Below are 114,485 nucleotides of genomic sequence, written 5' to 3'. Positions count from 1 at the left end.
GTGGGGGTTCTTCCGGGCCGAGCGGAACGAGTACCTCGACATCCTGCCCGCCAGCCAGCGCGTGGCCGAGAACAAGTGGTACCTCGGCACCGCCGACGCGGTCACGCAGAACATCGACATCGTCGACGACTACGACGTGAAGTACGTGATCGTCCTCGCGGGCGACCACGTCTACAAGATGGACTACGAGATCATGCTGCGGCAGCACGTCGAGACGGATGCCGACGTCACGGTCGGCTGCCTCACCGTGCCGCGCGAGGAGGCCACCGGCTTCGGCGTCATGCACGTCGATGAGCAGGGTCGGATCGTCGACTTCCTCGAGAAGCCCGCCGATCCGCCCGGCATGCCCGACGACCCCGACATGGCGCTCGCCTCGATGGGCATCTACGTCTTCGACTGGGCGTTCCTGCGCGAGCTGCTCCTGGCCGACGCCGAGGACACGAGCTCGAGCCACGACTTCGGTCACGACCTCATCCCGGCGATCGTGAAGGGCGGAAGCGCCTACGCGCACCGCTTCAGCGAGTCGTGCGTCATGAGCGGCCTCGAGACCGAGCCCTACTGGCGCGACGTGGGCACGATCGACTCGTTCTGGCGGGCCAACATCGACCTGACGGAGTTCATCCCGGCGCTCGACATGTACGACAACGCCTGGCCGATCTGGACCTACGCCGAGCTGGTGCCGCCCGCGAAGTTCATCCACGACGACGAGAAGCGCCGGGGGCAGGCGATCCAGTCGCTCGTGTCGGGCAACTGCATCATCAGCGGCGCCGAGGTGCACAACTCGCTCCTGTTCACGGGAGGCCGCGTCCACTCCTACGCGTCGCTCGACCACGTCGTCTCGCTGCCCTACGTCGACGTGGCGCGGGGCGCACGACTGAGCAAGTGCGTGCTCGACAACCGGGTGCGGATCCCCGAGGGGCTCGTCGCCGGGGAGGATCCCGAGGAGGACGCGAAGTGGTTCAGGCGCACGGCGGACGGGGTCGTGCTCATCACTCAGCCCATGCTCGACCGTCGCGCCGCGGCGCTGGAGTGACCGGCACCGATAGTCTCGAGACGCAGAACAGGAAGAAAGAGGAAGGAAGCGCCATGGCACGCCGTCCGCGTCGCGTGTTGTCGGTCGCATCGGAGTGCGCACCCCTGCTGAAGACCGGCGGCCTGGCCGACGTGGTGGGTGCGCTGCCCGCGGCGCTGGCACCGCTCGGGTGGCGGTCGCGGATCCTCATGCCCGCCTACCGCGGTCTGCTCGAGCAGGTCGGCCGTTCGCGGCGGGTCTGGCGCGACGACGACCTCTTCGGCGGCCCCGCCGCCGTGCGCTCGGCCTCGTACCGCGGCCTCGACCTCCTGCTGCTCGACGCGCCGCACCTGTTCGACCGGCCGGGCGGCCCCTACACCGTCGACGGGCACGACCACCCCGACAACCACGTGCGGTTCGCCGCGCTCTCCTGGGTCGGCGCCCGGATCGCGATGCACGGCACGGTCGACCGGTGGAGGCCCGACCTCGTCCACGCGCACGACTGGCAGGCCGGGCTCGTGCCGTCGTACCTCGCGTACGCCGGTTCCGAAGTGCCGACGCTCCTCACGATCCACAACATCGCGTTCCAGGGCGTCTTCGGCCCGGACCAGCTCGACCGGCTGCGCCTGCCGACCTGGGACTTCCACCCGGAGGCGCTCGAGTACCACGGCCTCGTCAGCACCCTGAAGGCCGGCATGGTCCACGCCTCCAGGGTGACGACCGTCAGCCCGACCTACGCGGAGGAGCTCGCCACTCCCGAGTTCGGCTTCGGCCTCGAGGGCGTCGTCGCCTCCCGCCGGGATCGGGGCGAGATGGTCGGGATCCTGAACGGCATCGACACGTCGGTGTGGGATCCCGCGACGGATCCGCACGTCGTCCCGTTCTCGGCGTCCGCCCCCGGGGCGAAGGCGGAGAACCGGCGCGCGCTGCTGGCCGAGTTCGGGCTCGACGAACCGAACGGGCCGCTGGCGGTGGTCGTCACGCGCCTCACGCACCAGAAGGGGGTCGATCTGCTGCTCGAGGCGCTGCCCGCCTTCGTGGAGGCCGGGGGCGCCGTGGTCGTGCTCGGATCGGGCGATGCGGGGTACGAGTACGGGCTGGGCGAGCTGGCGGCGCGGTACCCGCGCTCGGTGGGGCTGCGGCTCGGGTACGACGAGCCCCTCAGCCACCGCATGTACGCGGGGGGCGACCTCGTCCTCGTGCCCTCGCGCTTCGAGCCGTGCGGGCTCACGCAGCTCTACGGCCTGCGCTACGGGGCACTGCCCGTCGTCGCCTCGACCGGGGGGCTCCGCGACACCGTCGCCGACGCGACGCCCGAGCGCCTCGCCGACGGCTCGGCCACGGGCTTCGCCTTCGGCGATCCGACCCAGGGAGGGGCGATCGACGCCGGCGGGCTCGGCTTCGCCCTCGGCCGCGCCGTCGACCTCTACGCGGATCGCGACGCGTGGCTGCGCCTGCGGGCGCGGGCGATGCGCGCCCCGGTCGACTGGAGCACGTCGGCTACGCGGTACGCCGAGCTGTTCGCAGAGCTGGTGCGATGACGGGTGCCACGGTGCGCGACACCGCGGCGGGCCGCCCCTGGCCCCTCGGCGTCACAGCGGATGAGCGCGGGATCAACGTCGCCGTGTGGGCCCCCGAGGCCTCGCGGGTGATGCTGTGCCTCTTCGACGCGGACGGCGCCGAGGAGCGCATCGTGCTGCCCCATCGCGACGGGGACGTCCGGCACGCCCACATCTCGGGTGTCGCGCCCGGCACGCGCTACGGACTGCGCGCCGAGGGCCCGAATCGCCCGGCCGACGGGCTGCGCTTCAACCCGGCCAAGCTGCTCGTCGACCCGTACGCCCGCGCGCTCGACGGTCCCCTGCGCTGGGACCCGCTCATGTCGGGCTACGCATCCGGCCCCGACGACCTCGTCGTGGACCACCGCGACAGCGCCCCCGTCGTGCCGAAGGGCATCGTCGCGGGCGCGGCCTCGGGACCGGATCCCGCCGCCAATCGCCCCGGCCACGCGCTCGCCGACCTCGTCGTCTACGAGGCCCACGTCAAGGGGATCTCGGCGGCGCACCCGGACGTTCCCGAGGAGATCCGCGGCACCTACGCGGGCATGGCCGACCCCGCCATCGTCGGTCACCTCTCCGCGCTCGGCGTGAACGCGGTGGAGCTGCTGCCGGTGCAGGCGTTCCTCGACGACGAGTACGTCGTCGGCAAGGGCCTCACGAACTACTGGGGCTACCAGCCGATCTCCTGGTTCGCCGCCGAGCCCCGCTACGCCGGGCCGGGCCGGGACGCCGACGCCGAGCTGCGGCGCCTCGTGCACACCCTCCACGAGGCGGGCATCGAGGTGATCGTCGACGTGGTCTACAACCACACCGGCGAGGGCGACGAACGCGGACCGACGCTCAGCCTGCGCGGTCTGCACAACACCGGCTACTACCGGCTGCTCGACGAGGGCCGGCACTACGTCGACGACACGGGCACCGGCAACACGCTCGCCGTGGAGCGGCCGATGGTGCTGCGGCTCGTGCTCGACAGCCTTCGGCACTGGGTGCAGCACTTCGGGGTCGACGGGTTCCGCTTCGATCTCGCGACGGCGGTCGGGCGCACGGAGCGGGGCTTCGAGGCGGCGGGCGCATTCTTCCAGGCGGTGCGGCAGGATCCGGTGCTCGCGGGGGTCAAGCTCATCGCCGAGCCCTGGGACCTGGGGCCCGGCGGCTACCAGCTCGGGCACTTCCCGCACCCGTGGTCGGAGTGGAACGACTGGTTCCGGGACGGCGTGCGCCGGGTGTGGCGCGGCGATCCGCTCGGGCAGGTGGGGCTCGCCTCCGCACTGCTCGGATCCGCCGGCCGCTTCGACCACTCGGGTCGCGGCACGACTGCCTCGGTCAACTTCGTCACGGCCCACGACGGTTTCACCCTGGCCGACGTCGTGTCGTACGCCGAGAAGCACAACGAGGCGAACCTCGAGGGCAATCGCGACGGCCACGACGACAACCACTCCGACAACTTCGGGGTGGAGGGGCCGAGCGACGACGAGCAGATCGTGTCGGCCCGCGCCCGGCGGGTGCGCGGCATGCTGGCGACGCTGCTCGTCTCGCAGGGCGTGCCGATGCTGCTGGCCGGCGACGAGATCGGCAACAGTCAGGGCGGCAACAACAACGTCTACGCCCAGGACAACGAGACCGGGTGGATCGACTGGTCGTCGCCCGACGCGGAGCTGCTGGGCTTCGTGCGCCGGCTCATCGACGTGCGCCGCAGGTTCCCCGTGCTGCGCCAGCGGGCGTTCCTGCACGGCGGCGTCCGGGAGGACGGGCACCGCGACGTCGTGTGGCGCCGCGCGGACGGGGAGGAGCCGACCCCCGACGACTGGCACGATCCCGAGTTCCGCACGATAGCCGCCGAACTGCGCGGCGCGGCCGGCGACCCGATCGGCGAGATGCAGGACGACGTCGTGCTCGTGGTGCTGAACGTCGGGGGCGACGTCGAGATCCGCCTGCCCGAGCCGGGCGACGGCCGGAGCTGGCGCGTCGAGGCCGACAGCGCCCGCCCCGACGCGGAGGGCCCGGCCTCGGACGCCTACCCCGCGCTCGCCCAGTCGGTCGTCGTGATGTCGGCCGCCCGCGAGGCCTCGGACGCGCCCGCTCCGGGTGCCGGCCTCCGGGAGAACGACTCCCCGGTGAACGTCTCTTCGGAGAGCGACTCCCCGGAGAACGGTTCCCCGCGCACCCACTCCCCCTGAAAGGCGGTCACGTCATGTCGGATCACACCACCTCCCCCGCCCCCTTCCACCCGGCCTCCGTAACCGACGAGTGGTGGCGCAGCGCGGTGATCTACCAGGTGTACCCGCGCTCGTTCGCCGACTCCGACGGCGACGGGATCGGCGATCTGCCCGGCATCACCTCGCGACTGCCCTACCTGCGCGACCTCGGCGTCGACGCCGTGTGGGTCTCGCCCTTCTACCCCTCGCCGCAGGCCGACGCCGGCTACGACGTCGCCGACTACTGCGGCGTCGACCCGCTGTTCGGATCCCTCGACGACGCGGACGAGCTCGTGAGCCGGGCCCACGGACTCGGGATCCGCGTCTTCGTCGACCTCGTGCCGAATCACACGAGCGATGAGCACCCGTGGTACCGGCGCGCCCTCGCGGCGCCGCCCGGCTCGCCCGAGCGCGACTGGTACGTCTTCCGGGATCCGGATCCCGAGGACCCGGAGCGTCCCCCGAACAACTGGGAGTCGGTGTTCGGCGGGCGGGCCTGGTCGAAGACGCCCGACGGCCAGTGGTACCTGCACCTGTTCGACTCGAAGCAGCCCGACCTCAACTGGGAGAACCCCCGCGTGCGGGAGGCGTTCCTCGATATCCTGCGCTTCTGGCTCGACCGGGGCGTCGACGGGTTCCGCGTCGACGTCGCCCACGGGCTCGTCAAGGCGCCGGGGCTCCCCGACGCGGAGACGGTGGGGCGGCGGGCCGAGGAGCCGGGCGACGCCGCTCGCGGCGAGCACCACGGTGAGGGGATGTCGGCGGGGGCGACGCCCTACTGGGATCAGGACGGCGTGCACGACGTCTACCGCGCGTGGCGCGAGGTGCTCGACGGCTATCCGGGCGAGCGCGCCATGGTCGCCGAGGCCTGGGTGGAGCCCTACGCGCGCATCGCGCGCTACGTGCGGCCGGGGGAACACCATCAGGCGTTCAACTTCGCGTTCCTCGACGCGCCGTGGCGGGCGGCCGCGCTGCGGGACACCATCGCGGAGTCGTACGAGGCGAGCGATCCGATGGGGGCTCCCACCACCTGGGTGCTCTCGAATCACGACGTGATCCGGCACGCCACGCGGCTGGGCCTCGCGCCCGAGCACTTCGCCTCCCAGCTCGGGCCGGCGGTTCCGGCGCCCGACCGCGCCGTCGCGCTGCGGCGAGCGCGGGCGGCGTCGACCATGATGCTCGCGCTCCCCGGCAGCGCGTACCTGTACCAGGGCGAGGAGCTCGGGCTGCCCGAGGTGCTCGAGCTCGACGGCTCGGTGCGGCAGGATCCGACCTTCCACCGCACCGGCGGGGAGCGCCTCGGCCGCGACGGCTGCCGCGTGCCGATCCCGTGGGAGGGCGGAGCGCCCGCGTACGGCTTCAGCGAGACCGGCGAGTCCTGGCTGCCGCAGCCCGAGATCTTCGGCGAGTTGGCCGTCGACCGCCAGACGGGCGTCCCCTGGTCGACGCTGGAGCTCTACCGGCAGCTGCTCGCCGTTCGCCGCGAACGCGGTCTGGGCTCGGGATCGCTCGACTTCGTCGATCTCGGCGACGACATCGTGGCGTTCGACATCGCCTCGCCTGCGGGGAGCACGCGCGTGGTGCTCAACCTCGGCGAGGGGGCGTGGCCGATCCCCGAGGGCGCCCGGGTGCTCGTGGCGAGCGATCCGTCGATCGCGGGATCCGGAGCGGTCGCGGGATCCGGCGCGGGTGCGGGACCCGGCGCGGGCGATCCCCGCCTGCTCCCCGTCGACTGCGCGGTCTGGCTCGTCCGGTAGGGATCCTCAGCACTCTCGCGGGTCACGCCTCATGCCTCGCGCCGGGCGGTACGAGGCGGGATCCGGGCCCCCGCCCAGACGAGCAGCGCGGCGGCGAGGAGCGCGAGGAGGAGGCCCGCGATGTGCAGGACGAGCGACGCGATCCCGCGCTCGGGGAGCAGGAACCCGTAGGGAACCCACCCGTCGGTGACCCCGCGGATCAGCACGACCGTGAGCCACGCCAGCGGGTACGGCAGCACGATCCAGAGGTCGCGCCAGCGCGGCGGCCGGGATCCGTCGGGGACCAGCCAGTCGAGGAGCACGAGCAGCGGGAACACGAGGTGCAGTGCAGCGCTCACCCACGGAGGCGCGGATCCGGTGCCCGGGACGAGCACGCTGTAGACGACGCCGACGACGAGCATGCACGTCGCCGCCGCGGCTCGCGCCGGCGCGAGCCAGGACGGGACCGGGCGATCCGCGGCATCACGCCGCTCCGTGCGACCGATCCAGAGCAGCGCCCCCGATGTGATCAGCAGCCCGCAGGTGAGCAGGCTGGTCAGGTTCGTGAAGTAGCCGAAGTAGTCGAAGGGGCTCGGGTTCCCGGCCGCGGCCTCGAGCAGGTAGGCGTGCACGAGGATCCCGAGCACGACCACGCCGAGGAGCACCCGCGCCGGTCCCAGCCATCGCTTCGGGCGCGCGACTCTCAGATCCGTCTCGCCCTGCACACGCCGATCCTAGCGAAACTGCGGCAGAGGGCGGGCGAGGGGTGCGCGCTTTCCCCCTCCCGTCTGATTCCCGCCCCGGCCGCGCCGACCCGCTGATCTGTCTCACGACGCTGCACCTGGCCACGGCCTGAGGGCGATCTGTCCGGCCTGATCGCGATCGCAGCGCTTATCCGAGCGCGCCCGAGTGCGGTCCGACCGCGATCACAGCGCGGTCGGCGACCGGCCCCGGTCGCCGGTGCTATCCGAGCTGCTCGGAGAGTTCCAGCCAGCGATCCTCCAGCGCCGCGACCTCGTCCTCGATCGCGGTGATCTTCACCATCTCGGCGTTCAGCAGCGCGTAGTCGCTCTGGTCGAGCTCGGCGAGACCGGTGCGCGCCTTCGCCGCGTCGGCCTGCAGCCGCTCCATCTTCCGCTCGACCGAGGCGAGCTCTTTCTCTGCCGCGCGCAGCTCGGCGCCGGACAGCACGTTCGTCCGGGGACGGTCGACCTTCTCGGGCCGTCCGGCGGTTCCGGGAGCGGTTCCCCCGCGCTCCCGCGCCCCATCCTGCGCGCGCTCCCGCGCCCGATCCTCGGCCGCGCGCAGCTTCAGGTACTCGTCCACTCCCCCGGGCAGATGCCGCAGGTGCCGATCCAGGATCGCGTACTGCTGATCCGTCACGCGCTCCAGGAAGTACCGGTCGTGCGACACCACGATGAGCGTGCCGGGCCACGAGTCGAGCAGATCCTCCATCGCCGCGAGCATGTCGGTGTCGAGATCGTTGGTCGGTTCATCGAGGATCAGCACGTTCGGCTGGTCCAGCAGGATGAGCAGCAGCTGCAGGCGGCGCTTCTGGCCGCCCGAGAGATCCTTCACCGGCGTCGACAGCTGCGCGCTCGTGAAGCCCATGCGCTCGAGCAGCTGCCCGGGCGTGAGCTCCTGCGCCTTCGAGCCGGTGCCGACCGTGAAGCTCGTGCGCAACCGCCCAATGACCACGCGCACGGGCTCGTTCAGATGCTCCTCGAGCTCGTCGAGGCGCTGCGTGAGCGTGGCGACCTTCACGGTCTTGCCGCGCTTCACCCGGCCGCTCGTCGGCTCGACCGTGCCCGCGATGAGGCCGAGCAGCGTCGATTTGCCCGCGCCATTCACCCCCAGGATCCCCGTTCGCTCACCGGGGGCGAGCAGCCACGTCACGTCTTCGAGGATCGTCTTCGCTTCGGGCTCACCGTTCCCGGCGGTTTCGGGGCTCGGATACGCCACGCCGGCGTCGACGAGGTTCACGACCTCCTTGCCGAGGCGCTGCACCGCCATCGACTGCAGCGTCACCTTGTCGCGCACCTCCGGCACGTCGGCGATGAGCTGGTTCGCGGCGTCGATCCGGAACTTCGGCTTCGAGGTGCGGGCGGGCGCGCCGCGGCGCAGCCACGCCAGCTCCTTGCGGGCGAGGTTCTGCCGCTTCTGCTCGATCGCCGCGGCCTGCCGGTCGCGCTCGACGCGCTGCAGGATGTACGCCGCGTAGCCGCCCTCGAAGGGCTCGACGATGCGGTCGTGCACCTCCCACGTGTCGGTGCAGACCTCGTCGAGGAACCAGCGGTCGTGCGTCACGACGAGCAGGGCGCCCTGCCCCGCGGGCCAGCGCCGCTTCAGGTGATCCGCGAGCCAGGCGATCGCCTCGACGTCCAGATGGTTGGTCGGCTCGTCGAGCGCGAGGACGTCCCACTCCCCCACGAGCAGCCGCGCGAGCGCCACGCGTCGTCGCTGGCCGCCGGAGAGCGCGTCCACGGGAGCGTCCCAGGCGAGATCGCCGACGAGCCCGGCGATCACGTCGCGGGTGCGCGGATCCCCCGCCCACTCGTACTCGGGCCGGTCGCCGACGACCGCGTGGCCCACCGTCTCGCCCTCGTCGAACACGTCGGCCTGATCCAGCACGCCGATCGTCGTGCCGCCCCGCACGGTCACCTGACCGCCGTCGGGCTCGCGACGCCCCGCGAGCATCATGAGCAGGCTCGACTTGCCGTCGCCGTTGCGGCCGACGATGCCGATGCGGTCGCCCTCGGCGACGCCCAGCGTCACGGAGTCGAACACGACCTTGGTCGGAACCTCGAGGTGCAGGGCCTCGGCCCCCAGAAGATGCGCCATAACCCCTCAAGCCTAGCCGCCGCACCTGAGCGGGCAGGGCGGGATCGCGCAGGCGCGCTCATGCAGTTGCGGCACGGCAGGCGCGGCCCGGCCGTCCGGGCACGGCCGACACGGTCCGGCCGACGCGGTCCGGCCGTCCGGGCACGGCCGACGCGGCCCGGTAGGCGGTGCCGGGCCCGTCCGAGCGCGTCAGGCGCTGCAGCAGCTCCCGCCGCAGCAGGATCCGCCCGCGTCGTCGCCCAGCAGGTTCAGGATCTCGCGCGACTCGGCATCCGCGAAGGACGCGATCCCCGCGAAGCCGGCCTCGGCGGGTTCCCCGGCCGGCTCGCCGCCGACGCCCGCCTCGGCTCGATCCTCGACGCTCGCCTCGGAAGTCTCCGCGCCGATCCTCGTCTTCTCACTCATATGGGTCCTCTCCCCGTCCTCATCCGGAATCTACCACCCTGTTCCACCGGGCATCCTGCTCTATCGAGCGTCCTGCTCTACCGAGCGTCCTGCTCCATCGAGCAACCATGCCATGCGCCACCGACCACAGGCCCCCTACCGGGCATCCCGCCGCTCGTCGCCGCGAGCGAGCTGAAGCACCTGTCCCAGCACATCCGCGAACGTGTCCGCGGGCTGCGCGCCGGGGACGGCGTACTTCTGGTCGAACAGGAAGAACGGCACCCCGCTCACGCCGAGCATGCGCGCCCGCGTGATGTCGGCGTCCACGGCGTCACCGAGCGACTCGTCGTCGAGGGCCGCCCGTGCGGCCTCACGATCGAGCCCGGCCTCCGCGGCGAGCGCCGCGAGCGTCTCGGGATCCGACAGGTCCTCACCCTCCGCGAAGTAGGCGGCGAACAGGCGCTCCTGCACCTCGGCCTGCCTGCCCTCGGCCTTCGCGAGGTGGAGCAGCCGATGCGCGCGCCGGGTGTTCACGTGCCGGAGCGCGTCGAAGCGGAAGCCGATGCCGTCGGAGGCTCCGAGGCGGGTCATCTCGGCGAGCATCTCCTCGACCCGCTCGCGAGGCATCCCCTTGTGCTTCACGAGGAAGTCGACCTCTCCGCCCGAGAATCCTTCCGGGGTGTCGGGCGCGAGCTCGTAGCTGTGGCTCTCGACCTCGATCTCGACGTCGGGATGCTGCTCGGCGAAGACCGAGACCCCCTGCTCGAAACGGTGCTTGCCGATGTAGCACCAGGGGCATGCGATGTCCGACCAGATGTCGACGCGGATCTTCTCAGTCACCTTCAGGGCAACGCACTCGGCTCGGGATCCATTCCCGCCGTGGGGTGTGTTTCGCGGCACTGTTTCGCGCTGCCGTTCCGCGGCACCGTTCCGCGGCACCGTTCCGCGCCTCCGTTCCATGGCTGCTGTGGATTGTCGCGTCTTATCCACAGATGCATACTCTCGGCACAGGAGCTACATCCGTGAAGGACAAACATTCCGAAGAATCTTTGGACCAGAATCTTCCGAGATCCGCCCGAATCCGAGCGTATCGGGCCCTCCGATGTCAGTGGCATGGTCGACACTGTCCCTATGAACGCACCGCACGAGATCCCGAACGCGAGCATCCTCGCGCTCGACTCCGTGGTGTCCAGGCTCGAATCGGTCGAGCGCCGCATCCGCGAGGCCGAGGCCGACCGGGTGGCCCTACTCGCAGAGGCCTTCGACATCGCCTCCGCCGAGAGCGACGGCGCCGACAGCAGCGTTCCGACGGGATCCGGCGCCGAACTCGCCTACCGCGCCGTACGAGCCGAGGTCGCCGCGGCTCTGCGCATGAGCGAACGCACGGCGGAGAAGCACCTGGATCACGCGCGCACCCTCACCCGTCACTACGCCGGGGTCTTCGAGGCGCTCCGCGCGGGTGATCTGTCCTACCGACACACGACGGTCATCTGCGACGCGGGCGCGGTGATCGGTTCCTCCGACGGGCCCGACGGCGTGATCAGGCGGGCGCGGTATGAGGAGGCCGTGCTCCCCGTCGCCATCGAGGAGACGCCCAACCGTCTGCACCCCGTCGCCCGCAGGCTGGCCGAACGCTTCGCCGAGACCTCCCTCGACGAGCGTCACGCCGCCGCCAGCAGGCTTCGTCGCGTATTCATCATCGACCGCGAGGACGGCATGGCCGACCTCGTCGCCCACCTCCCGGCGGTGGAGGCCTACGGGATCTACCACCGGCTCACCGCCTTGGGTCGAGAGGTTTCGCATGCCCGCGCGGCGGCGTCTCGGGATCGCGCCACATCGCAGAGCCGCACCGCTTTGCAGAGCCGTGCACCCTTGCAGGGCCCTGCCGCCCTGCGGAGCCGCGCCGCTTTGCAGAGTCTGCCCGTTCCGCGGAACTCATCGGTCTTCGCGGACCATGCCCCGCACGGCCGTGCCGCACAGGCTCCTGAAGCGCCCCGCACGCTCGACGAGATCCGGGCGGATCTGCTCGCCGACCTCGCGCTGATGAACATCCCCTCGCTGGACGAGGATCCTCCCGCCGGGCTCCCGGCCGATCCCGCGGCCGGTGTCTCGGCGTCCCGTGGTTCGCCCGCCTCCTCGGCTCCCTCGAGCGCCGAATGGGAAGCCGATCGAAGACCTTCGCCCCGAAGAATCGGCGCTATTCAGGCGAGAGTGCAGGTCGTGCTCCCGGCCGAGATCCTGTTCCCGCCCGGACCCGGCGAGAGCAGGGGCGAGAGCAGCGGCGAGCGCAGGGGCGAGCGCGATGGGCATGGCGACGATAGCGCCGCCCGCACCGCGGTCGGGGAACCGTTCGATCCACCGCACCTGGTCGGCTACGGCCCCATCGACGCGGCTTCCGCTCGGCGGCTCGCCGCTCGTGCCCCGCACTGGGAGGAGATCTCCGTGCATCCGCTGACGGGCGATGTGCTCTCGGTCGATCGCTATCGCGCCTCCGAGCAGATGCGGCGGTTCCTCGGCGCCCGGGATCTGCACTGCCGGTTCCCCGGATGCCGAGCGCCGATCGCCCGCTGCGACCTCGACCACACCGTCGACGCCGCGCTCGGCGGTGAGACCTCGACGGCGAATCTGGCCCACCTCTGCCGGGGGCACCACACGCTCAAGCACCACACGGGCTGGCGGGTGAAGCAGCAGGCCGGCGGAGTGCTCGAGTGGTCGAGCCCCACCGGGCGGAGCTACACCGAGAAGCCGCCGAGCCGCGTCATGTTCAGACCCGCTCCGCGCACGGACGAATGGTCGCCGTAGACGTAGCGAATTCCGGCCGGGCAGCAGAGCAACAGAACAACAGAACAACAGAGCAACAGAACAACAGAACAACAGAACAACAGAGCAACCGCCGGGCTCACCCGCCGAGGGGTGACGCGGCGTTCCAGGCGTGGATGAAGGCCGGCCCGCCCTCGCGCTCGTGATCCTGCAGTTCCTCGTCGCCGAGGGAGTCCGCGGCGGTGACGCAGAGCGATCTCTGCCCGGCGGGCTCGACGCAGACCCAGTCCCCCGCGCGGGCCGCGGCCTTGAGCGTCGGGGCGAAGTCGGAGAGCGCCCCCGGGGAGACGGCGGCGCTCACCGTCACCTCGAGCCGGTCGCGGGCCATCTGCACCGACTCGACCTGGGCGGTCTCGGCGACGGCCACGCCGGCCGCGGTGCGCTCGAGCAGCTCCGTCGGCGGCGCGTACACGGAGAACGCCGCGCCCCGGCCGCTCCGCCCCAGTCGACGCCGCCGTCCAGGGGTTCCTCCGCCCCCGCGGAGGAACCGGAGAAGAGCCCGATGGTGTCGAAGACGGACGCCTCGGGGAGTTCCCCGACCGCGCGCGCGATCGGGAGGAGGTCGTCCCGCGCCCCCGTCCTGATGTGGATCACGCCCTCCCCCGCCCAGCTCGACTGCACGCGCGCGACGGTGTCGTCGTCGAGGCTCGCGAGAAGATCCCTCGCGGCCGCGCCGTCGGCTCCCTCGCCGAACTGCAGGAGACCGCTGCTCACGGCGAGCCGCATCCCGCTGCCCGAGAGCATCGGCTCCGCGATCTCGGTCGCCTCGGAAACGTGCAACTCGTCGGCGACGCGCAGCTCCGCCAGTTCGGGAGTCGCCCGGATCCCGCTCACCTCGATCTGCCTGCCGACGCCCTCCCACACCTCCGCGCTCTGCGCGAGCCAGGGGCCGGGCGCGCCCTCCAACTGCACCGCACCGTCCTCGGTGTGCACCGACACGGTGAGCCCCTCGTCGAGGCCGAGCGGTTCGACCGTGCTCACCAGCCCCGCCGCTGCCGGCGTTCACCGGCCCGCACGCCGCGAGCAGCAGCGCCGCCGCTGCCGTCGCGACCGTCGGAAGCAGCGACCGCGGGCTCAGCCGGCCGGCCGCAGCCTCAGCCGGCGTCGAGGATCCGCGCGCCGGGCACGGGGCCGGTGGCGGTGAGCGACCTCACGCCCGCGCGGCCGAGCACCGAGCGCAGCTCCGCGGCCTCCTGCGCGTCGCCCACGAGGAAGGCGACGGTCGGACCGGAACCCGACACGATGCCGGCGAGCGCGCCGCGCGACTCCCCGAGTTCGAGAAGCCTCGTGAGATCCGGCGCGAGCCGGAGCGCTGCGGCCTGCAGATCGTTGTGCATGGCCTCGGCGAGCGATTCCGCGTCGCCGATGCGCACGGCCTGCAGCACGGCCGTGTCGACCTTCACCAGGTCGGGCTGCGGCCCGAGGTCTCCGGCGTGATCGTCGCGGTGCTGGTCGAGGGCCCGGTAGACGACGGGGGTGGAGAGCCCGCCGTCGGAGAGCGCGAGCACCCAGTGGAAGGTGCCCTTCGCGAGGGCCGGGCTCAGCTCGTCCCCCCGGCCGGTTCCGACGGCCGTGCCGCCCTCGAGCGCGAAGGGCACGTCGGCCCCGAGCCGGGCGGCGAGCGGCAGCAGCCCGTTCCTGCCGAGACCCGTGCCCCAGAGCTCGTCGCAGGCGAGCAGCGTCGCGGCCGCATCGGCCGAGCCGCCGCCCATGCCGCCCGCGATCGGCACTCGCTTCAGGATCGTGAGCGCCACCCCTCCGCGGTGCCCGGTCTCCTCCGCGAGCAGGCGGGCGGCGCGCATCGCGAGGTTGGAGTCGTCGACCGGGAGCGCGCCCGAGTCGATCGGCCCGGTGAAGCGGACCGAGAAGTCGTCGGCGGCGACGGCGGTGACCTCCTCGTAGAGGGAGACAGCCTGGTAGAGCGAGGCGACGTCGTGGTAGCCGTCATCCTGCAGTGCACCCACGCGGAAGAACACATTGATCTTCCCCGGCGCACGCACCGTGACCGAGCCTGGCAACGTCGTCCCCATGTCTCAACGCTAGCGCATCCGATCAGGGGAATTCTTCAGCGGTTGTCGGGCTCGGTACCGGCACTCTACCCGGTCGCGCGGCCGATGGCCAGATAGTCGTCGATGCGCAGCTGCTCGGCGCGGAGCGTCGGGTCGACGCCGGCCGCGGTCATCACCTCGACGACCCGGTCGAGCGGCCCGAGCACGGGCTGCAGCGCCTGTCGCAGCATCTTCCTCCGCTGGGCGAAGGCCGCGTTCACGAGCTCGAACACGAGGCGCCGCTCCTCCTCCGTGCCCCTCGGCTCGGCGCGGCGCTCGTACGCGACGAGCACCGAGTCGACGCCCGGCACCGGCCAGAAGATGCGGCGGCTCACGGTTCCCGCGATCCGCCACCCGCCGTACCACGCCGCCTTCGCGCTGGGCGCACCGTACTCCTTCGAGCCCGGCGATGCGGCGATGCGGTATCCGACCTCGGCCTGCACCATCACGAGACCGGCCCGCAGCTCGGGGATCAGTTCGAGCAGGTGCATCAGGATCGGCACCGAGACGTTGTAGGGCAGGTTGGCGACGAGCACCTCGGGCCTCGCCGGCAGGTCGGCGAGCACGGCCTCCGTGATGTCGAGCGCGTCGCTGCGGACGACCCGCAGGCGCGGTTCCGGCCCCGCGAAGATGCCGGGCTGCATCGTCTCCGCGGTGCGCGGCAGCTCGGCGGCGAGCCTGTGGTCGATCTCGACCGCGGTCACGTCGGCGCCGGCCTCGGTGATGCCGAGCGTCAGCGACCCGAGCCCCGGGCCGACCTCGATCACGTGATCGCCCGCCTGCACTCCGGCCAGGCGCACGATCTTGCGCACGGTGTTCGGATCGATCACGAAGTTCTGCCCCAGCTTCTTCGTCGGGGTCACGTCGAGACGCTCGGCCAGCTCGCGCACCTCGACGGGGCCGAGGAGACCCCGGCTGTCGGTGCTCATGCGCGGGATCCGGCGTCGACGGCGGGCTCGGGATCCCACGAGCCGTACACCCACTCGGTGTTGGCCGCGAGCCTCGCGCAGAGCTCGTCGAGCGGCTCGCGCAGCACCTCGGCCATGCGGCGCACGGTGTGCGGCATCAGGTACGGGGCATTCGGACGACCGCGGAACGGCTCGGGGGTGAGGAACGGGGCGTCGGTCTCCACGAGGACGCGGTCGGGCGCCGCGACCGCGAGGGCCTCCCGCAGCGCCGGGGCGTTCTTGAACGTCATGGTGCCCGAGAACGAGAGGTACCAGCCGTGCTCGGCGCAGATCCTGGCGAGCGCCGCGTCGCCGGAGAAGCAGTGGAACACGGTGCGCTCGGGGGCGCCCACCCGCCTCAGCGTGGCCACCACCTCGTCGTGCGCATCGCGGTCGTGGATCTGCAAGGCCTTGCCGTTCGCCTTCGCGATCTCGATGTGCGTCTCGAACGACTCGATCTGGTCGGCCCGCCCCTCCTCGCCGGTGCGGAAGAAGTCGAGGCCGGTCTCGCCGATCGCGCGCACGCGCGGCTCCCCCGCGAGCCGGGCGATCTCGGAGAGGTGCTCGCTCAGCAGACCCCGGGCGGCGAGCTTCGGAGCCTCGTTCGGGTGCAGCGCGACGGCCGCGAGCACACGCGGGTCCGACGCCGCGAGGGCGGCCCCCCAGCGGCTCGTCTCGAGGTCGGTGCCGACCTGCACCACCCCGCGCACGCCGACGGCCTCGGCGCGCTCGAGGGAATCCTGCGGATCGAGCTGGTCGACGCCGTCCTCGAACTCGAGGTGCGTGTGATTGTCGTAGACCGGCACCGGCAGCGGCTCGGGGGCGTCCGGCCGCGTCAGGTCGCGGGATCCGGCTCCCGAACCCGTCGAAGCGCGCCTGCGCAGGCCGCCCGCGGGAGCGGTCACTTCGCCGCCCCGCCGGTGGTCTTGGCGTCCGCGCCGTCGGTCTCGATCCGCGGGAATAGCACGGCGAGCGGCTGCTGCTCGGTGCCCGCGGGCAGGCGCCCCCAGGCTCCGGCCTCGCGGATGGGCTGCTCGGAGAGCGCGCCCAGCGCGGCCTCGGCCCCGAGGGCCGTCCACAGCTTCGCGGTCGCCTGCGGGATCACGGGAGAGAGCAGCTCGGCGAGCACGCGCAGCCCCTCGGTGGCCGTGTACAGCACGGCGGCGAGCCGGTCGCGCCGCGCGGGATCCTTCGCGAGCGCCCACGGCTCCTGCTCGGTGATGTAGCCGTTGAGGGCGTCGACGAGCTCCCACACGGCCGCGATCGCCTCGTGCACCGCGAGCGCCTCGATGCGCTCGTCGGCACGGCCCGCGACGGACGCCGCGAGCTCCCGAATCGCCGCGTCGGCCTCGGCGCCCGCGTCGACGGAAGGGGCCGGCACGCGCGCCCCGAAGTACTTCTTGTTCATCGCGAGCACCCGGCTGGCCAGGTTGCCGAAGCCGTTGGCGAGCTCGGCCTGGTAGCGCGCCGAGAGATCCTCCCAGCTGAAGGACCCGTCGTGGCCGAACGACACGGCGCGCATGAAGTAGTAGCGGAACGCGTCGGAGCCGAACGTGTCGGTGATCTCGTTCGGGGCGATGCCGGTGAGCTTCGACTTCGACATCTTCTCGCCGCCGACCAGCAGCCAGCCGTGCGCGAAGACGCGGCGCGGCGCCTCGATGCCGGCGGCCATGAGCATGGCGGGCCAGATCACGGCGTGGAAGCGCAGGATGTCCTTGCCGACGATGTGGGTCGCGGGCCAGCGGCGGGCGAACTCCTCGTCGTCCTGGCCGTAGCCGATCGCCGTCACGTAGTTCAGCAGGGCGTCGAACCAGACGTAGGTGACGTGCGAGGCGTCCCACGGGATCGGCACGCCCCAGTCGAAGGAGGTGCGCGAGATCGAGAGATCCTCGAGCCCCTGCTGCACGAAGGCGATGACCTCGTTGCGGGCGCTGGCGGGCTGGATGAACTCGGGGTGCTCGTCGTAGAAGGAGAGCAGGCGTTCCTGGAACGCGCTCATCTTGAAGAAGTAGTTCTTCTCCTGCAGCAGCTCGAGCGGCTTGGAGTGGATCGCGCAGACCTTCTCCCCCTCGAACGCGCCCTCGCCGTCGACGATCTCGCTCTTCGGCTTGAACTCCTCGCAGCCCACGCAGTAGAGCGCCTCGAACTCGCCCGCGTAGATGTGGCCCTCGTCGTAGAGGCGCTGCAGGAAGCGGGCGACGCCCGACTCGTGCCGCTCGTCCGTGGTGCGGATGAAGTCGTCGTTGGAGATGTCGATCGTGTCGAGCAGCGGCTTCCACTCCTGCTCGACCAGACGGTCGGCCCACTCCTGCGGGGTCGCGCCGTTCGCGGTCGCCGTGCGCAGGATCTTCTGGCCGTGCTCGTCGGTGCCGGTGAGGAACCAGGTGTCGTCTCCCGCCTGCCGGTGCCAGCGCGCGAGCACGTCGGCGGCGACCTCCGTGTACGCGTGCCCGATGTGCGGGGCGTCGTTCACGTAGAAGATCGGCGTGGTGATGAAGAACGAGGAGGGCTTGGCCATGGGTTCCATTGTATTGGGAACCGCCGACGGGCTCGGCCGCGTTACGGGCCGCGATCCGGCACGCTCTGCGGGGGTCGCCGCGCCCGGAGTAGGATTCGGTGTATGAGCGAAGACACCCCCACCGCCATCACCCAGGAGCGCCGCGTCGTCACCGAGATCCCCGGCCCTCGTTCCCGCGAGCTGCACGCCCGCCGCCAGGCCGTCGTGCCGCCGGGCGTCCACAGCGTGCTCCCGGTCTACATCGAGCGCGCCCACGACTCCGTGCTCGTCGACGTCGACGGCAACCAGATCGTCGACGTCTGCGGAGGCATCGGCGTCACCACGATCGGGCACACCGACGACGCCGTCGTGGCGGCTGCGGCCGAGCAGCTGGGGAAGGTCACGCACACCCTCTTCACGATGACGCCGTACGAGCCGTACGTGCGCGTAGCCGAGTTCCTCGCGAAGCACGTGCCGGGGTCGACCGCCGAGCAGCCCTACAAGACGCTGCTCATGAACTCGGGCGCCGAGGCCGTCGAGAACGGCGTGAAGATCGCCCGCAAGCACACCGGCCGGCCCGGCGTCGCGGTGCTCGAGCACGCCTATCACGGCCGCACGATGCTGACGAGCAGCATGAACTTCAAGGGCGCACCCTACGCCGCCGGCTACGGCCCCCGCGCGGGCGACATCTACAAGGCCCCGAACTCGTACCCGGCGCGCGACGGTCTGAGCGGCCCCGACGCCGCGAAGCGCACGATCGCCTACCTCGAGAAGGTGGCCGGCGCCGAGGATCTCGCGTGCCTCGTGGTCGAGCCGATCCAGGGCGAGGGCGGCTTCATCGTGCCGGCCGACGGCTACCTGCCCGCGCTCGCGGAATGGTGCCGCGCCAACGGCATCGTCTTCATCGCCGACGAGGTGCAGGCCGGCATGGCCCGCACCGGCACCGTGTTCTCGATCGAGCAGTTCGGCGTCGTCCCCGACATCGTGCTCTCGGCGAAGGGCATCGCGGGCGGCCTGCCGCTCGCGGGTATCACGGGTCGCGCCGAGATCATGGACAAGTCGCAGCCTGGCGGCCTCGGCGGCACCTTCGGCGGCAACCCCGTCTCCTGCGCCGCGGCGACCGCCGTGTTCGAGCAGATCGAGCAGACCGACCTGCTCGCCGAGGCGAAGCGCATCGGCGACACCTTCGGCGGGGCCCTGCGCGACCTGCAGTCGAAGTACGCCGACAACATCGTCGACGTGCGCGGCATCGGCGCCATGCAGGCCGTCGAGTTCGTGAAGCCCGGCACCCTGGAGCACGACACCGAGATCGTGGCGAAGGTGATCGACCGCGCTGCGCAGCAGGGCGTGCTGCTGCTGAGCGCCGGCATCTACTCCAACGTGATCCGGTTCCTGCCGTCGCTGAAGATGAGCGACGAGCTGATCGCCGACGTCGTCGCGGTGATCGACGAGGCGATCGGCGCCGAACTGGGCTAGACGCGAGGCCCGGCCGCCCCGCGCCTCAGGGGCGGCCGGGTTCCGTGAGCGGTGTGGAGGGGTCCGGCACCGTGACCCGGGCCTCCGGTGCGCCGCCGGGATCCGCGAGCACCGTGGTGGTCTGCGACACCGCGAGCGCGCCCCAGGCCGCGGCGGTGCGGGCGGCGTCGGCGTTCGCGTGGGCCGCGTCGCTCATGTCGGCCCCGGCGCTCGCGTGAGCCGCCGCACTCGCGTCGACCCCGGCGCTCCCCTCGGCCTGCCGCGCTTCCGTGCGCGCCCGGCTGACGAGGAAGCCCGCGAGCGAGGCGTCTCCGGCCCCGACGGTGTTCACGACGGCCGGCGCGACGGCGCTGCCGAGGAAGTACCCCTCCTCGCCCACCACGAGCGCCCCGTCGGCGCCCATGCTGACGTAGACCGTCTCGATGCCGCCGGATCCGGATCCGCCCGTCCGCAGCTCCTGGGCGGCCGCGACCACGTCGCCGACGGTGTCGAGCTCGCGCCCGACCGCCTCGGCGAGCTCGTGCGTGTTGGGCTTGATCGCGTGGACGCGCCCCGGGTACCGCAGCACCCGGTGCAGCGCCTCGCCGCTCGTGTCGACGGCGAGGCGCACCCCCAGCGCCGCGGCGCCGTCGAGCAGCTCCTCGAAGGGCACGAGCTCACCCGTCTCGATGACCCGCGGCAGGGTGCCGCAGAGCACGAGCCAGCCGCCGTCCAGCTCGGCGACGGCGCGCAGGCTCGCGTCCACGAGCGCGCGCCACTCGTCCTCCGCGAGCGGCGTCGGCCCCTCGTTGATCTTCGTCGTCGTGCCGTCGTCCTCGACGACCGAGACGTTCACCCGGATGTCTCTCCCGATGGGCACGGGGCGCAGCACCGCGTCGCCCTCCACCCCGAGCAGCTCCCGCCGGCCGAGCGGCACCACCGCGAGCACCGGCACATCGGTCTGCCCGACGGCGAGCGCGACGTTCACGCCCTTGCCGCTGAGCTCCCGATGCACCGAACGGGCGCGGTTCACGCCGCCCGAGACGTAGGCGTCGATCGTGTAGGTGCGGTCGACCGCGGCCGCCGCGGTCACCGTCACTATTCCGCCGGTACGCACCGTCGGGCCTCCTTCAGCTCTGGCGTTCATTCCGCTCCCACCACGACGACGTTCTCCATCGGTTCCAGGATCCCGCGCCGTTCGCGGAAGGCCTCCTCCTCGACGACGACGGTCTCGAACTCGGGCAGCGTGGCGTAGACCACGAAGCCGCGCCGCCCGACCTCGTCGGAGTCGCGCAGCACCAGCAGGGATCGCTTCGCGCGCCGCAGCGCGAGCCTGCGGATCGCCGCCGTCTCGGGGCGGGCCACGAGCTCGAGGCCGTGGCCGAGCTCGCCCGCGACGATGACGGCGAGGTCGGGCTGCGTCCGCAGCAGCGTCCGCCGCGCCCACTCCCCCGTCTGCATGCCCGTCTCGGGATCTATCTGACCCCCCAGCGAGAGCACCGCGACCGAGGGGTGCATGCTCGCGACCATCGCGACGTCGAGACCGGGCACGATCAGGTCGAGCTCCGCGTCCTCGGGGAGCTTCTCGGCGATCTGCTCCGCGACGGTGCCCCCGTCGAGGTACACGGAGCCCTCGCTCGGCAGCAGCGAGAGGACGCGGTCGATGAGCGGGAGGTCGGCGGCGTCCGCGCGGCCGCCCTCCTGCGTGAGAGAGGTGGCGAGCTGCACGCTCACGGCCCCGCCGCGGGTGCGGGCGAGCTGCCCCTCGGCCTCCATGAGCCGCAGGTCGCGTCGGATCGTCTCCTCCGCGACTCCGAGCCGGGCCGCGAGGTCCGAGACCTCGACCCGGCCGTGCGCGCCGAGGAGCTCCGTGACGAGGCTCCTCCGCTGCTTCGGCCCCTCGGACCGCGACGGGGCCGCCGGGACGGCGGTGTCGTCAGTTCCCGCCACCGGCTCGTTCCTTCCACCAGGGCGAGACCGCGCGCTGCAGCGAGTCGAAGGCGGCGCGCGCGTCGTCCCAGTAGCCCCGCGCCGCGGGGTCGGGCAGGATCGGGTCGCCGAGGCGGGCCCGCTCCTGCGCCGAGGCGAGATCCTCGAAGAGGCCGAGATGGACGGCCCCGAGCGCCGCCGCACCGAAGGCGCCGGCCTCGTCCTCCATCGCCACGCGCACCGGTCGACCGAGCGCGTTCGCCGCGAGCCCCGCGTAGTAGGGGGAGCGCGACAGGCCGCCGCCGAGCGCGACGGGCCCCTCGAACTCGAACGCCTCGGCGAGCGCGGAGACGTGCCAGTGGTGCATCAGCGCGATGCCCTCCAGCACGCCGCGCAGCAGGTGCTCGGGGCCGTGCCAGCCCCGCAGGCCCGAGAGCGTGCCCGACGCGTCGAGGCCGGGCGGCGAGCCGGCGAAGAAGGGCAGCACGGCGGGGATCTCGGTGTCGAGGTCGAGCGCGGCGGCCCGGGCGAAGAGGGCGTCGCGCGCGTCCGAGCCGGTGGCGCCGAGCAGGCGCAGCAGCCAGTCGAGCGTCGGGGACGCCGTCGACGAGGTCGACATCGCGATCCTGAGATCGGGCGTCACGGAGAGCCGCGACTGCCAGCGGGGATCGATGTCGGGGCGGCGCGTGGTGACGCCGTTCGTGTTGAAGGAACCCGCGACGCACGCGAGGCGCCCGGGCTCGAGGGCCGCCATGCCGATCGAGCTGGCCTGCACGTCGTGCAGGCCGGCGAGCACGGGCGTGCCCTCGGGGATGCCGGTCTCCTCCGCTGCGGCCCGCGAGACGCGGCCCACGGGGTCGGCGCTGGATCGCAGACGCGGCAGCAGCGGTTCCAGCCCTCCCGCGCCGTACGCCTCGAGCACCTCCGAGCTCCACGCCGCGGCCCCCGTGTCGAGGAACGACGCGGTCGCGTCGGAGTAGTCGGTGCAGATGTCCTCCGCAGTCTCGCCGGTCAGGCGGATGCGCGCGACGTCCTTGCAGAACACCATGGCGCGCGCCCGGTCGATCCGCTCGGGGTGGTGCCGCCTCGTCCACAGCAGCAGGGTGCCGGGCGAGGCTGCCCCCGCGGCCTGCCCGGAGACCTCCAGGATGACGCGGACCCGCTCGGGATCCGCCGATATCTCGGCGGCCTCCGCGGCCGCGCGCTCGTCCATGGCGGTGATGGCGGGGCCCACCGCGGCACCCGCGGCGTCGACGAGGTGGAGGCCGTCGCCGTGGCCGCTGATGCAGACGGCCCCGATCCTGCCCGTGTCGACGGCCGGGTCGGCCAGGGCCGATGCGACGGCTCCGGTCACGGCCGCCCAGAGCCCGTCCTGGCTGCGCTCGACGTGGTTCGGCGCCGGCCGCTCGATGGGGCTGTCCTTGCGGCCGACCGAGATCGGCCGCAAGGACGCGTCGTGCACCACCGCCTTCACGGCGGTCTGCCCGACGTCGATTCCGAGGAGGAGGGGTGCGGAGCTCATCGCTACTTGATCGCGCCCATGGCGAGGCCGCGGACGAGACGCTTCTGCGCGAGCCAGCCGGCGATGACCACGGGCAGCACGGCGAGGGTCGCCGCGGCCGAGAGCACCGCGAGGAACTGCCCGCGCCCGTCGACGAAGCTTCCGAGGAAGGGGGGCGTGGTGCGCGCCATCGTCGACGTCAGCAGGTTGGCGAGGAAGTACTCGTTCCAGGCGAAGATGAAGCAGATCAGCGCGACGGCGGCGACGCCGGGCATCACGATGGGCAGCACGACCCGCACCAGCTCGGTCCAGAACTTCGCCCCGTCGATCTGGGCCGCCTCGATGATCTCGGTCGGCACCTCCGCGAAGAAGGAGCGCATCATCCACACCGCGAGCGGCAGGTTCATGCCCACGTACAGGATCGCGAGCGCGTTGATGTTGTCGAGCGCCCCGAGGTTGCGCAGCAGCAGGTAGATCGGGATGATCGCGGCGGCGATGGGCATGAACCTCGTCGAGATGAAGAAGAACAGCGCGTCGGTCCACTTCACGATCGGACGGATCGAGAGCCCGTACGCGGCGGGGATGGCGAGCGCGAGCACGATCAGCGTCGACATCACGCTCGCCGTGAGCGAGTTGATGAGGTAGATCGCGAAGCCCCGGTTCATCACCGCCTCGAAGCGGTCGAACGAGAGCTCGGTGAAGATCGTCGGCGTGGAGGTGGCCGCGGCGGCCTCGGTCTTGAAACCGGTGAACACCATCCAGGCGACGGGGAAGAAGAACGCGAGCACGAGCACCCAGGTGAGGGTCGTGATCAGCGCGGCGGTCGCCTTGCGGCGGGCCGGGGAACGACGGCGGGCGGGCATCAGCGGACTCCTTCGGCGCGGAAGATCTTGAACAGCGTGCGCAGGGCGATCGTCGCGACGATGATCGTCAGGATCACGGTGAGCACGCCGTAGGCTGCGGCCTCGCCGAGCTCCAGGCCGACGAACGCGCGCTCGTAGAGCAGGTAGGGCAGCGTCTTCGTGCCGCCCGTGCCCCGGGTCATGATCGCGATCGGATCGAACATCTGCAGCAGCATGATGGTGCCCAGCAGGGCGGAGAGCTCGATGTACGTGCGCAGGTGCGGCAGCGTCATGGTGAAGAAGGTGCGCACCGTGCCGGCGCCGTCGACGGCGGCGGCCTCGAGCACGTCGCTCGGCTGGCTCTGCAGGCCGGCGAGCAGGATCAGCATCATGAACGGCGTGTACTGCCAGGTCATGACGATGATGATGGTGATCATGGGCGCGTCGGTGTTCCACGCCACCGGCGGGATTCCGACCACCGAGAGCACCCAGTTCACGATGCCGACGTTGGAGTCGAGCATCGACCACTTCCAGATGAGCGCGGCCGCGGCCGGCATCATGAGGAAGGGCGTGATCAGCAGCGTCCTCGCGAGCCCCTGCCCGCGGAACTTGCGGTCGAGCAGGATCGCGAAGCACAGGCCCAGGATCACCGCGAAGAGCACGGACCCGCCGGTGATGAGCACGGTCGCGAACATCGACTCGAAGAAGCTCCCGTTGGAGAGCACCTTCGCGTAGTTCTGGAAGCCCACGAACCCGCGGTCGCCCGGGCGCTGCATGTTCCAGCGCTGGAACGAGTAGTAGATCGTCACCAGGAAGGGCACCTGGGTGATGACGATCGCGACGGCGAGCGCGGGCCAGACGAGGGTGCGCGCCAGACGCAGGTTCTTCTGCTGGCGCGGGGTGAGCTCGGCCTTCCTCTTCCGGCGACGCGTGCGCTTGTCGTCTTCCGGCATCAGGATCGCGGCGGTTGCTGTCATGTCGATTCTCCTCAACGGGTCAGAGCGGCGAAGGGGGTGGGCGCGGCGACCGCGCCCACCCCGTCCGGCTACTTCTGAGCCTCGCCCGCCGCCTCGGCGAGCTTCTGCCCCTCGGCGAGGGCCTGCTCCACCGTCTTGCGCCCGGCGAACACCTCGGCGACCTCCTGGGAGACCTGGTTGCCCAGATCCTGGAACTCGGGGATGGTCACGTACTGGATGCCCACCCACGGCTGCGGGTCGACGCCCGGCTGCTCCGGGTTCACCGCCAGCATGATGTCCTTGGTCAGCCCGGCGAAGGCGCCCGCCTCCTCCTGGTACTCGGGGATCTCATAGGTCGACTCGCGCGACCCCGGGGGAACGCGGCTCCAGCCGAGCTCCTCGCCGACCAGCTGGATGTACTCCTTGCTGGTCGCCCAGCTCACGAACTCCCAGGCGGCCTCCTGCTTCTTGGAGGTCTTCGGGATCGCGAGGTTCCACGACCACAGCCAGCCCGACTCCTCGGTCTCGACGACGGGGGCGTGGGTGTAGCCGACCTTGCCGGCGACCTGGCTCAGGTCGGGCGACTCGACGGATCCGGCGGCCGACGTCGCGTCGTACCAGATCGCCGCGTTGCCCTGGGTGAAGAGGTTCAGGCACTCGGTGAAGCCGGTGGAGACCGGATCGCTCTGACCCGCCTCCTTCACGAGATCGGTGTAGAACTGGATCGCCTCGGTGAACTCGGGGCTGTCGACGGTCGCGTTCCAGTCCTCGTCGAACCAGTTGCCGCCGAAGGTCTGCACGACCGTGGTGCCCGGCGCGAAGAACTCGCCCCAACCCGGCTTGCCGCGCAGGCAGATGCCCGCCACGTCGTCGCTGTTCACGGCGCGCGCCGCGTCCGCGACCTCCTGCCACGTCGGGTGGTCGGAGAGCGTGATGCCCGCGGCGTCGAGGATCTCCTTGTTGTACATGAGGAAGGAGCTCTCGCCGTAGAACGGCACCGCGTAGAGCTTGTCGTCGACCGTGAGCGCCGTCCTGACCGGCGGCAGGATGTCGTCGACGTCGTAGCCCTCGGTGTCGGCGGCCATGTCGGTCAGGTCGACCAGCCAGTCGTTCTGACCCCAGATCGGCACCTCGTAGCTGCCGACGGTCACGATGTCGTACTGGCCGCCCTGGGTCGCGACGTCCTGGGTCACCGCGTTCCGGAGGTCGTTCTCCTCCATCTGGATGAAGTTGACGGAGATGTTCGGGTGCTCCTCCTCGAAGGCCCCCTTCAGCTCCTCCATGTCCTTCATCTGGGGATTGTTCACGGTCGCCAGCGTGAGCGTGACCTGCTCGTCGTCGCCGCCACCGCCGCCCCCGGCACCCGCACCCGCGCAGCCCGTGGCGACGAGCGCCATGCCGGCCAGGAGGGCGGTGGAGCCGACCAGGCGTCGCTTTCTCAGATCAGACGTCATTATCCATCTCCATTGTCTGTCGTCGTTGACACGTACAGATTCATCGTTGCCACGTCGCCTCCCGGCTCCGCTCGCGCGGGTCGAGGGGCGACAACCTGTTTGATTGCACACCAATCTCCTCCATAGTGCAAGACTTGCGGGCATCAAATCAAAAATAAACGGACACGATTTGATGACGATCCGGTACGCTTCCTACTGAATGCGGATCACTTGGCCCCGGAGAGGAGCACGGTGTACCCCACCGAACGCAGAGCGGCGATCCTCGCGGCCGCACGCGCGGCGGGTCGGCGCGTCGCCGTCTCCGATCTCAGCCGTCTGCTGGGCGTCACCCCCGAGACGATACGCCGCGACCTCGACTTCCTCGAGCAGGAGGGGCTCCTCCGACGCCAGCACGGCGGCGCGCAGCTCATCCGCACCGCCCCGTTCGAGCAGTCGCTCGCCGTACGGCAGGCGAGCGAGGGGCCGCAGAAGCGGTGCATCGCCCGGGCGGTGCTCGAGCTGCTGCCCGAGGACGGGGTCGTGCTGCTCGACTCGGGATCCCTCACCCTGACGCTCGCCACCCTCTTCCCCGCCGGCCGCGACCTGCTCGTCGTGACCAACAACCTGCCGGCCGCGCGGGTGCTGTCGCGGCATCGCTCCCTCACGGTGCTGGCGCTGCCCGGCCGAGTGAGGCGGCTCACCCAGGGCGCCGTGGACGAGTGGACGCGCGAGCGTCTCGAGAACCTCTCCGTGGATCTCGCCGTCATCGGCGCCAACGGGCTCACCGCGGCGGAGGGAGCCACGACCACGAGCCCCGCGGAGGCCGCGGTCAAGCGCGGCATGCTCGAGACCGCGCGCACCAGCGTGCTGGCCGTCGCCGCCTCGAAGGTCGGGCTCGTGTCGTTCTGCGGCTTCGCGGCCCCCGACGACTTCGACCACGTCTACACCGACTCCCGGATCGAGGCGACGCAGCTGACCGAGCTCGCCGACGCCGGCGCGAATCTCACCGTAGCAACGCCAGAAGGAGGCACCGAATGACCCTGACAGACCCGGGGCGGATCATCGCAGCGCAGGGACGCACCGCAGCGTTCAACGTCATCCAGCTCGAGCACGCGGAGGCGATCGCCTCCGCGTCGGAGCGCACCGGGATCCCGGTCGTGCTCCAGATCTCCGAGAACACCGCCGCCTACCACGGCGGCCTCGCACCGCTCGCCCGCGCCGTGCTGAGCATCGCGGAGAGCGCCACGACGCCCGTGGCCGTGCACCTCGACCACGCCGAGCGCGAGGAGCTCGTGTACGAGGCGCTCGATCTCGGCTTCACCTCGGTGATGTTCGACGCCTCCAAGAGCGCCGACGCGGAGAACCGCGAGCGCACCGCCGCCGTGGCCGGGCGCGCCCACGGCGCCGGCGTGTGGGTCGAGGCCGAGCTCGGCGAGGTCGGCGGCAAGGACGGCGCCCACGCCCCCGGCGTGCGCACCGATCCCAACGAGGCCCGGGTCTTCGTGGCCGACACCGGCGTCGACGCGCTGGCCGTGGCCGTCGGCAGCTCGCACGCCATGGCCGAGCGCACGGCCTCCCTCGACTTCGCGCTCATCGCCGAGCTCGAACGGGCCGTCGACGTGCCCCTCGTGCTGCACGGTTCGAGCGGGGTGGCCGATGCGGACATCCAGCGCGCCGTCGCGAGCGGGATGCGCAAGATCAACATCGCCACCCACATCAACGGCGTCTTCACGCGCGCCGTCCGCGAGGCGCTCGACGCCGGATCCTCGATCACCGATCCCCGGAAGTACCTCGGCCCCGCCCGCGAAGCCGCCTCCGAGGAGGTCGCACGCCTCATCCGCGTCATCGCCGACGCGCCGGCGAGCCCGGGCGCCGAGCACGAGGGGAGTGCGGCGTGAGCGACGTGCAGCAGAGCGGAGCGCAGCCGGGCGACGGGACCATGCGCCGCGTCGTCGTCGAGGACGTCGACGTCTTCGCGGTCACCCGCACGCCGATCCCGCGCCCGGGCCCGGGCGAGGTGCTCGTCGCGGCATCCGTCGCCGGCGTCTGCGGCTCGGACACGCACGCCGCTCACGGCACGCACCCCTTCGTGCCCCTCCCCTACGCACCGGGCCACGAGGTCGTCGGCGTGATCCGCGAGCTCGGTGACGGCGTCGAGGGATGGAGCGCCGGCGACCGCGTGACCGTCGAGCCCACCCTGCCCTGCTGGGAGTGCAAGATGTGCACGACCGGCCGGAGCAACCTGTGCGAGCGGCTGCGCTTCTTCGGCTGCGGCTACGAGCAGGGCGGGATGGCCGACTTCTTCACGATCCCCGCGAACCGCCTCCACCGCGTCCCCGACGACCTCAGCGACGAGCAGGCCGCGCTCATCGAGCCGCTGTCCACCCCGGTGCACGCGGTTCGCCTCGCCGGCGACGTCGCCGGCAAGGCGGTCGTCATCATCGGATCCGGCACGATCGGCCTGCTCGTGCTGGCCGCGGCCAGACACGCCGGAGCGCGCACCATCGTGATGACCGACATGCTCGCCAGCAAGCGCGAGCGGGCGCTCCGGCTCGGCGCGAGCGCCGTCGTCGACTCCGCGTCACCGGAGGCCACCCGGGAGATCAGGGACCTCCTCGGCGAGAGCGCCGACGTCGTCTTCGACTGCGTCGCGGTCCAGTCGACGGTCGCCCAGGCGTGCGAGCTCGCCGCGAAGGCCGGCACCGTCATGATCGTCGGCGTGCCCGCCGCACCCGTGACGGTGCCGCTGCCGCAGATCCAGGATCTCCAGATGCGCATCCAGGGCAGCGCCACCTATCTGCCGGAGGACTACGAGACCTCGATCGAGATCATCCGCGCGGGCGAGGTTCGGGCCGAGGACATGATCACCGGCGTCTTCCCCCTCGACAGCGTCGCAGAGGCGTTCGCCGCCTCCGCCGGCGGTGAGGAGGTCAAGGTGCTCGTTCGGGTCTAGGCGGCGCCCTGGTCGCTCTCCGGCCGGCCGGCGCCGATCGCCCTCGCCGCGCTGACGGGGGCGATCTGCTCGGGGTCGACCTCGACGAGGTCGACGCCGATGCTGTCGAGATTCCCCGTGTCGCGCGCGTCGCCCACGGCGTGGACGTCGATGACGATGACCGTGACGTTGTCCCGACCCGCGTTCTCCAGCGCCTGCTGCACCAGCAGGGTCGCGGCCTCCTCGGCCGTCGCGGCGCGCGCGAGGAAGTGCTGGATCCCGATGTCGGTGAGCTCCTTCGTGAGCCCGTCGGAGCAGATCAGGATCCGCTGCCCCGGGATCAGCGCGAGCGCCGTGTAGTCGGGCACCGGCTCCTCGTTGAAGCCGACGGCTCGCGTGATGACGTTGGCGTGCGGGTGCACCTCGGCCTCCTCGGGGGTGATGGCCCCGGTGTCGATGAGATGCTGCACCACCGAGTGATCGACGGTGATCTGGCTGAGCGCGCCCTTGAAGTACTGGTAGACGCGGGAGTCGCCGATGTTGAAGACGTTCCAGGTCGGCTCCTCGGCGCAGGCGCCGATGCTCACACCCGTCACCGTCGTGCCGGCGCCGAGGTCGGTCTCCCCCGCGTCGAGCTCGATGTCGTCGACCGCGTCGCCGAGCGCGCCGTCCAGGTCCTCCGGCGTGACGTCTTGGTCGCCGCCCAGCTCGGCGAGCCTGCGCACCACCGCCGCCGAGGCGATCTCACCCGCCGAGTGGCCGCCCATCCCGTCGGCCACCGCGAATATCGGCGGCATCACGACGTAACTGTCCTGGTTCGTCTCGCGGCGCCGCCCGACGTCGGTCAGCGCGTGCCACGACAGCTCGATCTCGAGGTCGGAGTCCTGGCGATAGCGGACGCGCCGGCGCACGGCGTTCTCCCCGCGCGCGGTCATCGTCTTCTCTCTCTGGACACCCGAGTATCCTATCGCGCCGGGAAACCGCACAGATCACGCAGGGGCCGCGGCCTTCGGCGCCCCCAGCTCCGTCAGGAGGGTCAGCCGCTCCTCGGACGCGCTCCAGGAGAGCTCCAGCCCCGCCGCCCGGCCCCAGTCGGCGAGACTCCCGGGGCCGTCGATGGAGTCGGGGCGCGCCAGCGCGAGCCTGCGCACCAGGTCGCCCTTGGCGGCCTTGTTGAAGTGGTTCAGCGCGCGCACGGCGCCGTCGGCGCCCCGCTGGGCGACGTGCAGCGTGACGCCCGCGTCGCCGGGCACCGGGGCGAGCTCGGCGTAGTCCTTGGAGCGCAGATCGAGCACGAAACCCGCCTCTCGCCAGTCCACCTCGGCGTGCGCCGCGCGCCAGACGGCCTTCAGGCTGCTGCCGATGCCCGGCAGGCGGGAACCGGCCGAGAGCCGGTACGCCGGAATGCGATCCCGAGCCGAGATGACCCCGAACAGCGCCGACTGCACCGCGGCGTGGTCGCCGAGCCACGCCCGCGCCTCCGCGTCGAGGGAGGCCGCGTCGAGGTGGTCGTAGAGCACCCCCGTGTAGCGGTCCATGGCCGGCAGTCCCCCGGAGACCTCCAGCTCGAGATTGCGCCGCAGTTCGTGCCGGTTCTTCACCCCGAGCTTCAGCGCCCGGGCCGCGGCCTCCTCGTCCCTGCTGAGCTCCTCGAGGCCGCGCCGGATCCTGCCGCGCGCCTCCGTCAGGGCATCCGCGAAGGCGAGCGACGCCGCGTCGAAGGGCGCGTCGCCGCCGCTCCGCTTCGTCTCGGACGGGGGCAGCAGGATCAGCATGCCAGGAGCACCCGCGACTCGGTGTCGTTCGGCCGGATCTGGATCTTGCGGCCGCGCCCCTCGCGGAACATGGCGAGCGCTTCGGCGTAGTCGTCGAGCACGAAGGAGTGGCTCAGCAGCGGGGCGGCGTCGATGGCGCCGGCCTCGAACATCTCCACCGCACGGCCGAACGAGTTGTGGTAGGCCATGGAGCCGACGATGTTCAGCTCCTGCCGGAACACGCGGAACGGCGAGAACCTGGCCGTCTGGTCGGCGGGCGCGACGCCGAAGTCGTGGAAGGTGCCGCCGACCTTCACCCGTCCGAGGGCGTCCTCGATCGCGCGGATGCTGCCGGTGCAATCGATCACGACCTCCCACTTCTCGCGCGCCGCATCGTCGGCGCTCGTGTGGCGCAGCTCGATCCCGCACTCCTCCGCGACGCGCAGCCGGTCCTCGTTGAGGTCGACGAGCGTCACCGACGCCGCCCCAGCACGGCTCGCCAGCTGCGCCATCATCAGGCCCATGGTGCCTGCGCCGTAGATGAGCACGTGGTCGCCGAGGCGCCGCGGCAGCACGTCCCAGCCGTGGATCGCGCAGGCGAGCGGCTCGATGAGCGCCGCCTGGTGGAGGTCGGTGCCCGGGGCGAGCCTGAAGACGTTGCGGGCGGGGGCGACGAAGGTCTCCTGCACGGCGCCGTCGGCGCCGCTGACGCCCATGCCCGACCAGAAGGGGCAGAGGTTCTGCCGCCCGGTGAAGCAGAACTCGCACTCGCCGCAGAACGTGTTCGGGCTCACCACGACGCGGTCTCCCACCGCAAGATCGAGCGCCCCGTCGTTGACGCCCTCGCCGAGCGCCAGCACCGTGCCGGAGGTCTCGTGCCCGGGCACGATCGGGTACTCGGTGCCCTCGAACTCGCCGTCGAGCACGTGCACGTCCGTGCCGCAGATGCCGACCGCGGCCGTCTCGATCAGCACCTCCTTGAACCCCGGACGGGGAACCTCCCGCTCCTGGATCTCGAACTCTCCCGTGCCCGTGAACACAACCGCCCGCATATCGCTGCCCCTCTCGTTCGTCCCGACCGCGAGCTCCTCATCGACCGCGGATCGGCTGTCGCGCGGCCCGTGGGCGCGCACCCGTCCATTCTCTCGCATCGAGCGCTCCGCCGGAACGACGGAAGGCCGGTCGGCCACCCTCTCGGGTGATCGACCGGCCTTCCGTTCGCGGACCGGGTCGGGCTGGCGCGTTCTCCCTTAGGCGAGAGCCGCCCGTCCCGCGACGATGGTGACCGTGTCGTGGTCGACCGAGAGGAATCCGCCCTCGGCGTCGACCCTGACCTTCTCGCCGGCCGCCGTGGTCACCCGCACCTCGCCCGACGCGAGAAGCGCGAGCAGGGGCTCGTGACCACCGAGGATACCGATCTCGCCATCCACCGTCTTCGCGATGACCTGACTGGCCGAGCCGGTCCAGACCTCGCGATCGGCGGAGACGACGCTGACAGTGAGCGATGCCATGATCTAGGCGTTTTCCTTCTGGATCTGCGCCCACTTCTCCTCGACGTCGGAGATCGCCCCGACGTTGAAGAACGCCTGCTCGGCGACGTGGTCGAACTCGCCCTTGGTGATCGCGTCGAACGACTCGATGGTGTCCTTGAGCGGCACGGTCGAGCCCTCCACACCGGTGAACTTCTTCGCCATGTAGGTGTTCTGCGAGAGGAACTGCTGGATGCGGCGTGCGCGCGCAACCGTGATCTTGTCCTCTTCCGAGAGCTCGTCGACACCGAGGATGGCGATGATCTCCTGCAGCTCCTTGTTCTTCTGCAGGATCTGCTTCACGGTGGTCGCCACGCGGTAGTGATCCTCGCCGAGGTAGCGGGGATCGAGGATGCGCGACGACGAGGTCAGCGGATCCACGGCCGGGTACAGGCCCTTCGAGGCGATCTCGCGCGAGAGCTCGGTGGTCGCGTCGAGGTGGGCGAAGGTGGTCGCGGGCGCAGGGTCCGTGTAGTCGTCGGCGGGGACGTAGATCGCCTGCAGCGAGGTGATCGAGTGACCGCGGGTCGAGGTGATGCGCTCCTGCAGGATGCCCATCTCGTCGGCGAGGTTCGGCTGGTAGCCCACCGCGGAGGGCATGCGGCCGAGCAGCGTCGACACCTCGGAACCCGCCTGCGTGAAGCGGAAGATGTTGTCGATGAAGAGCAGCACGTCCTGCTTCTGCACATCGCGGAAGTACTCCGCCATGGTCAGCGCGGAGAGCGCGACGCGGAGACGGGTCCCCGGCGGCTCGTCCATCTGGCCGAACACGAGCGCGGTCTTGTCGAAGACGCCGGCCTCGTCCATCTCGTGGATGAGGTCGTTGCCCTCACGGGTGCGCTCGCCCACACCGGCGAACACGGACACGCCGCCGTGATCCTGCGCCACGCGCTGGATCATCTCCTGGATCAGAACGGTCTTGCCGACGCCGGCGCCGCCGAACAGGCCGATCTTGCCGCCCTGGACGTACGGGGTCAGCAGGTCGATGACCTTGATGCCGGTCTCGAAGAGCTGGGTCTTCGACTCGAGCTGGTCGAAGGCCGGAGGAGTGCGGTGGATGCTCCAGCGCTCCGAGACCTCGATCTTCTCGCCCTCGGAGAGGTTGAGCACGTTGCCGGTGACGTCGAACACCTTGCCCTTGGTCACGTCGCCCACGGGGACGGTGATCGAGGTGCCGGTGTCCACGACCTCCTGGCCGCGCACGAGGCCGTCGGTCGGCTTCAGCGCGATCGCGCGGACGAGGTTGTCGCCGAGGTGCTGCGCGACCTCGAGCACGAGGGTGAAGGACTCGGAGCCCTCACCGAAATCGACGCGCGTCTCGAGCGCGTTGTACACGGCGGGGATCGAGTCGTGCGGGAACTCGATGTCGACGACGGGGCCGGTGACTCGGGCGATGCGCCCGATGACCTTGGCCTCAGTCGCCACGGCGGCGGTTTCGGTCATGTTTCTCTCTCTTCGTAAGTGGGCTAGCTGGACAGCGCGTCCGCGCCGCCCACGATCTCGGAAATCTGCTGGGTGATCTCCGCCTGACGCGCGTTGTTCGCGAGGCGGGTGAAGTCGCGGATGAGGGCGTCGGCGTTGTCGCTCGCCGACTTCATCGCCTTCTGCGTCGCAGCGTGCTTCGCGGCCGCCGACTCCAGCAGCGCGTTGAAGAGGCGCGACTCGATGTAGGCGGGCAGCAGGCGGTCGAGCACGGTGTCCGCGTCGGGCTCGAACTCGTAGAGCGATCCGGGGCCGGCCTCGACCTCGGCGACGCCCTCGACGACCTCGAGCGGCAGCAGACGATGCACCTGCGGAACCTGGCTCACCATGCTGATCAGGCGGTTGTAGACGAGGTGGATCTCGTCGACGCCGCCCTCGGCGGTCTCGGTGCCGAACGCGGTGAGCAGCGCCTCGCTGATCTCCTGCGCGGTCTCGAACACCGGGTTCTCCGTGCCGCCCGTCCAGACGCGCTCGGAGGGCCGATTGCGGAAGGCGAAGTAGCCCTGCGCCTTCCGGCCGATCAGGTAGTAGGTCACTTCCTTGCCCTCGGAGCGCAGCAGCTCGCTGAGCTCCTCCGCCTCACGCAGCACCTGCGAGTTGAAGGCGCCGGCGAGGCCGCGATCCGACGTGAAGATGACGACCGCGGCGCGCTCGATCCTCTCGGGCTCGGTCAGCAGCGGGTGATCGGTGTTCGAGTGAACCGCGACCGCAGACACGGCGCGGGTGATCGCCGTCGTGTAGGGGTTCGAGGCGTCGACGCGAGCCTTCGCCTTCTGGATGCGAGAGGCTGCGATCAGCTCCATCGCACGGGTGATCTTCTTGGTCGTCTGGGCAGAGCGGATCCTCTGCCGGTAGACCCGAAGTTGCGCTCCCATGTCTCTCCTGTAGGTGGTAGGTGCGGTCTGGTGGTTTCGGAAGTTCGGACCGGGCGGGGGCTCGCGCCCCCGCCGCGACCGCTACTTCTTGGAGACGACCAGCTGCTCCTGCTTGATCTCTGCCTCGTCGAGCGTCTCGAACTGCTCGGCCAGGGTCTGGCCGGCCGAGGTGCGGAACTCGGGCTTGAACTTCTCGAGCTTGGCCGTGAGCTCTGCGACGGTGTCGTCGTCGAGCACGTTGGTCTCGCGCAGCGTGTTCAGCGCCTCGGAGTTGCGGCTCAGGTAGTCGAGGAACTCGCGCTCGAAGCGGAGGATGTCCTCGACCGGCACGTCGTCCATGAAGCCGTTGGTGCCGGCCCAGATGGAGACGGTCTGCTCCTCGACGGGGTACGGGCTGTACTGCGGCTGCTTGAGCAGCTCGGTCAGGCGTGCGCCGCGCTCGAGCTGACGGCGGCTGGCCGCGTCGAGATCTGAGGCGAACATGGCGAACGCCTCGAGCGCGCGGTACTGGGCCAGCTCGAGCTTGAGCGTGCCGGAGACCTTCTTGATGGACTTCACCTGCGCGTCGCCGCCGACTCGCGAGACCGAGATGCCCACGTCGACCGCGGGGCGCTGGTTCGCGTTGAACAGATCCGACTGGAGGAAGATCTGGCCGTCGGTGATCGAGATCACGTTGGTCGGGATGTACGCCGAGACGTCGTTCGCCTTGGTCTCGATGATCGGAAGACCGGTCATCGAGCCCGCGCCCAGCTCGTCCGAGAGCTTCGCGCAGCGCTCCAGCAGACGGGAGTGCAGGTAGAAGACGTCGCCCGGGTAGGCCTCGCGCCCCGGCGGGCGGCGGAGCAGCAGCGACACGGCGCGGTAGGCCTCGGCCTGCTTCGACAGGTCGTCGAAGATGATGAGCACGTGCTTGCTGTTGTACATCCAGTGCTGGCCGATGGCCGAGCCGGTGTACGGGGCGAGGTACTTGAAGCCGGCCGGATCCGAGGCGGGCGACGCGACGATGGTGGTGTACTCCATCGCGCCGGCGTCCTCGAGCGCGCCCTTCACCGAGGCGATGGTCGAGCCCTTCTGACCGATCGCGACGTAGATGCAGCGCACCTGCTTGGTGATGTCGCCCGAGTCCCAGTTGGCCTTCTGGTTGATGATCGTGTCGATCGCGAGCGCGGTCTTGCCGGTCTGGCGGTCGCCGATGATGAGCTGGCGCTGACCGCGGCCGACCGGGATCATCGCGTCGATCGCCTTGACGCCGGTCTGGAGCGGCTCGTGCACCGACTTGCGCGCCATGACGCCGGGGGCCTGCAGCTCGAGGGCGCGACGGCCCTCGACGCCGGCGATCTCGCCGAGGCCGTCGATCGGGTTGCCGAGGGGGTCGACCACGCGGCCGAGGTAGCCCTCGCCCACCGGGACCGAGAGCACCTCGCCCGTGCGGGTGACGGGCTGGCCCTCCTCGATGCCGGTGAACTCGCCGAGCACGACGACGCCGATCTCGTTCTCCTCGAGGTTCTGCGCCAGGCCGAGCGTGCCGTCCGCGAAGCGGACGAGCTCGTTCGCCATCACGCCGGGGAGGCCCTCGACGTGCGCGATGCCGTCGGCGGCGTCGACCACGGTGCCGACCTCGGTCTTCTCCGCCTGAGCCGGCTCGTACGACGACGCGAAGTCCTTCAGCGCGTCGCGGATCTCGTCCGGGCTGATTGAGAGTTCTGCCATTTCGTTTCCTCTGTCTGGTCCGGAAGCGCCGCCCCCGGGGTGAAAAGTTGTGCCCTACGCTGCGAGCTGCTGTCGGAGGTCGTCCAGGCGTGCCCGGACGCTGCCGTCGATGACGTCGTCGGCGATCTGCACGCGAACGCCGCCGATGAGCTCGGGATCGATGACGGTGGTCACCTTCACCGCGCGGCCGGCGGTCTGCTCGAGGAGACGCGCGAGACGATCCTGCTGCTGCGCGGAGAGCGCAGTCGCGACGGTGACGGTGGCGAGCTCGAAGCCGCCCTGGTCGGCGGCGGTGCGCGCCGACCTGCGGAGCGCGGCGTCGAGCCTGCGGCCGCGGGGGTTCGCCACGAGGTGGCCCACCACGGTGACCGTCGAAGCCGAGACCTTGCCGTCGAGCAGGCGGCGGATGACCGCGACCTTGCCCTCGGCGCCGCTGAGCTTGCTGCCCAGGGTGAGCTGGAGCTCGTGGTTGCGGTCGATGAGGTCCGCGACCGCGAGCAGCTCGTCCGCGAGGTCCGGGGAGGCGATCGCCTCGGCGCGGAGCCCGAGCTCCTCCACCCCGGCGACGAGTTCGGCGGGGGTCGACCAGCGGCCGACCACGGCGGCGTTCAGCACGGAACGTGCGTCAGCGGAGATCCCGCCGAAGAGGCGGTCGACCACTCGGGTCTTCGCGGCGGCCTCGGCAGACGGATCCCCGAGCGCGCCGAGGAGCGCCGGAGAGCCGTCGAGCTGAGCCGAGACCTCCAGCAGTTCGCCGCCCACGGCGACGCCGATCCCGCTCGTGAGGGCGGTCCGGGCCTGGGCCAGTGCTTCGCGTGACGCGCTTCCCATTACTTCGCTGCCTTCTCGGATGCCTCGAGGTCGGCGAGGAAGCGATCCACCAGTGCCGACGCCTTCTGGTCGTCGGAGAGCGACTCGCCGACCACGCCCGAGGCGAGGTCGATGGCGAGCGAGCCGACGTCCTTGCGCAGCGAGACGACGGCGCTCTGGCGCTCCGCCTCGATCTGCGCCTGGGCGGCCTGGGTGACGCGGTTCGCCTCGACCACCGCGTCGTCCTTCGCCTTGGCGACGATCTTGGTGGCGTCGAGACGGGCGGCCTCGCGGATCTCGCCGGCCTCCTGGCGGGCACCGGCGAGCTGCGCGGTGTACTCCTGCAACGCGGCCTCCGCCTTCGCCTGGGCCTCGTCGGCCTTCGCGATGTTGCCCTCGATCGCCTCTGCGCGTGCGTCCAGCATCGCCTGCAGCTTCGGAAGGAAGACCTTCCAGAACGCGACGAGGATGACGAGGAATACGACCGCAGACCAGACGATGTCGTACGTCGCGGGGAGCAGCGGGTTCGGCGCGGCCTCCTCGGCAGCGACAAAGACTGCGTTATTCATCGAGCCTCCCTTTCGAGACTAGGGAAAGGTGGACGGCTTACTGGAAGATGAAGTGGGTCGCGATGCCGATGAGCGCGAGGGCCTCGGTGAACGCGATGCCGATCCACATCAGGACCTGGAGGCGGCCGGCCAGCTCGGGCTGACGAGCGACGCCCTCGATGGTCTTGCCGACGACGATGCCGAGGCCGATGGCCGGACCGATGGCCGCGAGGCCGTAGCCGACGGTCGAGATGCTGCCCGTGATTTCAGCGAGAACAGACACAGTAGGTGTTTCCTTCCGTTGATGAGCGCGGCGGTTGCCGAACCCGGTTTAGTGCTCTTCAGCCAGCGCGAGCTGGATGTAGACGCCAGTGAGAATCGTGAAGATGTAGGCCTGGAGGAACGCCACCAGGATCTCGAAGAGGGTGAAGGCGAAGCCCACGGCGAGCGTGCCGACACCGAACAGCTTGAAGAAGCCGTCAGAGGTGAAGAGGAAGAACTGCGTGGCGCTGAAGAAGAGCACCAGCAGCAGGTGGCCGACGAGCAGGTTCATCAGGAGTCGGAGCGTCAGGGTGACCGGACGCAGCACGAACGTCGAGAAGAACTCGATCGGGGTCACGATGATGTAGAGCGGCTTCGGCACTCCCGCGGGGAAGAGGGAGTTCTTGAAGAAGTTGCCCGGGCTCTTCTTCACACCCGCGTAGATGAAGGTGACGTACGAGACGACGGCCAGCACGAGCGGGAAGCCGATGACGGCGGAGACGCCGATGTTGAAGAACGGGATGATGCCCGTGATGTTGAACGCCAGGATCGAGAAGAAGATCGCGCACAGGATCGGCAGGAAGCGACGACCGTCGACCTTGCCGAGCAGGTCCTCGGCGATGTTCACCCGGACGAAGTCGAGCGCCATCTCGGTCAGCGACTGACCGCGGGTGGGGATCACGCGCATCTTCCGGGTGCCGAGCCAGAACAGCACGAGCAGGAGCACGGTCATGATCACGCGGATGATCATGATGCGGTTCATCTCGAAGGGCGTGCCCGCGAAGAGCACCGCCTCGGGGAAGAAGTCGGTGATCGACGGCGGGTGGAAACCGCCCTCTTCCGACGCAAACAGACGGGGGGCCACGAGTTGCACAGCGTTAGCGGACAGCGCCATTCTCCTGATTCGGGGTGCAGGCAGAAGCTGCACTACGTGGAACGATGGTCGAGCCCCCACAGCACACGAATCTGCGCAGCGCACAGTTCGGCGGGGAACACCACGATCCTAACAAGGATTTCACCTCAAGCGAAACCGAGGAGCATACATCCGTCTCTCGTCTTTCGCCAGGGGGTCCCCTCCTGAGGCGACCGGGATTAGCGGGGATCCGAGATCACGGGAATGCGCGACTTCGCGACCACCACCACGTCGATGATCAGCGAGACCACGACGCCGGAGATGACGCCGAGGAAGAGCACGGTCGGGTTGAGCCAGGGCTGATCCCGCAGCAGCACGGCCGCGACGATGAACGCCACGAACTTCACCACCCAGCTCCCCATGACGATGCCGAAGAACGCCACCACGTACATGTCGCTGCCGATGAAGCGGTTCGCGAAGGTGATGCTGCCGATCGTCAGGGCGAGGAACACCCCCGCGAAGCCGGCCCCCATCACCCCGCCGATGAGACCCGTGCGGCCCGAGACGAGCCACCCGATCACGCCGAACAGGATCACCAGCAGCACCGAGGCGAGCACCCCCCAGCGCAGCGCCTTCAGCAGGATCGGCTGCGAGGTCGGCATCCGCCGCTCCGCGCTCGTCGGCGCTCCGACCCCGGCATCCCCCCGGGCCCCTGCCTGGCCCTCGGCCTCTGCCTGGAACGCGTGCTCTTCGGGCACCGCGGGGTCGCTCACTCGGGGGTCCTCTCGTTCGCGCTTCCGCGCTCGGCGGTGCGCAGTGGGGTGTCTGGCGTCTCGGTTCCGGGGACGATCGCGTCCTCCTCCGGCCGCTCCCACCGTAGCAAGCCGCGCTGTGCGGCGGCCCGACGCACGCGGCTCGCGGGGAACGCGGTGAGCGCGATGCAGAGCAGGGTCCCGATGAGGAGCACCACGACGGGCCAGAGGAAGCTCTGCATGGTGAACGCGAGGAGGCACGCGACCGAGAGCACCGCGGTGCCGAGGTAGAAGACGAGCACCGCCTGCAGCGGCGAGTGCCCGAGGTCGAGCAGCCGGTGGTGGAGGTGCTGCCGGTCGGCCGTGAACGGGCTCTTGCCCGCCAGCAGTCGGCGGATCACCGCCATGACGAAATCGGCGAGCGGCAGCGCCAGCACCGCGATCGGCAGGATGATCGGGATGTAGCTCGCGAGCACCAGCTTCTGATCGAGCGCCGCCGGATTCAGCTGCCCCGTGACCGACACCGTCGAGGTGGCCATCAGCAGCCCGACCAGCAGCGCCCCCGTGTCGCCCATGAACATGCGCGCGCGATGCCAGTTGAAGGGTAGGAACCCGGCGCACATGCCGACGATGACGGCGGCGATGAGGCTGGCGAGCGTCACCGCGTCGACCCTGCCGGTCTGCTCCGTCAAGAGGCGCGTGTAGATGAAGAAGACCGAGTTCGCGATGATGGCCACCCCGGCCACGAGCCCGTCGAGCCCGTCGACGAAGTTCACGGCGTTCATCACCAGGGTCATCAGGAACACGGTGAGCACGAAGTTCAGCGCGGGCGAGGCGACGATGAGCGTGTCCCCGAACGGGAGCGACACGATCTGGACGCCCTGCCAGGCGAGCAGGCCGGCGGCCGCGAGCTGCGCGGCGAGCTTGATCATCCAGTCGAGGTCGAGCAGGTCGTCGAGCACGCCGACGACGGCGATGAGCGCGCAGGCGCCGAGCACGGCCCACATCTGCGCCGGATCGGCGAAGAGCCCCTCGAACTCGCTCTGCGAGCCCCCGACGACGAACGCCGCGACGATCCCGAGGAACATGGCGACCCCGCCGAGGCGCGGCGTCGGGGTGCGGTGCACGTCCCGGGCGCGCACCTCGGGGGCCAGGCGGAACCGACGGCTGAGCTGCAGCACCACGAACGATGCCGCCGCCGTGACGAGGGCCGCGACCGCCGCGACCACCAGGTAGGAGGTCATCAGGCCTCGGCGGAGCCCTGGGCGGTCGGGGGCGCGGGATCGGCCTGCGCGGCGGGATCGGCGGGACCGGCGGGATCGGTCTCAGCGGCGGGCGCCCCGGGCGTTGGGGCGTCGACCGGCTCGCTCAGGTCGACTGGGGTGTCCAGCTCGGCCGGGTCGATGAGACCCACCGGCCTCCGCCGCGCGGGAGCGGCCGCGGGCTCGAGGGATTCGACGGGCTCAGCGGGGGCGGGGGCGGACTCTTCGGAGAGCCCTCGGACCGCCGCCTCGGCCCCCGTCGCGGCTTCGCCCGAGCCTCCGGCCCCCGTCACCGACTCCTCCGGCCCTCCGGTTCCGGCCCCGGCTTCGCCAGCACCCCCGGCTTCGCCAGCACCCCCGGCTTCACCCGGATCTCCGGCTCCGGTCTCCGTCCCGGCCTCCTCCGCGCCTTCGGCCCCGGCCGCTTCGGCGGACGCCGTCCGCTCGTCGACGATGGGATCCGTCTCGAGGTCCGTGATTGTCACCCCGGGCAGCAGCGCTGCGATGGCCTCGCGGGAGACGCCGCCGTCGCGCAGGATGCGGAGCACGCCGCCGCCCTCGGAGTCGAGCCGCGTCGCGTCGACGATGGTCGAGGCGGTGCCGTCGCCCGCCACCGGCCCGACCTCGAGATAGACGGCGACCGAGTCGCCGAGCATCTCCTGCGCACCGGTCGCGGTGGTGGCGGCCGGCTCGCCGGTCTTGTTCGCGGAGGAGACGGCGAGCGGTCCCGTCTCCTGCAGCAGCTCCTGGGTCAGCGGGTGGTTCGGGATCCTGAGCGCCACGGTGCCTCCGGTGTCGCCGAGATCCCAGCTGAGCGACGGATTCGCCTTGAGCACGACCGTGAGGGCGCCGGGCCAGAAGGCGGCGGCGAGCGTGTGCACGGCCGGCGGAACCTCGGCGGCGAGCGCGGAGAGCGTGCCGGTGTTGGGGATGAGGACGGGCGGCGGTGACTGGCGGCCGCGCCCCTTGGCGTCGAGCAGGCGCTTCACCGCGGCGGGCGTGAACGCATCGGCTGCGACCCCGTACACGGTGTCGGTCGGGAGCACGACGAGATCGCCGCGGCTCAGCGCCTGTCGGGCGACGCGGGTTCCGGTCAGCAGTTGGGAACTGTCAGAGCAGTCGTACACCTCGGCCATAACCACCCACTGTACTCCTGGCGTCCGTGCGGACGGCCGCAGGGTGGGCAGAACATGCGCTCCGAACACCGAATTCCGGTGCTTTTCTGCCCACCTCGGGTGAGGGCGGGCGGGCGAGGGCGGGCGGGTGAGGGCGGGCGGGTGAGGGCGGGACCGGGCGGCGGCGGAGCGTGGCGTGGCGGATCGGGGCGTGGCGGAGGCCGCCCGGCGCACCGTCAGTCGAGGGCGCGACGAACGAGGCCCCTCGGCCTGGCGATGATCGCCGCGGCGGCGAGCGCGGTGGCCGCGACGCTCACCGCGATCCCGAGCTGCCACTCCCACACGGGTATCGTCTGCAGCCAGGCGCCGCTCACCTCGAGGTGCCGGTTCCAGGCGACCCGGTAGGCGCTGAAGCCCAGCCCCGCGGCGATCCCGGCGGGCACGCCGATGGCGAGGATCACCCAGGCGCGCGCCAGGCCGAAGCCGAGCAGGAAGCCGCGGCCCGAGCCCACGGCGTGCATGGTCGCCGCGTCGCGCCTGACCTGGGTCGCCGAGAGCAGCACCGACACGATCGCGGCGCACACCGCCACGAGCCCGAGGAACAGGATCGGTGCCAGCGCCATGAACAGGCTCGCGGGTTCGCCGTCCACCGCGAACGGGCTGCGGGCGTCCGGCGTCGCGACGAACACGAGCGACTCGAAGCGCTCGTCGCCCCTGATCTCGCGCAGCTCGGCGGCGCTCAGCGGCTCGGAGGTGACGGCGATGCCCGCGACGAAGGCGAAGTCGTCGACGCCGAGACCGCGCGCGGTCTCCTCGCTCATCACGTGGGGCATGCCCATGCCGGTGAGGAAGGCCGCGGGCAGCCGCTCGACGCGCTGCGCGCCCTCCCCGCTCGGCGGCACCGCCGGAGCGCCGCCCGTGGGGGCCACCGCGACGCGCACGGTGCCGTCGTCGTCGATGAGCGTCGCGTCGCTCACCACGATGCCTCCGGCGTCGATCACCGCCGCGGCGCGCTCGGCATCCTCCGCTGCGACACCGGGCAGCCGCATGGCGCGCAGCGCATCGCCGTCCAGGAGCCGCATGTTCCAGACGTTGGCGAAGGCGCCGAAGCGATAGCCCGCGTTGAAGACGGCGCCCGAGCGATCGGACACGCACCGCAGCGCGGGCGGCGCGCCGGGATCCTTCTCGGGGTGCAGCGCCGAGGCGGTATCGGGGAACTCGCCCTCGGCGCAGGCGCGATGCTCCGGCTGCAGCGGTTGCAGTTCGACGCCCGCGTCCGCCGCGACCCCGGTGATCGGCAGGCTGCCCTCGATCCGCGGGAAGCGCTCGGCGGCTCCGGCGATCGTGGCCTCCGCGAGCGCGCGGTCGAAGGCATCGCTCACGGGCACCGTGGACTCGGCGGTGAACGTTCCGTCCCAGGCGATGCCGCCCGCGCCCCGATCGCGGAAGTCCGCCGCCCCCGACGCGGTCATCACGAGCAGGCTGCTCGCGGTCGCCACCGCGAACAGCACGCCGAGCGTCGCCGGCACCGTGCGCGACGGGTGATCCGCCGCGTCGCGCAGCGCGAGCCGGAGCGCCGGGCGGGCGCGCCGCCCCCGCCGCCCCAGCCAGGCGACGAGCACGCGCACGCAGCACACGATCCCCGCCGCCGCGAGCGCCGTGGCGAGCAGCACGAGTGCGCCGAGCGCGCCGGCTCCCGAGGGCTCGGCGTAGGGCCCGCCGCCCGCCATCGGATCGTCGGGGAGCTCGCCGAGCGGCAGCCGGAACGCGGCGAAGGCGATCGCCACCGCCGTCAGCAGCAGCGCCGGGCCGCCGAGCGCGGCGAACAGCCTGCGCCCCCGGCCGAGCGCCTTCGGCGCCGGGCGGCGATCCCGCAGCGCGTCGACCGGCGCGAGCCGCCCCGCGCGCACGGCGGGAGGCAGCGCGGCGAGAGCGCCGAGGCCGAGTGCGATGAGCGCGCCGAGCGGCAGCATCCACCACGGGTAGTGCGCGAGCATGCCCGCCACCGTGTACTCGGGATCGCTCGCGCCGCTGCCGCGGACGAGCGACTCCAGCCAGGCGACGAAGCCGATGGAGGCGCCGACGCCGAGCAGCGCGCCCACGACTCCGCCCGTCGCGCCGAGCACCACGCCCTGCGCGAGGATCGTGCGGTGCAGATCCCGGGGCGCGGCCCCCGCGGCGGCGGCGAGCCCGAGCGAGCGGCGCTGCTGCTCGGCCGCGACCGTGAAGGCGGGAGTCACGAGGAAGAGCACGAGCAGCGCCCCGATCGCCGAGGCGGCGACCAGGCCGAGCACCGCCTCGATGTGGGCCAGCGGATCGAAGGGCGTCGGGTAGAGCTCGTCGGAGCTCGGGTAGTGGGTGAGCACGTGCTGCGAGACGGCGAAGGCCTGCAGCGTGTTCAGCTGCTTCGCCTGCTCCCAGGTGACGGGCGACTCGCCAACCGCGAGCCAGTGCCGCTTGATCCCCTCCGGATGCTCGGCGACGAGGCCCTGCAGCCAGCCGGCGCTCGCCCAGGCGGTCTCTCCCGGGGCATCCGCGACGCCGACGACCTCGTATCCCCGCTGCGAGTCCTGCATCGCCGCCATCGTGTTGCCCTCGCTGCTGCGCATCCCGTGGTCGGGCGGCGCCAGGAGGCCGACCGGGTCGCCGATGCCGGCACCGACACGATCGGCGAGTGCGCGGCTGAGCAGCAGCTCGTCCGGGCTCTCGGGCAGCCTCCCCTCGGCGACGGCCGGGGCGAGCAGCGGCAGCGCCTCGGGCTCGGCCTCGGTCAGCTGCGCGGTGCTCAGCCGCGACAGGTCGGCCCCCGCGAGCTGCGACTCCTGCTCCGCCGCCGCCCGCTGCTCGCCGGGCTCGAGTCCGAGCTCGGTCGAGACGAAGAGCTGCGGCGACCGCCAGTGCTCGAACAGCTCGGTGCCGGGGGCGAGCACGCCCGCGATCTCGTCGGGGCCCGCGGGCAGGGTCTCGGAATCGTCCATGAGCGGCCACGGCACCCCCTCGGGCAACTGCGGCAGCGGCGGGGCCTCGCGAGGCATCGCGGCGGCCGTGATCTCCGCCTGCGCCCCCTCGGGGATGCCCTCGAGCACGCGCTCGCTGCTGGGCGTGCCGCTCGCCTGGAACGCGACCACGGCGACGACCGCGGTGATCGGCAGCGCGATGAGCAGGCTCGCGAGGATCGTGCGCGCGAGGTGGCGCCGGGCGTCGCGGCGGGCGAGCCGCAGCGCCGGCCGCCACGAGGCGAGCGCTCCCCCCGGGGCGCCGCGGCGCCCGGAGGGGCCGGCCGCTCACGGCGCTCCCGCGTCGACGGTTCCGAGCAGCGCCGCCGGGTCGGAGGGCCCGGTGGATCCCGCGATCCTGCCGTCGCGCAGGTAGACCGTGCGATCCGCCCAGGCGGCGAACCTGGCCTCGTGCGTGACCATCACCACGGCCGCGCCGCGGTCCGCGCGGTCGCGCAGCAGCTCGAGGATCGTGGAGCCTGTCTTCGAGTCCAGCGCGCCCGTCGGCTCGTCGGCGAGGAGCAGGCGGCGCGGGCCGACGAGGGCCCTGGCGATCGCGACGCGCTGCGCCTGGCCGCCCGACATGTCCTCGGGGCGCCGGTCCGCGAGGTCGGCGATGCCGCACTCGGCGAGCACGGAGCGCGCCGCGGCGCCCGCCTGCCGGAGCCCCCAGCCGTCGAGTTCGAGCGGGAAGGCCACGTTCTCGGCGGCGGTCAGCCCGGGCAGGAGGTTGAACTCCTGGAACACGTACCCGACGCTGCGGCGGCGCAGCGCGGCGAGCGTGGACGGGCGCATCGAGGCGAGCGGCGCGCCCTCCACCAGCACCTCGCCCTCGCTCGGGGCATCGAGCCCGCCGGCGAGGTGCAGGAGCGTCGACTTGCCCGACCCCGAGGGCCCCATGACCGCGACGAACTCTCCGCTCGCGACCGCGAGGTCGACGGCGGCGAGCGCCCGCACCCGCCTCGGCCCCTCGCCGTGCACGCGGCCGGCCGCCCGCAGTTCGAGGACCGGGCCGCCGGGTCGCCTCCCGGTGATCGGAGCCGCCCCGCCCGTCATCGCCCGCTCGCCTTCGAGGCGGTTCCGGCGCGCGCATCGGAGACGATCCCGCGGGCATCTTCCGCCCCCGCGCCTCCGTCGTCGGCGATCCCGCTCGCCGAGCCCGTCGCAGCGGCTCGATGCGCGCGGGCGAGCGAGGCCTCGACGTCGTCGAGCCAGCGCAGCTCCGCCTCCGCCGCGAAGAGGTGGTGGTCGAGGATCAGCCGCGCGACGAGACCGTCGGGCTCGACGTCGCGCCGCACCCGCGTGAGGTCGTGCATCGCGCGCTGCGTCGCGGCTCGCTGCGTCTGTACGAGCCGGGCGATGTCGACCCCGGGCGTCACGACGGCGAGCGCGAACTTGACGACCAGCTCGTCCCTGCCGCGCTGCGCCGAGGCCACGGGCCTCGCCCACCACTCGGCGAGCTCGCCGACGCCGGCCTCGGTGAGCCGCCACGGCTGGCCCCCGGCCTCGTCCCCCGCGGACGCGGCAGCCGGGGCACCCGCCGCCTCGCCGCCGCGCACGACGAGGCCGTCGCGCTCGAGGCGCTGCAGCGTCGAGGAGACCTGCCCGATGTTGAGCGGCCAGCTCTCGCCCGTCGAGGCGTCGAAGCGCTTCCGCAGCTGATAGGTGGACGACGGCTGCGCTGCGAGCAGCGCGAGCATGGCGTGTTTGACGGACATCGTTGCCTCCCTCGGCGGGCCCCGTTCGCCCCGCCGCAGACGGCGGCGTTTCGACGGGGTTACCCGGTAACTGATTACAGAGTAACTCCTCGACCGGTACGTCGCAACCCCACCACAGGTGGGCAGAACATGCTCTCCGAACACCGATTCCGGGTGCTTTTCTGCCCACCTCAGGTGACGCCGGGTTCGGGCGAGGGCGGGAACGGACGGGGATCGCGGTGCGATTCTCCCCGCTCAGCGCAGGGCGGTCGTGGCGCGATCCCGCCCCGTGAGGTCGGCGTGGGTCGCGGTCGCCAGCCAGCCGTCGGCGGCGAGCAGCTCCCGGATCGCGCGCCCCTGACCCTCGGCGTGCTCGAGCACGAGCGCACCGCCGGGCAGCACCAGGTCGCGGGCGAGCCGGCTGATCGCCCGCACGACGTCGAGGCCGTCCGGCCCGCCGTACAGTGCCGCCCCGGGATCGTGATCGCGCACCTCGGGGTCGCGCGGCACCATCGCGTCGGGCACGTACGGGGGGTTCGAGACGAGCACGTGCACGCGCCCCCGCAGAGCCCCCAGATCGACCTCGGCGAGGTCGCCGAGCAGCAGCTCGACCCTGCCCTCGCCGAGGCGCGCGACGTTCCGCTGCGCCCAGGCGTGCGCCTCCCGGCTCTTCTCGACCGCCCAGACGCGCGCCGTGGGCACCTCGCTCGCGAGGGCGAGCGCGATGGCGCCGCTGCCCGTGCACAGGTCGACCGCGATGGGCTCGGGATCCGGGACCGCCAGCAGCGCGTCGACGGCGAACTGCGCGACCACCTCGGTCTCGGGCCGCGGCACGAACACCCCCGGCCCGACCGAGAGCTCGATGCCGCGGAAGGGGGCGCGCCCCGTGAGGTGCTGCAGCGGAACGCGCCTCGCCCGCTCCTCGGCCATCTCCCGGACGGCTTCGACGGTCTCGTCCAGCACCGTCGCCCCCATCACGGATAGCGCCTGCACGCGCCCCCGGGTCTCCCCGATGACGTGCGCCAGGATCAGCTCCGCGTCCGCGTGCGCGTTCTCGACGCCCGCCGACTCGAGCATGCCGCGGACCTCGCCCAGCAGTTCGCCGACCGGCCGGGCGCCGCGGGCTCCGCCCTCACCTCGATCGTCCACTCCCCCACTCTTCCACATCCGCGCTGGGCCGCGCCTCCGCACCGCGGACGAGCGGCGAGACCCCGCAACAGGACGACACAATACATAACGTGGGGCGCGTGTTGAGATAACTTCACGCTATAGTTTGGGTGGATCGCGGACGACCGCGATCCCCACCCGCGACCGCGAGAAGCGGCCGGCGACAACGAGCAGCGGCACGCGGCCGAATGCGCACGAGACCACGAGAGGGAGAGCCCGCATGGCACGGACCTACGACAACATCACCGAGGCATTCGGCAACACGCCCCTGGTTCGCCTGAACCGGGTGACCGAGGGCGCGGAGGCCGAGGTCCTCGCCAAGCTCGAGTTCTACAACCCCGCGGGCAGCGTCAAGGACCGCATCGGCATCGCCATCATCGACGCTGCCGAGCAGTCGGGCGAGCTGAAGCCGGGCGGCACCATCGTCGAGGGCACGAGCGGCAACACCGGCATCGCGCTCGCCTTCGTGGGCGCGGCGCGCGGCTACCGCGTGATCCTGACGATGCCCGAGACCATGAGCATCGAGCGCCGCAAGCTGCTCAAGGCCTACGGAGCCGAGATCGTGCTCACCGAGGGCCCCCTCGGCATGAAGGGCGCCGTCGCGAAGGCCGAGGAGATCGCGGCCGACACCGAGGGCGCCGTGCTCGCGCGCCAGTTCGACAACCCCGCCAACGTCGCCGTGCACCGCGCCACCACCGGCCCCGAGATCTGGAACGACACCGACGGTCAGATCGACATCCTCGTCGCGGGCATCGGCACCGGCGGCACCATCACTGGCGCGGGCGGCTACCTCAAGGAGCAGAACCCCGACGTCAGGATCGTCGCCGTCGAACCCGTCGACTCGCCGCTCCTCACCGAGGGCAAGGCCGGCCCCCACAAGATCCAGGGCCTCGGGGCGAACTTCGTGCCCTCGATCCTCGATCGCGAGATCTACGACGAGGTCGTCGACGTCGCTCTGCCCGACGCGATCGCGAAGGCTCGCGCGCTCGGCACCGACGAGGGCATCCTCGCGGGCATCTCTGGCGGCGCAGCCGTGTGGGCCGCGACCGAAGTGGCGAAGCGGCCCGAGAACGCCGGCAAGAAGATCGTGGTCGTGGTGCCCGACTTCGGCGAGCGCTACTTCTCCACCGTGCTCTTCGAGGATCTCGACGTCTGATCCATCCGATCGCACAGCTCGCGGGGTCGACGCAGGAACGTTCTGCATCGACCCCGCGCTGTCGCATCAGCCGTCGGGACGCGCCGGGCCCGCCCGCGGGACCCACCGGCCGCACCGGCCCCGCCCGCCCCACCGGATCCCAGAAAGGACGACCGTTGAGCATCTTCGCCCGCATCCGCGAGGACATCACCGCCGCCCGGACCCACGACCCCGCGGCGCGCGGCCCGATCGAGATCTTCCTGGTGTACTCGGGGCTGCACGCCGTCTGGTGGCATCGGGCGTCGCACGCGCTGTGGCGGAGGGGCCGGCGATTCGTGCCGCGCGCCATCTCGCAGCTCATCCGGTTCTTCACGGGCATCGAGATCCACCCCGGGGCGACGCTCGGCCGGCGCGTCTTCATCGACCACGGCATGGGCGTCGTGATCGGCGAGACCGCCGTGGTCGGCGACGACGTGCTCATCTACCACGGCGTGACCCTCGGTGGCACGGGCCACTCGAGCGGCAAGCGCCACCCGACCGTCGGCGATCGCGTCGTGATCGGCGCCGGCGCGAAGCTGCTCGGCGACATCGAGCTCGGCCACGACTGCGCCGTGGGGTCGAACGCCGTCGTCGTGCGTTCCGCTCCGCCCTGGACGACGCTGACCGGGATCCCGGCCCACGCGCGACCGCGGCGCGGGGCCCCCGCCGAGACGCCGGACGCCGCGGACTTCTACGTGATCTGAGCGGCGCCCCGCGCACGCGAGCCGAGGCGCGGCGAGCCGGGGCCCTACAGCCTGCCGCCTCGCGCCTGCAAGGCCCGCTTCGCCCGGGGGAACTCGACGAGCATCATGACGAGCCCGAGCAGCAGGAAGGGCAGCTGCCAGGCCATCGCGATCTTGAACGCCCCGGTCGAGTAGCTGTCGGGCGATCCCGCGCCGAGCATGTCGAGGATGAGGCCGATCCCGAGGATCACGAGCAGGGCCGAGGTGAACCCGCCCGTGTTGACGAGGCCCGTGCCGAGCCCGAGCCGCTCGGGGGGCACGTGGGTGCGCAGCACCTCGAAGGAGATCATCGACGTCGGCCCGCCCACGCCGATCACCGTCGCGAGCACGAAGATCAGCCAGAGGGGCGCGGCCCCCGGCGAGAGCAGCACCCAGCTCCAGGCCGCGACGATGAGCGACGACATCCCGATCGCCACCCAGACGCGCTGCGCCGCGAAGCGCGCCGTGAGCGGCCCGAGCAGCAGGCCGGCGCTCATCGAGACGACCACGGTGTAGCTCAGCACGCCGGCGGAGGCCTCGCTCGAGAGTCCCATCCCGCCGACGAGGAACGGCGTGCCCCAGAGCAGCAGGAAGGTGTGCATCGCGAACGGCGTGGTGAAGTGCACCCAGTAGGCGAGCCGGATCCCGGGCCGTCGCAGCAGCCCGAGCAGCGGCGCGCGCCCCCGGGGCTCCCCCTCGGATCCGGGCAGCAGGATGCTGCCGGTGACCACGGGAACGGAGTCCGTGAGCACCGACGTGACGCTGAGGGGGGACTGCGCGTTCCGCTCGGGCCTGCCCGGTCGCCCGCGCAGACGGTCGACGACCGTGCCGCCGCCGGGGTGATCGCGCAGCACGACGAGGCCGAGGATCCCGATCAGCACGCCCACCGCGACGAGGCCGAGCATGCCGCCCATCCACCCGAACGCGCCGACCGCGAGCGACAGCGGCACGACCGAGACGAGCTGCCCCGTCTGGCCGACGAGCCCGGTGACCTGCGTCACGACCGGCAGCTGCCGCACGGGGAACCACTCCCCGAGCATCCGGATCACGCAGATGAACGTGCAGGCGTCGCCGGCGCCCACGAGCACCCTGGCGGCGATCGCGAGCCAGAGCCCGTCGACCGTCGCCATCAGGCTCTGGCCGACCGCCATCAGCAGGGCGCCGGCGAGGATCATGGCGGTCGCCCCGAAGCGGTCGAGCAGGATCCCGACGGGGATCTGGCAGCAGGCGTAGACCAGCAGCTGGATGACCATGAACACGGAGAGCATCGTCGCGTCGATGCCGAAGTGCTGCTGCGCCACGGGCCCGAGCGCCGAGAGCGACGAGCGGTTCACGATCGCCACGACGTAGCAGAGCATCGCGACGATCCAGACCGCCCACACCAGTCGAGATCGCCTGCTCCCCATGGGTTCCTACTCTACTCCTCCCGGTCGCACGGGCGGGGAGCCGCGGGGCACCCGCCGGCGCGGGCTACTGGCCGAGCGCCTGGAGCCGGGCCTCCTCGTCCATGCGGATGCAGGAGTCGATGACGGGGTCGAGCGCCCCGTTCATCACCTGGTCGAGGTTGTACGCCTTGTACCCGGTGCGGTGATCGGCGATGCGGTTCTCCGGGAAGTTGTACGTGCGGATCCGCTCGGAGCGATCCATCGTCCGGATCTGACTCGAGCGGTGCGCGCTCGCCTCGGCGGCCGCCTCCTCCTGCTGCTTGGCCAGCAGGCGGGCGCGGAGCACGCGCATCGCGGCCTCGCGGTTCTGCAGCTGCGACTTCTCGTTCTGCATCGCGACCACGATGCCGGTCGGCAGGTGGGTGATGCGCACGGCCGAGTCGGTCGTGTTCACCGACTGCCCGCCGGGCCCCGACGAGCGGTAGACGTCGATCTTGAGGTCGTTCTGGTTGATCGCGACCTCCTCCGGCTCGTCCACCTCGGGGTACACGAGCACGCCCGTGGTCGAGGTGTGGATGCGTCCCTGCGACTCGGTGACGGGCACGCGCTGCACGCGGTGCACCCCGCCCTCGTACTTGAGGTGCGCCCACACGCCCTGCGAGGGGTCGGAGGCGTTCGACTTGATCGCGACCTGCACGTTCTTGTAGCCGCCGAGATCGCTCTCGTCCTTCTCGAGCATCTCGGTCTTCCAACCCTTGGACTCCGCGTAGTACAGGTACATGCGCAGCAGATCGGCGCCGAACAGCGCCGACTCGGCGCCGCCCTCACCGCCCTTGATCTCGAGGATCACATCGCGGGCGTCATCGGGGTCGCGCGGGATCAGCAGGCGCCGCACGCGCTCCTGCGCCTCCGCGAGGGACTCCTCGAGCCCCGGGATCTCCTCCGCGAAGGCCTCGTCCTCCTTCGCGAGCTCCCGGGCGGCCTCCAGGTCGTCGCCGAGTTGCTGCCAGTTCTCGTGCGCCGCCTTGATCCTGCTCAGCTCGGCGTAGCGCCGGTTGACCTTCTTCGCCCGCGCCGCGTCGGCGTGGAGCGCCGGATCCGCGAGGTCCTCCTGCAGCTGGGCGTGCTCGCGCAGCAGCCCCGCAACCTGTTCGAACATGCTCTCTCTCCGTCTTGTCGTCCCGAGCCCTCAGCGATCCGCAGAGCGCTAGGACGCTCCCCCCGCCTGGGCCCGGGTGTGGAGGACGACGGTGTTCGAGGAGGTCTCCCCCACGCGCTTCAGCAGCGACCCGAGCGCGTCCGCGGCGGACTCGCCGCCGAGATCCCGGCGCAGGGCGCCCGTCGCCCGCAGCTCGGCCTCCCCGAGCAGCAGGTCCTCGCGGTCGGTGGAGGACTCGGCGAGCTTGATCGCCGGGAACAGGCGCTTCTCGGCGAGCTTCCGGGAGAGCCGCAGCCGGCTGTTCGCCGTGCCGACGAGCTCGCGCAGGATCGCCTCGTCGGTCTCCGACCCGGTCTTCGTCAGCGCGGTCGCGACGATGGTGAGCGAGCCGCCGTTCTCGATGTTGCGGGCGGCCCCGAGCAGCTTCTTGACGGGGTGGAGCGCAACGGTCTCGAAGCGGTCTCCGCCGCCGCGGCCCGTCCCCTGTGCGCTCTGCGCGTAGGCGTGGCCGAGGGCGGTGAGCGAGTCCAGGAGCACGACCACGTCGTGTCCGAGCTCGACGAGGCGCTTGGCCCGCTCGACCGCGAGCTCCGCCACCGTGATGTGATCCTCGGCGGCGCGGTCGAACGTCGAGGCGACGACCTCGCCCTTCACGGTGCGCTGCAGATCGGTGACCTCCTCGGGGCGCTCGTCGACGAGCACGACCATGAGGTGCGCGTCGGGCGCGTTCGCGGAGACGCCCTCGGCGATCTCGCGCAGCATCGCGGACTTGCCGGTGCCGCGCGGCCCGGTGAGGAGGGCGCGCTGCCCCTTGCCGAGCGGGGCGATGAGGTCGATCACGCGCTGCGTGCGGCGCTCGGGAGCGCTCTCGAGCCGCAGGGGCTCCTGCGGGTAGAGCGGGGTGAGCTCCGCGAAGTCCAGGCGCTTCTGATCGTCCTCGACGGCCCGCCCGTTGATCGCGTCGATCTTGACGATCGCGTTGTACTTCTGACGGCCGCCGCCCTCGCCCTCTCGGGGCTGCCGGATCGCGCCCACGACGGCGTCGCCGCGGCGCAGGCCGTACTTCTTGACCTGGCCCAGCGAGACGTAGACGTCGCTGGTGCCGGGGAGGTAGCCCGTCGTGCGCACGAACGCGTAGTTGTCGAGCACGTCGAGGATGCCGGCGACCGGCAGCAGCACGTCGTCCTCGGCGATCTCCGGCTCGAGCTCGTCGTTCTGCCCGCGGCGCTTGCGGTCACGCTGCCGGGTGCGGGTCGAGCGCGAGCTCTCCGAGGCGTTCTTGCCGTTGCGCTCGCCCTCGGAGCGCTCCTCCTTCTCGGAGCGGCCGCCCTCCTGCTGCTTGCCGTTCTCGCGGCCCTTCGATCTGCCGCCGTCGCGGCCCTTGCCGTTCTCGGCGCCCTTGGCGTTGTCCTGGCTCTTGCCGCCGTCCGAGCCCTGACCGCCGTCCGCGGCCCTGGCGTCGCCGGACTTCCCGGCGTCCGCCCGCTCCGCGCTCTCCGCGCTCGCCGCGTCGTTCTCGGCGGCCTCGCTCTTCTGCCCGCGGCCACGGCGGCGGCGGCCGGTCGGAGCGCCCTCGGGCTGCTCCTGCTTGGCTCCCGCCTCTGCGGCGGGCTGCTCGCCGGCGCCCGCGGACGCGGCCTCGCCCTGCTGATCGGCGGTCTCGGCCGTCTTCGCGGCCTCGGAGGCGCGCGTCTTCCGGCCGCGGCCGGTCTTCTTCGCGGGCTCCGCGTCGATCGCCTCGGCCGCATCGGAGGCCGCGGTCTCGGCAGCGGCGGCGGCCGCGACGTCGGCTGCGGTCTCGCCCGGCTTCGCGGCGGCATCGGCCTCGGGGGCCTCGGGCTCGGCGGCCTTTTTGCGGCTGCGGGTCGCCCGTTTCTTCGGCGCCTGCTCGGCGGGGGCATCGCCCTCCGCCGTCGGAGCCGCAGCCGAGTCGGTCTCGGCGGCCGGTTCGGGGGCGTCGGACGGTGCATCCTCGGCCGCTTTCTTGCGGCTGCGGGTCGCCCGCTTCTTCGGCGCCTGCTCGGCGGCGGCGTCCTCCGCCGTGGGCGCGGCGGTCTCGCCGGACGCGGCGGGCGCCGCGTCGGCGGACGGAGCCGCAGCCTCGGAGGGAGCGGCGCTCGCGGCCGCGCTCTCGGAGGTCGCGCCCGCCGCGGTGCTCACTCGACGCGAGGCGCGGCGGCGCGCCGGCGCCTGGGTCGGGGTGTCGGTTGCCGCGCCCTCGGCGAGTGCGGCAGTGGTCTCTTCGGAGTTCTGCTCCACGTTCATCCTTTCGGAACGGTTCTCCGCGAGACGGATGTGCGGGCGAAGGCCCGTCGTCTCGCGGCGATGCACGAGTGTGCGGATCACCGGATCTGCGACCCGGTGAGGGAACGATCCATCTGCCTCGAGCCGGCACCGCTGGAGCGGCGACCCGGTTCCGCTGGAGTGGGCGGGTGCCCGCTAGCGCGCGGAATCCACAGGGATCGACTCCACTGTAGCACCCTTGATGTCGACGGCCAGGATCAGCGGCTGCCAATCGGAGCCGTGCTCCTCGGCGAGCTCGACCGCGGCGAGCCGCTCGGCGGGGTCTCCGGCGAGCACCAGGATCGACGGCCCGGCCCCCGAGACGACGGCGGCGTGCCCGCCGTCGCGGAGCGCGCGGATCAGGTCGCGCGTGCGGGGCATCGCCTCGCCGCGGTAGTCCTGGTGCAGGCGGTCCTCGGTCGCCTCGAAGAGCAGCTCGGGGCTCTGCGTGAGCGCTGCGACCAGCAGCGCGGAGCGGGACACGTTGAAGACCGCGTCCTCGTGCGGCACGTGCTTCGGTTGCAGGCTGCGCGCGAGCTCCGTCGACATCGTGAAGCTCGGCACGAGCACGAGGGGGGACACGCCCCGGTGCACGAGCAGCCGCTTGAAGCGCGGGCCCTGGGGGGTCGTCCACGCGATCGTGAGCCCGCCGAAGAGCGCCGGCGCCACGTTGTCGGGGTGCCCCTCCAGCTCCGTCGCGAACGCGAGCAGCTCGTCCTCGCCGAGCTTCAGCGGCTGTTCCGGGTCGCTCTCGAGCAGACCGGCGGCGATCATCACGCCGGCGACGATGGCCGAGCCCGACGAGCCCATCCCCCGGCCGTGCGGGATGCGGTTGTCGGCGCGCAGGTCGAGGCCCGGCACGGTGCGGCCCAGCCGGTCGTAGACGTGCGCGATCGAGCGCGCGACGAGGTTGCTCTCGTCAGTGGGGACCTCGCCCGCGCCGACCCCCCGCACCTCGACGGTGACGCCGGGCGCCTCACGGGTGACGGCGATCAGCTCGTCCCCGTAGCCCAGCGCCAGGCCGAGGGTGTCGAAGCCGGGGCCGAGGTTGGCGCTGGTGGCGGGGACGTGCACCCGGACCGCGCGCGGCTCCGGGCTCATGCGCGGCCTCGCGCGAGGTGGGAGTGGATCATGAGTTTCCTTCGAGTCGGATGACGCTGACGACCGCCGTGACCGCGTCGCTCTCGCGGAGCGCCTCGACGGTGGCCGCGAGGTCGGCCTCACGCGCGGTGTGGGTGCCGATCACCAGGGTAGCTGTCTCCGGCTCCTCGGGCGGCGCGCCCGCCGCGACATCGTCGCCCCGCGTGGACACGGACTGCTCGACGTTCGCCGCGGAGACCCCGTGCTCGGAGAGGATGCCCGCGATCGTCGCGAGCACGCCGGGCTGATCCCGCACCTCGAGCATCACCTGGTAGCTCGTGCTCACCTCGCCGACGGGCAGGATGGGCAGCGCGGCGTGCGCCGAGCCCGGGATGCCGGGGCCGCCGACGACGTGGCGCCGGGCCGCGGAGACGAGGTCGCCGAGCACCGCCGAGGCCGTCTCGGAGCCGCCGGCGCCCGCGCCGTAGAACATCAGCTCGCCCGCCGCGTCGGCCTCGACGAAGACGGCGTTCTTGCCGCCGTGCACGGCGGCGAGGGGGTGCTCGCGGCGGATGAGGGCCGGGTAGACGCGGGCGGAGACGCCGTCGGTGCCGTCGGACGCGGTGAGCCGCTCGGCGATGGCGAGCAGCTTGATCACGTAGCCCGCGTGCTTCGCGGCCTCGATCTGCTCGGCGGTGACCTTCGTGATGCCCTCGCGGTACACGGCGTCGACGGGCACCTCGGTGTGGAAGGCGATGCTCGCGAGGATCGTGGCCTTCTGCGCCGCATCGTAGCCCTCGACGTCGAGGGTCGGATCGGCCTCGAGGTAGCCGAGCTCGCTCGCCACCCGCATCGCGTCCTCCGCGCTGTCGCCGAAGCGGTCCATGCGGTCGAGGATGTAGTTCGTCGAGCCGTTGACGATGCCGAGCACGCGGGTGATGTGGTCCCCGGCGAGGCTCTCCCTGAGCGGGCGGATGATGGGGATCGCCCCGGCCACGGCGGCCTCGTAGGAGAGCTGGGCGCCCACCTGCTCGGCCGCGTCGGCGAGCTCGGGGCCGTGCGCGGCGATGAGCGCCTTGTTCGCGGTGACGACGTCGGCGCCGCCCTCGAGCGCGCGCAGGATGAGGCTCCGGGCCGGCTCGACGCCGCCCATCAGCTCGACGACGATGTCGGCTCCGAGCACGAGCTGCTCGGCGTCGGTCGTGAACAGCTCCCGCGGCAGCGGCGCGTCCCGCGGCGCGTCGAGGTCGCGCACGGCGATGCCCGAGAGGGTGAGCTTGGCGCCGATGCGCGCCGCGAGCTCGTCGCCGTGCTCGAGGATGATCCGTGCCACCTGCGCACCGACCGAGCCGCAGCCCAGCAGCGCGACTCGAAGATCGCGGTACCCGTTCACTTCGTTTCTCCGTTCGTCGAGGTCGTGTTCCGTAGGTCGTGGTGCGTGGGTCGTGGTGCGGGTCGTGCCCCGCGGGGGGGGGGCGGCGCCGCGGTCGCGGCGATCCCCTCAGCGTCAGACGACGCTCTTCGCGAGCAGTTCGTCCTCGGTCTCGCCGCGCACGATGACGCGCGACGATCCCTCGCGCACCGCGACCACCGGGGGCCGCGGCACGTAGTTGTAGTTGCTCGAGAGCGACCAGCAGTAGGCTCCCGTGGCGGCGACGGCGAGCACGTCGCCGGGGGCGACGTCGCCGGGCAAGAGATCCCGCTGCACGACGATGTCGCCGGCCTCGCAGTGCTTGCCGACGACGCGGACGAGCGCCGGCTCGGCGTCGCTCGCGCGGTTCGCGATGCGCACCTGGTAGTCGGCGCCGTAGAGGGCGGGGCGGGCGTTGTCGCTCATGCCGCCGTCGACGCTCACGTAGAGCCGCTCGCCCGCGCCGAGGTCGGCGGGGTCGCCGCCGGCGTCCGAGCCGGCGAGCGCCACGGCCTTCGTCGTGCCGACGGTGTAGAGCGTGACGCCGGCCTGGCCGATCACGGAGCGGCCGGGCTCGAAGGCGAGCTTCGGGATCGGCACGCCGAGCGCGTCGCAGGTCTCGGCGACGATGTCGGCGAGCTCGCGGGCGATGGTCTCGATCGCGGGCGCGTCGTCGGCCTGCGCGGAGGTGTAGGCGATGCCGAAGCCCCCGCCCAGGTTGAGCTCGGGGATCGCCCCGCCCCGGATCTCGGCGAGCTCGCGATAGACGCCGAGCAGCCGCCTCGCGGACTCGCGGAAGCCGTCGGTCGCGAAGATCTGGGAACCGATGTGGCAGTGCAGCCCGACGAAGTCGAGGGCGTCATGGGCCGCGATCGCGCGGACGATGCGCGGCGCCTCGGCGAGCGGCTGGCCGAACTTCTGATCCTCGTGCGAGGTGGCGAGGAAGTCGTGGGTCGAGGCGTGCACCCCGCTGTTCACGCGCAGTCGCACCCGCTGCACGACCCCGGCGGCGCGAGCCGCCTCGGCGACGCGCTCGATCTCGATCTCGCTGTCGAGCACGATCGTGCCGACGCCCGCAGCGACCGCGCGCTCGATCTCAGCGACCGACTTGTTGTTGCCGTGGAAGCCGATCCTCGCGGGGTCGACACCCGCGGCGAGGGCCACGGCCAGCTCGCCGCCGCTCGCGACGTCGAGACTCATGCCCTCCTCGGCCATCCAGCGTGCCACCTCGACGCAGAGGAAGGCCTTGCCCGCGTAGTAGACCGACGCCTCGGTGCCGATGCGCTCGGCCTCGCGCTGCAGCGCCTCGCGGATGGTGCAGGCCCGGTTCCTCGCCTCCTCCTCGTCGACCACGTAGAGCGGGGAGCCGTGCCGCTCGACGAGCTCCGTCGCCCGCACCCCGCCGAGCTTCAGCTGCCCGCACCGCCGGCCGCGGCGGGCGGTGCTCGGGAACACGCGCGCGTCGATCCCGTTCGGGTCGGCGCCGTTCGGGTCGGCGCCCGGGCTCGCGTCGGGCGCCGCGCCCGTCGGCGCGCTCGGCTCGGTGGCGGCCTGGCTCATCGCTCGCTCCTTACGGTTTCAACAGTGCGGGATCCTCGCGCTCGCGACAGCGACTGATGCAGACAGTCTGTGGCGAGCGGACCCGGATTGGCCCCTGAAGCCGTGCGAACGGAGAAGACGGCTCTCTGAACGGACCCGACCAGCTTAGCGTGCCAGGCGCCCCGAGGCGCTATGCGCAGCTCCCCGGCTCGCGCTGCGCCGGATCCGAGAGGATCCCGGGCGCGAGTTCGGCGTCGATGTGCACGCTGCCCGTGGTCGACAGCTCGATGCCCGTGAGGTCGATCCCCACCGGCAGGCGGTCGCGCACGCAGACCGTGTGGGGCTTCAGGATCGGGTCGAGGAGGCCGCCCGTGAACTCGGAGATCTGGTCGGCAGACAGGTCGAACGAGGCCACGCCGACCGCCGTGGGCTGCACCTCCACGGCGCCGCCGTCGGCGATCCCGAGCCGGAGCGTCGAGGTGAGCGGCACGTTCTGCCCGAACAGGCCGATGTCGCGCCCGACCACGAGGCCGCCGTCCCGCACCTCGCCCGTCTGGGCGACGTCCCGCGTGAGCAGCGAGACGACGGGCGGCAGTTGCTCCTGCGAGACGGTGAGTCGCGCGGTGCCGCCGCGGAGCTCGCCGGAGAGCGGGTTGAAGGGTACGGAGTCGGCGTGGAGGGAGGCGCCCACCACGATCCCCTGCCCCACCGGCGCGTCGTCCACGGCGATCGTGACGTCCCCGACCCTGCCCGTGACCGCGTGCAGCAGCGCGGATCCGCCGAGGGACACGTCGACGGGGTGGTCCGCGGTGAGGTGCAGCTGGCTGCGCACCGCCGCGGCGATCACGCTCGGCAGGATCAGCCGCAGTGCGAGCTCCGCCGCGCCCGCGAGCAGCACGAGGACGACGACGACCGCGAGGATCCGCCTGACCGGCTTCGCTCCCTCAGCTGCCACGGGGCGCTCCTTCCGCAGGGTCGTGCGGCCGCCTCCTGCGGCCGCGAGAGGTCAGAGGCGCTCGGGCGCCGAGACGCCGAGGAGGTCGAGCCCGTTGCGCAGCACGACACCGGCGGCGTCGTTCAGCCACAGGCGCGTGCGATGCAGGTCGCCGACCGGCTCCTCGCGGAGCGGGATCACGCGGCAGTTGTCGTACCACCGGTGGAAGGCGCCCGCGAGCTCCTCGAGGTAGCGGGCGATCCGGTGCGGCTCGCGCAGCTCGGCCGCGCCCGCGACGATGCCCGGGTACTGCTGCAGCTTGCCCAGCAGCTCGGCCTCCGTCTCGTGGGTGAGCAGACCCGGCGCGAAGCCGTCCTCGCGCCGCACGCCAGCGGTCGCCGCGTTGCGGTCGACCGCGCAGGTGCGCGCGTGGGCATACTGCACGTAGAAGACGGGGTTGTCGTTGGAGCGGCTGCGCACCTTCTCGCCGTCGAGGGCGAGCGGCGAGTCGGCCGGGTAGCGGGCGAGCCAGTAGCGCAGCGCGTCAGAACCGAGCCACTCGAGCAGGTCGTTCAGCTCGATGATGTTGCCGGCTCGCTTCGAGAGGCGGGCGCCGTTGAGATTCACCAGCTGGCCGATGAGCACGGTGATGTCGGTCTCGGTATCGTCGCCCGCCGCGCCCGCGATCGCGGTGAGACGGCCGATGTAGCCGTGGTGGTCGGCACCCAGCAGGTAGATCTTCTCGCCGAAGCCGCGATCCTTCTTGGAGAGGTAGTAGGCGGCGTCGGCGGCGAAGTAGGTGTAGACGCCGTTGCCGCGGGTGAACACCCGGTCCTTGTCGTCGCCGAAGTCGGTCGTGCGCACCCAGATGGCGCCGTCCTCCTCGAAGACGTGCCCCTGCTCGCGCAGCCGGTCGACGGCGGCCTCGATGGGGCTCGGCGCGCCGTCCGGCCCCGCCGCGTGCAGCGTGCGCTCGGAGAAGAACACGTCGAAGTGCACGTTGAATCGCTCGAGCGAGTCCTGGATCTCCGCGAGCTGCAGACGGTAGCCGAGCTCCTGCGCCTGCTCGAGCGCGGCGGCGCGGTCGGTGCGCGCCAGCTCTCCGAGACCCGGGATCTGCTCCGCGACCCGCCGGCCAAGATCCTGGATGTACTCGCCGGGGTAGGCGTCCTCCGGCGCCTCCTCGCCGAGCGCCGCGGCGAGGACCGAGCGGCCGAACTTGTCCATCTGCGCACCGGCGTCGTTGATGTAGTACTCGCTCGTCACGTCGGCGCCCGCGGCCCTCAGCACGCGCGCGGTCGAGTCGCCGAGCGCGGCCCAGCGGGTGTGTCCCATGTGCAGCGGACCGGTCGGGTTCGCGCTCACGAACTCCAGGTTGATCCGCTGCCCCGCGAGCGCATCGCCCCGGCCGTACGCCTCGCCCTGCTCCACGACGCGCCGGGCCGTCTCGCCCGCGCTCGCGGCGTCGAGCGTGATGTTGATGAAGCCGGGGCCCGCGATCTCTGCCTTCGCGACGCCGTCGATCCCGGCCGCGCGATCCGCGATCTCGGTCGCGAGCTCGCGCGGGTTCGTGCCCAGGCGCTTCGCGAACTTCATGGCCGCGTTCGACGCCCAGTCGCCGTGCTCCCGGTTCTTCGGGCGCTCGACCTGCGTGTCCTGCTCGGTCACGACGACGCCCTCGGCGGCGTCGCCGCGGGAGGCGATGATGTCGGTGAGGATCCTGGCGAGGGCGCTGGCGAGTTCTTGTGGCGTCACGAGGAGACAGTCTAGTTGCTGCCGCCCGCCGCCGCGGCCCCGGTGGTGCCGCGCTCGGCGCGCGGCGGAGCGCTCGGACGGCGCGGGGCGGTACAGGGGCGGCTCCGAGTTGCGCTAGGCTAGTCGAGTCGCCGCTGCTCGCCTCCGTAGCTCAGGGGATAGAGCGCCGGTTTCCGGTACCGTAGGTCGGGGGTTCGAATCCCTCCGGGGGCACGAGCGACACAGCGGGCCTGATCGGCGGGAACAGCCGATCAGGCCCGCTTTCTGCCATCGCGCATTCTCCGCCGGAGATCCCGAGCCTCAGCCTCGCTCTCGGCGATGGGCGGCTGCGCGTCCCTCGACGGCTCGGAACCCGTCCGGTAGCCTGGCTGCACGGACGACGAGGCCGTCGCCGCCGCGCGGGATCGACGGTCTCGCACCCATCGCACATCAGGAGGAACGACATGCCCACCCCGATCGTGAACAAGGCCAGCACCGTCTGGAACGGCGACCTGACCAGCGGCTCAGGCAAGACCACGCTCGAGACCTCCGGCGTCGGCACGTTCGACGTCAACTGGAAGGCGCGCGGCGAGGAGTCGGGCGCGGTGACCACCCCCGAGGAGCTGATCGCCGCCGCCCACGCCACCTGCTACTCGATGGCCTTCTCCAACGAGCTCGCGAGCAACGGCACCCCTCCGACGCGGCTCAGCACGAGCGCGGAGGTCACGTTCGTCGCGGGGACGGGCATCACCGGCATCCATCTCACGGTCGACGGCCGGGTCGACGGCATCTCCGAGGAGGACTTCCAGCGCATCGCCGAGGCGGCGAAGATCGGCTGCCCGGTCTCCCAGGCGCTGAAGGCGGTCGACATCACCCTCAGCGCCTCGCTCGCCTGAGCGCCGCCCGTCCGACGCTCTCGGATCGGGCGGGGCGGAGCGCCGCGCCCGCCCGATCCGGGGCCGCTCGCTCAGCGGCGGCGGTAGCTCAGATCCCGGATCGCGCGCCCCTTGTCGGCGCCCTTCTTCTCGAAGGCGGTGAGCACCCGCCCCTCGAATCGCTCGGCCCACTCCCCCGCGAAGTCGCGCTCGAAAGCGGGCGCGGCGTCGAGCACCTCGCGCATTTGCACGGCGTAGTCCTCCCAGTCGGTCGCGAGGCGCAGCATCCCGCCCGGCTTCAGCGCCCGGGCCGTGATCTCCGCGAACTCCGCCGAGACGAGGCGGCGCTTGTGGTGGCGCGCCTTCGCCCACGGGTCGGGGAAGAACACCCACACCTCGTCGGCCGATTCCTCGGGCAGGAGCTTCTCGAGCACCTCGGGCGCGTTCGCCTCGACCATGCGGAGGTTCTCGAGCCCCGCGAGCTCGGCTCGGATGATCGTGCGCGCGAGCCCCGCGCGGAACACCTCGACCGCCAGGAAGTCGGTGTCGGGGCGCTCGGCCGCGGCGTGGAGGATCGCGTGCCCCTGCCCCGACCCGACCTCGACGACGAGCGGGGCGCGCCGCCCGAAGATCTGCTCGGGATCGCGGGCGACCCCGTCGGCGACGCTCGTCGCGGCGGCGGCGCGCGGGATGTCCAGCACGTACTTCTCGTGGTGGTCGGCCCAGGCGCGCTCCTGCGAGGGCGTCATGCGGCCTCCGCGGCGCACGAACGACACGGGCTTGTCGCGGAAGGTGCCCGGGTCGAAGCTCTTCGGGGGCAGCGGCTGCCCGCCGGCGTGCTCGGGGTTCTTCGCGTGCTCCGCGCGATCGGCGCGCTCGGTCTGGTCGACGTTCTCGGTCACCCGACTACGCTAGCGCGGTATCGCGGGCCGCGCGAACACTAGGCTGGCCCCGTGCCGGTCGATACGAGGGGGCGAGGCGGCGCCGTTCGGGCGGTCGTCGCGGTGCTGCGCGTCGCGCTGGCGGCGCTCGTCCTGGCCGCGGTCGCGGCGAGCTACGTCGACACCTGGAAGCGCATCGGCGGCCCGCCGAACCCGTTCAACTTCTTCGGGTACTTCACGATCCAGAGCAATCTGCTCGGAGCGGCAGTGCTCGTGCTCTCGGCGTCCGCGCTCCTCCGGGGCGCGCCGCGCGGCGGCCTCGTCCCCCTCCTTCGAGCGGCTGCGACGACTTACGTGGTCGTCGTGGGTGCGGTCTACGCGCTGCTGCTGGCTCCCCTCGGCGACATCGGGGGCATCTCGGTGGAGTGGGCGAACACCGTGCTGCACATCGCCGCTCCGATCCTGCTGCCGCTCGACTGGATCCTCGCCCCCGAACGGGCGCCGATCCCGTGGAGCAGGCTCTGGGCTCTGCTCGTCTACCCCGCGGTGTGGATCGCCGTCGTGCTCGCGCGAGGCGCCACCGACGGATGGGTGCCGTACCCGTTCCTCGCGCCGGAGAACGGCGCGCCCGCCGTCTTCGCCGTCTGCGCCGGCATCGCCGCGACCATCCTGGGCGTCGGCGCGCTCGTCTTCGCGATCGGGCGGATCCGCCTCCGCTCCCGGAAGCCCCGCGCCCGCGGGTCCCGCTCCCGGGAGCCCCGCTCCCGCGGGTCCCGCTCCCGCGGGTCCCGCTCCCGCGGGTCCCGCTCCCGGGAGCCCCGCGCCGCCGGGTCCCGCTTCCGGGAACCCGGCACCCGGTAGCATCGGAGCAACAGCATCCGCGGATCGAGGGAGCAACGACATGTCCAGGCGAATCCTGCTGGTGAACGGCCCGAACCTCAACCTCCTCGGCACCCGCGAGCCCGATATCTACGGCCGCGAGACCCTCGCAGACGTCGAGGCGCTCGCCGCGCGCACCGCAGCAGAGTTCGACATGGAGGTGCGCCCGGTGCAGAGCAACCACGAGGGCGTGCTCATCGACGCGATCCACGCAGCGCGCGAGGACTGCCACGCCATCGTGATCAACCCCGGCGGGCTCACCCACACCTCGGTCGTGCTGCGCGACGCGCTCACGGGGGTCGCGCTGCCGATCGCCGAGGTGCACCTCTCGAACGTGCACGCGCGCGAGCCCTTCCGCCACCGCTCCTACGTCTCCCCCATCGCCGACTTCGTGATCGCCGGCTGCGGCGCCCAGGGATACGCGTTCGCCGTGCGCCGGCTGGCGACCCTCCTCGCGGGCTGAATCCCCGCCGCGCGGGCGGGGCGGCGCCGCGGGCGGGCCGGCCCCGGGCGGGACGGCCCCGGGCGGGGCGGCCCCGACCGCGCGCCCGGAGACTACCGGTTGTGCGCGTAGACGATCACCGCGAACACGACGGCGTCGAAGAGCAGGTGCACCGTCACCACGTAGGCGAGCGAGCGGGTGCGGAGGAAGATGAGGCCCTGGGCGAGGGCGAAGGGGATCGTGAGCAGCGGCCCCCAGGCCCGATACCCGAGCTCCCACAGGAACGAGACGAAGACGACGGCCTGCAACGCGTTCGCGAGCCACACCGGGAAGTGACGCAGCAGCAGCGCGAACACCGTGCAGATGAAGAACAGCTCGTCCCAGATGCCGACCGCGCCGACGCCGAGGAAGAGTCGGGCGATGAGGTCCGGGGAGTCGACGACGGGCCAGTTCCGGTAGACCCCGGAGGAGATGAAGTACCAGGGCAGGATCAGTGCCGCGAGCGCCACGACCCCGAGCAGCCAGGCGTAGTGCGGGACCCGCCAGCGGCCGCCCCCGGCCCACGGGAAGCGGATCGCGCGATCTCGGTAGACGAGGCGCGAGACGAGGTACGGCACCGCGACGGCGCCGCCCAGCGCGAGCGCGAAGCGCAGCATCGCGGCGTCGTCGAGCTCCGCGGCGAGCGGGATGAGGCGGATGATCCCGAGCCCGACCGCGATGAGCGACAGATCCCGCAGCAGCGACGGCGTTCGGGCCGGCGATGCGCCCGACGGGCCGGCGGCGTCCACCGGACCGGAGTCGCCCTCCGCCGGGCGGGATCCGGCGCCGCCGGCGCTCTCCCGGTGCGGCCCGGGCCTCCCCGCGAGGGCCGCGACCGCGAGACCGGCTGCCCCGAGCGCCGCCCCGAGCCAGAGCTGCTCCAGCACGAACCATGTCGGCGCCATCGCGCACACGAGGGCGGCCGCGAGCGCCGCGAGCGCGCCTGGCCGCGCCGCCGGCGTCCCCGCCCCGTTCGCCCTCATCAGTCCAGCAGGCCGCGCACCTCGCCGGGCGCGTCGGCGAGTGGCACGATCCGGTCGTCGATCGGGAAGGGGATCCGGTACCGGGCGACGGGCGCCCCGACGTCGCCGAAGTCGTCGTCCTTGGCGCCGATGCCGTCGGTCGAGACCTCCGTGATGCGCGAGCGCACCCAGCCGCCGTCGTCCGCGCGGACCGCGTAGACGTCTGCGAGGTACCCGATCCCGAGCGCCTCGAGATCCTCCTCCGCGTCCAGCCAGTCGATCGGCTCCGCCTGCCGGGTCCGGCCGAGCAGGTCGTGGGTCACGAAGCCCTCGCCGACGGGCTCGATCCACCCGACCAGCTCGCCGTCCTCGCGGCGGTGCGGGATCCAGGACTCGGGAAGGCTCATGATGCGAGCCTAGCAACCGCGCCCGCGCCTCCGGGTCGTCCCGCGGAACCGGTCTGGATCGGAGAAGCCCGGGGTCGGCTCCCCGCGCTACTCTGTTTCGCATGACCGCAGCCCCCGCAGATCAGCCCGCCCCCGATCGCACCTCCGCGCACCCGGCGGACTCCCACAACCTGATCCGCGTGCGGGGCGCGCGCGAGCACAACCTGAAGGACGTCAGCGTCGAGCTGCCGAAGCGCCGCCTGACGGTCTTCACCGGCGTCTCGGGATCGGGCAAGAGCTCGCTCGTGTTCGGCACGATCGCGGCGGAGTCGCAGCGCCTCATCAACGAGACCTACAGCGCCTTCGTGCAGGGGTTCATGCCGAGCCAGCCGCGACCCGATGTCGACGTTCTCGAGGGTCTCACGACCGCGATCATCGTCGATCAGGAGCGGATGGGCGCGAACCCCCGCTCCACGGTGGGCACCGCGACCGACGTGAACGCGATGCTCCGCATCGTCTTCTCGCGTCTCGGGCAGCCGCAGATCGGCTCGCCGCAGGCCTTCTCCTTCAACGTCGCCTCGATCTCCGGCGCCGGCGCCGTCACCTTCGAGAAGGACGGCAAGAAGGTGAAGGAGCGACGCGACTTCCAGATCCTCGGCGGCATGTGCCCGAAGTGCGAGGGCCGGGGCACGGTCTCCGACTTCGCGCTCGAGGAGCTCTACGACGCCGACAAGTCGCTGAGCGAGGGCGCGCTCAAGGTGCCCGGGTACAGCATGGACGGCTGGTACGGTCGCCTGTTCAGCGCGCTTATGCCGATGGACGTGCCGATCCGCGACTTCACCGAGCAGCAGATGCACGACCTGCTCCGCAAGGAGCCGACGAAGATCAAGGTCGAGGGCACGAACCTCACCTACGAGGGCCTGATCCCGCGCATCCAGAAGTCGATCCTGTCGAAGGACCGGGAGGCGATGCAGCCCCACATCCGCGCCTTCGTCGACCGCGCGATCGTGTTCACGACCTGTCCCGACTGCGAGGGCACGCGGCTCAACGAGACCGCCCGCTCCTCGAAGGTGCTCGGCATCAGCATCGCCGACGCCTGCGCCATGCAGATCACCGATCTCGCGGAGTGGGTGCGCGGCGTCGACGACCCCGGGCTCGCCCCGCTGCTGCAGAAGCTGCTCGACACGCTCGACTCGTTCGTGCAGATCGGGCTGGGGTATCTGAGCCTCGACCGCCCGGCCGGAACGCTCTCCGGCGGCGAGGCGCAGCGCACGAAGATGATCAAGCACCTCGGCTCATCGATCACGGACGCCACCTACGTCTTCGACGAGCCGAGCATCGGGCTGCACCCGCACGACATCCAGAACATGAACGGGCTGCTGCTGAAGCTCCGCGACAAGGGCAACACGGTGCTCGTCGTCGAGCACAAGCCCGAGATGATCGCGATCGCCGACCACGTCGTCGATCTCGGCCCCCGCGCCGGCGTCGACGGCGGCGAGATCTGCTTCGAGGGCACCGTCGAGGAGCTGCGCTCCTCGGACACGCTGACCGGCCGGCACCTCGACGACCGCGCGCGCCTGAAGGATGCCGTGCGGCCGCCGCGCGGGGCGATCGAGGTGCGTGGCGCGACGAAGCACAACCTGCGGGGCGTCGACGTCGACGTGCCGCTCGGCGTGCTCGCCGTGGTGACGGGCGTCGCCGGATCGGGCAAGAGCTCGCTCATCCACGGCTACGTCTCGCCGCGCGACGAGGTCGTCTCGGTCGATCAGGGGGCGATCCGCGGGTCGCGGCGCTCCAACCCCGCGACCTACACGGGACTGCTCGACCCGGTGCGCACCGCCTTCGCGAAGGCGAACGGCGTGAAGCCGGCGCTGTTCAGCGCGAACTCCGCCGGCGCGTGCCCCGAGTGCAAGGGGGCGGGCGTCATCTACACCGATCTCGGCATGATGGCGACGATGGAGTCGGTGTGCGAGGTCTGCGAGGGCCGGCGCTTCAACGCCGAGGTGCTGGAGTACCGCTTCGGCGACAAGAACATCGCCGACGTGCTCGAGCTGTCGATGGTCGAGGCGCACGAGTTCTTCGCCGAGCCCGGCACGAAGGTGCCCAAGGCGGTGAAGATCCTGGACCGGCTCGTCGACGTCGGCCTCGGCTACATCAAGCTCGGCCAGCCGCTCTCCACCCTCTCGGGCGGCGAGCGCCAGAGGCTCAAGCTCGCGATCCACATGATCGAGGATGCCGACGTCTACGTGCTCGACGAGCCGACCACGGGCCTGCACCTCGCCGACGTCGAGAACCTGCTCGGTCTGCTCGACCGCCTGGTCGACGCCGGCAAGAGCGTCGTCGTCATCGAGCACCACCAGGCGGTCATGGCGCACGCCGACTGGATCATCGACATCGGCCCCGGGGCCGGTCAGCAGGGCGGCGCCGTGGTCTTCGAGGGCACGCCGGCCGATCTCGTCGCGACCAGGGCGACGCTCACCGGAGAGCACCTCGCGGAGTACGTGGCCGCGCCGTAGCGGCGCGGCCCGCTCGCTCCGGTGTTCCGGTGTTCCGGCGCTCCGGCGTTCCGGTGTTGCGGCGTTCCGGTGCTAGGGTGCCGGGTGCGTCTCCGCCACCGCGGGCGGCGGCGCGGAGGGCAGCTCGTTGAGGGCGCGGATCAACCGGTAGAGGTCGCCGACGGCCCGCTCACGCGGGACCAGCACGATGCGCGGCAGCTCGAGGCGATCCCGATCGGAGCGCTCGGCGGGGAAGGGCTCGGTGCGCTCGATGCCGCCCGTGAGGCACAGGCCGGAGAAGCGCTCGCCGAGCTCGGCCAGCTCGGCGTCGCTCGGCTCGGCGCGCAACCGCAGCACGAGGCGATCGTCGAACCACCGCAGCGAGTCGTAGTTGCGCCAGAACCCCGTGATCTCGTCGATCGCGGCGTCCACCGAGTCGGTGACGAGCACCCGATCGAGGTCGTCGACGGCGATCATCCCGGATCCCGCGAGCTCCTCCGTCACGAAGCGCGCGAACCCCCGCCAGAAGGTGCCGTCGGGTCGGTCGAGCAGCACGATGGGCACCGGCTCCATCTTGCCGGTCTGCTGCAGCGTGAGCAGTTCGAACGTCTCGTCCATGGTGCCGAAGCCGCCGGGCAGGCAGACGAAGCCGCGCGACTCCTTCACGAGCATCAGCTTGCGGGTGAAGAAGTACTTCATCGAGACGAGGTGCCCGTTGTCCTGCGCGAGGGCGCTGTTCGGCCGCTCCTCGAACGGCAGCCGGATCGACACGCCGAGCGCCCGGTCGGGGCCCGCCCCGGTCGCGGCGGCCTCCATGATGCCGGGGCCGGCCCCGGTCACCACCATCCAGCCCTGCTCGGTGAGTCCTCGTGCCACGCCCTCGGCGCCGACCCACAGCGGGTCGTGGGCCCGCGTGCGCGCCGATCCGAAGATGGTCACCTTGGGCGTCGCCGAGTACGGCTTGAACAGCCGGTACGCCGCGCGCATCTCCTCGACGGCGGCGGCGGTGATCTTGAGGTCGAGGCGCGACGCCCCGTCGTGCCCGAGCCCGAGGCCGGCCGAGAGGATGCGGGCGATGAGCTTGCGCTGCGCCGTGATGCCGGCGGCGTCGAGCAGGCCGGCGACTGCCTCGTCGAGGGCGGCTTCGTTCGGCGTCGGGTCCACGCCCCCAGTCTAGGGCGCACCGCCGGGCCGTCCCCGGCAACGGCGCGCCGGTGCCCTAGGCTGTCGACATGCCCCAACGGCACCTCTCCCTGACCCGCGACCCGCGCGTCGCGAGCGAGCGAGCGTCGCTCGAAGCCCGTCTGAGCGAACTGCGCGGCGAGCTGGACCTGCCGGAGGGGTTCTCCCCCGAGGCCCTCGCCGAGGCCGAGTCCGCCGCCGTCGAGCCCCCGGGCCTCGACCTGCGCGAGATCCCCTTCACGACGCTCGACCCCGCGGGCTCACGGGATCTCGACCAGGCGTTCCACCTGGAACGCGCGGGCTCCGGCTTCGCCGTGCGGTACGCGATCGCCGACGTGCCCGGCTTCGTGCGCCCGGGCGGGGCCGTCGACGCCGAGGCCCGCCGCCGCGGGCAGACGATCTACCTGCCGGATGGCTCGATCCCGCTGCATCCGCGCACGCTCAGCGAGGGCCGCGCCTCGCTGCTCGCGGGTGAGGACCGGCCTGCGCTCGTCTGGACGATCGAGCTCGACGCCGCGGGCGCGCAGACCTCGGCGAGAGTCGAGCGCGCGCTCGTGCGATCGCGCGAGCAGCGCGACTACGCCGGCGCCCAGGCGGAGATCGACGCGGGCCGGCACGACGAGCAGCTGGAGCTGCTGCGGGTCGTGGGAGAGCTCAGGATCGGTCAGGAGCGCGCCCGGGGCGGCGCGAGCCTGCCCATGCCCGAGGAGGAGGTCGTGGTCGACCCCGATGACGGGTACCGGATCGAACGCCGCAGCCCCCTGCCGGTCGAGGAGTGGAACGCCCAGCTGTCGCTGCTCACGGGGATGGCGGCCGCCGGGATCATGCTCTCGGGCGGCGTCGGCATTCTGCGCACCATGCCGGCGCCCGACGAGGCGTCGCTCGCGAGGTTCCGCGCCGAGGTGGCCGAGATCGGCTCCCCCTGGGCGGCGGGAGTGCGCTACGGCGACTACCTGCGCGGCGTCGATCCTGCCGCCCCGCGCGGGATGGAGATCCTGGAGGCCGCCACCTCGCTCTTCCGGGGCGCGGGATACACGCCGTTCGACGGCGCGATTCCCGAGCTCACGACGCAGGCCGCGCTCGCCGCGCCCTACGCGCACGTCACGGCACCCCTGCGCCGGCTCGTGGACCGGTGGGGCCTCGCGATCTGCCTCGCGCTGTGCGAGGGCGACGAGGTCCCCGACTGGGTCCGGTCGAGCCTCGCCGACCTCCCGGCGCTCATGCGCGCCGCGGGCCAGCGCGCATCGCGCGCCGAGGGCGCGGCGATCGACCTCGTCGAGGAGGCGTGCGCCGCGAGCGCCTCCCGCGCAGCCTAGCCGCGGTCCCCACCCCAGCTCGGCAGTAGGTGCTCGTTTCGGCGAGCACACCGACATCTACTGACCAGCGCAGAGATACTGACCAGCGCAGAGATACCGAGACGCCGCCGGGTCTAGATGTACTGACTCGGATCGTTGTTGACGTAGGAGAGACCTCCGTAGTCGAGTTGGAGCTGTCTAGTTCCCCTGCTCGTTCACACGGAGGTCTCTCGTGTCCCACGGTAATGCCCGGCTGGCTCCGGCCGGCAGGTTGATCCTTGTCCAGCACATCCAATCGGGTCGTGCAGTCGCGCACGTCGCGGCAGAGATGGGTATCTCTCGCACGACCGCGTGGCGGTGGTGGCGACGGTTCCGCGAGCAGGGGCCGGCTGGGTTGATCGACCGCTCCAGCGTCGCTCACGCCCACCCGCACCGCACTGTCCCGTGCATGGAGACGCGGGCGCGGATCATGCGGCACCTCACCCGACGCGGGCCGGTGTTCATCGCGAGCAAGCTCGGTATGCACGCCTCGACCGTCGGACGTGTGCTGCGCCGCCACCGGACGCCGCTGCTGCGGGAGCTGGACCCGGTGACCGGGACGGTGGTGCGCGCCACCCGCCGTTCCGCGCAGCGCTACGAGCACGACCATCCCGGTTCCCTGATCCACGTCGACGTGAAGAAACTCGGCCGTATCCCTGACGGCGGCGGGTGGCGTCTGCACGGCCGCGGCGAACGACCCAGCAGCAAGCGGGGACTGGGTTACGACTACGTCCACACCGTCATCGACGATCACTCCCGGGTCGCTTACGCCGAGATCCACGACGATGAGAAGGGCGCCACGGCCGCAGGCGTTCTCGAACGCGCGATCGCGTTCTACGCGGGCCTCGGCGTCACCGTCGAGCGCGTCATCAGCGACAACGCATTCGCCTACCGCCACTCGACCGCGTTCCGCAACGTGATCGATGCCCACGGCATCCGGCAGCGTTTCATCAAACCCCACTGCCCCTGGACGAACGGGAAAGTCGAACGCCTCAACCGGACCCTCGCGACCGAATGGGCCTACGCCCACCCCTGGACCTCCAACGACGAGCGCCGAGCAGGATTGACGCCCTGGCTCGATCACTACAACCTAGACAGAGCCCACCTCGGCATCGGCGGAAAGTCCCCCATCGACCGAATCAACAACGGTCGAGGTCAATACATCTAGACGGCGACGACCTCGGGGGCCCCGGTGCCCGCGGAGGCGCCCATCTCGTCGGCGATGCGGTTCGCCTCCTGGATGAGCGTGGCGACGATCTCGCTCTCGGGCACGGTCTTGATGACCTCGCCCTTCACGAAGATCTGCCCCTTGCCGTTGCCGCTCGCGACGCCGAGGTCGGCCTCGCGGGCCTCGCCCGGGCCGTTCACCACGCAGCCCATCACGGCCACGCGCAGCGGCACGCTCATGCCCTCGAGGCCCTTCGTGACCTCGTCGGCCAGCGTGTAGACGTCCACCTGGGCGCGGCCGCAGGAGGGGCAGGACACGATCTCGAGCTTGCGCTCGCGGAGGTTCAGCGACTGCAGGATCTGCAGGCCCACCTTGACCTCCTCGACCGGCGGGGCCGAGAGCGAGACGCGGATCGTGTCGCCGATGCCCTCAGAGAGCAGGATGCCGAAGGCGGTCGCGCTCTTGATGGTGCCCTGGAACGCGGGGCCGGCCTCGGTGACGCCGAGGTGCAGCGGCCAGTCACCCCGCTCGGCGAGCAGGCGGTAGGCCTTCACCATGACGATCGGATCGTTGTGCTTGACCGAGATCTTGAAGTCGTGGAAGTCGTGCTCCTCGAACAGCGACGCCTCCCAGACCGCGCTCTCCACGAGGGCCTCGGGGGTCGCCTTGCCGTACTTCTGCAGCAGACGGGGGTCGAGCGACCCGGCGTTCACGCCGATGCGCAGCGAGACGCCGGCGGCCTTGGCGCGCTTCGCGATCTCGCCGACCTGGTCGTCGAACTTGCGGATGTTGCCCGGGTTGACGCGCACGGCGGCGCATCCGGCGTCGATCGCCGCGTAGACGTAGTTCGGCTGGAAGTGGATGTCGGCGATGACCGGGATCTGGCTCTTCTTCGCGATGATGGGGAGCGCCTCGGCATCGTCGCGCGAGGGGCAGGCGACGCGCACGATGTCGCAGCCGGACGCCGTGAGCTCGGCGATCTGCTGCAGGGTCGCGTTGATGTCGGTCGTCGGCGTCGTGGTCATCGACTGCACCGACACGGGTGCGTTTCCGCCGACCGACACCTTGCCGACCTTGATCTGCCGGCTCTTGCGCCGCGGTGCGAGGACCTCGGGCACCTTCGGCATTCCCAGATTGATTGCTGCCACGAGCACACAGTCTACCGCCCGGTCCTGAGCCCCGGCCGGTGTTCCCTCAGGGAGGAATCCGCGCTACGTGCGGCGCGCTCGCTTCGAGACGGCGTAGGCGAGCACGAGCGCGGCGAGCAGCACGATCCCGTTCAGCGCGGCCTTCACGTTGAAGTCGAGACCGAGCAGGTCGAGCCCCACCCTGAGCGTGCTCAGGAAGAGCACGCCCACGATGGTGCCCAGCACGTTGGGGCGGGAGTCGCGGTGCATCGACGCGCCGATGAACACGGCGGCGATGCCGTCGAGCAGATACGAGAACCCGGCGTTCGGGGTGTAGATGCGCAGGTCGGAGCTCAGCAGCACGCCCGCGACGCCGGCCGTGAGGCCGGCGAGCACGAACACCGTGGCGCGGTATTTGCGGGTCGGGATCCCGGCCACTCGGGCCGCGCTGTTCTGGATGCCCATCGCACCGATCCTGGCGCCGTACTTCGAGCGGTTCAGCAGCAGGTAGTACAGCGCCGCGATGACGGCGACGACGACCAGCTGGTTCGAGACGCCGAGCGCCGAGCCGCCGGCGACCGCCTGGAAGCCCTCGGGCATCTGCCGGAAGTTGATGTTCGCGCCGCCGTTGGTGCCGATCAGCTGCGCGCTGCGCCCGATGAAGAAGGTGCCGAGCGTCGCGAGGAAGGGCGTGACGCCGAGTTGCACGATCAGGAAGGCGTTGACGGCCCCGATGAGCGCGCCGCCGGCGAGGCCGCAGAGAAGCGCCACGGGCCAGGGCAGTCCGAAGGAGAGCATCGCGACGATCGAGAACCAGGCCCCGAAGTCGAGTGCGACGCCGACCGACAGATCGATCCCGCCGGCGGCGACCACGACGGTGAGGGCGAGTGCCACGAGCGTCAGCAGGGCGCTGCCCTGCAGGATGTTGAGGAGGTTGCTGCCGCCGAGGAACGTCGGGGTGCGCAGGCTGAAGAACACGAACATCGCGGCGAACGCGAAGAGGAAGGCGTAGCGCAGCAGCCCGCCGAGGAGCGCCGAGCCCGGGCGCTCCTCCGCGGCCGCGGCGGCGGGGAGGGTGGTGGGTGCCTGTGTCATTTTCTGTCTCGATTCTGCAGCGCGGCCGCGGAGACGACGAGCAGGATGAGCGCGCCCTTCCAGCCGTCCACCCAGGAGTTCTGGACCCGGTTCAGGATCAGCCCGTTCGACATGAACGCGACGAGCACGGCCCCGAGCGCCGCTCCGGGGATCGTCACGACGTTGCGGGCCGAGAACGCCGCGCCCACGAAGGTCGCGAGCACCATGTCGACGAGCAGGCGGTCGTCGATGCCGGGGCTCGATCCGGAGCCCCTCGCCACGAGCAGGACGGCCGCGACGGCCGCGGTCGCCGCCGCGAGCACGTAGGTGCTCGCGAGGATGCGGTTCACGCTCAGGCCCGCCGAGACGGCGGCATCGCGGCTGCCGCCGACGGTCTGCACGTGCGCGCCGAAGCGGGTGCGGTGCAGCAGGAGCCACAGCAGGATCACCACGACGAGCGCGACGATCACCGCGGCGGGGATCCCGAGCAGTTTGCCGTCGCGCACCAGCAGCATCGACTCGTGCGAGACGTTGATGCGCTTGTTCTGGCTCAGCACCCGGTTGATGCCGATGACGCTCACGTAGGTCGCGAGCGTCGCGAGGATCGGGCTGAGGCCGACGACCGAGACCAGCACCGCGTTCACGAGCCCCACCGCGAGGGCGGCGAGCAGCGCCGTGAGGAACGCGAGCCAGAACGACGCGTTCGGATCCTGGAGCTGCAGGCTGAGGATGAGGGTGGCCATGGCCGCGGAGCCGGGGATCGAGAGGTCGATGCCGCCGGAGATCGCGTCCCCGCCTCCGCCGATCACGACGATGGCCAGGCCGCACGCCACCACCGCGATGGGAGCGGCTTGCGTGAGGCTCGACCAGAGGTTGTTCGTCGTGAGCACGGCCGGCGAGTTCGCCGCGAGGTAGGCGAGCAGCACGAAGAAGATGAGCAGGGGGCCGCGGCGCGTGAGGAAGCGCCGCGCCGCGGTCAGTCCGGGCCTGGCGGGCGCCCCGAGGCCGTGCTGCGCCGGGCCGGTCCCGGCGCTCGTGCGTACGCTCATGCGTGGGCTCCTTCGGCTGCGGCGGTGCTCGCGGTCATCGCTTCGAGCAGGCTGTCCCGGGTGAGGGATTCCGAGTCGTGGGTGCCGACGATCCGGCCGCGCACCATCACCTCGACGCGGTGGCACAGGCCCAGCAGCTCGATCGGGTCGTTGGAGGAGACGAGCACCGCGGCGCCCTGCTCGGCGAGCGAGGCGACGAGCCGGTAGATCTCGGCCTTGGCGCCGATGTCGACGCCGACCGTCGGCTCGTCGAGGATGATGATCCTCGCCTCGGTGAGCAGCGATCGGGCGATGACGACCTTCTGCTGGTTGCCGCCGCTGAGCAGGCGCACCTTGCGCTCGGGGTCGGCGGGGCGCACGTCGAGGGCCGCGACCATCCTCTTCGCCCGCTCGGCGATCCTCCTCCCGCTGAGCATCGCGCCGAGCACGCTCGCATCGTCGAGGGTCGAGAGGTTGACGTTGTCCTGCACGGGCAGGTCGAGCACGAGGCCGTCGTGACGGCGGTCGCGCGGGATCAGCACCACGCCCTGCCGCAGGGCGTCCGCGGGCGAGCGGAAGCGCCGGGCCCGCCCCTCGACGCGCAGCTCGCCGCCCCGGGCGCGCCGCAGCCCGACGAGGCAGTCGACGAGCTCCTCCGTGCCGGAGCCCAGCAGCCCCGCGACGCCGAGCACCTCGCCGGCGCGGATCGACAGGTCGACCCCCGCGAAGGCGGAACCGTCGGTGAGACCGGAGACCGAGAGCACCTCCCGGTCGGTGGGTCGCGCGCGCTCGGGGAAGAGCTGCCCGGCCTCCTTCCCGGTCATGAGCCGGATCATCTCCCTGGCGGAGTCGGGACCGGGCTCGTCGATCCGGCCCACGTCACTGCCGTTCCTGAACACCGTGACCCGATCGCAGAGCTCGGTGATCTCGCCCAGATAGTGCGAGACGTACAGCGATGCGACGCCGGCGTCGCGGAGCCTGCGGACGGCCCCGAGCACCTGGTCCACCTCGGTCGCGGCGAGGGGGGCGGTGGGCTCGTCGAAGACGATGAGGCGGATGTCGTCGTCGGTGAGGGCGCGCGCGATCTGGACGAGCTTCTTCTGCGCCGGGCTGATATCCCGGATCAGCGCGCCCGGGTCGAGCGCGAGGCCGAGCTGCTCCTCGAGGATCCGCGCCGCCCGATCCCGCATCTCGCGCTTGCGCAGCCCGAGTCGCCCCTGCAGTTCGTGCCCCATGAAGACCGACTCCGCGACCGTGAAGTGGGGGACGAGGTGCAGCTCCTGATGGATGAAGCGCACACCGCGCTCATGCACCGCCTGCGGCGTGAGGACGGGCACGCGCTCTCCCCCGATCTCGACCGATCCGGCGTCGGGGGTGTAGACGCCCGCGAGCACCTTGATGATAGTGGACTTGCCCGCGCCGTTCTCGCCGACGAGGCCGTGCACCTCACCGGCGGCGACGTCGAGGCCGGCGCCGTCGAGCGCCCGCACGCCCGGGAAGCTCTTGTCGATGTCGACCATGCGCAGCGCGCTCGCGGGTCTTGCCGTTTCCATCTGGTTCCTCGCCCTGGTTCCTCGGCTGACAGAGGGGTGCGGGCGGCGCCCGGGATCCCCGGCGCCGCCCGCGTCGACGCTACTGCTTGTCGTAACCCAGCTTCGCGTAGACCTCCTCGGCCCCCGCGGCGCCGTCGACGGGGTAGGTCTCGACGAAGCTCTCCGCCTCGACGTCCTCGCCGGCCAGGTGCTTCGCGACGTTGTCGGCCGAGACCTTGCCGATCTCCCGCGGCTGCTGCGCCACGTTGCCGACGAACGGGCTGTCCGGCTCCATCATGATCTCGAGCGTGTCGGGCCCCGCGTCGATCGCGGTCACCTTGACCTCGGTGCGGCCGGCCTCCTCGAGCGCCTGCACGACGCCGATCGCGGGCTGATCCCAGCAGGCGACGTGGATGGCGTCGAGCTCGCCCTCCGGGTAGCGCTCGAGCAGCGTCAGGGTCTGCTGGCGCGCGTCCTCGGGAGCGTTCGCGAACTCCTCGGCGAGCTCGGGGGTGAGCAGCTCGACGTCGGGGTAGTCGGCCGTCATCTTGTCCTTCCACGAGTTGTAGCGCTCGCCGCAGAAGGTGAGCGTCTCGCTGAAGGCGTTGAACACCGCGACCTTGCCCTCGCCGCCCAGCTGCTCGCCCATGATGGAGGCGATCGCCTCGCCCGCCTCGGTGCTGTTCGACTGGGCGTTGTTCACGACGTGCTCCGAGGCGCGGTCCACGCCGAAGACGGGGATGCCGGCCTCCGAGATCGCCTCGAGCTTCGGCTCGACCGAGTCGTCGCCGAGGATCGTGATGACCGCGTCGACCTGCTGGCTCAGGAAGATGTCGTGGTTCTCCGCGTGCAGGGTGTTGTCGCGGTTGCCGTCCGTCGGCACGACGACGCCGCCGAGGCGCTCGACCTCGTCGACCGCGCCCTGGAAGGCCTCGCGGTCCCAGAACGTCTGCGTGCTCACGACCGCCACGCCGATCGTCTTGCCCGCGAGCGACAGCTCGCCGTCGGCCGGAGCGTCCCCGCCGCCGGCGGCGGCGCCCGTCGTACAGGCGCTCAGGCCGAGCCCGGCGAGCAGTGCCAGGGGAAGTAGAGTTCTCTTAACGCCGCGTCGTTGCATTTCGCTACCTTCGTGTCTTGACGATGCCGGAGCTTCACGGTCGACCGTGCAGTTGACCGCACACCTGTCCATGAACCAGAACGAATGTAACCCATCGGAGTCCTCCAGACCGCACCCGGGCGCCTTCCGCCGTAACGGAAAGAAACTTAAGGAAATGACCCCTCCCTCCGTCGTCACCATCGGCATCCACATCGTCGACATCCTCGGCCACCCCGTCGCCGCCGTGCCCGAGGGGCAGGGGATCGCCTTCCTCGACGAGATCCGCATGACCCCCGCCGGCACCTGCGCCGCCACGGCGATGGGTCTCGCGAGGCTCGGGATCCCGGTCGCGACGCTCGGGTACGTCGGCGACGACGACCTGGGGAGCTGGCTGCGCGGCCGCCTCGCGGAGGAGGGCGTCGACGTCTCGGGGCTGCGCACGTCGGATCGCTCCCCCACCTCGGCGACGATGCTGCCGATCAGGCCGAACGGCGAGCGCCCCGCGCTGCACGTGCGCGGCGCGAACTCGCTCGTGGATGAGGAGCTCATCGACTGGGACGCCCTCGGCGGCGCGAGCCACCTGCACGTGGGCGGCACCTCCCTGCTGCCGCTGCTCGACGGCGAGGCGACGGCGCGCGTCCTCGAGCGCGCCCGCGGTCTCGGGATGACCACCTCCCTCGATCTGATCTTCGACCCCGCGGCCGACTACGAGCGTCTGCTCGGTCCCTGCTACGAGCACCTCGACTACTTCCTCCCGAACGAGGAGGACGCGCTCGCGATCTCCAGGGCGACAGACCGTGGCGACGCGGCTGCCTGGTTCCTCGACCGCGGGGTCGGCGCGGTCGCCGTGACGCTCGGGGCGGACGGCGCCGCCTACGCCGCGCGGGGCGCCGATGCGGGGACCGTGGAGGAGTTCCGCGTGCCCGCCTTCGACGTCGAGGTCGTGGACACCACGGGCTGCGGCGACGCGTTCTCGGCCGGGTTCATCGCGGCGCTAGTGGAGGGGCACGGCGCGAGGGAGGCCGTCGAGCTGGGGGTCGCCTGCGGCTCCCTCGTGGCGACGGGCCTCGGATCCGACGCCGGCCTGACCGATCGGAACGCGCTGCTGCGCTTCGTGCGGACCGCAGCGCGGAGGCCGGAGGCGTGAGGGCTGTCATCGGCATCGACGCCGGAACCACCGCCATCAAGTCGGTGGCGTTCTCGCTCGACGGGACGGTGCTCGCCGTCGCCAGGCGGACCGTCGGCGTGAACCGCGGCGCGTCATCCTCCTCCGCCTCCGAGAGCGACATGGACGAGGTGTGGGGTCTCGCCGTCGAGACGCTGCGGGAGGTCATCGACGCGGTCCCCGATCGCGAGATCGTCGCGATCGGGGTCACCGGTCAGGGGGACGGGGCCTGGTTCGTCGACGCGTCGGGCGCTCCGGCCGGCCCGGCGGTGCTCTGGAACGACGGCCGCAGCACCGAGGTGGTGCGCGAGTGGGAGGGCACGGGCGCGAACGAGGCGGTGCGAGCCGCGACCGGGTCGCCCATCCACCCGGGCGCGCTGCCCGCGATCTGGGAGGCGCTGCGCCGCGACGGGGCGCAGCCCGCGGCCGCCCACCACCTGAACTGCAAGGACTGGATCCGCTACCGCCTCGTCGGCGCGATGGCGACCGATCCCACCGAGGCGTCGCGCACCTACCTCGACACGGCAACCGGCGAGTACTCGACGGACCTCGCTGCGGCGCTCGGCCACGAGGAGCTGCTGGCGATGCTGCCGGAGCCTCTCCCCTCCGAGCGGATCGCCGGCACCCTGCTTCCCGACGTGCAGCGCCTGCTGGGACTCGACGCCGCCGTGCCCGTCGCCGTCGGGGTCTTCGACACCGTCGCGGCCGGGGTGGGCCTCGGAGCGATCGCCGACGGCGACTCCTACGTCGTGCTCGGCACCACCGCGGTCGTCTGCACGAACCAGCCCTCCGCTCGCGAGCGGCACCACCCCGACTCGATCCTGCTGCGCACGGGCCGCGGCGAGCAGGTCACCGAGTGCCTCGCACAGATGTCGGGCATGCCGAATCTCGACTGGGCCCGCGCCACCCTCGGACTCGACGCCCACGACTGGACGGAGATCGAGGAGCGGCTGGCCGGCCCGGACGACGGCGCCGGCGCGCTCTTCCTGCCCTACACCTCGCCGAGCGGCGAGCGCGCGCCCTTCCGCGACCTGCACGCCTCCGCCGGCTGGGTCGGCGCCCACGTCACGACGTCGAAGTGGGCGCTGCTGCGCGCGGTCTACGCGGGGCTCGCGCACTCCGTGTACGAGTCCGTCCTGGGACTCGACGGCGGGGCCGCCGGCGAGCCCGGCGACGCGGCCTCCGGCGACGCGAGCATCACGATCGGCGGGGGCGGCGCGCAGTCGCCGCTGCTGTGCCGCATGCTCGCCGACCTCAGCGGCCGCACCGTGATCCGGCAGGTCGACGGCGAGGTCGGAGCCCGCGGAGCGGCCGCCGTGGCCCTGGCCGCGGCGGGGGGCGCGCCGGATCTCGCCGCCGCGGTCGCCGCGCTCAAGCCCGAGACCGAGAGCTTCACCCCCGAGCCGACCCGCCGCGCCGCCGCGACCGCCGCCTTCGAGGCGTTCCGCGACGTCCGCGACGCGCTGCGCCCCCTCTGGCCGAGCCTGCACCGGCTCGGCCGTCCGTCGCACGCCGAGCATCCGCCGATCCCGGAGATCCCGCAGAGGAGAACACCCGCATGACCTCGCACCGCATCCTCATCACCGCCCCCTTCGACGACGCGCGGCTGGCCGAGCTCGCCGAGGGGCACGCCGTGACCGGCGCCGAGCCGCTCATCACGGGCGGCTCGCTCGCCGACCGGGGCCTCACCGACCGGGGCATCGCCGACGCGCTCTCGGAGGTCGAGGTGATCGTCGCCGAGCTCGACCGGATTGATCGCGCGACGCTCGACGCCGCGCCGCGCCTCCGGCTCGTGATCTCCTGCCACGCGAACCCCGTGAACGTCGATCTCGCCGCCTGCGCCGAGCGCGGGGTCGTGGTCGCCGCCACCCCCGGCAGGAACGCCGCGGTCACCGCAGACTTCAGCTTCGCCCTGCTGCTCGCCACGGTGCGCAGGCTCAGCGAGTCCGAGCGGTGGCTGCGGGCGGGATCCTGGTCTCCCGACGACGTGTTCGAGCCGTACGAGACGTTCCGCAGCATCGGGCTCTCCGGCCGCACGCTCGGCATCGTCGGCGGCGGCGCCGTGGGGCGGCGGGTGATGCGGCGCGCCCTCGGCTTCGACATGGAGGTGCAGGTCTACGACCCGTTCCTGCCCGAGGACGCCTTCGGCGGCGACGCTCGGATCGTCGACCTGCCGACGCTCATGTCGACCTCGGACATCGTGAGCGTGCACGCGCCGCTCACCCCCGAGACGCGGGGCCTCATCGGTGCCGAGGAGCTCGCCATGCTGCAGCCCACCGCCTACCTCATCAACGCCGGCCGCGCGGCGCTCATCGAGGAGGAGCCGCTCATGCGCATGCTCCGCGAGGGCAGGATCGCGGGAGCCGGCTTCGACGTGTTCTACGACGAACCGCTCTCCCCCGACTCGGAGCTCTTCGATTTCGCGAACGTCACGCTGACGCCGCACATCGCGGGCGCCTCCGACGACGTGGTGCTCGAGCACTCCCGCATCGCCGTCGAGATCTTCGAGCGCTGGGCCGCGGGCGAGACCGTGCCCCACGCCTGGACCGCGGACGGGCCGGTGCGCTGAGCGGCAAACGGGCCCCGGAGCTGCGGAACGGCGCGGCGAGCCCGGCCGGCGGACGACGATCGTCGCGAACGGTTGTTAGAGTACGACGCATGGCACTTCCCCCGCTCCCCGGTTCCGCGGTTCGCCGTCGACCCGCCAGGCGTCTCGCACAGCGCCGCCGCGCGCTGATCGCGGGGGCCGCCGCGCTCGTGCTCCTGCTCGGCGGCGGCACCGCCGCATGGGCCGTGATCGGCCAGGGCGAGCCGGAGCCCGCCCGCGCGGAGGCGACCCCGGAGCCCGAGCCGACCATCGCGGAGCCCGAACCGACACCGACCCCCACCCCTGAGCCGCCGGCACCCGAGCCCGAACCCGAACCCGAACCTCCGGCGCACGACCTCGACACTCCGGAGTCGATCACCGTCGTCGTGAACAAGCAGCGGCCGCTGCCCGAGGGGTGGGAGCCGCAGGATCTCGTGATGCCGGCGGGCATCGCCAACACCAACGGTCAGCCCATGCGCGCCGAGGCCGCGCAGGCGCTCGAGACCATGTACGCCGAGGCCGCCGCCGCGGGCTACCCCTTCGTCATCACGAGCGCGTACCGCTCCTACGACATGCAGGTCGGCCTCTTCGACTCGTACGTCGCGAGGGACGGGGTGGCCGCGGCCGAGACGTACTCGGCCCGGGCCGGGCACTCCGAGCACCAGACCGGCCTCGCGGCCGACCTCGACGACGGCTCGGGATGCGCGTTCATGTCGTGCTTCGGCGAGACGCCCACCGGCGTGTGGCTCGCCGAGAACGCCCACCGCTTCGGGTTCATCCTGCGCTACCACCAGGGCGCCGAACCCGTCGTGGGCTACATGTACGAGCCGTGGCACTTCCGATACGTCGGCGTCGACGTGGCGACCGACATGATGAACCGGGGCGAGCAGAACCTCGAGACCTACTTCGGGCTGCCGGCAGCGCCCACGTACTGAGCGGACCCCCGCCCGTCAGCCGAACAGGGAGACGGGCTTGAAGAGGTCGGCGTAGACGAGCAGCAGCATCATGGCCCCCAGCGCGATCACGACGACGAACGTGACGGGCACCATGCGAGCGGTGTCGACGGGGCCGGGATCGGGGCGCCCGAGCAGCCTCGCGATCCCGCGCTTCAGCCCCTCGTAGAGGGCGCCCGCGATGTGCCCGCCGTCGAGTGGCATGAGCGGCACCAGGTTGAACACGAACAGCGCGACGTTCAGCGACCCGAGCAGGCTGAACATTGTCGCGGCCTTGGAGGCGACCGGGATCTCATCGGTGCTCGTGATCTCTCCCGCGAGGCGTCCGACGCCGACCACCCCGATGAGGCCGTTCGGATCGCGCTCCTCGGTGCCGACCGCGGCGTTCCACACGTCGACCATGCGCTCGGGCAGTCGCACGATCACGCCCGCCATGTTCGCCACCGTGTCGCCGACGTAGACCGGTACGTCGGTGACCGGCCGGCGCACCGTCTCGGCGGCCGGGGTGGCGCCGATCATGCCCACCCGCTCGAGCACGGGCTCGCCGTCCTCGCCCTCGACGACGGCCCCCGCCTCGTCGGTGACCGGGCGCTCGTTCGCCGCGGGGGTGATCGTCAGCGCCTGCTCGGCGCCGTCGCGCTCGATGACCACGTCGAGCGCGCGACCGGGCGAGCCGCTCACGATTCCGCGGAACTGCTCCCACCCCTCGATCTCGGTCCCGTTCACCGACACGATCCGGTCGCCGGGGCGCAGCCCCGCCTCCGCTGCTGGGGCGGCGGGATCGTCGTCCGAGCACGCGGTCGCGGTGCTCGTGGCCGGCAGCAGGCACTCGCTGACCGCGCCCAGCGTCGTCGAGTTCTGCGGCAGGCCGAAGCCGACGAGCACGATCCCGAAGAACAGGGCGGCCAGCACGAGGTTCATGAGCGGGCCGCCGAGCATGACGACGATCTTCTTCCACATGGGCAGGCGGTAGAAGGTGCGGTGGTCCTCGCCCGCGCCGATCGATTCGGCGCTCGCGATCCTGGCGTCCTCGACCATCCCCGAGATGCCGCCGCGGCGTTCCTCCTCGGAGAGGAGCTCCGGAGCGTCCGGAGCGTCCGGAGCACCGGCGCGCGCGGGTTCCGGATCCCCGACCCGCTCGATCTCGGCCGCGACGTCGGAGGGCCGCTGCCGGCTCGCCGCCGCCGATCCCTCCTGCACCACGGTGTTCAGGAAGCCGGTCGTGGAGGCCCGCGCCTCGCCGCCGCGACCGGGCGGGAACATGCCGGTCATCGCGACGTAGCCGCCGAGCGGGATCGCCTTCACCCCGTACTCGGTCTCGCCCTTCCGCTTCGACCAGAGCGTCTTGCCGAAGCCGACCATGTACTGCGTCACCTTCACGCCGAACAGCTTCGCCGGCACGAGGTGCCCGATCTCGTGCAGCCCGATGGAGAGCGCGAGACCGCCCAGGATGATGAGGATCCCGAGGGCGTAGAGCAAGATATCGAGCAGCACCCGCCCAGGCTAGCGCCGGGCGCTGGGGAGGGTCTGCGAGCGGGCTGCTACTTCGCGGAGATCAGCTTCTCCGCCTGCCTGCGCGCCCAGTCCTCGGCCTCGGCGAGCGCCTCCAGCGTCAGCTGCTCGGGCGCCGTGTGCGCCTCGAGGACGCGCTCGATCGTGGAGACGATGTCGAGGAAGCCGATCCGGCCCGCGTGGAAGGCCTCGACCGCCTCCTCGTTCGCCGCGTTGTAGACGGCCGGGTAGGTCTTGCGCGCCCGGCCGACCTCCTTGGCGAGCGCCACTGCGGGGAAGGCGGCCTCGTCGAGCGGTTCGAAGGTCCAGCTCGACGCGCGGCTCCAGTCGAGCGGAGCGCCCACGCCGGAGATGCGGGTCGGCCAGGAGAGACCCAGCGCGATCGGGAGGCGCATGTCGGGCGGCGACGCCTGCAGGATCGTCGAGCCGTCGCGGAACTCCACCATCGAGTGCACGATCGACTGAGGGTGGACCACGACGTCGATGTCGCCGTAGGAGATGCCGAAGAGCAGGTGCGCCTCGATCACCTCGAGCCCCTTGTTCACGAGCGTCGCCGAGTTCGTCGTCACGACCCGGCCCATGTCCCACGTCGGGTGTGCGAGCGCCTCGGCGGGGGTGACGTCGCGCAGCGAGTTCCTGCTGCGACCCCGGAAGGGGCCTCCGGATGCCGTCACCACGAGCCGCTGCACCTCGGAGTGATCCCCCGCCCGCAGCGCCTGCGCGATCGCCGAGTGCTCGGAGTCGACCGGCACGATCTGCTCCGGCTTCGCCATGCGCGTGACGAGGTCGCCGCCCACGATGAGCGACTCCTTGTTCGCCAGCGCCAGCGTCCTGCCCGCCTCGAGGGCCGCGATCGTCGGGCCGAGCCCGATCGACCCGGTGATGCCGTTGAGCACCACGTCGGCCGGCACGTCGCGCACGAGCGTCGCGGCCTCGTCCGCACCCATCGCGGTGTGCTCGACGTTGAACTCGTCGGCCTGGCTCCGCACCTGCTCGGCGTTGGTGCCGGCGGCGAGCCCCACCACCTGGAAGCGGGACGGGTTCTTGCGGATCACGTCGAGCGCCTGCTCGCCGATGGAACCGGTGGACCCGAGGATGATGACGCGCTTCATGCCCTCCAGGCTAGGGCATCGCCGCCGGCCTCGGCGAGGGCGGCCGCCCCCGAGCGGCGGGGACGCCGGGCCCCGGCCGCGCTCAGGCCGGGGTGCCGGCACCTCCGCCTACTCGGCCGCCTGCGTGTCGACGATCTCGAGCACGAACACCATCACGTCGTCGGGCGCGTGCCCCATCTGCTGCAGCCGGGCCGCGCCGTAGCCGCCGTCCTCGGCGGGGACGATTGACATGATCTGGGAGCCGACCTTCTGGCCGATCAGCGCCTCCGAGAACCCGCGGATCACGCCGTCGATCCCCTCCTCCGGCTTGCCCTCGCGCGCCGGGAAGGAGGCGGGCTCGCCGCGGGACCAGCTCGAGTCGAACTCCTCGCCGGTGCGCCAGATGATCCCGCGGTACTGCACGCTGACCTCGTCGCCCTCCTTCACGACGGCGCCGTCGCCCTCCTCGAGCACCTGCACCTCGAGCTCCTCGGGGGCCTCCATGCACTCGGGGATCGTGATCTCGGGTGCCTGATCGTCGAAGGTCTCGACCTCGGGGTACTTCTCGTCGCGGGGCTTCAGCTCCTCGCACTGCTCGGCCGCGCTCTCGACGGCCTCGCCGAAGTCGAACACCGCGATGACGGAGTCCTCGTCCTTCAGCCCCGGGATCCCGGACTCCTCCGCGGTGAGGCCGCCGAGCGCGTCCTCGACCGGCACGGCGAGGGCGACCCGCTGCCCCGGCACGGAGCAGCGCACGGCGTCGTACATCCACGCGGCGCCGCCCGCCTGGAGCTGCTCCTGACTGTTGGGGAGCGGCGCCTCGGGGATCTGCGTGACGATGTCGCCCGTGCTGCCGTTGAAGTAGGTCACGGCGACGTTCACGCTCGCGTCGGTCTCGGGCACCTCGCCCTCCCCGTTCGTCAGCACCGAGCGCTCCACCTGGGTGGCCTTGAGCGGGGTCTCCGCGTCGAGCGTCAGCTCGCCGCCCGCGTCGCCGCTGACCTTGACCGCCTGGCTCGCCTCGCCCGCGGGAGCGCACGCCTCCCCGTTCGCGTCCTCGCTCGGACCGGAGGCGGCCGAGCAGCCGGCCAGCACGAGGGCGGCCGCGACGGCGGCGGGGATCAGGATACGGGTGCGCTTCACGGAGGTTCCTCTGCGTCGGGGGCCGGGCTTCGCCGCGGGAGCTGCGCGCCCGCGACGGGTTCGAGTCTGCCTCATCCGCCTGCCCGCCGTCTGTGGAATCGCCGAGATGCCGGGGCGGAGCGGGCCGCGGGGTACGCTCGGTGCATGCCGACCGACGCCCCGCCCCCGCGCCCCGGCGTCGTGTTCACGATCGGCCGCGCGGTGCTCCGTCCCCTGCTGCACCTGCGGTTCCGCCCGCGGATCTCGGGGGCGTCGCGCATCCCCGCGACGGGGCCGGTGCTGCTCGCGAGCAACCACCTCTCGGGCATCGACACGATCCTGATCCCCTCGTTCGCGACCCGCGAGGTCCAGTTCCTCGCGAAGGCCTCCCTCTTCCAGGGCCGCCTCGGCGGGTGGTTCTTCCGCAGCATCGGCGCGGTGCCCGTGCACCGGGAGGCGGGCGCCGCGGCTCAGGCCGCGCTCGAGGCGGGGCGCGACGTCCTGGCCGCCGGCCAGGTGTTCGCCGTGTTCCCCGAGGGCAGCCGATCGCGCGACGGCCGTCTGCATCGCGGGCGCACCGGCGCCGCCTGGATGGCGCTCGAGACGGGCGCGGCCGTGATCCCGGTCGGCCTCGTCGGCACGAACCGGACGCTGCGGGATCCCGCGACCGGCCGGCCTCCGCGCATGGAGGTGCGCTTCGGCGATCCCGTGCCCCTGGACGACCTCGCGGGTCTCCCCGCCGGTCGCGCGCGGCACGAGGCGACCGAGCGCATCATGTCCGCGATCCACGCCCTCACGGGACAGGAGTTCGCCGACGGCTTCGCGGAGGGCGGCCGCGGGGCCTAATCCGGGGCTCTCCTCCCGCTCCTCGACCGCTCCTCGCCCGGGCTCTTCCTCAGCCCTGGCCCCTTCTCTCGCGCGGTCAGAGCCGGCGCAGCACCGCGCGGGCCGTCAGCACGGCGAGGATCACGAGCAGCGCCATGGTCACCAGGTCGCAGGCGATGTAGACGTAGTGCCACGGCGACTGCCCGGGGTCCGCTCCGGCGAGCACGAGGTCGGTGCGGGCGTTCAGCGGCGGCCGCACGACCGCGATCTTGACGACGAAGACGACGGCGAGCGCCGACCAGGCGAAGAGCCGCGCGCCGGCGATCCTGACCGCCGAGGGCCAGAGGCTCAGCACCGTGAACGCGACGAGCAGCGCGGCCTCGGCGATGTTCAGCGCCGCGAAGACGAGCCGCCCGATGCCGAGACCGAGGGGGATCGTGATGCCGGGGGCCTGGAACTTGAGCGGCGCCTCGATGAAGGAGATCGCTGCGACCATCCCGAGCCAGAGCACGACGAGCACGAGCCGCCACAGCTCGGTCCGCACCGATCTCCTCAGCGGGCCCGCGGTGCCGCTCCCGGCCCCGGGCATGCTCCCGCTCCCGTTCGAGTCCGTCCCCGTCACCGCGACTCCTCCTGCTCCTGGCGCGCGGCGAGGGCCGCGGCGTAGAGCTCTCGGCTCGAGCGGCCCGTCGCCTCCGCCACGGCCCGCGCGGCGTCCTTCAGCCGCTCGCCGTCCGCGACGCGGCGGCGCACCTCGTCGAGCGCGGCCTCCGCCGAGACCTCCTGCTCCGGAGCGCCCCCGACCACCAGCACGATCTCGCCGCGCACGCCGCCGGCCGCCCACTCGGCCAGCCCGCCGAGCGTGCCGCGGCGCACCTCTTCGTGCAGCTTCGTGAGCTCGCGGCACACCGCCGCGGGGCGTTCGGGGCCGAAGGCTCCCGCGAGCGCCGCGAGCGTATCGGCCAGGCGGGTGGGCGCCTCGAAGAAGACGAGCGTGCGGCGCTCCGCGGCGAGCGCCGAGAGGGCCCGGGATCGCTCCCCGGCCTTGCGCGGCAGGAAGCCCTCGAAGGCGAAGCGGTCGGTCGGCAGGCCGGCCACCGCCAGCGCGGTCACGACGGCGCTCGGGCCGGGGATCGCGCTGACCGGCACGCCCCGCTCGGCCGCGAGCTGCACCACCCTGAAGCCCGGATCCGACACGGTCGGCATGCCGGCGTCGCTCACGAGCACGATGTCCTCGTCGACCGCACGCTCGACGAGCGCCCCGGCGCGGTCGTGCTCGTTATGATCGTGCAGGGCCACGAGTTCGGGGCGGGCGTCGATCTCGAGCAGGCGCAGCAGCTGCGCCGTACGACGGGTGTCCTCCGCCGCGATCACGCGGGCGCTCGCCAGAACCTCCCGCAGCCGCGGCGAGGCGTCCCCCAGGTTGCCGATGGGGGTCGCGGCGAGCAGGATCATGTCTCCATCGTAGTCCCGGACGCGGCGCCCCCGGGCCGCGGCGCCGGACGAGGAGCGGGCCGGGGACCGGGCTCGGACCTGGGAGAATCGGAGCATGAGCGATGAGCCCCAGACCCACCGCGGCACCGAACCCGTCGCCGGCGCGCCTGGCCCGTCCGGCCCGCCGCCGAACCCCTTCGCCGGCGCCGCTCGTCCCGTGCGCGGCGGGGGCCTCGGTGTCGCCGCGATGGCGGCGGGTCTCGCCGCGCTCCTCACCTCCGGCGTCGCCGCCCTCTACTTCAGCCCCTTCACCGTCGCCGGAGCGGTGATCGGCATCGCGGCGCTCGCGCTCGGGGCGGTCTCGCTCGCCCGGCGGACGCGTCCGATCTGGCCGAGCGTCGCCGGCGTCGTCGCCGGGGGTCTCGCAGTCGCGGTCGCGCTGGCCTCCGGAGTCCTCGCGACGGCCGCGCTCCTGGCGCCCGACGGGCCCACCGCGGGAGCCGGTGCCGGCTCGGCGCCGGGCGCCGATCCCGAGCAGCAGCTCGCCGTCGAGTGGCCGCGCAACATGGCCACGGGCGGCATCCTCCTCGAGGAGGGGATGTCGGCGCGGCGCTCCGATGCGCCCGCGCACAACGCGCTGCCGAGCCCCCTCGAGGCCGACCGCGCGAGCGGTCCCACCGACATCCGCCTCTACGTCGACTACCGCTGCCCCTACTGCGCCGTCTTCGAGGAGGCGTCGGGCGACGCGCTCGAGGAGGCCGTGAACGCCGGCGAGGCGACGCTGGAGATCCACCCGCTCACCTTCCTCGACTCCGTCTCGCAGGGCAGTTCCTACTCGTCGCGCGCCGCCGCCGCGGTGGCCTGCGTCGCCGACGCGCAGCCCGCGGACGCGTGGAGCGCCCACCGCGCGCTCCTCGACCCGACCGTGCAGCCTCCCGAGAACACGCCGGGATACGACAACCGCGAGATCGGCGAGCTGCTCGGGCACGCGACCGGCGGGCTCGGCGACGAGGCGCGATCCTGCATCGAGGCCGAGCGCTTCGTCCCGTTCGCCCAGGCGCTCGGCAGCTGGATCTCCGCCAACCCCGTGCCGGGCGCGCAGGATCCCGGGCTGCGCGTCGAGGGCACGCCCCTCGCGGTCGTGAACGGAGCGCCCTACCCGGGCGATCCGGCCGATCCCGCCGCGTTCCGCGACTTCCTCGCCGAGCAGGGGGTGCGGCTCTGAGCGCCGAGGCGACGCTCCTGTCGCGCACGGGCGTCGCCTACTTCCCGCTCGCCCTGATCGCGCGCGTGCCGTTCGCGATGATGGTCGTGGGCGTGCTGACCCTCATCGTCTCCGCGCGGGGCTCGGTCGAGCTCGGCGGGCTGGGATCCGCGGTGGTGGGGGTCGGGTCCGCGTGCTTCGGGCCGCTGCTCGGCGCCGCGGCCGACCGCTTCGGCCAGCGCCCGACGCTGCTCATCACCGCCGTCGTCAACAGCGCGTCGCTCGGCGCGCTGGCCTGGGCCGCGTACAGCCCGCTCTCGATCTGGGCGGTGTTCGCCGCCGCGTTCCTCGTGGGGGCCTCGGGGCCGCAGACCTCGCCGATGTCCCGCTCTCGGCTCGTGACGATCATCGCGACGCAGCTGCCCCCGGAGCGCCGACCCCGCACGGTGAGCACCGTGCTCGCCTACGAATCGGCGGCCGACGAGGTCGTCTTCGTGTTCGGCCCCGTCATCGTCGGGGTGCTCGCCACCGCGTTCGGGGCGTGGGCGCCCATCGCCGGCGCCGCCGTGCTCACGCTCTTCTTCGTGACCGCGTTCGCGCTGCACCGCACGGGCGCTCCCGCCCGGTCGGCCTCGGAGCGCGCCGCGGTGCTCGCCCCGGCGGCGGAGCTCCGGCGCCCGCGGCTGCTCGTGATCGTGTTCGGCATCCTCACCGTCGGCCTCGTCTTCGGCACCACCCTCACCTCGCTGACGGCGTTCATGCAGGATCGCGGCTCACCCGAGAGCGCCGGCCTGCTCTACGGGATCATGGGGGTCGGCTCGGCGATCCTGGCCATCTGCGTGGCCCTCTTCTCGCCGAGGTTCACCCTGCGCTACCGCTGGCTGCTCTTCGCCGGGTTCATCGTGGCGGGCGAGGTCGTGCTCTCGGCGGCCCGAGACCTCGGGGGCGTCGCGCTCGGCCTCGCGATCACGGGCATCGGGATCGGCCCGCTGCTCGTCACGCTCTACAGCTTCGGCGCGCAGCGCAGCCCGGAGGGGCGATCCGCCACCGTGATGACGATGCTCGGATCCGGGATCACCCTCGGCCAGTCGGCGGCGGCCGCGATCACTGGCCTCGTCGCCGAGCAGGCGGGCACCGCGCCGGCGATGCTCCTGCCCGCCTGCGCTGGTGCGCTGGCGCTCGCGGCCGGCGTCGCGAACTGGTTCCTCACGCCGCCGGGCCGGGATCGCGGCCGGAGCCGCACGGTGGGTTGAGCAGTGGGCTGGGCGATGGGCTGATCCGGGCTGTGGGCGTACGGTGGGTCGAGTCGCTGCGAAGGGCCGCGTGCGTCGGAGAACCCGCGAATGTCGGAGGAAGTGCCGGGCAAAACTCCGACGGATCCGATTTTCTCCGACGCACGGGATCGCGACGATCGGGGCCGGGATCCCGCACACCCGCCCCTCAGTCCCGGTGCTCCTCCTCGCGCGCGATGCGCGGCTTCGGCAGGTGCCAGCCCCGGGAGACCGAGACGAGCCGCAGCGCGATCGCGACGGCTCCTCCGACGAGCGAGCCCAGGATCACGTGGCCGCCGCACGCCATGAGCAGCACGGAGAGGCCCGCCCCGGTGAGCGCCGAGACGGCGTAGAGCTCGCGGGTCAGCACACCGGGCACGGTGTTCACGAGCACGTCCCGGATCACCCCTCCCCCGATCGCCGTGATCGTGCCGACGAGGATCGCGGTGAGCGGGCTCTCCCCCGATGCGAAGGCGACCGCGGCCCCGTTCGCGGAGAAGAGGCCGAGGCCGAACGCGTCGAACACGACCTCGAAGTACCGGATCCGCGTGATCCCCGGGTGCATGAAGAACACGGCGAGCGAGCCGCCGACGGCGACGGCGAGGTTCGGCCAGTAGACGAAGGAGACGGGCGGGTGCACGCCGAGCACGAGATCCCGGATCACGCCGCCTCCGACACCCGTGAAGGTGCCGACCACGATCACCCCGAGCAGGTCGAGCCGCCGGCGCACGCCGACGAGCGCGCCCGAGATGGCGAAGGCGAGGATGCCCGCGAACTGCAGGATCTCGTAGACCACGGTTCCGATCACGCGCTCGATCCTACTGAACCGCGGAGGGCGCGGACCGGATCGCGGAGGGGGCGGGCCGGAAGGTGCGGGACAGGACCGCCGAGCACCCGGAATACGCGGGGCGCCGCCTCCGTTCCACTCCCTGCGGGCGGGGAACCCGGGCACGGCCCCGAGAACTGCGCACGGGGCACCCGGGACCACCCCGAGAACCTGCGCAGGGGGCACCCGGGACCGCCGCGAGAACCTGCGCGCGAGCCCCGAGAACCTGCGCACGAGCCCGCCGAGTGAGAGAATGGACGGTATGCCTGCACCCGCGATCACCCCAGCGGAAGTCGCCGAGCTTCGCGCGGCGTTCCCCTACTTCGCCGACCTCCCCGAGAGCGGGGGCCGACCCGTCGCCTACCTCGACTCGGCCGCGACCTCGCAGCGGCCGCTCAGCGTGCTCGACGCCGAACGAAGCTTCCTGGTCTCCGCGAACGCCGCGGTGCACCGCGGCACGAGTCAGGCGGTGGGAGCCGCGACGGGCCTCTTCGAGGGCGCCCGGGCCGCGGTCGCCGATTTCGTCGGAGCCGGGATGCCCGAGCAGATCATATGGGCCGAGAACGCCACCGACGCGCTGAACACCGTCGCGCTCGGCATCGGCGAGGCGAACGCGGGGCTCGGGGTCGACGGCTCGGAGCGGTTCGCGCTCGGCTCGGGCGACGAGATCCTGGTCACCGAGGCCGAGCACCACGCGAACCTCGTCCCGTGGCAGCGGCTCGCCGCGAAGACCGGCGCCCGCCTGCGCTGGATCCCGGCGTGCGAGGACGGCACCTGGACGCTCGACGACGCCCGCGAAGCGCTGACCGCGCGCACCCGGCTCTTCGCCTTCTCGCACGTCTCGAACACCACCGGGTATCTCGCCCCGGTCGCCGATCTCGTGGAGCTCGCCCGCTCCGTCGGCGCGATCACCGTGCTCGACGCCTGCCAGTCGGTGCCGCACATCCCGGTGGACTTCGCAGAGCTCGGCGTCGACTTCGCGGCGTTCTCGGGGCACAAGATGCTCGGCCCGAACGGGATCGGCGTGCTCTACGGCAGGCCCGAGATGCTTGCCGCGCTGCCGCCCGCCCGCACCGGCGGGTCGATGATCACCCGGGTCACGATGGAGAGCGCCGAGTTCATGCCGCCTCCGCTGCGCTTCGAGGCGGGCACGCAGCCCGTCTCGCAGGTCGTCGGTCTCGGCGCGGCCGTGGAGTTCTCGCGTGCGATCGGCATGGATCGGGCCGCGGCGCGGGAGCACGAGCTCGTCGAACGCCTGGTCGACGGGATCGCGGCGAACCCCGGCCTGCGGCTCATCGGCCCGGCCGACACGTCGCGGCGCGTGGCGCTCGCGGCGGTCGAGGTCGCGGGGCTGCACGCGCACGACGTCGGGCAGTTCCTCGACGAGCAGGGGGTGCTGGTGCGGGTCGGCCACCACTGCGCGCAGCCGCTGCACCGCGCGCTCGGAGTGACCTCGACGACGCGTGCGAGCGTGCACGTGACCACGACCGAGGAGGAGATCGACCGCTTCCTCGACGCGATCCGCGGCGCACAGCGGTACTTCGGATTGGAGGGATCGGCGTGAGCGCACTCGACGGGCTGTACCAGGAGGTGATCCTGGATCACTCGAAGCGGCCGATCGGCAAGGGCGAGCTCGACGCGGCCGAGGGGTCGCTCACGGCCTCGCACCACGAGTTCAACCCGAGCTGCGGCGACGAGCTCACGCTGAGCATCGCCGTGGATCCGGAGACGGGTCGCATCGACGGTCTGGCCTGGGAGGGGCAGGGCTGCTCGATCTCGATGGCCTCGGCCTCGGTGCTGTCGCAGCTCGTGCGCGACGACGAGCTGGACGTGGAGGAGGCGCAGCGCAGGATCGACGTCTTCCGGGACATGATCCAGTCGCGGGGCGAGGCGGATCCCGACGAGGATCTGCTCGGCGACGCCGTCGCGTTCCAGGGGGTCTCGAAGTTCGTGATGCGCGTCAAATGCGCGATGCTCTCGTGGGTGGCGCTGGAGGCCGATCTGCGGCAGGTCGCCGCTCAGCGCTAGGGATCGCGAGGCCGGGAGGAGAGCCCCTTCGGCCCCGCTCACAGGGCGTGTTCCCGCCTCTTCGGCGCCGTTCTCCTGTGCATAAGCCCCCGCGCCGCCGGGCGAGGCGCAGGATCGGAGCATGAGCAGCACCGACATCTCCCAGCGCCCAACCGTTTCCCAGGGTGAGACCCCGCGGTCCTTCCCCCGGCAGCCCCCGCATGGCGCGCGGGCACCGCAGACGTCGGCGTCCCCTCCTCCGCATCCGAGGCCGCGCGTCCTCCGCTGCGAGGGCACCGCCGACTTCATCGCCGCCCTGCCGCAGATCGCGGGGTTCACCGCGCCCGGCAGCCTGTTCCTCGTGCTGTTCTCGGGCAAGCAGGCCGGCACGGCCGCCCGCTTCGACCTGCCCGCCGGCGAGGGACCGCGCGAGACGCGGGCGCTGCTCGACATGATCTGCTCGGTGCTCCGGAGCGCGGGCGCCGAGTCCGACCCTCCGGCGCTGGTGATCACGAGCGAGCAGACCTTCCGAGAGGCGGGCGGCGCCCCCTGGCGCAGACTCGCTGAGCGGCTCGAGCGCAGGCTTCGCCGAGAGGGCGTGCGCCTCCGCGAGCTGTGCTGCGTGGCACCGGACGGGTGGGCGAGCTACCTCGATCCCGCCGCGCCGCCCGGGGGTCGACCGCTCAGCGACATCGAGCAGAGCCCCATCGCCCGGGAGGCCGCGGCGCGGGGCGAGACCGTCCCCGACCTCGCCGCCCTGGCCGAGATCGCCGTCGCGCCTCCGGAGCGCCTCGCCGCGGTGCGCGCCGCCCTCGACGCCCTCTCTTCCCCTGGACTCCCTGAACCGGGGGTCGCTCCCCCATCGGCCTCCGGTTCAGGGCTCGACGCGCCGCATCTCGCCCGCGCGGTCGAGATCGCCGCCCTGATCGACGAGTTGCTGCAGACGGAGCCGGGCGAGGCGGACGCGGTGGTGATCGCCCGGACCGTGCGCAGCGCCGAGCACCCCGGGGAGTGGTTGCTGCTCGTGCTGTCGGTCCTCACGAGGGCCGCCTTCGTCGCGGAGCTCATGCGAGATTCCGGGCTCGCGCGTTTCATCGACCTCCCCGTCGACTCCGACAGCGGTGGGTCGATGCGACGCCTGCTCGCCTCGCTCACGGCGGAGGCCCCCGATCGGGAGCGCCTGCGGGCCGCGACCGAGGCGGTGCGCGGCATCGTCGGCTCCGTGCCCGAGGAGCGGCGGCCTCCGCTGCTGACGCTCCTCGCGTGGATGTGGTGGATGCGCGGCCTGCAGTCGGTCGCCTGCCGTCACATCGGCACGGCGCTGGGAATCGCCCCGGGGCATCCGCTCGCCCTCATGGTGCGGCGCCTGGTCGAGATCCCGGTCACGCCGCCCGGGTGGAGCGCCCCGTGACCCCATGAGCGGGCCCGCGGCGATGACCTGCGACGATACGCGCACGGCGATGCACGCGCCACGATGCGGGGGCGAGCCGAGCCCTCAGCGGACGCGGCTCACGAGATGAGCGGTCCGGCTGCCGGGAGCGGCGAGCCCGTCGGCGGTCTCGCCGACCAAGGCCCGCAGCGCGCGACTCGCGTGGGTCGGCGCCATGTCCGCTCGGCGCGCGACGCTGACGGTCCGCGTCAGCGCGTCGCCCCCGAGCGGAGCCGAGCGGAGCGCGGGGCGTTCCACCGCGACCATGGCGGGCACCACGGCGACGCCGATGCCACGTTCGGCGAAGCGCAGCGCCGCATCCATCTCGGCCCCCTGCACCGCGACCGCGGGCGTCAGGCCCTCGTCGCGAAAGGCGGCGTCCAGGGCGACGCGCAGGTCGTAGCTCTCGGGAAAGGAGATCTGCGGCACGCGCGCGAGCTCCCGCAGCTCGACCGCGGCGGTGGCGGCGGGGCGCTCGAAGGGGTCGGGTTCCGAGGCCGCGGAGACCACGACGAGACGCTCGCTCAGGATCGGCTCGCGCTCGATCACCGCCCGGGCGACGCCCGAGGAGACGCTGGTCACGATGAGCGCGAGGTCGAGGGAGCCCTCCACGAGCGCGGCGATGAGGCTCCGCGATCCTCGCTCGAGGATCTCCACGTCGATGCCCGGGTGCCTCACCCGGAACTCGACGAGCACCTCGGCGACGAGGCTCGTGCACAGGGTCGGCGTAGCCCCCAGCCGAACTCTCCCCCGGCGCAGGCCGGCGAGCTCCGCCATCTCGCTCCGCGCGGTGCCGGCATCGGCGAGCATGCGCCGCGCGAGCGGCAGCAGCCGCTCGCCCGCCGCCGTGAGGGTCACGTTCCCCCTGGCGCGGTGGAACAGCTCGATGCCGAGATCGGCCTCGAGCGACGAGATCTGCCGGCTCAGGGAGGGCTGCGCGAGGTGCAGCCGCTCCGCGGCCCTCGTGAAGTGGCCGAGCTGCGCCACCTCCACGAAGCCGCGCAGCTGCTCGAGATTCACGTTCATAGCCTATCCGCATCGTGAGCATGAGCACTATTCATTGGAGTAATCATGGGTCGCTGCCTAGCGTGGAGCCCATGCACACTCACGATTCCTCAGCCTCCCGGTCGGAGCGCCTGCTCGCCACCTCCGTCCTCGTCATCGGCACCGGCGGAGCCGGCCTCCGCGCATCGATCGAGCTCGCCGAGCGCGGCGTGCAGGTGCTCGCGGTCGGCAAGCGGCGCGCCCACGACGCCCACACCACGCTGGCCGCCGGGGGCATCAACGCCGCCCTCGGCACGATGGACCCGGAGGACAGCTGGCAGCAGCACGCCGCCGACACGCTGCGCGAGTCCTACTTCCTCGCGGACCCCGCCATCGTCGAGACCGTCGCCCGCGGCGCCGCCGAGGGCATCGCGGAGCTCGAGCGCTGGGGCATGCCCTTCGCGCGCGAGGCCGACGGCAGGATCAGCCAGCGCTTCTTCGGGGCCCACCGGTACCGCCGCACCTGCTACGCGGGCGACTACACGGGCCTCGAGATCCAGCGCACCCTCATGCGGCGCGCCCGCGAGCTGAACGTGCCCGTCATCGACACCGTCTACGTCACGCGCGTGCTCGTGGGCGACGGACGCGTCTTCGGCGCTTACGGCTTCGACGTCGTCGACGGCTCGCCCGTGGTGATCCACGCCGACGCCGTGATCCTCGCCGCCGGCGGACACACCCGCATCTGGCGCAACACGTCGTCCCGTCGCGACGAGAACACGGGCGACTCGTTCCGGCTCGCCGCACTCGCGGGCGCCAGGCTCCGCGACGCCGAGCTCGTGCAGTTCCACCCCTCGGGCATCCTCGAACCGGCCGAGGCGGCCGGCACCCTCGTGTCGGAGGCCGCCCGCGGCGAGGGCGGGATCCTGCGCAACGCCCTCGGCGAGCGGTTCATGGAGCGCTACGACCCGCAGCGCATGGAGCTCTCGACCCGGGATCGCGTCGCCCTCGCGAGCTACACGGAGATCATCGAGGGCCGCGGCACGACGAACGGCGGCGTCTTCCTCGACGTGTCCCACCTGCCCCGGGAGCGGATCCTCGCGAAGCTGCCGCGCGTCTACCGCACCCTCATCGATCTGCAGATGCTCGACATCACGGACGAGCCGATCGAGATCGCCCCGACGGCGCACTACTCGATGGGCGGGGTGTGGGTGCGTCCCGAGGACCACGGAACGGGCGTCGCGGGCCTCTACGCGATCGGCGAGGCGTCGAGCGGGCTGCACGGCGCCAATCGGCTCGGCGGCAACTCGCTGATCGAGCTGCTCGTGTACGGACGGATCACGGGCGCCGACGCGGCCGAGTACGCCTCCGGCCTGACCGAGCTGCGTCGCGACCCCGCGGCCGTGGCCGAGGCGCGCGCCGAGATGCTCGGTCTCCTGGAGGGCCGACCCGCGACCGCTTCCGCGGGGATGCGAGGCTCCGAGAGCCCCCGGCGCCTGCAGCGCGCGCTCCGCGACCTGATGACCGAGCACGCCGGCGTGGTGCGCAGCGAGTCGGGTCTCACCGCCGGCCTCGCGAAGCTCGACGAGCTGGAGGAGCGGGCGGCGCGCGTCACGGCGCACCCGGACATCGCCGGCTTCGACGACCTCGCCCACGCCTTCGACCTCTCCGGTTCGATGCTCGCCGCGCGCGCCACGCTCGAGTGCGCGCTGGAGCGCCGCGAGACGCGCGGCTGCCACAACCGCTCCGACTTCCCCGAGCAGAGCGGGGAGCTGCGCGGCAGCATGGTCTGGAGCCCCGCCGACGGGGTCGTGTTCGAGCCCGTCGCCGAGGCGCCGGCGTCGTTCCGCGACCTGGCCTACGCGGCGTCCGACGACTCCGTCGCGGGGAAGCTCGTGGAGTAGCTCCGCCGCTCGGCGCCGCGCCTCCGGGTCTCGCGGCCGAGCACGTCGACGATCCGCTCGACGACGGCCTCCGGAATCGGATCGGGGAGGGTGAAGCGGATGGCGGTCCGCGCGAGCCCCGGCTCGATCCCCATCGCGAGGAGCGCCGGCGACGGCTCGTCCCTGCCGGCCGCGCAGGCCGAGCCCGAGGAGACGGCGAGCCCCGCGGCGTCGAGCGCGACGAGCAGCGACTCCCCGCTCACGCCCGCTACCACGAAGGAGGCGTGCCCCGGCAGCCGCTCGACGGGGTCGCCGGTGAGTCTCGCCCCGACGACCTCGTCGAGCACCCGCCGCACGAGCGCGTCGCGGGATCGCACCAGCTCGAGCGCGCGGCCGCCGACCGAGGCCGTGGCCGCGACGACCGCCGCGGCGAACCCGGCGATCGCCGCGACGTTCTCGGTTCCGGATCGCGCGCCGCGCTCCTGCCCGCCGCCGTGCAGCAGCGGCTCGATCGGCAGGTGGTCGCGCACGAGGAGCGCTCCCGCTCCCTGCGGGCCGCCGAACTTGTGCGAGGCGACGGAGATCGCGTCGACGCCCTCGCCCGGCCAGCCCCCCGACCCGAACGAGACGGGGAGGCCCGCCGCGGCCTGCACGGCGTCGGTGTGCACGAGCACCCCCCGTCTCCGAGCCTCGAGCGCGATCGCGGGCAGCGGCTGGACGGTGCCGACCTCCGCGTTCGCGAGCCCGATGGTCGCGAGGGTCGTGTCGTCGCGCATCGCCGCGGCCGCGTCCGACGGCTCGATCCGCCCCGCGCCGTCCACGGGCAGCACCGTCACCTCGAAGCCGTGCACGCGGGCGAGGAGGCGGCAGCTCTCGAGCACCGAGGGATGCTCGAGCGGGGAGGTGATCAGGTGCCTCCCGCGCGGGTTCGCGAGCGCCAGCCCGATGACCGCGAGATTGTTCGCCTCGGTGCCGCCCGAGGTGAAGACCAGCTCGCCGGGCCGGGCGCCCAGCGCCGCCGCGACGCGCTCCCTCGACGTCTCGACCGTGCTCCTCGCGCGGTGGCCCGCGGCGTGCACGCTCGAGGGGTTGCCGGGGCCCGCGTCGAGGGCGTCGAGCATCGCGGCACGGGCCTCGGGGCGCAGGGGGGCCGTGGCGGCGGCGTCGAGGTAGCGGCTCACGATCCCACCGCGTCCAGGCCGAGGTCGAGCGCGCGCGCTCCGTGGGTCAGCCGGCCGACCGAGACGACGTCGACGCCCGTCCGCGCGATCGCCCCGACGGTCGCGAGCGAGACGCCTCCACTCGCCTCCGCGATCGCCCGGTCGCCGATGAGGCGAACGCCCGCGGAGAGCTCGTCGAGCGTGAAGTTGTCGAGCAGCACCCCCGTCACACCCGCGGCGAGCACGGCCTCGATCTGATCGAGACGGTCCACCTCGACGACGATCGAGACGGTGTGACCGGCGCGCTCCCGCAGCGAGCGCAGCGCCTCCGTCGTGGTGCGGTCGTCGATCGCCCCGAGCGCCGCGAGGTGGTTGTCCTTCACCATGATCGCGTCGGAGAGGCCGAAGCGGTGGTTCGACCCGCCTCCCGCGAGCACGGCGTGCTTCTCCAGCGCCCGCAGGCCCGGGGTGGTCTTCCGGGTGTCGGCGATCCGGGCCCGCGTGCCCGCGACCTCGGCGACGTAGCGGGAGGTGAGCGTCGCGATGCCGCTCAGGCGCTGGGCGAAGTTGAGTGCGACGCGCTCGCCCGTGAGCACGCCCCTCGCCGGGCCCGAGATGCGGGCCAGCCGGTCGCCCGCGTCGAACGGCTCGCCGTCGGCGATGAGCGCCTCGACGGCGATCGAGTCGTCCACCTGGCGGAACGTCTCGGCCACGGTGGCTCCGCCCGCGAACACGCCGGCTTCGCGCGCGACCAGGCGGGTGTCGAGCCGGGCGCTCGCCGGGATCGCCAGCTGGGCGGTGAGGTCGCCCCAGGGGGCGTCCTCCTCGAGCGCTCGCTGCACGGAGGTTCGGACGATCTGCGGGGTCAGCACGGGGCGAGGCTCCTTGTCGGCTCGGGATCGGGGTGCGCCGGAACGGGGCGTCCGGGGGCGAGCAGCAGCGCCGAGCGACGCGCCTGCGCGGGATCGGCGTGCGGATGATCCGACCGCCGATGCGCGCCGCGCGACTCGGTGCGCGCGAGCGCCGCGGCCGCGACGAGCGCGGCGAGCGCCGCCTCCGTTCCGGAGCAGCGCGCGAACACCGCCGCGGCCGCGCGGAGGCCCTCGGCGTCGCGCTCGATGCCGAGCCCGGAGGCGACGGCGCCGGCGACCGCATCCGGGTCCGCGCTCCTCCGGTCTGGGGGCCCATCCCCACCCCGGGCGAACGGCTCGACCCGCGCGAGGAGCTCCGAGACGCCGGCCCCGCGCAGCCGCCACGGCTCGGAGCGCGCGGCCGCCGCCCCGGCCCGGGCGCCGAAGACGAGCCCCTCGAGCAGCGAGTTCGATGCCAGCCGGTTCGCGCCGTGCACGCCGGTGGCGGCGACCTCGCCCGCGGCGTAGAGGCCGGGCACGCTGCTGCGGCCGTCGAGATCGGTGGCGACGCCGCCCATCGTGTAGTGCGCCGCCGGCGCGACGGGGACGGGCTCCCGCGCCCAGTCGAGCCCGAGGGCGCGGGTCGCCGCGGTGATCCTCGGGAAGCGGCGCGCGAGGGTTCCCGGACCGCCCTCGCGCTCGATCGGGGTGGCGTCGAGGCGCACGGACCCGCCCCCGTCCGCGCGCAGCGCCCGGTGGACGGCCACCGAGACGACGTCGCGCGGGGCGAGCTCTGCGGCGGGGTGCGCGGAGCGCATGAACCGGCGTCCGCGGCGGTCGAGCAGCACGGCCCCCGCCCCGCGCACGGCCTCGGAGACGAGGAAGCCGTCGGTCTCCGCACCGGGAGCGGCGAGGGCCGTGGGGTGGAACTGCACGAGCTCGAGGTCCGCGAGCGCGGCCCCGGCGCGGGCCGCCAGCACGATGCCCTCGCCCCGCGATCCGGCGGGATTGCTCGTGCGGGGGTGGAGCGCGGCGTATCCCCCGGTCGCGAGCACGACCGCATCGACGCGGCGCACGGCGGGCGCCACGCGGCCGCCGGCACCGCGCACGGTGCGAGCGACGCACTCCTCGGCATCGCTCAGCACGATCCCGACGACCGCGCCGGCCTCCGCGAGCAGCGAGACGACGGTGCGCTCCTCCTGCAGCTCGACCCGGCCTTCCCGCACCCGCTCGAGGACGCGCCGCCCCAGGTGCGCGTGCAGGACCGCGCCGCTGCGATCCTCGCCGGCGTGCACGATGCGCGGCCGGCCGTGGGCGGCCTCGAGCCCCAGGGCGAGACGGCCGCGGGCGTCGCGGTCCGCCGCGAAGCCGTCGGCGATCAGGGAGCGCACGGCGGCCGCCCCGGCGGTCGCGAGCAGGGCGGCGGCCTCGCCGTCCGTCAGCCCGCAGCCGGCGGCGACGGTGTCGGCCGCGTGATCGGCGGGAGCGTCCCCCGGCCCCAGGGCCGCCGCGATCCCGCCCTGCGCGAGCGCGGTGCTGCCGCCCGCCGCGGGGTCCGCCCCGCCCAGCCTCCCGGGGGTGACGAGCAGCACCTCGGCGCCGGCGTCGCAGGCCGCGAGGGTCGCGGAGAGCCCGGCGACCCCGGATCCGACGACGCAGATCACGGCTTCGCCGCGAGCATGCGCTCGAGCGCCACCCGCGACTCCTCGGCGACCGCGCGCGGCACCGCGATCCGGTTCGGCGTCAGCCCCTCGAGCAGCGACTCGAGCGTCCACGCCAGGTAGGCGGGGTGGATGCGGTACATGGTCGAGCACGGGCACACCACGGGGTCGAGGCAGAAGATCGTCAGCTCGGGGTGCTGATGCTGCAGCCGGTTCACGAGGTTGATCTCGGTGCCCACCGCGATCACCGAGCCGGGCGCCGCCGCCGCGATCTCGCGACGGATGTACTCCGTCGACCCGCTGCCGTCGGCGGCCTCGACGACCGCGGCCGGGCACTCCGGGTGCACGATCACCCGCACGCCGGGGTGCTCGGCGCGCGCCCGCTCGATCTGGTCGACGGTGAAGCGCTTGTGCACGGAGCAGAAGCCGTTCCACAGGATCACGCGCGCCTCGCGCAGCGTCTCCGCGGTGTTGCCCCCGAGGGGCAGATGCGCGCGCCACAGCGGCATCGCCTCCTCGGCGACGCCCATGGCCTTGGCGGTGTTGCGTCCGAGGTGCTGGTCGGGGAAGAACACGACCCGCCGCCCGCGCTCGAAGGCCCACTCGAGCACGGCGCGCGCGTTCGACGAGGTGCACACGATGCCCCCGTTGCGTCCGCAGAAGGCCTTGATCGCCGCCGAGGAGTTCATGTAGGTGACCGGGATCACCGGCTGACGGCCCTCGGCGTCGGGCTCCTGCCCCAGCACCTGCACGAGCTCCCGCCAGCAGCGCTCGACCTGATCGATCGTGGCCATGTCGGCCATCGAGCACCCCGCGGCGAGGTTCGGCAGGATCACGGCCTGCTCGGGCCCCGAGAGGATGTCGGCCGTCTCGGCCATGAAGTGGACGCCGCAGAAGACGAACGCCTCGGCCTCGGGGCTCGCCTTCGCGGCCTGCGCCAGCATGAACGAGTCGCCCACGAAGTCGGCGTGACGCACGATCTCGTCGCGCTGGTAGAAGTGCCCCAGGATGCGGACCCGGTCGCCGAGCCGGGCCTTCGCCGCGACGATCCGCCGCTCGAGCTCCTCCTCGCTCGCGTCGGTGTAGCGCTCGGGCAGCGGGCCCTGCCGCGGCGCGTCGCCCGGGATGGCGTCGGCGGTCGAGGCGCCGGGCCCGTAGCCCGGGGCGCGGTCGACCGCCCACGGATCCCGCGCGAGACCGCTGTCGCAGCTCGTCGCCGCCTGGCCGGGCGCCGACCGGCCGGTCGGCCGGAGCGCGATCGGGCGGCGGTGGCCCCGCTCGGCCTCCTCCGCCGCTGCTCCGCGGATGAGTTCCTGCACGCTCGTCATCGCTGCATGCTCCTTCGTCTGGTGTCGGTCGCGTCTGGTGTCGGTCGGTGTCTCTGCTCCGGATCGGGCCTCGCGGATCGATCGGGGCTGGTCGGGTCTGGCGGGATCCAGATCGGATCGGGGGCACGGTCTACCGGTCGGGGCGCGGGGCGTCCTCCGGCTCCGCCCGGAAGCGGAACAGCCTCGCCGGGCGATGCCGCGTGCCGGTCTCGACGGCGCCGGTGTCCACGAGGTGCCCCTGGGCGAGCGCCTGCCTGCGGAAGTTCGCCGGGTCGACGCGGTTCCCGAGGATCGCCTCGTGCACGCTGCGCAGCTGCGCGAGGGTGAACACCGGTCCGAGGAATCGGTGGGCCACCGCCGAGTACTCGGTCTTGCGGCGCAGACGCCAGAGCGCGTACTCGACGATGTCGACGTGGTCGAACGCGAGACGCGGCAGGCGGTCGGCGCTGAACCAGGCGACGTTGGGATCGTTCTCGCCTGGGGGCCCTCCGGAGCCCTCCTGACGGGGACCGGACTGGGGAGGCACGTCGTCCCATCTCGGGCCGGGCGCCCCGCCTCCCCGGCTCGGGGCTGCGACCGGGGTCCGGCCGACGGGTGCCCCGGCCCCCTGACCCGCCGGCGCGCTCGGGGGAGCCGCCAGATCCCGCTCGCCGTACAGCGCCCAGTACCCGATCGTGACGAGTCGCTGCGCCTCGGCCGAGCGCTCGACGCTGCCGAACGCGTAGAGCTGCTCGAGGTACCCCGGCGGACGGAGCACGGCGTCGTGGAGGGTCCGTGAGGCGGTGTCGACGAGGGTCTCGTCCCACTGCGTGGGCCCGCCGGGGAGCGCCCAGCGACCCTCGAACGGCGGCCTCGTGCGGCGCACGAGCGGGATCCAGAGCGTCACGGAGCCGGCGGCCGTCGTCTCCCGACCCTCGGCCGGAGCCCCGGCGTCGGGGGCGCCGGCGGCGGCCCCCTCGGGCGGATGCAGCGCGAAGGCCACCGTCGACACCGCCACGGCGGGCGGCAGGTAGCGACGCTCGCTCGCGCTCGACTCGGCGAAGTGCACGGGCTCTCCCTCGACTTAGAGTCAGAATGACCTTAAGTCAGGATACGCCCGTTCCCCGCCGTGTCAAGCGCGGAGGGCGGCCCCGGCTACATCTCCTCGTGGGTGTTCGGGTCGAAATCCCACATCCGTCCGCGCTCCAGACCCGAGATCTCCTCGATCTCATCGCCCGCCAGGGAGAAGCCGAAGACGTCGGCGTTGACCCGCTGCCGTTCGGGGTTGCTCGACTTGGGGATCGGCGTGCTCCCCAGCTCGACGTGCCACCGCAGCACGAGCTGGCTCGGAGTGATGCCGCGGGCCGCGGCGAGCCTCGTGACGACGGGCTCCTCGACGAGGTCGGAGTGCCGCGCGAGCGGGCTCCAGCTCTCGGTCCGGATGCCGAGCTCGGCGTGCACGGCGCGCAGCGCGGCCTGAGGGAAGTAGGGGTGCAGCTCCACCTGGTTCACCGACGGCGTCACGCCCGTCTCCTCGACGAGCCGCGCGAGCATCTCCTCCGTGAAGTTCGACACCCCGATCGAGCGCACGGCGCCGCGCTCGCGCAGGTCGATCATCGCCCGCCAGGTGTCCACGTAGCGGTCGACGCTCGGGTTCGGCCAGTGGATCAGGTAGAGGTCGATGTATCCGAGCCCCAGAGCGGCGAGGGAGGCCTCGGCGCTCGCGAGCGTCTCCTCGTACCCGTGGTGGCGGCCGGGGAGCTTGGTCGCGACGCGGATCTCCTCGCGCGCGACGCCGCTGCCCCGCACGGCCTCCCCGACCTCGGCCTCGTTCTCGTAGTTCACGGCGGTGTCGAGCAGCCGATACCCCGACCGGATCGCCGCGGCCATCGACGCCACGCCCTCCTCGCCCAGCAGCTTGTAGGTGCCGAGCCCCAGCTCGGGCAGTTCCGTGCCGTCGTTCAGCGTGACCGTGGGGATCGCGGGGACCGGGGGCGTGGAGCGCGTCTGATGCATGCCCCCCATTCTGCCCGGCGCGGTGCAGCGCGTCGAGGGGAGCGCCGGAGCCCGGATGCCGACATCCCCGAGCGGCACCGCCCCTGTCGCTGCGCTCCAAGATGGGGTAAGCTCGGTCTGGCAACACGAGTACACGCCGAACGTAGGGTAACCCAGCACATTTTTTCACCGCAAGACCGCGGCCCGCGCGAGATACGGGTCGCATCGCGTTTCACACGCGGCCGGTTCCCGGAGGCATCGACGCCGGAAGGGCCCGAACCGCTGCCGCGATCATCCTCCTCACGCGGATTCCGCATCGCCGGTCGCACCGACCCGCAGCGCTCGGCCTCCGCCGCTCACCGGATCGCCTCGATTCCGCCAGAGCAGGCCTCCGTCTCGCACCGGGGCTCCCCGCACCGGCGGGCCTGCCGCCCGCCCCAGATCTCCACGTCGGCGCCGTCGCCGTGGCTCTCAGGATCGCACTGACGATCCGCAACAACAAGAAGGAAAACAGGATGGCCACTGGCACTGTCAAATGGTTCAACTCGGAAAAGGGTTACGGTTTCATCGCCCCCGACGACGGTTCCGCAGACGTGTTCGCACACTTCAGCGCGATCGACGGCTCGGGCCGCCGCGACCTCTTCGAGGAGCAGCGCGTAGAGTTCGAGACCGAGCAGGGCCAGAAGGGCCTGCAGGCGACCAACATTCGCCCGCTCTGATACCGAGCACCGCGAACGGCGGGGGTGCGGCCATCGGCCGCGCCCCCGCCGTCGTTTTCCGCGGTCCTCTCCTCGGCGCTCAGCGACGCGGCTCGATGACCGCCTTGACGCACGCGCTGTCCGAGATCGCGTCGAGCGCCTCGCGGTACTGGTCGAGACCGAAGCGGTGGGTGATGATCCCCGTGGTGTCGATCGTCCCCGAACGCAGCGCCGCGATCGCACGGTCGAAGACGAACTGCTGGGCGAAGGATCCCTTGATCGTCAACTCCCTGCGGAAGATCTCGTAGGGGCGCACCGGCCAGGTCGCCTCCTCGTCGGCCATGCCGTAGACCAGCACCGTTCCGCCGGTCCGCGTGAGACCGATCGTCTGCTGCAGCACGGCGACGGCGCCGGTCGCGTCGACGACGATGTCGTACCCCTCGGGCGCATCGGCGCGGAGCGCCGCCCGGGCCGCCGCGGGATCGGCCCGGTCCACGCGCACGGTCAGATCAGCACCGTGCGCTCTCGCGAGATCCAGCTTGTGCTGCGACGGCGCCGCGACCACCACCCGCTCCGTTCCGGCGTTCTTCTTGAGCAGCTGCGCCATGAGCAGCCCGGTCGGCCCCGCACCGAAGACGAGCACGTTCGACCCGGGCGCCGCGCCCAGCACGTCGAGCCCGCGCATCACGCAGGCCGCGGGCTCGGCGAGCACGGCGACGTCGGGATCGAGGTCGTTGACCACGAAGCACCGATCGGCCTCGAGGATGATGGCGTCGGCGAACGCTCCCGGCCGGTTGACGCCGTGCGCCCTGCCGCGCTCGCAGAAGACCGGGTAGCCGCGACGGCAGCTCGTGCAGGTGCCGCACGCGACCGTGTTGTCGGCGACGACGCGGTCGCCGATCTCAGGGCTCGTCACGGCCGACCCTCGCGCCACGACGCGGCCGGTGAGCTCGTGGCCCGGCACGAGCGGATAGGCGGGGCCGAACTCCCCGTGGTGCAGGTGGAGGTCGGTGCCGCACACGCCCGCGCGGTCGACCTCGATGACCACCTCGGTATCGCCGGGCTCGCGGAGCGGCACCTCCTGCAGCGAGAAGTGCTCGGGCTCTGAGTAGACGATCGAACGCATGGGGCCTCCCGGGGTCTGGTGTGTCGAGTGCGGATGTCGGTGTGCGTGGAGCAGATCCGGGTCAGCCCGCCGCGGCCGGGGCCGGCCAGCGGAGGAACGCCCGGGGATTGTCGACGAGGAACGACCTGATGCCCGCCTCCCCCACGCGCCGCTCGAGCCTCGGCACGAACCGCAGCGTGAGGTAGGGGATGCCGGGCATGCCCCCGTATGCGAGGTAGCGCGAGCGACGGGCGACGTCGCCGCCCAGCAGGATCCGGTCGCCGTGCCCGGCCTCGCGGGCCCCGTCGATGGCGTCGATGAGCGCCGACTCGGGCCACTCCTTGAGCCGGGCCGCGCCGTCGCAGCCGAGATAGGCGCCCCGTGCCGCCAACTCCGCGTAGAGGGTCGCGTCGGGGCTCCGGTCGATGTGCGCCAGCACGACGCGCTCGGGCGCCGCTCCGTCCGCCTCCAGGGCATCGAGCACCTCGTGCGCGCACGAGCCGTGCTCGAGGTGGACCATGACGGGAGCACCCGTGATGCGGTGCGCGGCGGCGACGGCCGCGAGCGCGCGCCGCTCGAAGGCGGAGATCCTCCAGTAGTCGACACCGGCCTTCAGCAGGCCGGCGCGGACGGGCGCGCCCGCGGGGCCGAGAGGCGGCCGCTCGCGCGCTCCGGCCCCCGGAAGGGCGTCGACGGCCAGCTGCCCCTCGAGGAGATCGGCGAGGCACTGCGCCGCCATGCGCTCCTCGTCGAGTTCGAGCACCTCCGATCGGCCCGCGTAGTGCGCCTCCCGGTGGAACCCGGTCGTGGCGACCACGTGAACGCCCGCCGCGTGCGAGATGCGGGCCACCGCGAGCGGGTCGCGGCCGAGCCCCCACGGCGTGGCGTCCACCATCGCGTCGATGCCGGCTGCGCGCATCAGCCCGGCCTCGCCTCGGCTCAGGTCCTCGTCGTCGAGCTCTTCTCCCGGCAGCAGCGGCGTCGTCTGGAAGAGGTGCTCGTGGTAGTCGACGCGCCCCAGGCGCTCGGGCGCGATGTCCCCGAGCACCGTGCGCACGAACGGCTCGGGCGCCGGGGACGGAGGCCCGGCCGCTTCTCGTCGCGCATCGGCGTTCACAGCTCGTCGAACCACCCCTCGAGCCTGCGGTAGGCGTCCATGAACAGCGCGTACCGGCGGTCGTTCTCGGCGGCGTCGAGCCGCGGCTCGATGCCCGGACCCGCGGCCTTCCCCACGAACTCGGGCACCTCCTCCTGCCGGATGAGCCCCACGCCCAGCGCTGCGACGGCGGCCGCGCCGAGGCTGGTGGCGTGGTCGCCGATCGAGCTCGGCACGACGCTCAGCTGCCAGGTATCGGCGAGGATCCGCCCGACGAGCGGGGACTTCGCAGCCCCGCCGATCGCGTCGATCCGCTCGAAGGAGTGCCCCGCCTCGGCGAACGCGACGAGGCCCGTGCGCAGGTTGAAGGCCACGCCCTCGATGACCGCTCGCACCATGTTCGCGCGGTCGTGGGGCATCTGTAGGCCGACGAACGCCGCCCGCGCCCGCGGGTTCCAGTACGGGGAGCGCTCCCCCAGCAGGTGCGGGAGGAAGTAGAGGCCGTCGGCGCTCGCCTCCGCCCGCTCGGCGTCAGCCAGCGCCGCCTCGAAGCGGTCATCCGCGCCGGGCCGCAGCACCGAGACGATCCAGTCGAGCGACGCTCCGCCGGCCTGCATCGTCGCGGTCGGCACGAAATGGCCGGGGATCACGTGGTTGAAGGTCATGGATCGCATGAGCGGATCGTGCAGCGGCCGCGTGTCGGCGAACGACACCCAGGAGGAGGATCCGAGGTAGGTGTAGACGCCGCTGGACCGGTCGACGATCCCGGCGCCCAGCGCGCCCATCGGCCCGTCACCGCCGCCCGCGATCACCCGGGTCGCGGGCGAGAGGCCGGATTCCGCTGCGACCTCGGGCCGGACCCCGCCGAGATCGGCGGACGACTCGACGATCTCGGGGAAGAGCGCGCGGTCCAGGCCCGCGGCCTCGATGAGCTCGCCGCTCCAGCCCTGCGCGTCCTGGTCGTAGGCGTTGGTCCCGGAGGCATCGGAGGGGTCGGTGACGCAGCGGCCCGTCAGCCGGTGCAGGATCACGTCCTTGGCGGTGAGGAAGCGCTCGGCCCGGGCGAAGGCCTCGGGCTCGGTGTCGCGCACCCACATGAGCTTCGACAGCGAATAGGTCGGGTTCGCGCGGTGGCCGGTCATGCGGTACACCTCGTCCATGCCGACGCGCTCGACGAGCTGATCGCACTGGGCCCGGGCCCGGGTGTCGGCCCAGATGATCCCGGGTCGCACGGGGCGGCCGCGTCCGTCGATGAGCACGGCGCCCATCATCTGCCCGGAGAAGGAGACCGCGCCGATCCGCGAGGGATCGAGGCCGTGGAGGCCGAGCAGACGGTGGTTGGCCTCGCAGAAGGCGCGCCACCAGTCGTCGGGATCCTGCTCGGCCTTGCCGTCGGCGCCGAAGTCGACGGGGTAGGCGACCGTGACGGAGCCGACGAGCGTGCCGTCTGCGGCGACGAGCGTCGCCTTGTCGCCGGTGGTGCCGAGGTCGTGGGCGAGGACGAGCGGGGCGTCGGGGACGCCGGGGTTCGAGGTGTTCATCGCAGCGAGTATCCCCCGTCCATCAGCAGCTCGGCGCCCAGGAAGTACCCGGACCGCTCGTCCAGCAGGAACTCGACGGCGGCCGCGACCTCGTCGGGCGCCCCCATGCGCCCGAGCACGGTCGCCTCGTTCCACTCGCCGTGCATGTGGGTCTTGAGCCCGTTGAGCGGCGTGTCGATGTAGCCCGGCGAGAGCGCGTTCACGCGGACGCCCCGCGGCCCCCACTCGACCGCGAGGGACTTGGTCAGCGCCACGACGGCGGCCTTCGAGCTGTTGTAGATGCACTGGCGCTGCGGGAAGTTCACGATGTGGTTGCCCGACATCGAGGCCACGTTCACGATCGCCCCGCCGCCACGGGCGAGCAGCTCGCGGCCGAAGGCCTGGCAGGAGAGGAACACCCCGCGGAAGTTCACGCCCATGACCCGGTCGACCAGGCCGATGTCGAGGTCCTCGGCGGCGACGTCGTTCTCCACGATGCCGGCGCTCGTCACGAGGGAGACCGGCGAGTCGTCCTCCGCGTACAGCGCCTCGACGGCCGCGTCGATGCTCGCGGGATCGAGCAGGTCGCAGGCCACGAATCCGCCCGCCGGCCCCTCCCCCGGCACGCGATCGAGGGCGTAGGTCGTCCACCCGGCGCGGGAGAGCGCTGCGCAGATCTCCCGCCCGATGCCACCGCTTCCGCCCGTGACGGCCACCCGCTTGGGCTGGGCTGCAGAACCTGTCACACCATTCTCCTTCGAACGCACTCGGCCACCGAGAATTCGTAGCACAACTACCATATCGGCTCTCTCCGGGAGAGAAAAGCGGCGATCCGCGCCGGAAATCCCCGGTGTGACACGGCAAGATGTGGTAGTTATACTACAAGAATCTTCAGCGTTGAAAGGACAGCACGTGCCCGACATCGATCTCCCGGCGAAACTCGCCGTCTCGCCGACCGGCACCCTCGCCGGAGGCAACGGCGTCTACACCAAGCACCTCGCGGACATGAGCGGGGTCTACCGCGACACGGCGGCCTACGAGGCCGAACTGACCGAGCGCGGCGGCGACGCCCTCGTCTACCGCGTGGAGTCGCAGGACTACGGTCCGCACTCCGGCGCCCTCACGATCGGCACCTCGACGCTGCTGCCCGGGCGCGTCGGCGACGAGTTCGCGGTCACCCGCGGCCACCTGCACGCCATCTCCGATCGAGCCGAGCTGTACTACTGCCTCTCGGGGCGGGGCGTCATGCTGCTCGAGACCCTGGACGGCCGCAGCGAGGCGTTCGAGCTCACGCCGGGCGAGGCCGTGAACGTGCCCGGCGAGTGGATCCACCGCAGCGTCAACGTCGGCGACGAGCCCTTCGTCACGCTCTTCACCTACGCCACCGATGCCGGCCAGGACTACCAGCTCATCGCCGACGCGCACGGGATGCGGAGCCTCGTGGTCGCCGACGGCGCGGGCGGCTGGAAGCTGCGCGAGAACCCGGATCACACCGGCTACCGGAGGGCGTGAACGTGTCGCACCCCTCCGCTCAGGCCGAGCTCTCCGCCCGTGTCCCGGCGCTCCTCGGCGGCAACCGGATCGTCCCCGTCATCGAGATCGACGACCCCGACGATGCGGTCCCGCTGACGCGGGCGCTCGCCGCGGGCGGCATCACCATCGTCGAGATCACGTTCCGCACCCCCGCCGGCGTCGCAGCGGTGCGCGCCGCCGCCGCGGCGGCCACCGGCAGCGTCGTCGGCGCGGGCACGATCCTCACCCCCGCGGATGTCGACGCCGCCGTCGAGGCGGGCGCCGCCTTCGGCGTCAGCCCGGGCTGGGATCCGCTGACCGCCTCGCGCGCGGTCGAGCGCGGCCTCCCGCTCATCCCCGGCGTCACGGGCGCGAGCGACATCCAGCAGCGCCTCGCCGAGGGCCACCGCACGGTGAAGTTCTTCCCGGCCGAGGCGAACGGCGGCGTCTCGGCCCTCGCGCAGCTGACGGCGCCCTTCGCGCATACGGGCCTCGTCTTCATGCCGACGGGCGGGGTCGGCGCCGGGAACGCCGCGGACTACCTCTCGCTGCCCGCCGTCGCCGCGGTCGGGGGTAGCTGGGTCGCTCCGCGCGCCCTCGTGCGCGACGGCGACTTCACGACGATCACGGAGCTCGCACGCGCGGCCACCGCCGCCGGCGCGCAGGGATAGGAGAGGGATCACGACGATGACCACGCAGGAGCAGTACCCCACCCTCACGGCCGCCGTCCTGCGGCCGGCCGTCCGCCCCACGTTCTACTTCATCGGGGTGAGCACGGCGCACTCGTCCATCCGCCAGGTGTTCCCCGAGTGGGCGGACGAGCTGGGGCTCGGCGAGGTCGACTTCGTCGGCATCGACATGCCGCTGCACGCTCCGGCCGAGGACTACCGCAGGGTGGTGCAGTTCTTCCGCGACGACGCGCTGAGCGTCGGGGCGCTCGTGACCACGCACAAGCTCGATCTCTACCAGGCCGCCTCCGACCTCTTCGACTACGCCGACCCGCTCACGGTGCTGATGGACGAGATCAGCTGCATCTCGAAGCGCGACGGCGAGCTGCGCGCCCACGCCAAGGATCCGATCACCGCCGGGTTCGCGATCGACGCGATCCTGCCGCCCGGCAGCTGGAAGGGGCGGTCGACGTTCATCATGGGCGCCGGCGGCTCCGCGATCGCCATGGCCTGGCACCTCACCCGCCCCGAGCGAGGCGACGACGTGCCGCGAGAGATCGTGGTGAGCAACCGCAGCCGCCCCCGCCTCGAGTCGCTGCGAGAGGTCTACCGGCAGTTCGGCACGGAGGTGCCGCTGCGGCTCGTCGACAGCCCGGCCCCGGCCGACAACGACGCGGCGCTGGCGCTCATGCCGCCCGGGAGTCTCATCGTGAACGCGACCGGGCTCGGCAAGGACGCGCCGGGGTCGCCGCTGAGCGACGCCGGCGTCTTCCCCGAGGCGGCTCACGTCTGGGATCTCAACTACCGGGGCGATCTGGTCTTCCTCGACCAGGCCCGCGCGCAGGCGGAGGAGCGCGGCCTGCGGATCCACGACGGTTGGGTGTACTTCATCCACGGCTGGACGCGGGTGATCGCCGAGGTGTTCGACATCGAGATCCCCACCTCGGGCCCCGGCTTCGACCGCCTCAGCGCGATCGCGCGCGGCGCGCGGAGGGCGTGACGTGTCGGCGCCCCGCATCCTCGTCACGCCGCGATCGCTCACCTCGGGGGAGCTGAGCGGCGTCGTCGAGCTCGCACCGCTCGTCGAGGCCGGCTACGAGCTGATCCCCGGCCCCGGCGGGCGCACGCCGACGGTGGAGGAGCTCGGCGAGCTGCTCTCCGGGAACGTCGTCGGCTATCTCGCGGGGGTCGAGGCGATCCCCGCGGAGGTGCTGCGCGCGGCTCCGTCGCTGCGGGCGATCTCCCGCAACGGCGTCGGCACGGACGCGATCGACCTGGAGGCCGCGTCCGACGCCGGCATCCGCGTCGAGATCGCGCGCGGCGCGAACGCCCAGGGCGTCGCGGAGCTCGCGATCCTGCACATGCTGGCCGCCCTGCGGGACTTCGACACGAGCACGGGCGCCATCCGCGAGGGCCGGTGGGAGCGCACCCGGGGAGGCGAGCTGAACGGGCGCACCGTGGGGATCGTCGGCCTCGGAGCGATCGGGCGCACCGTGGCGGCGATCGCCGCGGCGTTCGGCGCCCGCGTGCTCGCGAGCGATCCGTTCGTGCGCGACAGCGCACTCGCGGCCGTCGTCGATCCGGCCGAGCTCTTCGAGCAGGCCGACGTCATCACGCTCCACAGCCCTCCCGGCGACCGTCCGCTGATCGACGCGGCCGCGCTCGCGTCGATGCGCGACGGCGCCGTCCTCGTCAACACGGCGCGCGCCGCGCTCGTCGACGCCCCCGCGGTGCTCGCCGCGCTGCGCAGCGGGCGGCTGCTCGCCTACGCCGTGGACGCGTTCGACACCGAGCCCCCCGAGCTCGACGAGCTGCTGCTCCATCCGAGGTGCCGGGCGACCCCCCACCTCGGAGGATTCACCGAGGAAAGCGTCGGTCGAGCCACGGCGTACGCAGTGGAGAACCTGCTGCGGGCGCTGGGCCACGCACAGGATCGCTGATGGGATCCCGCCCGAAATTCCACGCGAAAGCAGGGGGATCGGGGCATGCGACTGTACAGTGAGACCGTGCCCACCTCCCTCCTGCAGTACATCTCGGACCGCTCCGCGTCGCTGAGCCGCTCGGAGCGGCGCGTCGCCGACTACGTCGTCGAGCACCGCGAGGAGGTCGTGCAGTCGACGCTCGCGGCGCTCGCCTCGGCGATCGGGGTGAGCGAGCCGACCGTCATCCGCTTCTGCTCCACGCTGGGCTTCTCCGGCTTCCAGGACTTCCGTCTCCAGATGACCCGCTTCCTGGCCCTCGGCGTTCCGGCCACGCACTCCGCCATCGAGGAGAGCGACTCGTCCCAGACCATCGTCTCGAAGATCTTCGACCACACGATCTCGAGCTTCGACCACACCAGGCGCTCGTTCGAGGCGGACCAGGCGGTCGCCGCGGTCGACCTCATCGAGGCGGCGCAGCGGCTGCACTTCTTCGGGTTCGGCGCCTCGTCGATCATCGCGAAGGACGCCCAGCAGAAGGCGCCGCTGTTCGGGCGCCCCTGCACGGCGGAGTCGGATCCCCACCAGCAGTTCATCGAGGCCGCCACCTCGGACGGGGACGACCTCTTCATCCTCATCTCCCACACCGGCCGCACGCTGCCGCTGCCGCAGATCGCGGAGGAGGTGCACGCCAACGGCGGCAAGGTCGTCGCGATCACCGCCAACCGCAGCAGTCCCCTCGCGCGGGCCGCGGACGTGGTGCTCGTGACGGAGTCCCTCGAGGACACCGACATGTACACCCCCACGATCAGCCGGCTGGCGGGGCTCGTCGTCGTCGACATCCTCGCGACGGTCACCGCGATGCGCTCGGACTCGGTGGATCT

The 114,485-nt window shown here is 72.3% G+C and carries 102 protein-coding genes and 1 tRNA gene (2 of these 103 running past the window's edge); 35 read left to right on the top strand and 68 right to left on the bottom strand.

All coding sequences use genetic code 11. The features are described from left to right. The 4 genes in view from glgC to JD276_RS05420 are tightly spaced (at most 53 nt apart) and all read left to right on the top strand, a layout consistent with a single transcriptional unit that may run on beyond the window. A protein-coding gene (glgC, locus tag JD276_RS05435; protein WP_200114624.1) for a glucose-1-phosphate adenylyltransferase crosses the window boundary here: on the top strand, positions 1–1,033 show its 3' portion. It extends 263 nt beyond the left edge of the window; only the last 1,033 of its 1,296 coding nucleotides appear in the window; the start codon falls outside the window, past its left edge; it ends in the stop codon at positions 1,031–1,033. 53 nt (positions 1,034–1,086) lie between these two features. After that, positions 1,087–2,553 (top strand): glycogen synthase GlgA, encoded by a 1,467-nt coding sequence (gene glgA / locus JD276_RS05430; protein WP_200114623.1) that lies wholly within the window; start codon positions 1,087–1,089, stop codon positions 2,551–2,553. Then, positions 2,550–4,748: a glycogen debranching protein GlgX gene (gene glgX / locus JD276_RS05425; RefSeq protein WP_200114620.1), complete on the top strand. Its 2,199-nt coding sequence runs from the start codon at positions 2,550–2,552 to the stop codon at positions 4,746–4,748. The genes glgA and glgX overlap by 4 nt, the downstream gene beginning before the upstream one ends. Positions 4,749–4,762: 14 nt before the next feature. Further along, on the top strand, positions 4,763–6,523 hold the full coding sequence (locus JD276_RS05420) for a glycoside hydrolase family 13 protein (RefSeq protein WP_200114616.1): 1,761 nt from the start codon (positions 4,763–4,765) through the stop codon (positions 6,521–6,523). Positions 6,524–6,552: 29 nt separating this feature from the next. On the opposite strand, the gene JD276_RS05415 is transcribed toward JD276_RS05420, so the two are convergent. The 4 genes from JD276_RS05415 to JD276_RS05400 form a co-directional block, all read right to left on the bottom strand. After that, positions 6,553–7,227 (bottom strand): Pr6Pr family membrane protein, encoded by a 675-nt coding sequence (locus tag JD276_RS05415; protein WP_307866469.1) that lies wholly within the window; start codon positions 7,225–7,227, stop codon positions 6,553–6,555. A 238-nt stretch (positions 7,228–7,465) separates the two neighbouring features. After that, positions 7,466–9,343: an ABC-F family ATP-binding cassette domain-containing protein gene (locus JD276_RS05410; protein ID WP_200114613.1), complete on the bottom strand. Its 1,878-nt coding sequence runs from the start codon at positions 9,341–9,343 to the stop codon at positions 7,466–7,468. A 189-nt stretch (positions 9,344–9,532) separates the two neighbouring features. Beyond that, complete coding sequence (locus JD276_RS05405; RefSeq protein ID WP_200114612.1) at positions 9,533–9,748, bottom strand: hypothetical protein; 216 nt, start codon at positions 9,746–9,748, stop codon at positions 9,533–9,535. Between the two features lie 135 nt (positions 9,749–9,883). Next, complete coding sequence (locus JD276_RS05400; RefSeq protein ID WP_200114611.1) at positions 9,884–10,567, bottom strand: DsbA family oxidoreductase; 684 nt, start codon at positions 10,565–10,567, stop codon at positions 9,884–9,886. A gap of 291 nt (positions 10,568–10,858) precedes the next feature. Here JD276_RS05400 and JD276_RS05395 point away from each other — a divergent pair, with 291 nt between their 5' ends. Continuing rightward, positions 10,859–12,529: an HNH endonuclease signature motif containing protein gene (locus JD276_RS05395; RefSeq protein ID WP_200114609.1), complete on the top strand. Its 1,671-nt coding sequence runs from the start codon at positions 10,859–10,861 to the stop codon at positions 12,527–12,529. Between the two features lie 97 nt (positions 12,530–12,626). Here JD276_RS05395 and JD276_RS05390 read toward each other — a convergent pair whose 3' ends face one another. The 6 genes from JD276_RS05390 to metG all read right to left on the bottom strand — a co-directional run bounded on the left by JD276_RS05390 (position 12,627) and on the right by metG (position 18,060). Then, positions 12,627–12,875: a hypothetical protein gene (locus tag JD276_RS05390; protein WP_200114606.1), complete on the bottom strand. Its 249-nt coding sequence runs from the start codon at positions 12,873–12,875 to the stop codon at positions 12,627–12,629. Continuing rightward, positions 12,851–13,528, bottom strand: a complete 678-nt coding sequence (locus tag JD276_RS05385) for a hypothetical protein (RefSeq protein ID WP_200114605.1) — start codon at positions 13,526–13,528, stop codon at positions 12,851–12,853. The genes JD276_RS05390 and JD276_RS05385 overlap by 25 nt, the downstream gene beginning before the upstream one ends. Positions 13,529–13,641: 113 nt before the next feature. Continuing rightward, positions 13,642–14,577, bottom strand: a complete 936-nt coding sequence (locus JD276_RS05380) for a 4-(cytidine 5'-diphospho)-2-C-methyl-D-erythritol kinase (protein ID WP_200114604.1) — start codon at positions 14,575–14,577, stop codon at positions 13,642–13,644. A gap of 65 nt (positions 14,578–14,642) precedes the next feature. Next, positions 14,643–15,524 carry a 16S rRNA (adenine(1518)-N(6)/adenine(1519)-N(6))-dimethyltransferase RsmA gene (gene rsmA / locus JD276_RS05375; RefSeq protein ID WP_200114601.1) on the bottom strand — a complete coding sequence of 294 codons (882 nt, stop codon included), beginning with the start codon at positions 15,522–15,524 and terminating at the stop codon, positions 14,643–14,645. Beyond that, positions 15,521–16,447, bottom strand: coding sequence for a TatD family hydrolase (locus JD276_RS05370; RefSeq protein ID WP_200114600.1), 927 nt, complete (start codon positions 16,445–16,447; stop codon positions 15,521–15,523). The genes rsmA and JD276_RS05370 overlap by 4 nt, the downstream gene beginning before the upstream one ends. After that, on the bottom strand, positions 16,444–18,060 hold the full coding sequence (gene metG, locus JD276_RS05365) for a methionine--tRNA ligase (protein ID WP_200114599.1): 1,617 nt from the start codon (positions 18,058–18,060) through the stop codon (positions 16,444–16,446). The genes JD276_RS05370 and metG overlap by 4 nt, the downstream gene beginning before the upstream one ends. 102 nt (positions 18,061–18,162) lie before the next feature. Here metG and JD276_RS05360 point away from each other — a divergent pair, with 102 nt between their 5' ends. Continuing rightward, a complete protein-coding gene (locus tag JD276_RS05360; protein WP_200114595.1) occupies positions 18,163–19,515 on the top strand; it encodes an aminotransferase class III-fold pyridoxal phosphate-dependent enzyme in 1,353 nt (450 codons plus the stop codon). 25 nt (positions 19,516–19,540) lie between these two features. Here JD276_RS05360 and JD276_RS05355 read toward each other — a convergent pair whose 3' ends face one another. The 6 genes from JD276_RS05355 to JD276_RS05330 all read right to left on the bottom strand — a co-directional run bounded on the left by JD276_RS05355 (position 19,541) and on the right by JD276_RS05330 (position 26,176). Beyond that, complete coding sequence (locus tag JD276_RS05355; RefSeq protein ID WP_200114592.1) at positions 19,541–20,611, bottom strand: 1-phosphofructokinase family hexose kinase; 1,071 nt, start codon at positions 20,609–20,611, stop codon at positions 19,541–19,543. A 26-nt stretch (positions 20,612–20,637) separates the two neighbouring features. Next, positions 20,638–21,444 (bottom strand): DeoR/GlpR family DNA-binding transcription regulator, encoded by an 807-nt coding sequence (locus JD276_RS16305; protein ID WP_200114590.1) that lies wholly within the window; start codon positions 21,442–21,444, stop codon positions 20,638–20,640. Then, positions 21,431–22,945, bottom strand: coding sequence for an FGGY family carbohydrate kinase (locus JD276_RS05345; RefSeq protein WP_200114588.1), 1,515 nt, complete (start codon positions 22,943–22,945; stop codon positions 21,431–21,433). The genes JD276_RS16305 and JD276_RS05345 overlap by 14 nt, the downstream gene beginning before the upstream one ends. A 2-nt stretch (positions 22,946–22,947) precedes the next feature. Further along, a complete protein-coding gene (locus tag JD276_RS05340; RefSeq protein WP_200114585.1) occupies positions 22,948–23,787 on the bottom strand; it encodes a carbohydrate ABC transporter permease in 840 nt (279 codons plus the stop codon). After that, on the bottom strand, positions 23,787–24,743 hold the full coding sequence (locus JD276_RS05335) for a carbohydrate ABC transporter permease (RefSeq protein WP_233615342.1): 957 nt from the start codon (positions 24,741–24,743) through the stop codon (positions 23,787–23,789). Before JD276_RS05335 ends, JD276_RS05340 begins: the two co-directional genes overlap by 1 nt. 68 nt (positions 24,744–24,811) lie before the next feature. Beyond that, positions 24,812–26,176 (bottom strand): ABC transporter substrate-binding protein, encoded by a 1,365-nt coding sequence (locus JD276_RS05330; RefSeq protein WP_200114584.1) that lies wholly within the window; start codon positions 26,174–26,176, stop codon positions 24,812–24,814. A 231-nt stretch (positions 26,177–26,407) separates the two neighbouring features. On the opposite strand from JD276_RS05330, the gene JD276_RS05325 reads away from it, so the two are divergent. Genes JD276_RS05325 through JD276_RS05315 form a run of 3 tightly spaced genes read left to right on the top strand, consistent with a single transcriptional unit; the run spans position 26,408 to position 29,108 of the window. After that, positions 26,408–27,193, top strand: coding sequence for a DeoR/GlpR family DNA-binding transcription regulator (locus JD276_RS05325; protein WP_200114583.1), 786 nt, complete (start codon positions 26,408–26,410; stop codon positions 27,191–27,193). Then, positions 27,190–28,053: a class II fructose-bisphosphate aldolase gene (locus JD276_RS05320; protein ID WP_200114581.1), complete on the top strand. Its 864-nt coding sequence runs from the start codon at positions 27,190–27,192 to the stop codon at positions 28,051–28,053. Before JD276_RS05325 ends, JD276_RS05320 begins: the two co-directional genes overlap by 4 nt. Then, a complete protein-coding gene (locus tag JD276_RS05315; protein WP_307866468.1) occupies positions 28,050–29,108 on the top strand; it encodes a zinc-dependent alcohol dehydrogenase in 1,059 nt (352 codons plus the stop codon). The genes JD276_RS05320 and JD276_RS05315 overlap by 4 nt, the downstream gene beginning before the upstream one ends. On the opposite strand, the gene JD276_RS05310 is transcribed toward JD276_RS05315, so the two are convergent. The 18 genes from JD276_RS05310 to prmC form a co-directional block, all read right to left on the bottom strand. Then, a complete protein-coding gene (locus JD276_RS05310; protein WP_200114579.1) occupies positions 29,105–30,022 on the bottom strand; it encodes a PP2C family protein-serine/threonine phosphatase in 918 nt (305 codons plus the stop codon). The genes JD276_RS05315 and JD276_RS05310 overlap by 4 nt on opposite strands. 54 nt (positions 30,023–30,076) lie before the next feature. After that, positions 30,077–30,862, bottom strand: coding sequence for a YaaA family protein (locus tag JD276_RS05305; protein WP_200114577.1), 786 nt, complete (start codon positions 30,860–30,862; stop codon positions 30,077–30,079). Continuing rightward, entirely contained in the window at positions 30,856–31,992 is a 1,137-nt protein-coding gene (locus JD276_RS05300; protein ID WP_233615340.1) for a zinc-dependent alcohol dehydrogenase family protein, read from the bottom strand. Before JD276_RS05300 ends, JD276_RS05305 begins: the two co-directional genes overlap by 7 nt. Positions 31,993–32,091: 99 nt before the next feature. Next, entirely contained in the window at positions 32,092–32,352 is a 261-nt protein-coding gene (locus JD276_RS05295) for a F0F1 ATP synthase subunit epsilon (protein ID WP_200114576.1), read from the bottom strand. Between the two features lie 3 nt (positions 32,353–32,355). Beyond that, the gene (gene atpD, locus JD276_RS05290; protein WP_200114575.1) at positions 32,356–33,813 is read right to left on the bottom strand and encodes a F0F1 ATP synthase subunit beta; all 1,458 of its coding nucleotides are present in this window, start codon (positions 33,811–33,813) and stop codon (positions 32,356–32,358) included. 23 nt (positions 33,814–33,836) lie between these two features. Continuing rightward, the gene (locus tag JD276_RS05285; RefSeq protein WP_200114574.1) at positions 33,837–34,727 is read right to left on the bottom strand and encodes a F0F1 ATP synthase subunit gamma; all 891 of its coding nucleotides are present in this window, start codon (positions 34,725–34,727) and stop codon (positions 33,837–33,839) included. An 81-nt stretch (positions 34,728–34,808) separates the two neighbouring features. Then, positions 34,809–36,437 carry a F0F1 ATP synthase subunit alpha gene (gene atpA / locus JD276_RS05280; protein WP_200114573.1) on the bottom strand — a complete coding sequence of 543 codons (1,629 nt, stop codon included), beginning with the start codon at positions 36,435–36,437 and terminating at the stop codon, positions 34,809–34,811. Positions 36,438–36,491: 54 nt separating this feature from the next. Continuing rightward, positions 36,492–37,268, bottom strand: coding sequence for a F0F1 ATP synthase subunit delta (locus tag JD276_RS05275; protein ID WP_200114572.1), 777 nt, complete (start codon positions 37,266–37,268; stop codon positions 36,492–36,494). Then, positions 37,268–37,816, bottom strand: a complete 549-nt coding sequence (locus tag JD276_RS05270; RefSeq protein WP_200114571.1) for a F0F1 ATP synthase subunit B — start codon at positions 37,814–37,816, stop codon at positions 37,268–37,270. Before JD276_RS05270 ends, JD276_RS05275 begins: the two co-directional genes overlap by 1 nt. A 37-nt stretch (positions 37,817–37,853) precedes the next feature. Beyond that, the gene (gene atpE / locus JD276_RS05265; RefSeq protein WP_307866467.1) at positions 37,854–38,078 is read right to left on the bottom strand and encodes an ATP synthase F0 subunit C; all 225 of its coding nucleotides are present in this window, start codon (positions 38,076–38,078) and stop codon (positions 37,854–37,856) included. A 48-nt stretch (positions 38,079–38,126) separates the two neighbouring features. Further along, positions 38,127–38,951 (bottom strand): F0F1 ATP synthase subunit A, encoded by an 825-nt coding sequence (gene atpB / locus JD276_RS05260; protein ID WP_200114569.1) that lies wholly within the window; start codon positions 38,949–38,951, stop codon positions 38,127–38,129. A 197-nt stretch (positions 38,952–39,148) separates the two neighbouring features. Further along, positions 39,149–39,682, bottom strand: a complete 534-nt coding sequence (locus JD276_RS05255) for a Cg1360 family ATP-synthase-associated protein (protein ID WP_307866466.1) — start codon at positions 39,680–39,682, stop codon at positions 39,149–39,151. Beyond that, the gene (locus JD276_RS05250) at positions 39,679–40,905 is read right to left on the bottom strand and encodes an MraY family glycosyltransferase (RefSeq protein WP_200114567.1); all 1,227 of its coding nucleotides are present in this window, start codon (positions 40,903–40,905) and stop codon (positions 39,679–39,681) included. Before JD276_RS05250 ends, JD276_RS05255 begins: the two co-directional genes overlap by 4 nt. Continuing rightward, complete coding sequence (locus tag JD276_RS16400; protein WP_200114566.1) at positions 40,905–42,059, bottom strand: L-threonylcarbamoyladenylate synthase; 1,155 nt, start codon at positions 42,057–42,059, stop codon at positions 40,905–40,907. The genes JD276_RS05250 and JD276_RS16400 overlap by 1 nt, the downstream gene beginning before the upstream one ends. A gap of 215 nt (positions 42,060–42,274) precedes the next feature. Continuing rightward, positions 42,275–45,166, bottom strand: a complete 2,892-nt coding sequence (locus JD276_RS05240; RefSeq protein WP_200114564.1) for an FtsX-like permease family protein — start codon at positions 45,164–45,166, stop codon at positions 42,275–42,277. A gap of 156 nt (positions 45,167–45,322) precedes the next feature. After that, positions 45,323–46,090, bottom strand: coding sequence for an ABC transporter ATP-binding protein (locus tag JD276_RS05235; protein WP_200114563.1), 768 nt, complete (start codon positions 46,088–46,090; stop codon positions 45,323–45,325). After that, the gene (locus JD276_RS05230; protein WP_200114562.1) at positions 46,087–46,752 is read right to left on the bottom strand and encodes a PadR family transcriptional regulator; all 666 of its coding nucleotides are present in this window, start codon (positions 46,750–46,752) and stop codon (positions 46,087–46,089) included. Before JD276_RS05230 ends, JD276_RS05235 begins: the two co-directional genes overlap by 4 nt. Before the next feature lie 234 nt (positions 46,753–46,986). Then, positions 46,987–47,898, bottom strand: a complete 912-nt coding sequence (prmC, locus tag JD276_RS05225; RefSeq protein ID WP_200114561.1) for a peptide chain release factor N(5)-glutamine methyltransferase — start codon at positions 47,896–47,898, stop codon at positions 46,987–46,989. Positions 47,899–48,118: 220 nt separating this feature from the next. Here prmC and cysK point away from each other — a divergent pair, with 220 nt between their 5' ends. Both cysK and cysE read left to right on the top strand, forming a co-directional pair. Further along, complete coding sequence (gene cysK, locus JD276_RS05220; protein WP_200114559.1) at positions 48,119–49,054, top strand: cysteine synthase A; 936 nt, start codon at positions 48,119–48,121, stop codon at positions 49,052–49,054. A 155-nt stretch (positions 49,055–49,209) separates the two neighbouring features. Then, positions 49,210–49,776, top strand: coding sequence for a serine O-acetyltransferase (cysE, locus tag JD276_RS05215; RefSeq protein ID WP_200114558.1), 567 nt, complete (start codon positions 49,210–49,212; stop codon positions 49,774–49,776). Positions 49,777–49,820: 44 nt separating this feature from the next. Here the strand turns inward: cysE and JD276_RS05210 are convergent, their stop codons facing one another. The 8 genes from JD276_RS05210 to argS all read right to left on the bottom strand — a co-directional run bounded on the left by JD276_RS05210 (position 49,821) and on the right by argS (position 61,340). Further along, entirely contained in the window at positions 49,821–51,200 is a 1,380-nt protein-coding gene (locus tag JD276_RS05210; RefSeq protein ID WP_200114557.1) for an MFS transporter, read from the bottom strand. A 64-nt stretch (positions 51,201–51,264) separates the two neighbouring features. Then, the gene (prfA, locus tag JD276_RS05205) at positions 51,265–52,338 is read right to left on the bottom strand and encodes a peptide chain release factor 1 (RefSeq protein ID WP_200114556.1); all 1,074 of its coding nucleotides are present in this window, start codon (positions 52,336–52,338) and stop codon (positions 51,265–51,267) included. Between the two features lie 48 nt (positions 52,339–52,386). After that, positions 52,387–54,603 carry a transcription termination factor Rho gene (gene rho / locus JD276_RS05200; protein WP_200114555.1) on the bottom strand — a complete coding sequence of 739 codons (2,217 nt, stop codon included), beginning with the start codon at positions 54,601–54,603 and terminating at the stop codon, positions 52,387–52,389. 174 nt (positions 54,604–54,777) lie between these two features. Then, positions 54,778–55,722: a homoserine kinase gene (gene thrB, locus JD276_RS05195; protein ID WP_200114554.1), complete on the bottom strand. Its 945-nt coding sequence runs from the start codon at positions 55,720–55,722 to the stop codon at positions 54,778–54,780. A gap of 28 nt (positions 55,723–55,750) precedes the next feature. Continuing rightward, positions 55,751–57,094: a homoserine dehydrogenase gene (locus JD276_RS05190; protein ID WP_200114553.1), complete on the bottom strand. Its 1,344-nt coding sequence runs from the start codon at positions 57,092–57,094 to the stop codon at positions 55,751–55,753. A gap of 114 nt (positions 57,095–57,208) precedes the next feature. Then, entirely contained in the window at positions 57,209–58,672 is a 1,464-nt protein-coding gene (gene lysA, locus JD276_RS05185; RefSeq protein WP_200114551.1) for a diaminopimelate decarboxylase, read from the bottom strand. 169 nt (positions 58,673–58,841) lie between these two features. Further along, positions 58,842–59,606: an LmeA family phospholipid-binding protein gene (locus JD276_RS05180; protein WP_200114550.1), complete on the bottom strand. Its 765-nt coding sequence runs from the start codon at positions 59,604–59,606 to the stop codon at positions 58,842–58,844. 51 nt (positions 59,607–59,657) lie between these two features. Then, positions 59,658–61,340 carry an arginine--tRNA ligase gene (gene argS / locus JD276_RS05175; RefSeq protein WP_200114549.1) on the bottom strand — a complete coding sequence of 561 codons (1,683 nt, stop codon included), beginning with the start codon at positions 61,338–61,340 and terminating at the stop codon, positions 59,658–59,660. Positions 61,341–61,480: 140 nt separating this feature from the next. On the opposite strand from argS, the gene JD276_RS05170 reads away from it, so the two are divergent. Then, positions 61,481–61,553, top strand: a tRNA-Arg gene (locus JD276_RS05170). Between the two features lie 230 nt (positions 61,554–61,783). Beyond that, positions 61,784–62,215 carry an OsmC family peroxiredoxin gene (locus JD276_RS05165; RefSeq protein ID WP_200114548.1) on the top strand — a complete coding sequence of 144 codons (432 nt, stop codon included), beginning with the start codon at positions 61,784–61,786 and terminating at the stop codon, positions 62,213–62,215. Positions 62,216–62,286: 71 nt separating this feature from the next. Here the strand turns inward: JD276_RS05165 and trmB are convergent, their stop codons facing one another. Beyond that, a complete protein-coding gene (gene trmB / locus JD276_RS05160) occupies positions 62,287–62,943 on the bottom strand; it encodes a tRNA (guanosine(46)-N7)-methyltransferase TrmB (RefSeq protein WP_233615381.1) in 657 nt (218 codons plus the stop codon). A 204-nt stretch (positions 62,944–63,147) separates the two neighbouring features. Between trmB and JD276_RS05155 the strand changes: the two genes are divergently transcribed. Together JD276_RS05155 and aroQ are read left to right on the top strand one after the other, a co-directional pair. Continuing rightward, positions 63,148–63,936, top strand: a complete 789-nt coding sequence (locus tag JD276_RS05155) for a Pr6Pr family membrane protein (protein WP_200114545.1) — start codon at positions 63,148–63,150, stop codon at positions 63,934–63,936. 40 nt (positions 63,937–63,976) lie between these two features. Then, on the top strand, positions 63,977–64,417 hold the full coding sequence (gene aroQ, locus JD276_RS05150) for a type II 3-dehydroquinate dehydratase (RefSeq protein ID WP_200114544.1): 441 nt from the start codon (positions 63,977–63,979) through the stop codon (positions 64,415–64,417). Between the two features lie 92 nt (positions 64,418–64,509). Here aroQ and JD276_RS05145 read toward each other — a convergent pair whose 3' ends face one another. Together JD276_RS05145 and JD276_RS05140 are read right to left on the bottom strand one after the other, a co-directional pair. Next, the gene (locus JD276_RS05145) at positions 64,510–65,418 is read right to left on the bottom strand and encodes a CPBP family intramembrane glutamic endopeptidase (protein ID WP_200114543.1); all 909 of its coding nucleotides are present in this window, start codon (positions 65,416–65,418) and stop codon (positions 64,510–64,512) included. After that, on the bottom strand, positions 65,418–65,804 hold the full coding sequence (locus tag JD276_RS05140) for a hypothetical protein (protein ID WP_200114542.1): 387 nt from the start codon (positions 65,802–65,804) through the stop codon (positions 65,418–65,420). Before JD276_RS05140 ends, JD276_RS05145 begins: the two co-directional genes overlap by 1 nt. 101 nt (positions 65,805–65,905) lie before the next feature. Here JD276_RS05140 and JD276_RS05135 point away from each other — a divergent pair, with 101 nt between their 5' ends. Then, positions 65,906–68,299 carry an ATP-binding cassette domain-containing protein gene (locus JD276_RS05135; RefSeq protein WP_200114539.1) on the top strand — a complete coding sequence of 798 codons (2,394 nt, stop codon included), beginning with the start codon at positions 65,906–65,908 and terminating at the stop codon, positions 68,297–68,299. Positions 68,300–68,371: 72 nt separating this feature from the next. Here JD276_RS05135 and JD276_RS05130 read toward each other — a convergent pair whose 3' ends face one another. Continuing rightward, positions 68,372–69,442: an LOG family protein gene (locus JD276_RS05130; RefSeq protein ID WP_200114538.1), complete on the bottom strand. Its 1,071-nt coding sequence runs from the start codon at positions 69,440–69,442 to the stop codon at positions 68,372–68,374. 68 nt (positions 69,443–69,510) lie between these two features. Here JD276_RS05130 and JD276_RS05125 point away from each other — a divergent pair, with 68 nt between their 5' ends. After that, positions 69,511–70,776: a ribonuclease catalytic domain-containing protein gene (locus JD276_RS05125; RefSeq protein WP_200114535.1), complete on the top strand. Its 1,266-nt coding sequence runs from the start codon at positions 69,511–69,513 to the stop codon at positions 70,774–70,776. Positions 70,777–70,987: 211 nt separating this feature from the next. Continuing rightward, the gene (locus JD276_RS05120; protein ID WP_200114533.1) at positions 70,988–71,962 is read left to right on the top strand and encodes an IS481 family transposase; all 975 of its coding nucleotides are present in this window, start codon (positions 70,988–70,990) and stop codon (positions 71,960–71,962) included. Here JD276_RS05120 and ispG read toward each other — a convergent pair. The 5 genes from ispG to JD276_RS05095 form a co-directional block, all read right to left on the bottom strand. After that, positions 71,959–73,089, bottom strand: coding sequence for a flavodoxin-dependent (E)-4-hydroxy-3-methylbut-2-enyl-diphosphate synthase (gene ispG, locus JD276_RS05115; RefSeq protein ID WP_200114742.1), 1,131 nt, complete (start codon positions 73,087–73,089; stop codon positions 71,959–71,961). The genes JD276_RS05120 and ispG overlap by 4 nt on opposite strands. Positions 73,090–73,173: 84 nt before the next feature. Further along, entirely contained in the window at positions 73,174–74,184 is a 1,011-nt protein-coding gene (locus JD276_RS05110) for an ABC transporter permease (RefSeq protein ID WP_200114531.1), read from the bottom strand. After that, a complete protein-coding gene (locus JD276_RS05105; RefSeq protein ID WP_200114530.1) occupies positions 74,181–75,212 on the bottom strand; it encodes an ABC transporter permease in 1,032 nt (343 codons plus the stop codon). The genes JD276_RS05110 and JD276_RS05105 overlap by 4 nt, the downstream gene beginning before the upstream one ends. Next, the gene (locus tag JD276_RS05100; RefSeq protein WP_200114526.1) at positions 75,209–76,744 is read right to left on the bottom strand and encodes a sugar ABC transporter ATP-binding protein; all 1,536 of its coding nucleotides are present in this window, start codon (positions 76,742–76,744) and stop codon (positions 75,209–75,211) included. Before JD276_RS05100 ends, JD276_RS05105 begins: the two co-directional genes overlap by 4 nt. A gap of 79 nt (positions 76,745–76,823) precedes the next feature. After that, positions 76,824–77,840, bottom strand: coding sequence for a sugar ABC transporter substrate-binding protein (locus tag JD276_RS05095; protein WP_200114524.1), 1,017 nt, complete (start codon positions 77,838–77,840; stop codon positions 76,824–76,826). A 154-nt stretch (positions 77,841–77,994) separates the two neighbouring features. Here JD276_RS05095 and JD276_RS05090 point away from each other — a divergent pair, with 154 nt between their 5' ends. The 4 genes from JD276_RS05090 to JD276_RS05075 all read left to right on the top strand — a co-directional run bounded on the left by JD276_RS05090 (position 77,995) and on the right by JD276_RS05075 (position 82,506). After that, complete coding sequence (locus tag JD276_RS05090; RefSeq protein WP_200114523.1) at positions 77,995–78,966, top strand: carbohydrate kinase family protein; 972 nt, start codon at positions 77,995–77,997, stop codon at positions 78,964–78,966. Beyond that, on the top strand, positions 78,963–80,546 hold the full coding sequence (locus tag JD276_RS05085) for an FGGY family carbohydrate kinase (protein ID WP_200114521.1): 1,584 nt from the start codon (positions 78,963–78,965) through the stop codon (positions 80,544–80,546). Before JD276_RS05090 ends, JD276_RS05085 begins: the two co-directional genes overlap by 4 nt. Next, positions 80,543–81,553 (top strand): NAD(P)-dependent oxidoreductase, encoded by a 1,011-nt coding sequence (locus JD276_RS05080; protein ID WP_200114519.1) that lies wholly within the window; start codon positions 80,543–80,545, stop codon positions 81,551–81,553. The genes JD276_RS05085 and JD276_RS05080 overlap by 4 nt, the downstream gene beginning before the upstream one ends. Positions 81,554–81,642: 89 nt before the next feature. Continuing rightward, a complete protein-coding gene (locus tag JD276_RS05075) occupies positions 81,643–82,506 on the top strand; it encodes a M15 family metallopeptidase (RefSeq protein WP_200114518.1) in 864 nt (287 codons plus the stop codon). 15 nt (positions 82,507–82,521) lie between these two features. Here JD276_RS05075 and JD276_RS05070 read toward each other — a convergent pair whose 3' ends face one another. The 3 genes from JD276_RS05070 to JD276_RS05060 all read right to left on the bottom strand — a co-directional run bounded on the left by JD276_RS05070 (position 82,522) and on the right by JD276_RS05060 (position 86,270). After that, positions 82,522–84,015 (bottom strand): M50 family metallopeptidase, encoded by a 1,494-nt coding sequence (locus JD276_RS05070; protein WP_233615376.1) that lies wholly within the window; start codon positions 84,013–84,015, stop codon positions 82,522–82,524. Positions 84,016–84,065: 50 nt separating this feature from the next. After that, the gene (dxr, locus tag JD276_RS05065) at positions 84,066–85,148 is read right to left on the bottom strand and encodes a 1-deoxy-D-xylulose-5-phosphate reductoisomerase (RefSeq protein ID WP_200114517.1); all 1,083 of its coding nucleotides are present in this window, start codon (positions 85,146–85,148) and stop codon (positions 84,066–84,068) included. Between the two features lie 108 nt (positions 85,149–85,256). Further along, positions 85,257–86,270, bottom strand: coding sequence for an FKBP-type peptidyl-prolyl cis-trans isomerase (locus JD276_RS05060; RefSeq protein WP_200114516.1), 1,014 nt, complete (start codon positions 86,268–86,270; stop codon positions 85,257–85,259). Between the two features lie 144 nt (positions 86,271–86,414). Here JD276_RS05060 and JD276_RS05055 point away from each other — a divergent pair, with 144 nt between their 5' ends. After that, a complete protein-coding gene (locus tag JD276_RS05055; protein WP_200114514.1) occupies positions 86,415–87,095 on the top strand; it encodes a lysophospholipid acyltransferase family protein in 681 nt (226 codons plus the stop codon). 76 nt (positions 87,096–87,171) lie between these two features. Here JD276_RS05055 and JD276_RS05050 read toward each other — a convergent pair whose 3' ends face one another. Next, the gene (locus JD276_RS05050) at positions 87,172–87,696 is read right to left on the bottom strand and encodes a hypothetical protein (RefSeq protein WP_307866464.1); all 525 of its coding nucleotides are present in this window, start codon (positions 87,694–87,696) and stop codon (positions 87,172–87,174) included. Beyond that, the gene (rsmI, locus tag JD276_RS05045; protein ID WP_200114512.1) at positions 87,693–88,529 is read right to left on the bottom strand and encodes a 16S rRNA (cytidine(1402)-2'-O)-methyltransferase; all 837 of its coding nucleotides are present in this window, start codon (positions 88,527–88,529) and stop codon (positions 87,693–87,695) included. Before rsmI ends, JD276_RS05050 begins: the two co-directional genes overlap by 4 nt. A 94-nt stretch (positions 88,530–88,623) precedes the next feature. On the opposite strand from rsmI, the gene JD276_RS05040 reads away from it, so the two are divergent. Both JD276_RS05040 and JD276_RS05035 read left to right on the top strand, forming a co-directional pair. Further along, complete coding sequence (locus JD276_RS05040) at positions 88,624–89,733, top strand: thioredoxin domain-containing protein (RefSeq protein WP_200114510.1); 1,110 nt, start codon at positions 88,624–88,626, stop codon at positions 89,731–89,733. Positions 89,734–89,798: 65 nt separating this feature from the next. After that, positions 89,799–90,965, top strand: a complete 1,167-nt coding sequence (locus tag JD276_RS05035; RefSeq protein WP_307866462.1) for an MFS transporter — start codon at positions 89,799–89,801, stop codon at positions 90,963–90,965. A 187-nt stretch (positions 90,966–91,152) separates the two neighbouring features. Here the strand turns inward: JD276_RS05035 and JD276_RS05030 are convergent, their stop codons facing one another. Beyond that, positions 91,153–91,791, bottom strand: coding sequence for a trimeric intracellular cation channel family protein (locus JD276_RS05030; protein WP_200114508.1), 639 nt, complete (start codon positions 91,789–91,791; stop codon positions 91,153–91,155). A 280-nt stretch (positions 91,792–92,071) separates the two neighbouring features. On the opposite strand from JD276_RS05030, the gene JD276_RS05025 reads away from it, so the two are divergent. The 3 genes from JD276_RS05025 (at position 92,072) to JD276_RS05015 (ending at position 95,227) form a co-directional block, all read left to right on the top strand. Then, a complete protein-coding gene (locus JD276_RS05025; protein WP_307866461.1) occupies positions 92,072–93,373 on the top strand; it encodes an aminotransferase class V-fold PLP-dependent enzyme in 1,302 nt (433 codons plus the stop codon). Then, positions 93,370–93,837: a Fe-S cluster assembly sulfur transfer protein SufU gene (gene sufU / locus JD276_RS05020; protein WP_200114501.1), complete on the top strand. Its 468-nt coding sequence runs from the start codon at positions 93,370–93,372 to the stop codon at positions 93,835–93,837. Before JD276_RS05025 ends, sufU begins: the two co-directional genes overlap by 4 nt. A gap of 121 nt (positions 93,838–93,958) precedes the next feature. Continuing rightward, a complete protein-coding gene (locus JD276_RS05015; RefSeq protein WP_200114499.1) occupies positions 93,959–95,227 on the top strand; it encodes a DUF4192 family protein in 1,269 nt (422 codons plus the stop codon). An 84-nt stretch (positions 95,228–95,311) separates the two neighbouring features. Here the strand turns inward: JD276_RS05015 and JD276_RS05010 are convergent, their stop codons facing one another. Beyond that, positions 95,312–96,271 carry a LysR family transcriptional regulator gene (locus JD276_RS05010; RefSeq protein WP_200114497.1) on the bottom strand — a complete coding sequence of 320 codons (960 nt, stop codon included), beginning with the start codon at positions 96,269–96,271 and terminating at the stop codon, positions 95,312–95,314. A gap of 71 nt (positions 96,272–96,342) precedes the next feature. Here JD276_RS05010 and JD276_RS05005 point away from each other — a divergent pair, with 71 nt between their 5' ends. Further along, positions 96,343–98,130, top strand: coding sequence for an FAD-binding protein (locus tag JD276_RS05005; protein ID WP_200114495.1), 1,788 nt, complete (start codon positions 96,343–96,345; stop codon positions 98,128–98,130). On the opposite strand, the gene JD276_RS05000 is transcribed toward JD276_RS05005, so the two are convergent. The 6 genes from JD276_RS05000 to JD276_RS04975 form a co-directional block, all read right to left on the bottom strand. Beyond that, entirely contained in the window at positions 98,085–99,290 is a 1,206-nt protein-coding gene (locus JD276_RS05000) for a cysteine desulfurase family protein (RefSeq protein ID WP_307866460.1), read from the bottom strand. The two genes, JD276_RS05005 and JD276_RS05000, sit on opposite strands and share 46 nt — an antisense overlap. Then, entirely contained in the window at positions 99,287–100,141 is an 855-nt protein-coding gene (gene nadC / locus JD276_RS04995) for a carboxylating nicotinate-nucleotide diphosphorylase (RefSeq protein ID WP_200114493.1), read from the bottom strand. Before nadC ends, JD276_RS05000 begins: the two co-directional genes overlap by 4 nt. Beyond that, positions 100,135–101,784 (bottom strand): L-aspartate oxidase, encoded by a 1,650-nt coding sequence (locus JD276_RS04990; RefSeq protein WP_200114492.1) that lies wholly within the window; start codon positions 101,782–101,784, stop codon positions 100,135–100,137. Before JD276_RS04990 ends, nadC begins: the two co-directional genes overlap by 7 nt. Continuing rightward, complete coding sequence (nadA, locus tag JD276_RS04985; protein WP_200114485.1) at positions 101,781–103,109, bottom strand: quinolinate synthase NadA; 1,329 nt, start codon at positions 103,107–103,109, stop codon at positions 101,781–101,783. The genes JD276_RS04990 and nadA overlap by 4 nt, the downstream gene beginning before the upstream one ends. Positions 103,110–103,239: 130 nt before the next feature. Then, entirely contained in the window at positions 103,240–104,157 is a 918-nt protein-coding gene (locus tag JD276_RS04980) for an NUDIX hydrolase (protein WP_200114483.1), read from the bottom strand. Positions 104,158–104,243: 86 nt separating this feature from the next. Continuing rightward, positions 104,244–105,104 carry an aldo/keto reductase gene (locus tag JD276_RS04975; protein ID WP_200114481.1) on the bottom strand — a complete coding sequence of 287 codons (861 nt, stop codon included), beginning with the start codon at positions 105,102–105,104 and terminating at the stop codon, positions 104,244–104,246. 494 nt (positions 105,105–105,598) lie between these two features. On the opposite strand from JD276_RS04975, the gene JD276_RS04970 reads away from it, so the two are divergent. Further along, positions 105,599–105,802 (top strand): cold-shock protein, encoded by a 204-nt coding sequence (locus tag JD276_RS04970; protein WP_200114737.1) that lies wholly within the window; start codon positions 105,599–105,601, stop codon positions 105,800–105,802. 79 nt (positions 105,803–105,881) lie between these two features. Here JD276_RS04970 and JD276_RS04965 read toward each other — a convergent pair whose 3' ends face one another. The 4 genes from JD276_RS04965 to JD276_RS04950 form a co-directional block, all read right to left on the bottom strand. Beyond that, a complete protein-coding gene (locus JD276_RS04965) occupies positions 105,882–106,907 on the bottom strand; it encodes a zinc-dependent alcohol dehydrogenase family protein (protein WP_200114479.1) in 1,026 nt (341 codons plus the stop codon). 61 nt (positions 106,908–106,968) lie between these two features. Next, positions 106,969–108,018: a phosphotriesterase family protein gene (locus JD276_RS04960; RefSeq protein ID WP_307866459.1), complete on the bottom strand. Its 1,050-nt coding sequence runs from the start codon at positions 108,016–108,018 to the stop codon at positions 106,969–106,971. Continuing rightward, positions 108,000–109,523 (bottom strand): xylulokinase, encoded by a 1,524-nt coding sequence (gene xylB, locus JD276_RS04955; protein WP_200114477.1) that lies wholly within the window; start codon positions 109,521–109,523, stop codon positions 108,000–108,002. The genes JD276_RS04960 and xylB overlap by 19 nt, the downstream gene beginning before the upstream one ends. Next, positions 109,520–110,248 carry an SDR family NAD(P)-dependent oxidoreductase gene (locus JD276_RS04950; RefSeq protein WP_200114474.1) on the bottom strand — a complete coding sequence of 243 codons (729 nt, stop codon included), beginning with the start codon at positions 110,246–110,248 and terminating at the stop codon, positions 109,520–109,522. Before JD276_RS04950 ends, xylB begins: the two co-directional genes overlap by 4 nt. Before the next feature lie 166 nt (positions 110,249–110,414). Here JD276_RS04950 and JD276_RS16120 point away from each other — a divergent pair, with 166 nt between their 5' ends. The 5 genes in view from JD276_RS16120 to JD276_RS04925 are tightly spaced (at most 45 nt apart) and all read left to right on the top strand, a layout consistent with a single transcriptional unit that may run on beyond the window. Continuing rightward, the gene (locus JD276_RS16120; RefSeq protein ID WP_200114473.1) at positions 110,415–111,014 is read left to right on the top strand and encodes a glucose-6-phosphate isomerase family protein; all 600 of its coding nucleotides are present in this window, start codon (positions 110,415–110,417) and stop codon (positions 111,012–111,014) included. 2 nt (positions 111,015–111,016) lie between these two features. Further along, positions 111,017–111,685 (top strand): bifunctional 4-hydroxy-2-oxoglutarate aldolase/2-dehydro-3-deoxy-phosphogluconate aldolase, encoded by a 669-nt coding sequence (eda, locus tag JD276_RS04940; RefSeq protein WP_307866457.1) that lies wholly within the window; start codon positions 111,017–111,019, stop codon positions 111,683–111,685. Positions 111,686–111,701: 16 nt separating this feature from the next. Further along, complete coding sequence (locus JD276_RS04935) at positions 111,702–112,682, top strand: shikimate dehydrogenase family protein (RefSeq protein ID WP_200114469.1); 981 nt, start codon at positions 111,702–111,704, stop codon at positions 112,680–112,682. A gap of 1 nt (position 112,683) precedes the next feature. Then, positions 112,684–113,622, top strand: a complete 939-nt coding sequence (locus JD276_RS04930; protein WP_200114468.1) for an NAD(P)-dependent oxidoreductase — start codon at positions 112,684–112,686, stop codon at positions 113,620–113,622. A 45-nt stretch (positions 113,623–113,667) separates the two neighbouring features. Further along, positions 113,668–114,485: the 5' portion of a MurR/RpiR family transcriptional regulator gene (locus JD276_RS04925; RefSeq protein ID WP_200114467.1), read on the top strand. The gene runs 151 nt beyond the window's last position; only the first 818 of its 969 coding nucleotides appear in the window; it begins with the start codon at positions 113,668–113,670; its stop codon lies beyond the right edge, outside the window.

The sequence above is a fragment of the Leucobacter chromiisoli genome, assembly GCF_016522505.1.
In the GTDB taxonomy this organism is placed as follows: domain Bacteria; phylum Actinomycetota; class Actinomycetes; order Actinomycetales; family Microbacteriaceae; genus Leucobacter; species Leucobacter chromiisoli.
This window is presented reverse-complemented; position numbering and strand designations above follow the sequence as displayed.

Coding starts and splice junctions, on each gene's coding strand:
- glgA (WP_200114623.1), top strand. CDS start 1,087: ATGGCACGCCGTCCGCGTCGCGTGTTGTCGGTCGCATCGGAGTGCGCA.
- glgX (WP_200114620.1), top strand. CDS start 2,550: ATGACGGGTGCCACGGTGCGCGACACCGCGGCGGGCCGCCCCTGGCCC.
- JD276_RS05420 (WP_200114616.1), top strand. CDS start 4,763: ATGTCGGATCACACCACCTCCCCCGCCCCCTTCCACCCGGCCTCCGTA.
- JD276_RS05410 (WP_200114613.1), bottom strand. CDS start 9,343: ATGGCGCATCTTCTGGGGGCCGAGGCCCTGCACCTCGAGGTTCCGACC.
- JD276_RS05405 (WP_200114612.1), bottom strand. CDS start 9,748: ATGAGTGAGAAGACGAGGATCGGCGCGGAGACTTCCGAGGCGAGCGTC.
- JD276_RS05395 (WP_200114609.1), top strand. CDS start 10,859: ATGAACGCACCGCACGAGATCCCGAACGCGAGCATCCTCGCGCTCGAC.
- JD276_RS05390 (WP_200114606.1), bottom strand. CDS start 12,875: ATGGCCCGCGACCGGCTCGAGGTGACGGTGAGCGCCGCCGTCTCCCCG.
- JD276_RS05380 (WP_200114604.1), bottom strand. CDS start 14,577: ATGGGGACGACGTTGCCAGGCTCGGTCACGGTGCGTGCGCCGGGGAAG.
- rsmA (WP_200114601.1), bottom strand. CDS start 15,524: ATGAGCACCGACAGCCGGGGTCTCCTCGGCCCCGTCGAGGTGCGCGAG.
- metG (WP_200114599.1), bottom strand. CDS start 18,060: ATGGCCAAGCCCTCCTCGTTCTTCATCACCACGCCGATCTTCTACGTG.
- JD276_RS05360 (WP_200114595.1), top strand. CDS start 18,163: ATGAGCGAAGACACCCCCACCGCCATCACCCAGGAGCGCCGCGTCGTC.
- JD276_RS05345 (WP_200114588.1), bottom strand. CDS start 22,945: ATGAGCTCCGCACCCCTCCTCCTCGGAATCGACGTCGGGCAGACCGCC.
- JD276_RS05340 (WP_200114585.1), bottom strand. CDS start 23,787: ATGCCCGCCCGCCGTCGTTCCCCGGCCCGCCGCAAGGCGACCGCCGCG.
- JD276_RS05335 (WP_233615342.1), bottom strand. CDS start 24,743: ATGACAGCAACCGCCGCGATCCTGATGCCGGAAGACGACAAGCGCACG.
- JD276_RS05330 (WP_200114584.1), bottom strand. CDS start 26,176: ATGACGTCTGATCTGAGAAAGCGACGCCTGGTCGGCTCCACCGCCCTC.
- JD276_RS05320 (WP_200114581.1), top strand. CDS start 27,190: ATGACCCTGACAGACCCGGGGCGGATCATCGCAGCGCAGGGACGCACC.
- JD276_RS05310 (WP_200114579.1), bottom strand. CDS start 30,022: ATGACCGCGCGCGGGGAGAACGCCGTGCGCCGGCGCGTCCGCTATCGC.
- JD276_RS05305 (WP_200114577.1), bottom strand. CDS start 30,862: ATGCTGATCCTGCTGCCCCCGTCCGAGACGAAGCGGAGCGGCGGCGAC.
- JD276_RS05300 (WP_233615340.1), bottom strand. CDS start 31,992: ATGCGAGAGAATGGACGGGTGCGCGCCCACGGGCCGCGCGACAGCCGA.
- JD276_RS05295 (WP_200114576.1), bottom strand. CDS start 32,352: ATGGCATCGCTCACTGTCAGCGTCGTCTCCGCCGATCGCGAGGTCTGG.
- atpD (WP_200114575.1), bottom strand. CDS start 33,813: ATGACCGAAACCGCCGCCGTGGCGACTGAGGCCAAGGTCATCGGGCGC.
- JD276_RS05285 (WP_200114574.1), bottom strand. CDS start 34,727: ATGGGAGCGCAACTTCGGGTCTACCGGCAGAGGATCCGCTCTGCCCAG.
- atpA (WP_200114573.1), bottom strand. CDS start 36,437: ATGGCAGAACTCTCAATCAGCCCGGACGAGATCCGCGACGCGCTGAAG.
- JD276_RS05275 (WP_200114572.1), bottom strand. CDS start 37,268: ATGGGAAGCGCGTCACGCGAAGCACTGGCCCAGGCCCGGACCGCCCTC.
- JD276_RS05270 (WP_200114571.1), bottom strand. CDS start 37,816: ATGAATAACGCAGTCTTTGTCGCTGCCGAGGAGGCCGCGCCGAACCCG.
- atpB (WP_200114569.1), bottom strand. CDS start 38,951: ATGGCGCTGTCCGCTAACGCTGTGCAACTCGTGGCCCCCCGTCTGTTT.
- JD276_RS05250 (WP_200114567.1), bottom strand. CDS start 40,905: ATGACCTCCTACCTGGTGGTCGCGGCGGTCGCGGCCCTCGTCACGGCG.
- JD276_RS16400 (WP_200114566.1), bottom strand. CDS start 42,059: ATGGCCGAGGTGTACGACTGCTCTGACAGTTCCCAACTGCTGACCGGA.
- JD276_RS05235 (WP_200114563.1), bottom strand. CDS start 46,090: ATGACGGGCGGGGCGGCTCCGATCACCGGGAGGCGACCCGGCGGCCCG.
- JD276_RS05230 (WP_200114562.1), bottom strand. CDS start 46,752: ATGTCCGTCAAACACGCCATGCTCGCGCTGCTCGCAGCGCAGCCGTCG.
- prmC (WP_200114561.1), bottom strand. CDS start 47,898: ATGTGGAAGAGTGGGGGAGTGGACGATCGAGGTGAGGGCGGAGCCCGC.
- cysK (WP_200114559.1), top strand. CDS start 48,119: ATGGCACGGACCTACGACAACATCACCGAGGCATTCGGCAACACGCCC.
- JD276_RS05210 (WP_200114557.1), bottom strand. CDS start 51,200: ATGGGGAGCAGGCGATCTCGACTGGTGTGGGCGGTCTGGATCGTCGCG.
- prfA (WP_200114556.1), bottom strand. CDS start 52,338: ATGTTCGAACAGGTTGCGGGGCTGCTGCGCGAGCACGCCCAGCTGCAG.
- rho (WP_200114555.1), bottom strand. CDS start 54,603: ATGAACGTGGAGCAGAACTCCGAAGAGACCACTGCCGCACTCGCCGAG.
- thrB (WP_200114554.1), bottom strand. CDS start 55,722: ATGAGCCCGGAGCCGCGCGCGGTCCGGGTGCACGTCCCCGCCACCAGC.
- lysA (WP_200114551.1), bottom strand. CDS start 58,672: ATGAGCCAGGCCGCCACCGAGCCGAGCGCGCCGACGGGCGCGGCGCCC.
- JD276_RS05165 (WP_200114548.1), top strand. CDS start 61,784: ATGCCCACCCCGATCGTGAACAAGGCCAGCACCGTCTGGAACGGCGAC.
- trmB (WP_233615381.1), bottom strand. CDS start 62,943: ATGACGCCCTCGCAGGAGCGCGCCTGGGCCGACCACCACGAGAAGTAC.
- aroQ (WP_200114544.1), top strand. CDS start 63,977: ATGTCCAGGCGAATCCTGCTGGTGAACGGCCCGAACCTCAACCTCCTC.
- JD276_RS05145 (WP_200114543.1), bottom strand. CDS start 65,418: ATGAGGGCGAACGGGGCGGGGACGCCGGCGGCGCGGCCAGGCGCGCTC.
- JD276_RS05140 (WP_200114542.1), bottom strand. CDS start 65,804: ATGAGCCTTCCCGAGTCCTGGATCCCGCACCGCCGCGAGGACGGCGAG.
- JD276_RS05135 (WP_200114539.1), top strand. CDS start 65,906: ATGACCGCAGCCCCCGCAGATCAGCCCGCCCCCGATCGCACCTCCGCG.
- JD276_RS05125 (WP_200114535.1), top strand. CDS start 69,511: ATGCCCCAACGGCACCTCTCCCTGACCCGCGACCCGCGCGTCGCGAGC.
- ispG (WP_200114742.1), bottom strand. CDS start 73,089: ATGCCGAAGGTGCCCGAGGTCCTCGCACCGCGGCGCAAGAGCCGGCAG.
- JD276_RS05110 (WP_200114531.1), bottom strand. CDS start 74,184: ATGACACAGGCACCCACCACCCTCCCCGCCGCCGCGGCCGCGGAGGAG.
- JD276_RS05105 (WP_200114530.1), bottom strand. CDS start 75,212: ATGAGCGTACGCACGAGCGCCGGGACCGGCCCGGCGCAGCACGGCCTC.
- JD276_RS05100 (WP_200114526.1), bottom strand. CDS start 76,744: ATGGAAACGGCAAGACCCGCGAGCGCGCTGCGCATGGTCGACATCGAC.
- JD276_RS05095 (WP_200114524.1), bottom strand. CDS start 77,840: ATGCAACGACGCGGCGTTAAGAGAACTCTACTTCCCCTGGCACTGCTC.
- JD276_RS05090 (WP_200114523.1), top strand. CDS start 77,995: ATGACCCCTCCCTCCGTCGTCACCATCGGCATCCACATCGTCGACATC.
- JD276_RS05080 (WP_200114519.1), top strand. CDS start 80,543: ATGACCTCGCACCGCATCCTCATCACCGCCCCCTTCGACGACGCGCGG.
- JD276_RS05075 (WP_200114518.1), top strand. CDS start 81,643: ATGGCACTTCCCCCGCTCCCCGGTTCCGCGGTTCGCCGTCGACCCGCC.
- dxr (WP_200114517.1), bottom strand. CDS start 85,148: ATGAAGCGCGTCATCATCCTCGGGTCCACCGGTTCCATCGGCGAGCAG.
- JD276_RS05055 (WP_200114514.1), top strand. CDS start 86,415: ATGCCGACCGACGCCCCGCCCCCGCGCCCCGGCGTCGTGTTCACGATC.
- rsmI (WP_200114512.1), bottom strand. CDS start 88,529: ATGATCCTGCTCGCCGCGACCCCCATCGGCAACCTGGGGGACGCCTCG.
- JD276_RS05040 (WP_200114510.1), top strand. CDS start 88,624: ATGAGCGATGAGCCCCAGACCCACCGCGGCACCGAACCCGTCGCCGGC.
- JD276_RS05025 (WP_307866461.1), top strand. CDS start 92,072: ATGCCTGCACCCGCGATCACCCCAGCGGAAGTCGCCGAGCTTCGCGCG.
- JD276_RS05015 (WP_200114499.1), top strand. CDS start 93,959: ATGAGCAGCACCGACATCTCCCAGCGCCCAACCGTTTCCCAGGGTGAG.
- JD276_RS05010 (WP_200114497.1), bottom strand. CDS start 96,271: ATGAACGTGAATCTCGAGCAGCTGCGCGGCTTCGTGGAGGTGGCGCAG.
- JD276_RS05005 (WP_200114495.1), top strand. CDS start 96,343: ATGCACACTCACGATTCCTCAGCCTCCCGGTCGGAGCGCCTGCTCGCC.
- nadA (WP_200114485.1), bottom strand. CDS start 103,109: ATGACGAGCGTGCAGGAACTCATCCGCGGAGCAGCGGCGGAGGAGGCC.
- JD276_RS04975 (WP_200114481.1), bottom strand. CDS start 105,104: ATGCATCAGACGCGCTCCACGCCCCCGGTCCCCGCGATCCCCACGGTC.
- JD276_RS04970 (WP_200114737.1), top strand. CDS start 105,599: ATGGCCACTGGCACTGTCAAATGGTTCAACTCGGAAAAGGGTTACGGT.
- JD276_RS04965 (WP_200114479.1), bottom strand. CDS start 106,907: ATGCGTTCGATCGTCTACTCAGAGCCCGAGCACTTCTCGCTGCAGGAG.
- xylB (WP_200114477.1), bottom strand. CDS start 109,523: ATGAACACCTCGAACCCCGGCGTCCCCGACGCCCCGCTCGTCCTCGCC.
- JD276_RS04935 (WP_200114469.1), top strand. CDS start 111,702: ATGACCACGCAGGAGCAGTACCCCACCCTCACGGCCGCCGTCCTGCGG.